The following is a 112430-nucleotide window of genomic DNA, read 5'->3' on the forward strand; positions in this document are numbered from 1 at the left end:
TTGGCACACTATTGAGTTCTCAAACAACAACCACACCCAACCAACACATCCGAACCATCAAACAATCCGTGACGATCAGCGCCGGGGCAACTTTCCAATCCTAGACCAACCCGGGCCGCAATGCAAATCCACTTTCCAGCGAACCACACCACACAACCCAAGAAAACAACCAAAACACAATCATTTTCCCGCTAGTCACGCCGCCCTTCATCAGGACAACTCGATAAACAATACACAGATACCCGCCCCCAACGCAAATCGGGGACGGGTACGCGAATCTGATGCGGGCGTTCCAGTGTATTAGGCGGCTAATTCAACCATGGCTAGGGTGCGCTTGCCACGGCGTACCAACAGGTACTTGCCGTGCAGTGCCTGCTCCACACCCAGTACGGCGTCCAGATCGGTGACCTTCGCATTGTTCACGTAGGCACCACCCTCCCCTACTGTGCGGCGGGCTTCGGAATTTGTCTTGGACAACCCGGAAGCCACCAACAGCTCCACAATGCCCAAGCCGGCTGCCGGCGCAGCGGAACGCGGCAGCTCACGGGTAGCCGATTCCAGTGTCCCCAAGTCCAGCTCAGCCAGATCACCCTGGCCGAACAGCGCTGCCGAGGCCGCGATGACCTTCAACGCGGCATCCACGCCGTGCACCAGAGATGTCACCTGGAAGGCAAGGGTTCGTTGGCCTTCACGGGCTTGCGGCTTTTCCGCAACCGAAACCGCAATGGCCTCAATTTGTTCGCGGGAGAGGAAAGTGAATACTTTCAAGCGGTCAACAACGTCAGCATCGGCGGTATTGAGCCAGAACTGGTACATGTCGAAGGGGCTGCACATGGCTGGGTCAAGCCAGATGGCATTGCCCTCGCTCTTGCCGAACTTGGTGCCGTCGGAGTTGGTGATCAGCGGCGTGCCCAGTGCATGCACGGAGACGCCCTCCACCTTGCGGATCAGATCGGTACCGCTGGTCAGGTTGCCCCACTGATCGGAGCCGCCTTGCTGGAGCACGCAACCATATTGGCGGTAAAGCTCCAAGTAGTCCATGCCCTGCAAGATCTGGTAGCTGAACTCCGCGTAGCTGATGCCCTCATCCGAGTTCAGACGGGAGGCCACAATGTCCTTCTTGATCATGGTGCCCACGCGGAAGTACTTGCCAACGTCGCGCAGGAAGTCCAGCACGGACATCGGCGCAGTCCAGTCGAGGTTGTTGACCATGCGAGCAGCGCTCTGGCCTTCGAAGGACAGAAAGCGCTGCACCTGGCCCTGCAGGTAGCCCACCCACTCCGTCACGGTTTCCTTGGAGTTCATGGTGCGCTCGGCTGTGGGGCGCGGATCCCCCACCAGTCCGGTGGAGCCTCCCACCAGACCCAGCGGTTTGTGGCCGGCCAACTGCATTCGCCGCATGGTCAGCAACTGCACCAAGTTGCCCAAGTGCAGGCTGGGGGCGGTGGGATCGAAGCCGCAATAGTACGTGATGGGATCCCCGGCGAGCAGCTCTTCAAGGGCTGCCTCGTCGGTGGAGACCTGGATCAGGCCTCGCCACTTGAGCTCCTGCCAAACATTGGCGAAGCTGGAGTCATTCTCGGGGACGCGGAGTTCAGTTTGCAAAGACACACCACAAAATTACCAGCACGACGGCGTTTCTTCGCCATTGCTGCCCACGCCGAGTCCCCGAGCCACTCCACAGAGCTTTGGGGCTACTCCACAATGCCTTGGGGCAAGGGGGCCGAGCCAATCAACCGCAGGCGCCGAGTGGGCCTGGTCATGGCAACATAGAGGTCCCCCACACGTCCCTGTGCACCGGCAAGAAGTGCTGCTGGCTCCACAATGATCACGCCGTCAAATTCCAGCCCCTTGGCCTCATGCGGGTCAATCACCACAATGTCCTGCTCCAACGAGCCTGCACCGTGGCCTATGCGGGAACCGTACACGGCCCGCAGCGCCGCAGCGATTTCGGCCACCATGGATGGCGGGGCAATCACTGCCACAAGTCCGCCGCCCACGGCCGCGGTTTCCTCAGGCATAACAGCCACAACTTGGGCCACAACCCCGGAAGCCTGGACCTGGTCAACAACAGGTTCCCATTCGCCGTCGCGCACTGCCTTGGGGGCAGACACCAACTGTCCGGCAGCATTGGCCATCCGCACGGCAGCTTCAGCAATCTGCCGAGGCGTGCGGTAGTTGACGCTCAACTCCTCCACGTTCCACCGCTCCCCCAGGAACGGTGTCAGCGCCTGCCGCCAGGATGTGGCACCGGATGCGGAACTGGTCTGGGCAATATCGCCCACAATGGTGAAGGATTTAACGGGGCATCGGCGCACAAGAACACGCCACTGCATGGGAGAAAGCTCCTGGGCCTCATCCACCACCACATGGCCGTAGGCCCAGGTCCTGTCGGTGAGGGCACGCTCGGCACTGGTCTGGGACTGCGCTTGCACAATGTTGTAGTCCGCGAGCTGCTCAGCGGTTAACATGCCGTCAACACCGGAGTCCTCCAGCTGCTGATTCACGTTGGAGATGGCCTTTTCAGCATTGACCAGGTCCCGCTTGCGTTGGGATTCGGCATGGGCCTGGGCACGGCCGCCTGTAGCGTCCATGTCCCCCAGAAGTTCGGCTGCTTCATCCAGCAACGGCACATCAGACTCACTCCACGGCGAACCCGGAGCCCGCACAAGCAGGTTGCGCTGCTCTTGGCTGAGGTTGGGTGTCACGGCTGTGAGGATGTCCGGCTTGCTGAACATCTCATCAATGAGTTGTTGCGCCGTCATGGGCATCCAGCACAAGTTGAGCATGACCCGCACGTCACGTGATGAGCGCACATCCTCGGCCAGGTAGGATCTGTCGGCGTTATTGCCGGCGCCTGCTGATTCAATGTGTTCGCGTAGTTGCTCGGTGAGTTCGCGCAGCAGAGTCTTGACGAAGGTGACCCGCGCTTCATTGTGCGGTAAGCCCGTGGCCTGGGCCTTCTCCCTGGCGCGGCGCACCTGGCGGACGGAAAGGATCAGACGGGTACCTTCGACGTCGAGCCGAACATCGCCTTGAGGCAGGCGTTGGCGGTTGGCCACGGCGTTGGCCACAATTTTGGCCATTCCTATGCGGCCCTTGAGCTCCGCGGTTTGTGCAGATTCCGGAGCCTTGGCTTGCACCCCAGGGAACAAGTTGCCAACGCTGGCCATGACCACGCCGGTCTCGCCCAGAGAGGGCAGCACGCGTTCAATGTATTTCATGAACGCGTTGGAGGGCCCCACCAGCAGCACGCCGGAGGATTGCAGCCGTTCGCGGTGCGTGTACAGCAGGTAGGCGGCCCGGTGCAGCGCCACGGCGGTTTTTCCGGTTCCTGGCCCGCCCTGAACCACCAAGGCACCGCTCAGAGGTGAGCGGATAATCCGGTCCTGCTCGGCCTGGATGGTGCCCACAATGTCATTCATGCGTCCGGTGCGCTTGGAATTCAGCGCCGCCAACAAGGCACCCTCGCCTTGGACGTGCTCGCCATCCACCAACATGGTGTGGTCCAGCACGTCGTCCTCAATGGCCTTGACGTTGCGGCCCTTGAGCAACAAATGACGACGGCGGCGCACACCCATGCGGTCAAAGGCCGTGGCTTGATAGAACGTGCCAGCCTCCGGTGCCCGCCAATCGATCAAAAGTTGACGCAGGTCCTCGGACAGCAGCCCGATGCGGCCAATGTAGCGGGCCTGACCATCGTCTAAGTCAAGGCGGCCAAACACCAGCCTGTCATCCACGGCATTGAGCTGGGCCAGGCGGTTCTCGTACAGCGTGGCGAACGCGTCGCGTTCGGAACGGTTCTGGTGCGTGCCCATGGACTTGGCGCGCCGCACCTCACCCAACTGCTCAACCTTTTCGGCGCGGAGTTCATCAAGTCGCCCGTAAAGGACGTCAACATAGTTGCGTTCGTGGGCCAACTCGTCGTCATACATGCAAGGCTCCTGATACGTAAGGCTTCCCGCCAAAAGACGGACCGTCTATTCTATCCCGCTTCTTGGCCGGGCCACTCCGGGCCCAAAAAATCCGCGCAACAAATGGCAATGCAGCCTAAACGGGGAGCAGCTTAGACGTGCAGCAGCCTAGACGTGCAGCAGAGAGAGAACTTCGTGGCCGGCTAGATTAGCCCGGCCGGGAAGGCCGTCTATTTCCAAGACAACCCCGACGCCGGCCACCACAGCTCCCGTGCGTTCCAAGAGTGCCGCTGCGGCACCCAGCGTCCCGCCCGTGGCAAGCACATCATCAAGAATTAACACGCGCGTGCCAGCTGGAACGTCTCCTTGATGCAGTTCCAAGGTGGCCTCACCGTATTCCAGGGAGTAGCTTTCGGAAAGTACCTCACGGGGCAGTTTTCCTGCCTTGCGGATGGTGATCACACCCGTACCCGTAGCGTAGGCAGCAGCCGCCGCCAAGAGGAAGCCGCGCGCTTCAACTCCTGCAACGGCGTCGAACTTTCCGGCGAAGGCACAAACTATGGCATCCACCACCTGCTTCAGGGCCGGTCCGTTGGCAAATACGGGGGTTAAATCTTGGAAAACAATCCCAGGCTTCGGGTAGTCGGTAACCGTGGCGCACAAACCTTCAATAACCGCGGAAACATGCGGACTAACCGGGGCATTGCAGGTGCTGGAGGCGGGCGTTTCTGGGGTACTAAAAGTCTCATTCACCCCTCCACGGTACAGCCTCTTGGAGAAGGGCTTTTCGGATGCCCAAAAAGGTGCTTATATATTCTCCGTGCAACACAACATTTCACTTCCCGGACACGGTGTCCGGCTTGTGCCGCTACGGCGTTCTCACGCGGCAGATCTGTTCCCCTACATCGATGTGGAAATGTGGGCGGGCATGGCCTCTGAACGGCCAACATCAAGGCGTGCCCTGGAACGACTTTTCGCTGCCCGGATCGCTGATCCGTCCGTTATTGCTTTTGCCGTCATCGATGAAGAGACGGACACAGTGGCGGGGACCACCAGCCTGTACGACTACGTGCCGGAGCAATCACGGATTGAACTGGGCATGACTTTTTTTGGCCGCAATTACTGGGGCCGCAACGTCAATGCCTCCTCCAAGTTGGCCTTGCTGAGCTTTGCTTTCGAGGATCTGTCCGTCCAGCGGGTCACGTTGCGCTGCGACGTCCGCAACACGCGCAGTGCTGCCGCGATCGTGAAGTTGGGCGCAACACTGGAGGGAGTGTTGCGCAGTTACCGGCACGGACACGACGGCGCACGTGTTGACTCCTGCGTGTACTCGCTGCTGGCACACGAATGGCCGGCGTCAAGGTCCGGTCTGGTTCAGCGGCTCACCCCAGCCGATCTACATCCGGAAGTTACCGAGCTTATTGAGCTGTCGGAGCAGTTGACGCGGGACGACGCGAAGAACGCACCACTCCCGGTCTGAACTTTGACACGGTGGGCTCACCGTCCAGCCAGAACCGCCAAAGATATTCGCTGGTGCCCCCCGGTCCGCTAATGCCCACCCGTGGTCCGGTCATCAGTGACGCCGCCGGTGTCTTTGGCAAGGTGACACTGACCTGCCCACCGAGGGCGAACATGCCGTTGTGTTCACGGGAGAACCCCATGGCTTTGGCCAACCGCGCAGGACCCTGCGCCAGCTCGACGTCGTTCTTGGCGGTGGGGCGCCGGCGTCTGGCCAGCTCCAGCCCCTCTACAATCTCACCGGCGCGCAGGAGACAACCTGAGGAGAACCCCTCCGGGCGGCACACAAGATTGGCGCTAAAGTGCATGCCGTAGCTGAAATACACGTAGAGGTACCCTGGCGGGCCGAACATGGTGGAGTTGCGCTCGGTCATGCCGCCGTAGCTGTGCGAACCCGGATCGGGATCGGCGGAATCACGGGGGCCCAAGTAGGCCTCCACCTCGGTCAGGCGCACGGCAACGGCACCCTCCGGACTCTCATGGCGCACCACTGCGCCCAACAAGTATGGCGCCACATCAGGGGCCCGGTTTTGAAGTAGCTCATGGAGGTTAAGTGGCGTAGCCATCTTCCCAATTTAGCAGGGCCGGTCAGGTCGGTGCTGTGGCGTTCAGGAAGCCGGGCACCGAGGTGAAGCTGGCCTTTAGGACAGGTTTAGACTCCTGCCATGGACACCACACCGCCCGAGAATGCAGCCGCATCCTCTGGCAGAACCCAGCCCACATCCATGAAGGTCGCCTTTTTCACCTCGCGCGGAGGTCCCGAAACCATCAGCTACGGGCAGCTTGCCGTGCCGCAGCTGGCCACAGGCACCGTATTGGTACGTGTTGAAGCATCCGCTGTAGACCACGTGGACACGTTTGTGCGCAGCGGCGCCTACACCACTGAACTGGTGTTTCCACAGGTGGTGGGCCGGGACTTGGTAGGAACCGTTGAACGGTTTGGTCCGGGTAGTGCGGAGCTGTACGCCAGCCTTGCCCCGGGCGATGGCGTGTGGTCCAACTCCATGGGTTTTGCCGGCCGCCCCGGAACCGCAGCCGAGTTCGCCGCTGTACCAGTGGAGCGCCTCTATGCCCTGCCTGCCGGAGTTGACCCCATTGCAGCAGCCGCCGTGCTGCATTCGGGGGCCACCGCGTATTTGGCCCTGCACACACACGCCGAGCTGCAAGAGGGTGAGGTGGTGTTCATCGGTGGGGCTGGTGGCGGTGTTGGCCAAGGCGCCCTCATCCAAGCCATCCGAGCCGGAGCTGTGGTCATCGCCTCATGCCGCGCATCCGACGTCGACCATTGCCTTGGCCAAGGAGCCAGCGTTGCGCTCGACTACCATTCGCCAACGTTTGGGCAGCAACTGCGGGCCGCCATGGAACGGGTATCCGGCGGACGTGGCATAGATGTACATGTGGAGACCTCGGGGCGGCATCAGCTGGAGCTTGCCGTGGACGTGTTGGCGCCACGGGGGCGCATTGTGGTGCTCTCCGGAGTTGCCGCCACGAACCCGTTGCCTGTGGGCAAGTTGTACATGCGCGACGGCAGCATCCGCGGTTTTGCCATCAGCAATGCCACAGTTGCCGAACTGGCCGAAGCCGCAGCCACCGTGAACGAGCTGCTCTCAGTTGGGGCGCTACACGCCCGCAGGCTCACAACCTTGCCGTTGCGCGAGGCCGCCCAGGCACACGCGTTGATGGAAGCAGGGACAGTGCGGGGGAAGATTGTGCTGCTGCCCTAGATGGCAGCCTGCGCGGCGAGGCTTCGGAGCAGCGTCGGAGAATTGGGTGAAAGAATGATTCCATGGCCTTGGAATTAGCGTTCATTCCCCCTTTTGACCCGGGAATCTTCAGTTTTTTGGCTGCCCGCGCCGTCACTGGCGTGGAAGAGGCTGACGCTACAAGCTATGCACGCACCATAGCGCTTACCGGCGGCCGCGGCCCCATGTTCGGCACCCACGGCTGGTTCCGTGTCAGCTGGGACGGGACCGCGCTATGGCTGGACTTTGAGCTGGAAGATCCCAGCTCCACAACGGACTTGCTGCTGGCGGTGCGGCACTTGTTCAATCTGGACCACGACCCCGTCGCGGCCGATGCTGCGCTCTCTGCCGATCCGTTACTGGCTCCACGGGTGGCTGCTGTGCCAGGTATCAGGCTGCCAGGCTGTGTGGATTCCGCCGAGATTCTCATCCGGGCCATGGTTGGGCAGCAAATCACTGTTGCGGCTGCACGTACCGCGCTGAATCAGCTCATGCCACTGGCCACACCAAGCCGGCTCCCCCACGGCACCATGACGCACGTGTTTGCGGCACCTGGTGAAATTGCTGCTGGCGGAAGGGCAATCCTGCGTGGGCCGCAACGCCGCATTGACTCAATCCTTACCGTCTCAGCCCTTCTGGCCAATGGCACTCTGGCATTTGGAGAGCAGGACACACTAGATTCCTTGCACGAGAAGCTCCTGCCTCTGCCGGGTATCGGCCCCTGGACAGTGGGCTATGTGGCCATGCGTGTATTGGGCAATTCCAATATCTTCTTACCAACGGATGCGGCCGTCCGCAATGGTTACGGGCTGTTGCGAGGCGACTCACCGGCAGAAGCCCGCACCATCAAGGCTGCCGAACTAGCCCGAATGGCGGCCCCTCTGCAGCCTTGGCAGTCCTACCTGACATTGCATTTGTGGCGCGTGGCCGGGGAAAAGTAGCCTCCGCCTTTCGCTGGCACCGCTTACTGGCACCGCTCGCGCGTCACCCCCCTCCTGTTTCACTTCTACTGTGTCACCCATCTGGGGGACAAAGGCTGCTAATACAGGCCTGAGGCGTGCCGAATAGGGCTAAAGACATCTACAGTGAAAATATCCGGCATGCCGTATTGGGGGCATGATGATATTGAATTTCCCATCATGAGGAGGACCATGCGGAGGTTGCCAGAACAGCGTATGCCGCACGAACCTATGGCGGCGGAACCAAGCATTTCGGAATTGGCGGCACGCTGTATTTCCGCCGCCGGTACTGCACATGACGCCGATCCGGCCAGTGTCAGGACGGGGATTTTGAACATGGCAGCCACGCAATTGCCGCACTGGTTCAGGGCGGAACGGCGCACCGCCGAGGCCACCGCCGTTGAACAAATGCTGGCGAGGGATGACTTCCAGGAACAGCAACTGTGGGCATTCCTCGCGGACGATCCTGGAAGGCTCGCTGCACGCAACAAGCTGGCCGAGCTGTTGAGCTCATCCCTAGTGCACGACATTGTGGTTGGTTCAATCCGGCAAGGTAACCACGCTCCGAAATCCGGTACGGCAGCAGACTTCGGCGCACTCTGCTGATAAGAGCAGCCAGAGAAAATCACTAAGAGCGGTTAGGCGGCGGCTTACAGCCACCGGCCCCAAGTGCGGCTGCAACTTTCTGCACAACGGCAGGTTCATCGCCTCATCCATCTTCACGTGAGATCCGCCCTTCCTGCCAAGCAAGGGATTTTGTGGTTTCCAGAGACCGAATATCGCGCTGGTACTGGTCCGTGTCGTGGTGGCCGCCGGCGCATTGCAAACTAATCCGGTATTTCTTCTAGGGGCCATCGGGCCACAGCATTGCCCGGCCATGTTCGTCACTAAGAACGACGTTCACCTCTGGCACGCAGCACATCGCCTTCCGAAGCACTGGAAATTCCTCCCCGTGCTCACACACGGTAGGCCCCCGCAACTGCGAGATCGCGCAGTGACAGGCCTGCGGCCAGATCAAACCACGTCCGTGCGGCATCTGTGAAGTGCACCCGATCCATAATCCTCACATCACCGCGCCCAAATACAAATCGATGGCCGATCACGTTGACTCGACGCGGTCCACTCGTTTGGGGTCGACTCAGAAATCGTAATAGATCGTACGTCAAGACGTTCGGAATGACGTGAGGTAATTGAGCCACGCCTGATAGATACCTCTACATCAGTCGAAATCGGTCTCGAATACTGTGTCACTTATGGCCCGGCACCGGACAGTTCACCGTACACCCTATACGGACACTTCATTGGCCACCATCTGCAAAGCAGCAGGTCAGCGGCGGGTGTGCCCGGTGAAGGACCGGCTTGCGGGGCAGTTCTGAAAACCTATTCGGGCATACCCCTTGCGGGATGAGGTGGCTGTTCCAGCTGTGACGCGCAACGAATGCGGGTTCGCTTAGGGCGGCAACCACGCAACTCATGAAGCTGATGAAGCTGATGATGCAAGCTGACTTTAGTCGTCGTCCCATTCATCGCGCAGCGACTTGCGCAGCACGTCCACCTGCACGATTAGGGCCCCTAGCAATTCCTCGCGACTGAGCCGATTAGTCGTTCGGTATGACCAAGTTACATCCCCGTCCCGGTCCAGAACTTTGAGGAGGACAAAGGCTTCCAGGGCCGTCTCGCCCTGTTCTAGCGGATGTACTTCCAGCCCGTTGAGCACCTGCTCGACTGGTACTCTTTGTTCTCCCTCAGCAGGAGCTCCTGAATGACTGTCCATGAGGAGGAACTGTACATCTGGTGAAGGAAGATCTGCCAATTAGCGTCCAGCGGGCAGCCCGTATTCAAAGAGACCCTTGTTCCCGCCATGCCCAGCCGCGTCCCGTTGCGTCGAACACGGTCCCAGTACACGTTCCCCTGGGGCACATTGTCAATACCACCGACGGCTGCGGACATGAATTCTGTTAATCGCATGATTCATGCGTGAACGATAGAATTTGCGGCCCCTACTTGGTAGCGTGACCGTAGCCATCGCTACTAGGGGGATAATTGGGCAACTTCGAAACATCGGTTTTTGCGTCAGGATCGTGGAAGACCGAAGAAGGAACGGACTGGCGACTGCGAATTTCTGTTCACGATAGTGACTTTGCCACCGTGGACTACCGGCCCGTTCCCGGCTCATCCGGTCGATTCTATTTAGGATTCCAACCCCGCGACTACTTTGAGGACCCGGCAGCGAGTGCCCCTGTCGATCTGCAGGCAGAATCGTCCGGCTTTTCCCAATGGGCGTCAGCCGTCCTCGGTACCGATATCGCTGCAACAGAGTTGCTTGCCCTCATGGCACCAGAGGGCGTTGAAGACCCCATGGACGTTGTTGTAGAGGACACTTTGGTTCGACTGCTCAATCTACTCGGCATGCCTATGCCCACGTGGTTGGCACCCGAGGGTCCGTTCGTAGAGACAGCACTGGCTGGACAAGAACCTGGACGGGACTGGGCGGAAATAGCTCGGGAATTAGCTGGCAGCCTCGAGGAAATGACTAGTCTCGAGTACTTACTGGTTATCTACGACATCGGACTTAGTGAATACTCTGTCTACGGTCAGTTCGCCATCAACGAGGGCAACTTTCAATGCGAGGTCGTCTCCGAGCAGTTCTTGCCAGCCGACGTTTGGCCAATTAATGACGGCTACCTTCGCCACAGCGGTTGGTCTGCGCCAGAAAATGGAAATCCCAACTGGTCTATGCGGCAAGACAAACCCGAGCGAGCTGCCGATTCTGTGCTGACCGCCATGCGATCCGGCCTCGGATGCACCGACCCACAATTGATCAGTCTTACCGTAGGCCGTTTCTAGTCCGTAGAAGGTTCCCGTTATGGGTACGTGTTGGCTGTGTAAGTGGCCACTGAAAATGACGCACCCGGATCTGTCACCAGCTATGCCCAACCACTCACGCCCTAGAATCGAGTGATGCATCACCTTCTGCGCCTAGATGATTGGACCCCTTCAAACCTGCATGAACTGTTCTACGTGGCTAGAGAATTCGAACAAGGGCGCGGGCCAAGCGTAAAAGGCTGCGCGGTGCTTTTCTTTCCGCCATCCAGTCTTCGCACGCGGGTATCGTTCGAGCGCGGTGCCTTGCTGATGGGGCTGCAACCGATAACTCTCCCGCCCGCAACGCTCGACAAGCCGGAGGCACTGGTCGATGTAGCGGGCTATCTTGGGCAGTGGGCGGATATAGTGGTCGCCCGTCATCCCAGCATCGCGCTTCTTGAGGAGATCGCTGCCGCGAACGTCCTTCCGGTGGTGAACGCCATGACCGATGTGAACCACCCGTGCGAGGTCTTGTCCGACTTGTATGCTCTCTCCGTGACCAGCGATCCATTGGAGCTGCGCTACCTTTTTGTGGGGGCCGATGGGAACATCTCCCGGGCGTGGCAGGAAGCTGCACGTGCCTTTGGGCTCGACCTGGTCCAGTGTTGTCCGCCCGAGTTGTCCAGCCCGGGTACTGTGTGGAATGGCGACCTCAAGGACGCTTCAAGCCGCGCTGACGTGATCATTACCGACGGCCCTGGCAAACACGCAGAAGCCCTTGCCCCCTATCAGGTGACAGCCGAGGTGTTGCATTGGGCACCCGATGGGGTCCGGCTGGCTCCTTGCCCGCCGTTCGTGCGTGGGCGAGAAGTCTCCGCCGATGCAATCGCTAGCGCGTCCTTCGTCGGTCACGGATTCAAGTCGGCCTTGCTGCCGGTACAACAGGCCATAATGTCAATGCTTCTAGACTCGGCTCGTGAATAACCGTTCAAGGTTCGGCATACGAGATGGGCACTGCGGACGATCGTTTCGATCCTCCGCATACCCTGACGCTCGCTATATAGGATGGTGCGATGTCCGAAACTTTTACTCTCACAAGCAATCGAGTATCGCTCCAGCCATTCACTGAACATCACCTTGATGCCCGAATTCACTATCAAGCGCTGCCGGAGGTTGCTCGCTATCTCTACCGCTCACCGCTGACTCCTGAGGCAACTCGCGAGTCGGCTTTGGTCAATAGAGAACGACGTTTTGAGAGTCCTGGGGATCGCCTGCTATTCGCCGTGGTCAGGAACGTAGACAACATTCTCTTAGGCGAAGTCGTTGCCACGTTGGAGAATCCTCACGCCTGTCAAATTGAGATCGGGTGGATCTTTGACCCAGGCAGCGCGGGTCGGGGTTACGCGACAGAAGCAGCGAAGACGCTACTTACCTACCTGTTTACAGCTGAGAACGCTCATCGGGTATTTGCTCGTCTGGACGCAGAGAACGACGCCTCTCGACGATTGTGTGAGCGTTTGGGAATGCGAGAGGAAGCCCACCTCATCGAGAATGACCGCGACGGCGATCGATGGGGTTCGGAGTATGTTTATGCGATACTTGCCCGCGAGTTTGAACCGGCACAAGCCCAGAAAGAGTGCATCGCCGATAGCTCATCCGGATCGTCAATGCCCTATCCACCCCTGAAGATGAGCGTCCAAGTACATCCTCTACCGAGAATCCTGTCCCACAGACCGCTCCCCTCTGGAATGCGGCCAACAGCGATCCATCAAAAGTGACGCCGCGGTCCAGCGAACCGCGCACCGACCGGCTTATGGGCATCAGTGAGGGCGGACTGAGGCAACCGCACATGGCGTTGCTACGAACATCGCCGGGGCGACAGAGGGCAGGTCCGGTGAAAGAAGCCCATCGGTAGGATCGACCTATGACCCGTAAGCCCTGGATGACTCTTGGTCCGCCTGCCCATATAGTCGAGCGTTTTTTCGAAAAGCACGGACGGGCTGGCTTGGTGCTACCAGACGGTTGGTACGGGAGGCCTTTAGATTCCCTCTTCGCACTCACCTCCGCCGTGGATCTTCCGGATGGACTCAAAATCGAGATTGAAGGTGGAAGGGAACTGATTTTTGAAGGCAACGTGACCATCGTCAAGACGGAGTTCGAGAAATATCCGGCTTTGAGGATTGAGGGATTCAAGTCGGCTTCATGGAACCCCCACGATGGCGTCGTACATCGGCAGACGTATGGCGAGCCAGGTGCGGTCGTCTTCGTTTCCTAGGTGGGGCAGTCACTTCTGGCGCTTGGCGTTCGGTGGCCCACCGGCTTGCGGGACGCACTGGCAGGTCTACACGGGACGCACCTTGCGGATGTTACGACGGGGAAAACCGGCTATATGTTGCGTTGACCGTTAGTGCGCTGATCGAACTACAGACTGGACTTCCTCGCTTGGGGAGTGGATTTCATCTTGGACAGCCTTAACGGCCCGTCGCTTGCTACTCATGAACTATTCCCACGGACCGACCCAGTCCATAATCGGCCCCTACCCTCTGGTTTGCCCTCAGAGTTAGTATGCTGGACAGGCGCCACAGAGAATGGATTAAAGGTCTCCTCACGATGAATGCCCACATTCGGACAACAGCTCGACCGAAGCCGAAGAGAACCCTACCCAAAGAACAGCGAGGGAAGCGCGCGGCCTTCCTAGTCCAGTCCTTTGCCGCAGCCGTGTGCATAGCTGTAGTGCTGTTACCTGGCATCTGGTTAGCCACGACCGTCGTCGGGAAACGCCAGCTTGCGCAAACAGGAATACAAACAACGGCCACGATCACCAAGCACCACAGCAAGATCAGGTACGGGGCCACGGGTAACAGTGGTGTGGACTTTTTGATTGACTATACCTTCACACCTGACCACCAGAGCGAGGAATGCAGCACCGATGTAGATTTGCCCTTGGACCTGTGGGAAACGGTTCAGGTTGGCTCGAAAATTTCGGTAACGTACAACGCCCCTAACCCCTCCAACAACCAGCCAACGATGACACTTGGACGCTATTTACCGGCATTGACTAACATTGTTGGGATATTTGTGGGCGTGCTCTCCGCGGGGATCTTCGTCTGGGTGTGCCGGGTAGTCACTTCACGACGGCGAAAATCCCAAGACTCCGAGCCAAGAACCGACATAGATGAAGGCGGCACCGCTAAGCACGACAGATCGAAAGAACACAGAGTGCAGCGTGACGCGCCCAAAGCTCATTTGGTTGAAGGACTGATCTGGGTTCTGGCGATCTTCTCAGTGTCCGTTGGCATATTCGTAGTAAGCATAGTGTTCCTCGGACCACTTGTCGTGGAATTGTTGGAGAATGTTCTGCTATGGGGTGTGCTGATTTTGAGGCAAGCACCATTACTCGGCGGGAAGAAACTGGCCCCGCGTCAGCACGGGGAATGCTCCGATTGGTCAGTTGGAAGGATGCAGGAATGAACTCACAGTACGACCCGCAGTGGAGGGTATCTGCTGTTGGCGTCCGGCATTATCTGGATGCCGCCGACTTTGAAGAGGCACATTCAAATAGTCTGGGCGATTGAAGGCAGCGGTACTCTCTCTCGGCTGCTTCTGTTGGGACCAACTGGCCTCTCAGAATGACTATGAACACCAGCGCACGAGGGTAGCTTGGGTATGTAGAATCCGCCATGTTCCGTATGCCGTTCGACATTCGTTCAGTCGCCCTCGGCGCCATCGCCCTGATAGCCGGCGAGTATCCGGATGACCTGCTGGCGAACTGCATTCGGGTCGGCCCCAAGCTTCACCAACACTTGCACAGCTACACCTTCACCGCCGCGGATCAGGCCCAAAAGGATGTGCTCGGTGTCAATGTAGTCGTGCCCGAGCATCATCGACTCGCTCAGCGAGAACTCCAACACCGCTTTGGCATGCGCGGTGAACGGGATGCTCCCATTGGAGGGCAGCCGTCCCTGCCCAACGATCTCCCGCACCTGTTCCCGGACGTCATCGAGGAAGTCATTCGAGGATTCAAGGGCCTTCGCGGCAACACCACCGCCTTCACGGATGAGGCCAACCAGGATGTGCTCCGTCCCGAAATGATCCTGGTTGAGCATGCGGGCCTCTTCCTGGGCCAGCACCAGAACACGCCTGGCCCGATCCGTAAAGCGCTCAAACATTTCCCCACACCCCTAACCATGCCTTCCCCTGATGCTACCCAGTAGCCGGCCTGCGTTGGGTCTTTCGTTCCATTTATGGTTCCGCTTACGGGCCCGGTTTTGAGCAGCCAGCTGTAGGTCGCTGTGGATGGGAGAATGGGCAACATGACAGCAGTGATGCGTAGTATTTCCGTGGTGTTGTTTGACGGGTTCGAGCTTTTGGACGTATTTGGCCCGGTCGAACTGCTGAGCCGTCTACCCGAGGTGTTCTCTGTGACGCTGATCGGCCCAACGGCGGGGCTGGTTCGCAGCAGCCAAGGCACCGAGATCGTCGCGACCGTCGGATACGCCGACGCGGTAACACCGCAGATCGTGATGGTCCCTGGTGGCATGGGAACACGCCGGTTGGCGGAGGATGCCGAGTTCCTGGCCTGGTTGGCCTCGTGGTCAGCGGGCGCGGAATTGGTCACGTCTGTATGCACAGGTTCGGCACTGTTGGCGGCTGCCGGTCTGCTCGACGGTTACCGGGCCACCTCGAACAAACTCGCTTTTGCATGGGCATCCGGTCACGGTCGAGATGTCACCTGGGTTCCGCAAGCCCGCTGGGTGGAGGACCGTACTCGATGGACGTCCTCCGGGGTGGCGGCTGGCATGGACATGACCGCTGCGTTGATCACGGCTCTTGTTGGATCTCAGGCCGCGACAGATGTCGCCAGACAGATTGAACTGGAGGTTCATCCCGACCCGGATTGGGACCCATTCGCTCAGCAATACGGCCTCATCTGAGGTTCCCTTGCGCCACAAGCTGGCAGTGATTGGTCGCCGAGCATATCAAGGCTAGATCCGCGTTCGCAGAGGGTTCCACCTGCGGGTGGATGAAGAGAAGGACTCAGTCGTGTTTGGATGAAGCATGAACTTCCAACAGATCCGGCTCCTGCGTATCGCCGTCGTCATGCTTGCGCTTGGGTCGATCCTGACCCAAGTTTTCATCACGCCGCACGTCGCGAGGTCCTTCGCGGAAGCGTATCCTGAGGTCGCCTACCTGGAGCGCCCGTACACTATCGCCGTCATCGTTGCGATCGCCGGCTTTGAGCTGGCACTGCTGGCGATCTGGCAAATTCTCTCGATTGTGAAGCGGGGAGCAGCGTTCACCAGGTCACCAATGCGTTGGGTCAATTTCATGACAACCAGCTTCCTCTTCACCGCAGCAACATTGATCGGCATCATCATGCACGCCACTTTCATCGCAAAGATTGGCACCCCCGCTATGCTCTTCGGGCTTCTCGTCACTATCGCTTTCGGAGCAAGTGCAATCTTCTTCAGGACAGCAGTGAAGCGAGGACTCCTAACTCGGATATTCCACGACGACCCTGAGCACGACATCCCTGCCCCGTAGACCGAAGAGCTTCACACTTTGGATGCCCGTAAGTTCTCTGGTGCCGTCGGATATGTTTCGTCTGTACCGGTCAGGGTTCCCCAGTGGAACTTCACGGTAGCGCCATGCTCGCGCGCGAGGAGTTCCAGATTCAGAACATTCCAAGGCCCTTGATAGGTTGGCCATAACACCACTGATCGCGAAAGGTCCCCTCATGCTGTACGCTCCCTCGATCGACCTGCGCCCATTTCACGTATCTGATACGGCATTCTTCGCGCGCTTGGCCTCCGACGAACGGGTAACCCGCTTCATTGGGAATGGACAGCCATGGGAGCAACAAACCATCCAGGACCGCGTTACCGCAGCGCTGCGGCAAGACCCGCTCGACATGGTGGGAGCCTCCCGCTGGTATTTGGTCACAGAGGCAAATGAACCTGTCGGTATCGTGGTCTCCTCGCTCAAGGACGAGGGCGTCGAGATCGGCTACTGGGTATCGCCGGATCATTGGGGCCGCGGCATCGCCGGGGCCATGGTCGATGGAGCCCTGGCCACCATTTCCGAGGTCTACGGAACCAGGCAGCTTGTAGCCCGCGTGGACCCGGCCAACGCTGCATCTGCGAAGGTACTCACCCGCCGCGGATTCCAGCTCAGGTCCAGCCACGATGAGCTTGACCTCTGCACTCTGGCTTAGCGACCAGGCCAAGGCGCGAGACCAGAGCGCACCCGCACTATCACCGTCAACGTTCAAAGATTAGCCCCGTACAGCATCCCCACGGAAGGGTTTCCGTAATGCCATGTCACTTGACGACAGGCAGCGGAAGCTACGTGGTCTAGGCAAAATAGACATTCGGACACTAAGGAAGAAAACATGCACAGCACCTCAACATCAAACCCCTCCGGAGGTAAGTTAGATCCTCGCGATCGCTACCTGAAGGTTCCCCTTGTGCAGATCGACGCCTTTGCTGATGCCCTCTTCAAGGGCAACCCGGCTGCCGTCATGCCCCTGCCCCACTGGCTACCGGACGGGGTACTCCAACAAGCAGCAGAGGAAAATAACCTCTCCGAGACGGCATTCCTAGTGAAGACCCTGCCCAACGGAGTCCAGGCACCAAAGCCCGCCCATCCGGCATACCATTTGCGCTGGTTCACCCCTGCCGTCGAAGTCGATTTGTGCGGGCACGCGACCATGGCAGCGGCTTCCTACCTGTTTGACGACGAGCACCCCGAGGCCAAGGAGCTCCAGTTCTACACTCGCAGCGGCTGGCTCTCGGTGACCCGCTCCACCGACGGGCAATACACCATGGACTTCCCCTCCGAAATTCCCGTGCCGGTGGCAATTGAACCCACCTTATCCAAGGCGCTAGGAGTCCCCGTGATTGAGGCGCTACGAGCCACCGACCTGATCTACATGGTCGAGGATGCCCAAACCGTCATCGATCTTTCCCCGGACCTCGCGGTTCTGGCCGCACTGCCGGTTCGCGGGATGATTGTCACCGCTCCGGGCACCGGAACCGAATATGATGTGGTCTCCCGCTGGTTCGGTGGTGAAGCGGGCGTCTCAGAGGACCCTGTCACCGGCTCCGCCCACTGCCAGCTCGCTCCCCTATGGGCCGAACGACTCGGCAAGAATGAAATGCTCGCACGACAGGCATCAGCCCGGGGCGGAACCGTGCGGATCAACTTCGAAGGTGAGCGCACCTTACTGACGGGTCGCTGCGTCCGCTTCATGGAAGGCACCGCCTTCCTTCCTCGCTGAACCCCACGCCTCAGGCCAGCCCTCGACGGCTGGCCTGAGGTAAGCCGCACGATTCGGGTGCCCCACCAGCAACACCCGTTCTCATACCGCTTCCTACCGCATGGTGTTTCTTGGTAGCTAGCTGAGGAGGAGCGCTTTAGCCTCCCGCTGAGAGACTGCGAGTCTCTTCGGCAATCTTGATGACGCGGTCGATCACGGTACGCGTGCTAACCCGGGTTCGCGCTTCAGGCCTCGTCAGGATATCGATGTGCCGACCCAGGACAAGGCCCTTAATCGGGCGCAGCACCACATGCTCCCGAAAATATGGAATCAGGCCCGTATATCGAGGCAGCAAGCCCACCATGCGTGTCTTGGCAATAATCGCCGCCACCAAATTGAACTCATTCACACGATGCGTAATCTGGATCGGGGTGCCCGCAGTGGCGAACATCGCCTGGACAATGAGTGGTTCCAAGGCGAAGCCCTCGTGCGCGGCCACCCAGATTTCCCCCACCAGATCAGTCAGGGACACCGTCTCCTGTTTCGCCAATGGATGCTCCCGATGGATCGCCAAGTCGATCGGTTCTTGCAGCACGGGTGTGACATGTACCCTGCGGGTCGGCCAAGGATCTGAGGCTATCGGACGGTGTGCAATCACCACATCGTGGTCGCTGACTAAATCGACGAACCCGTTGATCGATACATCCTCGTCCCGGCAACGCACCATCGGCCCGTCGGAATCGCTGAGGCTGCTTGCGATGAGCGCCGGAAACCAGGCCAGTCCGGCACTGTGAAAAGCGGTGACTGAAACAGGTTCCTGGGGTGATGCCAAGTACTCGTTGACAGAATTTTCCGCACGAGCTAGGGACTCCAGCACATCCCCACCGGCCTCGGCCAAACGTTCACCGGCAGGCGTCAACACTAATACTCGGCCTCGCTGCTCGGTTAGTGGAATCTGAACGCCCCGTTGCAATGACGCAATTTGCTGGGAGACCGCGGACGGTGAGAGGTGCAGCGCCTGTGCCACTGCAGTGACCGAGCCCCGGTCCCTGAGCTCACGTAAAGTTCGAAGATGATGTACTTCCATGAAGCTCACCTTACGGGATACTAAAGATAGTGCCCGTTGTTCTGTACGAATCCGCTCCCTACAGTAAAAGCATGTCCTTCAATCCCCCTTCAATCCGCCGTCTGCTTCCCGACTTCATTCTCCTGATCGTCGCAATAATGTGGGGCGGTAGCTATCTAGCAACCCAAGACCTGGCGGTGGCCTCGTCTGCCGCCGCGGTGATGTGTGCCCGCTTCGTACCCGCAGCAGTGATCTTGCTGCTTGTTAACCTCGCGCGACCAAAAGTTCGGCTCCGTGACTCGACACTCCCCGGCATCCTGCTTGGAACCCTCCGTGCAGCGACCATCGCTCTGGAAACGATCGGTGTCACGCTCACAAGTGCCACCAATGCAGGACTCATCATCGCTCTGTCCATTCTTCTCACCCCGATCCTCGAATCCACGCTCACCAAAAGACGGCTTTCACCATCCCTCATCGCAAGCATCCTGCTCGCCGTCATCGGCATCACGCTCCTCGTGGGCGGGCAAGGCTTCTCCGGGTTCAACCTCGGCGACGGGCTCATGCTCATCGCGGCAGCGACCCGGGCCCTGCTCGGTGTTGCCGAGGCACGGTTTACCGTCGGCAGGAACACCGACGTACTGGGATTGACCACGGTCGAGATCATGTTCGGCGCGGTCATATTTGCTGTGTGGGGCGGAAACTCCCTGCTGGAGCATCTCCCTAGCTTTAGCGGCGAGAATTGGCTCACCATTGCCTATCTGTGTCTCGGCTGCACCATCTTCGCGTTTCTGGGGCAACTGTGGGCAACGAAGCACACCTCAGCCTCGCGTGCAGGCATGCTTCTGGGCACGGAACCAGGATGGGCGCTCCTGGTCGGAGTGCTCCTCGCCGGAGACAAGATTGGCACACTCGGATACATCGGTGCCGCAGTACTCCTCGTTGCCACTTGGTGGGGTGCACGCGCCGAACAGCGTTGGCGCGGAAGCCATCCGTCTCCCCAAAGTAACCTAAGGTCGATGGTGCGAGAAACAGCCGATGAATAGCCTCCTCCATGGGCGGACGTGACACCCCGGACATTTCCTGCGTGATACCAGACCTCCGTACTGCCTGTCACGTTCGCTTAGCATGCGGAGGCACGAGGCACCCTCGGCATTTCAGGAAGCATGGCCGGAACCTGGCCGCGCACCGACGTTTCAGACGCACCTTTTGTCTTCCTCACAAGCGACGGCCTACATCAAGCGGCTCCTAAATGAAACGGCTTCAGCCACCGGAAGAACCGGGACCTGTCCAGATGAAGTGAAACTGCTTTTCGACCATATGAGGTGTGTCAAGGATCTGGGACGTTGGTTAGTTTTTTTCTGGGTTAGGCAGCGAGGTGTTGTTGCTGGTTTTGGGTGGTGAAGTTGGCCATGGCCGTTGCCGGCGGTAGGCCGTCATTGTGGGTGTGTGGTCTCCACCGGTTGTAGAAAACCTCGATGTAGCGCATGGTGGTCCGCCTGGCTTCTTGGCGGGTGTCAAAGCTGTAGTGGTGGTAGAACTCGTTCTTCAGGGACGAGAAGACTGACTCAGCCACGGCATTATCCCAACATACGCCCTTGGCTCCCATGGACTGGCGGATGCTGTTGCCAGTGCACCAGGATCCAAGTTCACGGGAGGTGTATTGCACGCCATGATCGCTGTGAAAAATTCCACCACGTTGTAGATGGCCGCGGTCTCTGGCCATCGTCAGCGCGCTGACACACAGGGAGGCACGCATGTGATCTGCCATGGCCCAGCCAACGATCATGCGGGTGCATAGGTCGATGACGGTGGCCAGGTACAGCCACCCCTCACCGGTGCGCAAGTAGGTGATGTCGCCGACTAGGCGGGTGCCTGGGGTTGCAGCGGTGAAGTCTCGGCCGATCAAGTCTTTGAAGACTTTCTCCGGGTCTGAGGGGATGGTGGTGCGTTTGAAAGCCCGCATTCGTCTGGCTGCCCAGCCATTCTCTGCCATGATCGAGGCCACCGTTCCCACGGAGATATCAACACCGGCTGTGTTGAGTTTTGCGTGGACCATGCGGTGGCCAAAGATCCCGTCGGAGGATTTAAAGACAGTCTCCACCTGATCGGTCAGCTCCCGGTGGCGAATGGTTGTGGGCGTATCTGTTGCTTCTTTCCAGCGATAATACGACGACCGTGGGACGCGTAGTTCTCGGCACATCCAGGCTACTTTTTCTCCAGCGTTCTCCTGCTGCTGAACAAGACGATAGAGGTCATCTACCGTTGTTCTTTGGCGAAGAACGCTGAAACTTTTTTTAGGAATTCATTCTCCCGTTCAAGCTCACGTAGCCGCACTTCCATGGCCTTGTATTTAGCGGTATCCACGGGTAAATCAGGTTTCCGGCCGCCGCCTTCGTGGCCCTCGTGGGAGAGCTTGATCCAGCGTTTGAGTGCGGTCAGGGAGATGCCGAGTTCAGCAGCTACAAGAGCTAAAGGGCGGCCAGAGGATTCAGCCAAGGCAACAGCATCAGCTTTGAACTCATCGGAATAGGTTGGTCGAGAAGACATGGGAACAATCCTTTCAAAGACTGTCTCACATCAGTAATACACCTCAATATCTCCAGTGTCTGTCCAAGGTTCCTTCGCGGACACGCGAGCCGCTGTCCTGCTCTGATGGGCAATGAAGTCGTATATACGCGATGTTTAGCGATCAGAGACGAGGAGGTTGTCTGAGATCTTGATCCAGCCCGATTCGATTTTTCCAGTGTCGGAGTCATCCCCCAGAAGAATCGTTGAATACGGTCCTTTCGCCGACGACACATTAATAATCTCACCGCTGTTTCTAGTCTCGCCGCAACCTACATGCCAATCGTTCTCGTCAGGCGGAACAACTGCCACACAGGTCGTTCGGGCATCGTCACTTTGCACAGCGAAGTACCGCACACCATCTTTGGTGGCTAGAAGACGTGAGCTGTCCCTGTTCACTTCTTCCGACAGGGTGATAGAGGACGGCAAAGAATCCTCGGGCGTGGCATCCCGCTGCAGCGCCTTTAACCCCGCCTGACCGGAACAACCAGTCAGCAGTAGACCTGCAATACCGACAACGGCAATAAAAGGAAATGATCTGCGCTTCATTGTTTTCCCCCAATATCGATTTTCATTCGAGGCTACAGTATGTGCTCCACAGAGCAACAAGTAGCCAAAACATTCGAAGTGCGTCAGACGTCCCGTATGCCGTTCGACTTTCGGGCACGGGGGTGACGTTCAGAGCTACGAAAAAGCCGCAATTTATCGCTGCGATCCACAAGTGTGGTCATCACGATCCACACTGCTATCTCGTCCCGCGACCGTTGATCGACGTCCGTGATTTCCTCACTACTGTCTGGTTCTTCCGTATTAGGTTGGTTCAGAGAGGGCCCCGTTCCGGCCTAGGGAGACCTCACTCAACTTAAAATAGACGTATCCTCTGACCTTTGGGTTGAAACCTGGGGGTCATACTTTCCGGAGATTTCCTTCAACACCGTCTGAAGACGGGCATCGACATCGTTGGCGACCTTGCGAGTCGCGTCGCCCGGGCTGAGCTGGACCATGGTTTGCGGGTCGATTGCTTCAATGGTGGTTTCCGCTGCATCGGGGGTGCGACGCACCACGACGTTGCACGGGAGCAGCTGCGGTTCGGCGGCGATGCCGCGCTGGGCCAAATGCGGGTTGCCCCCGGATGATGTAGTCCCCCACGGCGTCCCCAGCTTCCAAGCTTCCCGGCCCAGTTTCCGGGTGAAGGTCTCTTTCACATCGATTTACGTCAGGACGCCGAATCCCTGTTCGGCAAGGGCGCTGCGGGTTCGGTCAACGGCGTCTTGCCATGACATCGGGACGATGATGGCGTGGGAGTAGTCCATGAGTTTCTTTTGGGGGTGTAGTGCGACCCCGTGCCGTGGGAATTACTCGGTCGGCGGTGGCAGGGACACTCAGTTCTTTGCTCATGCTAGGTGCTGGCGTGATGGGGTGGAAGCGTTGCGCGTGCATCCCCCTCATGGGCCGGTGCTCTGGGTGGTAGGTGCGTTTCATACATTCTGCCCGCGACGGCAAGGGCTGCGGCGGCGCTGAGTGCGGCGGCCATCCATACGGCCGCTTGCAACCCCAGCCGGTCGGCGATGATCCCGCCCATGATGGCGCCGACGGCGTATCCGAGATCACGCCAAACCCGATAGACGCCCACTGCCCGTCCCCGCCAGCTGGGGTGTGCGACGTCGCCGACGGCGGCCAGCAGCGTGGGGTAGACCATGGCGGTGCCGGCGCCGAGCAAGACGGTTCCAACCGACCACGCGGCAACCCCGTGCCCGAGCGCAATCACGGACAGTGCCGCGGCCTGGGTGAGCATGCCGGCGGTGATCAGGTGTTTGCGTCCGATGCGGTCCGAGAGTGCGCCGGTGAACATTTGGCCGATTCCCCAAACCCCCGGGTACAGTGCGAAGAGCATGCCGATCTGGCCCGCGCTGAGGTCCGCGGTGGCGAACAGGAGCGGGAACAAGCCCCAGGAGAGTCCGAAGTTCAGGTTGTTCACCAGTCCGGCCATACTTGCCGAGGACAGTGCCGGTTCCTTGAAGCTGGTCAGTGCAAAGATCTGCCGGTTGGTCGGTGCACCGGCGGTGCCGCTCGGTGCCGCAGGTGTGCGCCCAGGATTCAACTTGGCATCCAGCAGCGCGTGTGGGCGGGTGTCCTTGACGAATGCACCGGAGAGCAGGATGGCTAGGGCCGTGTAGGCGATCCCCAGGAGGAACGGCGCGGGGCGCAGGCCGAATTCCGCGGCAAGGCCCCCGGCCACCAGCGAGGATATAGCCACGGCACCGTAACCGGCTGCCTCGTTCAGGCCCATGGCCAGGCCGCGCCGGGCAGGGCCCACCAGGTCGATCTTCATGATGACGGTGGTGGACCAGGTCAGTCCCTGGTTGATGCCCAGCAGCACGTTCGCGGCAATGACCCAGCCCCAATCCGGTGCTGCAATGAGCATCAGCGGCACCGGGATGGCAAAGAGCCAGCCTGCCAGCAACACCGGCTTGCGCCCGTAACGGTCGGAGAGGGTTCCGGCGAACCAGTTGGAGGTCGCCTTGGCGATCCCGAAGGCAGCCACGTAGGTAAAGACAAAGGTGTATCCGCTGAGGCCGAACTCGCTCTGGGCGAGCAGTGGCAAAACCGTTTGCTGTTGCCCGACCATGGCGCCAACCAGTGCGTTGACCGCGACGAGCAGGGCAAACTGGGCTGCATTGGCGCGCAGCCCCAGGGTGGGCAGGCGCCTTGCTGTTGACTGCTTCATGCTAAGACTCCTGGGTGGCCGGGTGAAAACGGGGGATGTTGCGTTTTGCGCTAGCGGGCCTCGGTGGCCGTGTGCTCGGCGGTCGCATGCTTGGCGGTGGAGGTGCCGGATGCACGTCGGAGCGGGCACCCCGGGATCAGGAAACGGCACAACACGGCCAGAACCCCGATGCCGGCGGCTGAAAAGCCGAGGATGAGGTTGGCCGGTGCCGGGAGTTCCTGGACGAGCACGAAGACGCCCATGGCGAGCACGAAGTAACCAAAGCCCTTTCGCAGTGCCGCTTCGGGGATGCGTCCGGCCAGGCGGGCGCCGATAAAGGAGCCCAGGATGGCTGCGACGGTGACGCCGCCGACCAGTGCCCAGTCCAGGGAGATCGTGGTGAGGTAGCCGCCGAGGCCAGCGAAAGACTTCATGGCGATGACCAGCAGCGAGGTGCCTACCGCGACCGGCATCGGCAGTCCGCCGAGCAACGCGAGTGCCGGGACCACCAGGAAGCCGCCGCCGGCGCCCACAAGTCCCGTTACCAGGCCCACAACAAGTCCCTCAATGGTGACCTTGAAGACCGGGAGGTCATTCTCCTGGGCCTCGGGAGTGTGGTCCTTGCGTCCGCGGATCATGGCCAACGAGGTTGCCACCATCATCAGCGCGAAGGCGATCATGAGAACCGTGGCGGGGATCCGGCCCCCGAGCAGTCCACCGCCGAAGGCCCCGACCATGCCCGCGGCTCCGAAGATCAGCCCGGTGCGCCATTTGACACGCTTCTTGCGGGCGTGGGTGACCACGCTGACGGCCGAGGTTGCGCCGACCACGAAGAGCGAGGCGGCGATGGCTTCCTTGGGGTTCATGCCGGCGACATAGGTGAGGATTGGGACGGTGAGGATTGACCCGCCGCCGCCGAGCAGGCCGAGGGAAATTCCGATCAGCACCGAAAGCAGAAGGGTTAGTACGAGGGTGAGCGACATGGGGTGGTGGTCCTAGCGGATTCGGTGGATGGAAAAACCGTTGAGGAAGGTGCTAGCCGGTTGGCAGGCCCGCGCGCTGCCAGGCGCTCATGCCGCCGCCCATGGTGTCTGCGTTGTAACCGGCGGCCGTCAGCGCGTCGGCAACACGGGCGCTGCGGTTGCCGCTGCGGCAGACCACGATGACCGGGCGGGACTTATCGAGTTCGGCCAGGCGGCCGTCCAGCTCACCCATTGGGATGTGCAGGGCACCGGGGATAATGCCCTCGGTGACTTCGAAATCCTCGCGGACATCGAGGATATGGTCCTCGGCGCGGCGCTGGTTTGCATCGTTGATGGTGATTTCAGGCATGGTGGCTCCTTGGCTGGGTGACTACAGTGGGGGTGGTTTCTCGGCCCCGGCACGGGGGGATGCCGGGGCCGGGAAACCGGGGGGGGTATTGCTGGTGCGTGTGTGGGGGGGTCAGGACTTCTTGGGCGGAAGCTGGGCCATGACCGATTCGCGGGTCGGCTCGTTGCCGGTCTTATTCCACGGCATCTTCGACAATGCCTTGCCCATGGCGCAGGTGTTGGTGGCCGCGGAGAAGGCTAGGCCCGCACCGATCACCCCGGCAACGGTGCGGATCTGCGGAGAGAGGAACTTGCCTCCGGCCAACCCGGCCACGACCAGCGAACCGGCCGCCATGCGGACTTGGCGTTCCAGGGCCCAGCGTTTGGAGCCCTCCACGGTTTTGCCGCCAGCCTGCTGGTAGCCCGGGACGCCGCCGGTGAGTACCAGCGCATCGGAGAAGCCGACGCTGTTCAGGTTCCTGTGGGCCTCGGTGGCGCGCACGCCAGACTGGCAGACCAGCACGGTCTTGGTGCCCAGTTTCGCGGCTAGTTCCTCGGTGTGTTCGGCCAGCAGTGCCAGGGGCACGTTGTAGGAGCCCAAGATATGCAGGGATTCGAATTCCGCGGCCGAACGCACGTCGAGGATCACGACGCCCTCACCGGAGGAGATCAGTGAATTCAGTTCCGCGGGGGAAATGGAACCGTTTGTTGCAGTCATGGTGCGTGGGCCTTTCAGGGTCCAATTGCATCGCGGGTCCCGGCACCGAACAAGCCGGCGCCGGAACCCGCGATACGGGGTGAAACAGGGAGGGTAAATGGCGGTGAATCAGGAGGTGTTAGGCGTTCTGGGTTTCCCAGGCGCTCCAGCCCGCATAGCTGCCCTCGAGTTCCACCACGCGGTGTCCGGCACGGCGCAGGGTCGAGGCGGCCACCGAGTTGCGCACCCCGGACTGGCAGTAGCTGACGATGATGCCGTCGGTGGGCAGTTCCGCGGTGTTCCAGAGCACACGTCCGGCGTTGAGCTGGACGGAGCCCGGGATGTGCCCGGCAAGGTGCTCGGTCTTGTTGCGCACATCGAGCACCATGGCTGAATCGAATTCGGCCAGGTCGGCAGGAGCCACGGTCTGCGGTGTGAACGCCGGAAGCCCGTCAAACGTCCTCACGTAGCCGGCGACGTTGTCGATGCCCACGCGGATGAGGTGGTCCCACATTTCGGTGGCGGTTTCACTGTTCGGTGCCAGCAGCACCAGCGGGCGCTGGTCGGTAGCCGGGTCCACGGCCCAGCCGCCGAAGCTTGCTGCCTTGTTCCCGGCAGGGATGTTCAGCGCCCCGGCCACGGTCCCGCCGTGGACCTCACTGTGGTGGCGGGTGTCGACGATGCCGATTTCGTCGGCGGCCAGGGCCGCGGCGACCACTTCGGTTGGCAGTTCGGCCAGCGGTGCTCGTTCGCCCATGATCGCCGGGCCGACCCGGTTTTCGCGCTTCATGCGCCCGAAGTAGGCGTGGGCATCGGGCTGCCCGTCAAGTAGCGCCTCCACGAAGCCGGCCTCGTCGTCGGTCTCCAGGTAGGGACCCCACCAGGCAAAGTTGCGTTCGTAGCCGACGGTGGAGAAGGGGATCGCGCCCAGCGCCTTGCCGCAGGCGCTGCCGGCACCGTGGCCCGGGTAGACCTGAACGTAGTCGGGCAGGGTCAGGAACTTTTCCTTCAGCGAGACGAACAGGTCGTGCGCCCCGGCAAAGCGGGTGTCGATTCCGCCGGCCGCTTCATCCAGCAGGTCCGGACGGCCCAGGTCCCCGGAGAAGACGAAGTCCCCGGAGAGCAGGAAACCGGCGTGTTCGGCGAAGGCGCCGTCGGTGATCAGGAAGGAAAGGTGCTCGGGGGTGTGGCCAGGGGTGTGCAGGGCGGTGATCGTGATGTTGCCCAGCTTGACGGTGGACTGGTCGAAGAGGCGTTCGCCTTCGAATCCGTATTGCCAGTCCTCTCCGCCTTCGCCCGATACGTAGATGGCTGCCTCCGTGGCCGCAGAAAGCTCGCGGGTGCCGGAGAGGTAGTCGGCGTGGATGTGGGTCTCAGTGACGGCCACGATTTTCATGCCGTTCTTCGCGGCAAGGTCCTGGTAAATCTGGATGTCGCGGCGGGCGTCCACCACGATGGCCTCGCCCTTGGCTTGGCAGCCGATGAAGTAGCTGGCCTGGGCAAGGTCTTCGTCATAAATGCGTTCGAGAAGCATGGTCTCTCCTTGAGTGAGATAAAGAAGTTTTATACCCCAGCGGGTATTTGGTTCCCCATAACCATAATACCCCCAGGGGTATAGTTGCAACATGTCTTCCGAAGGACTTTGGAAGGGCGATGGAAATGGCGGTCAGCATCCCCCGAGGATTGCTGACCGCCATGAGGCAATCGCTACCCGCTGTTTAGCGACCAAGGAGGCGTGCCAGCCAGCCCTTGGATTCCGCAGGCTTCTTTGGCGCATTTGGGTCGCAGGCGCAGCGTTCATTGCGTGGCACGTGGGCCATGACCTGCTTGACATGTTGGCCACATCCGGCCCAGGTGGTTTTCTGGCATTTACGAAATTTGGCTGCTCGGCACATGGGGGGGCATTCCTTTATTCTGGAGTTGTCCACGGAGACTCACTTACCCCCGCAATAGACTGAAAAGCATACCCGTGGGGGTATGTTAGATCCGCTGTCGATGTTATCTCAAGAAACCCCCGGGGGTATACACTTGAAGAAACAAACACACTGGAGGAACCCGTTATGGAACTTGAAGTGGACACCATGAAGCCCGTCATCAACCGGCTCAAGCGCGCCCAGGGCCAGCTGAACGGGGTGATTCGCATGCTTGAGGAAGGCAGTGACTGCCGCACGGTCGTCACCCAGCTGTCCGCAGCATCCAAGGCCATCGATCGCGCCGGCTTTGCAATTATCGCCACCGGGTTGGAGCAGTGCCTGAAAAGCGAGGACCCCACGGCAGACCGTGCCGACCTGGAAAAGCTGTTCCTCTCCCTGGCTTAGCCTCGACCATCCGGCGGCCACTTTCACTGGATACTGACCAGGGAAAGTGGCCTTTGGGAGGAATCAATGCGCGAACCAAGCGGTGCCGCGATGGCGCAACAGTCAACTCGTTGTTCCCCTGCCGTAAAGCAGGCCGGGGTAGCCAAAACCGCTATTCGCCGCCCAGGTACCGCGCAATGGGCAGGACCATTCACTGAGGTTGGTTCATCTAGTGGCCCAAAGAGTGAAGCAGAGGCCGGGCCGCGCGGCCATTGACCGTTGTGAAAAACAGGTCACTTAACGTTGTGCTTCACACCAATCGGGCGCTACCAAGTGGCAGTGTCACAGTGAAGGTTGAGTGATGACTACGCGATCGCAATGGGTAAACGAGGGTTTGAACGTGCTCAAGTTGCAGGGGAGGTCTGGCGTGCGGATCGATCGCATCGCGGAGCGCCTCGGTCTTACCAAAGGCTCGTTCCATCACCACTTCATCGGCATCGGCGACTACCGCAGTGCGCTACTGACGCGGTACGAAGAGGACTCGATGACATCGATCCGCGTCGCGATTTTCGCCGCATCCGAACTCCCGTCGCATCAGGCACTCGCGCGGGTTGCCACGGACGTGTCGCTCGACCCACGGCTAGATGCTGTGATGCGCGCCTGGGCGTTTGAAGACGAATCTGCGCGCGCCGTACAGGGCCGGGTAGACACGGCGCGCCTCGAAGCGCTTGTCGCTCTCTGGCGTGGCATCTTGCCCGACCCGTCCCACGCGCACATCGCAGTGCTGGTTCCCTACCTCGTGATGGTAAGCAGCTCGGCAGCTTTCCCCACTCCAAGCGCGGCAGAGATGCGTTCGGTCTTCGCACTGCTGGCCACGCTCGTCCCCTCCGTGAAGTAGACCGCCGCCCTGCACGCCGCAAAGGAGTGGTCAGGGGGCAGCGCCCGCATTGGACCCGTCCAGGTTAGTCCCCGTACGGGGTTCGGCTTCTGAACGCTTACCTTTCCCGGGTCTTTCGCATTACGGGCCCGAACCAAGACAAACGGTGGACTCTCGAAAAATGTCAGTCACAACCTGAGATTTCCTTTGAACTCGACCTAGCATTGGTGATCATGCATTTACGCACCGCTACCGCAGCAGACTTTTCATTTCTCACCGACGTCCTCCTCCAGGCATTCAACTGGTCAGAAGATCAGACATTAACCCGAGAACAGATCCTTCAAACACCTGAGATCAGCCACTACGTAGTGGATTGGCAATCCGAAGTAGACTTCGGATTCGTCGCCGAAACCGACCACGGCGAACCAATAGGAGCCGCCTGGGCCCGACTCCTAAGCGAAGACGATCCTGGTTATCGATTTGTATCATCCACCACTCCTGAGCTGACTATGGGGGTGCTTCCGGGGAACCGCGGAAGCGGGGTCGGAACCGCATTGATGACAGCCATCATCGAGCAAGCTAAAAAACTCGACTTCACGGCACTGAGCTTAAGCGTAGAGGACCAAAATCCAGCAGTTCACCTCTACGAGCGAGCCGGATTCAGCAGAGTCGACCGGGCTGGAAATTCCGACACAATGCTCCTACATCTGGCCTAAGCTTCAGGCGGTTTGCACGGCATCCAACACTAATCAATGAGAGAGGACCCCTCATGTGCACAACGACCGCCCCGGTGTTCTGATCAACAAGAGTAGGTCGGTGCGCATCGATAGGCACCGAAATCGCTCGGCAGCTCGCCGCTGATGGATGGAACATTGCCATCACCAGCTATAAGCCAGATCAAGGATTCGTAGCTGCATTCACAGCTGAGCTTGAGTCCCTCGGTCTCACAATCCATTCCATCGAGGCCGACATGGCAGAGGCGGTCGCCCCCGAAGCGATATTGCGGGAAGCTACCCATGCAATCGGGCCAATCAGTGCTCTTGTATCAAGCCACGCACTGTGTATCAACAGCAGCATCCTAAACACCACTCAGGAGAGCTCTGACAACCACCTCGCTGTCAACACCCGGGCAAACTGGTTACTTATCAGGGCCTTCGCCGAGCGCTACACCGAGCCGCACGGAGTCGGCCGAATCGTGGCGCTGACAAGTGATCACACAGCTCATAAGTTAGATGTCAACTAAACCTTGATCAAAGCCATTAGCCGTGCACTCACTTCTGAGACAAAGCTGTGGTGCTTACTTTGCCGCGAACGCGGACGGCCAGGGCAGCAGAGTGGGCAATTCCACTGAATCGGCGGCAGCTTCGGCGCGCAGGGAGCCCATACTGGGTGTACGCCCGGAGAGCCATGCAGCAATATCGGTCAGCATGCCGGAAACAGACACGGTACTCTCTCCAGAACCCACCGTCATGGGCGGCAGCGCCAGCGGCAACAACTTCAGCTGCAGCGGCTCCGGCACCCGGGGGCTCAGGAACCCGATCAGGTAGAGGCAAAACTCCTTGGACCAGGTTTCGGGGCCGCGGCCCAGCTGCAAATCAGCCAGATGGATCACGAGCTCGCGCCAGTATGCCAGGGCCACGCCCCGAATATCGCTATTGCGGTAGCTAACAGGAAGTTCCCACTGGCTCTCCTCGAGCCCGCCCAGAACAGTGAGTGCCCTCGTGAAGGCGGTGGCAATATAGTCCCGGTGTTCGGCCGCGGTGTGGCCGGCGTTCATCTCGATTGCCTGTGTGCGTCCGCCCGGGCCGCCGTCATAAAAATCTACAAGCTCACCACGCAGCGCATACTCAGCCTGCCTCGCTACAGCAGTGGAAACATGGGCAATATGGGCCAGTACGTGCCCGCGGGTCCAGCCGGGCAAATCAGTGGGGTCCAGGACGTCGCTGTCCGTCAGAGCCCCCAATTTCGCGCTCACGTTCTCGGCGGCAGCCGTGAGTCGCTCCAGTAGCTGCGCATTTGAAATATCAGTCATGCACCCAAGCCTAGCGGGCGAGGGGCCCGAACAAAGAAATGCCCGCATCCTTCACAGATGCGGGCATTTCTAGCTGTCAGCCATTTCTACGTTCGTGCCAAGGAAGTGCGAGGCCGCTCAGGCCAGGAAGGTGCGAACCTCGCCCAGCTGACGCTCAAGGGCCGCCAGCTGCGTCAGTACTGCTGACGGTGCCGTACCGCCCTGGGCGTTGCGGCTGTTCAGCGAGCCTTCCGTGCTCAGAACCGTGCGAACCTCCGGTGTCAGGTACGTCGAAATGCCGGCGTATTCCTCATCCGTAAGGTCCCACAGCTCCACGCCGCGGCCCTCGGCAACCTTGACGGCGGCACCGGATAGCTCGTGAGCGTCACGGAACGGAACACCCTGACGGACAAGCCATTCGGCAATGTCGGTGGCCAAGGCGAAGCCCTGCGGAGCCAGAGACTCCATGCGTTCGGTGTTGAACACCAAAGTAGCGATCATGCCGGAGACGGCGGGCAGCAGCAGTTCAAGGGTATCGGCCGCGTCAAAGACGGGCTCCTTGTCCTCCTGCAAGTCCCTGTTGTACGCCAGAGGCAAGCCCTTGAGTGTTGCCAGCAGCCCGGTCAGGTCGCCAATGAGGCGTCCGGCCTTGCCGCGGGCCAGCTCCGCCACGTCGGGGTTTTTCTTCTGCGGCATGATCGAGGATCCCGTGGAGTAGGAATCATGCAGTGTGATGAAGGAGAATTCCTTGGTGGCCCACAGGATGACTTCCTCGGAAATCCGGGAAAGGTCTACACCGATCATGGCGCACACCCAGGCGAACTCGGCAAAGACATCCCGTGAGGCGGTACCATCGATCGAGTTCCACGTGGCGGAATCAAAGCCAAGGTCAGCCGCGACGGCGTTTGGGTCCAGACCCAGCGAGGAACCGGCCAATGCGCCGGAACCGTAAGGTGAAACCGCGGCACGCTTATCCCAGTCAACCAGGCGCTGCACATCACGCAACAAGGCCCAGGCGTGAGCCAGCAGGTGATGGCTGAGCAGTACAGGCTGAGCATGTTGGAGGTGCGTGCGTCCAGGCATGGCCACACCATGGTGTGCCTTGGCCTGTTCCACGAGCGCATCCACCACGGAGAGAACTCCGGCGGCAATGATCCGTGCATGTTCGCGGAGGTACATGCGCCCCAGCGTGGCAACTTGGTCATTGCGAGACCGGCCAGCACGGAGTTTGCCGCCCAGTGCCGTACCGGCGCGCTCAATCAGGCCGCGCTCCAGGGAGCCGTGCACATCCTCATCCGATTCGGAAGGAGTGTAAGCACCGGACTTTACATCCACCTCAAGCTGGTTGAGCGCAGCAAGCATGCCCTCCAGCTCAGCAGCATCTAAAAGCCCAGCCGTGTTCAGAACGCGGGCGTGTGCCTTTGAACCGGCAATGTCATACAGTGCCAGCCGCCAGTCAAAGTGAGTTGACTTGCTCAGTGCCGCAAGAGCATCTGCGGGGCCGCCCTGAAAGCGGCCACCCCACAGGGCACCTTCGTTGGTCCCATGAGCCATGGTTACAGGCCTGAAACGCGCTGATCGCGCTGGCTGGCAACCTTGGAGGACATGCCCCACAGCTCAATGAAGCCCTTGGCCTGTGACTGGTCGAACGTATCGCCGGTGTCGTAGGTGGCCAGGTCAAAGTCGTACAGCGAGGTATCGGAGCGGCGGCCGTTGACAATAGCTTGCCCGCCGTGCATGGTCATGCGGATGTCGCCGTTGACGTGCTGCTGGGTGTCCTCGATGAAGGCATCCAGTGAACGCTTCAGCGGGGAGAACCACTGACCGTCGTAGACCAGCTCGGCCCAGCGCTGACCAACGGTGGCCTTGAAGCGTGCCTGCTCGCGCTCGATCGTGATGTCCTCGAGGTGCTTGTGGGCCGTCATGAGTGCCATGGCGCCGGGTGCTTCGTAGATTTCGCGGCTCTTGATGCCGACCAGACGGTCTTCGACGACGTCGATGCGGCCAACACCCTGAGCACCTGCACGGCGGTTCAGTTCCTGGATGGCCTGCAGCGGGGTGACCTTCACGCCATCAATGGCGACGGGCACACCCTGCGCGAAGGAGATGATGACCTCATCCGGTGCCGGCGAGAATTCCGGGGTGGCCGTGTAATCGTAGATGTCCTTCGTGGGGGCGTTCCAGATGTCTTCCAGGTATCCGGTTTCCACGGCGCGTCCCCACACGTTCTGGTCGATCGAGTACGGGTTCTTCTTCGTGGTCTCAATCGGCAGGTTGTGGGACTCTGCGTACACAATGGCCTTATCGCGGGTCAGCGCCAGATCGCGGACCGGTGCAATGCACTTCAGGTCCGGGCCCAGGGTCTGAATGCCGACCTCGAAGCGAACCTGGTCGTTGCCCTTGCCGGTGCAGCCGTGGGCAACCGTGGTGGCGCCGAATTCGCGGGCGGCCTTGACCAGGTGCTTGACGATCACGGGGCGGGAGATGGCTGAAACCAGCGGGTAGTGGCCCTGGTAGAGGGCGTTGGCTTTCAGCGTTGGCATGGCGTATTCGTTGGCGAATTCATCACGCGCGTCAGCAACATAGGCTTCGACGGCGCCGCAGCCCAATGCGCGCTGGCGGATGTCTTCCAGGGATTCTCCGCCCTGTCCTACATCCACTGCCACCGCGATGACTTCTGCGCCGGTCGCCTCGCCGATCCAGCCGATCGCTACGGAGGTGTCCAGGCCACCGGAGTAAGCCAATACAATGCGTTCAGTCACGTTTTTATCTCCCTATTTCAACACTCTTCACAAGAGTGTGCTTCTCATTAATACACAGCATAGTGCATGATTATGCATTCTTACTAAAAGATATTCATAGTCCCTACAAGTGCGACGTCGGCCCCCTCGCCTCCCGGTGTGGGTTACGCCCCAGCGCCGGATTCTTCGGCGAATTGCAGGAACCTTTCGGCTACTTCTGCCCCTCCCAAGGGCTCGCGCGTGATGATCATGACGGTGTCGTCGCCGGCAATCGTGCCCAGAATGGAGGGCATCACGGAGTGGTCGATGGCTAAGGCCAGGAAGTTTGCGGCACCTGGCGGTGTGCGCAGTACCGCAATATTGCCTGAGGCTTCGGCTGTGACCAGCAGTTCCCCGCAGAGCCGGATGAGCCTGGTATCCAACAGTTCTTGTGACGAGGCGCTGTGCACGCTGCGGTCACCGCCTTCCTTGGGGAGGGCATAGATCAGGGCACCATCCTTGCCCCTGACCCGAACGGCCCGCAATTCCACCAGATCACGTGAGAGCGTGGCCTGGCCCACCACCAAACCATCATCCGCCAGTAGTGCGGCAAGCTCAGCCTGGGAGCGGACGGCACGGCTGGTGAGTAGCGCCTGCACCCGCGCCTGCCGGGCCGTTTTGGTGGCCGGCATCCCGGCCGGAATGGGGGGTTTACTCACGATTATGCGCCGGTCCCGGCGGCTGTAGCCCTCACCGCTGAGTGCTCAACGGCTGAGTTCTCAACGGCAGAGTTCTCCACGAGCCACACCATGAGCGCCTTCTGGGCATGCAGGCGGTTCTCGGCCTCGTCCCAAACAACGGATTGCGGGCCGTCAATGACGGAAGCGGAAATTTCGTAGCCGCGGTAGGCGGGCAGGCAGTGCAACACAATCGCATCCGGGGCCGCCTGGGCGAGAGCGGCGTCATCGAGCGCGTAATCGGTGAAAAGCTCCATGCGGGCAGCCTTCTGCTCCTCTTGGCCCATGGAAACCCAGGTGTCGGTGACCAGCACATCAGCGCCCGCAACAGCCTGCGCCACGTCCGTGGTGATCAGGACGGAGCCGCCGGTTAGTGCGGCACGCTCCCGGGCAGCCAGCACCACGGCGTCGGCCGGCAAATACCCGGCGGGCCCGGTGATGCGCACATGCATGCCAGCCGTGACCCCGGCCAGCAGGTAGGAGTTGGCCATATTGTTGGCCGAATCCCCCATGTATGTCATGGTCAGACCGGCCAGCTCGCCCTTATGTTCCTTGATGGTGAGCAGGTCCGCGAGCAACTGGCACGGGTGGTAATCATCGGAGAGGGCGTTGATAACGGGCACGCGCGAGTTGGCCGCCATTTCCTCCAGCCCGGACTGGGTGTAGGTGCGCCAGATAATGGTGGAGACCATGCGTTCAAGCACCTTGGCGGTGTCGGCCACGGATTCTTTGTGACCAATTTGGGCCTCCCCGGGATTGATGATCAGCGGGTTGCCACCTAGGGCGGCTACGCCTGCGGCAAAGGAGACACGGGTCCGCGTGGAGGTTTTGTCAAAAATGACGGCCACGGTTTGAGAACCCGAACCGTCACCGGCAAAGGTGTTTTTGGAGTACGGTGCCTTCTTCAACTGTGCGGCCAGCTCCAGCACCTCGGCTTGTTCAGCGGGGCTCAGATCGGTGTCTACCAGAAAGTGGCGTGTCATCTAAAAGCTCTTTTCCATAAGTTTTGCGGCGGTGGCCGTGGTGATCAATGCCGGCAAGGCCGTCAGGAATGACTGTGCCTGCTCAACGGTCAGGTTCAAGGGCGGGGCCAGGCGGATGGTGTTGGGGCGGGGTGCGTTGATGATGAAGCCAGCATCCAGCGCGGCGGAGACTACCTCGGGGGCAATGTCATCGCTAAGGTCGAAGCCAATCAGGAGACCGAAGGCGCGCACCTCGGTGACGCCGCTGGTCTTGGCCAGGCCGGTGGCAAAAAGCTCGCTCACGGCGTTGACATTGGCCAGCACGTTCTGGGTTTCCAGGACGTGCAAGGTGGCCAGCGCCGCGGCCGTGGCCACGGGGTTGCCTCCGAAGGTGGTGCCGTGCTGGCCGGCACTGAGCAGCTGTGAGGGGCCTTCGCCGAAGGTGATGATGGCGCCGATCGGGAAGCCGCCGCCCAAGCCCTTGGCTAGGGTCATGGCGTCCGGGGTGGTGCCGGCTGCGATGCTGGCGAACCAGTTGCCGGTGCGGCCAATGCCTGTTTGGACCTCGTCCATGATCAGCAGGGCCCCGTGCTCGCGGGTCAGTTCGCGGGCGGCCTGCAAATATTCGGCGGAGAGGGGGCGTACGCCGGCCTCACCCTGGATGGGTTCTATGACAAGCGCAGCAACGGTGTCATCCAGTGCTGCGCGGAGTGCGTCAATGTCATTGAAGGGCAGGTGGCGCACACCGGCCGGCATGGGCTCGAACGGTTCCCGGTACGCGGTTTTGGCCGTCATGGCCAAGGCGCCCATGGTGCGGCCGTGGAAGCCGCCTTCCAGGGCCAAGATAGTGGGGCGCGCCTTACCACCGTGGGAGCGGGCCAGCTTGAAAGCGGCCTCGTTGGCCTCGGTCCCGGAGTTGGCAAAAAACACCTTCGAACCGGCCGGGGCTGCGCTCAATTCCAGCAGCTTCTCAGCCAAGGCAATCTGGGTGGGGCTGGTGAAGAAATTTGAGACATGGCCCAAAGTGGCGAGTTGGCTGGCAATCACGGAGGTCACAAACGGGTGGGCGTGGCCTAGCGCGTTCACGGCAATGCCGCCGAGCAGGTCCAGGTACTCCTTACCATCGGCATCCCAGACCAGCGCGCCGGCGCCACGCACCAGGACACGCTGCGGGCTGCCAAAGACACCCATCAAAGAATCCTTGTAACGGGCCAGCCACTGCTCACCCGTGCCGGTTCCGGTGACGGCTGCGGCATTGGCGTTGGACAGGTCGGTTGCGTTGCCGGGCTCGGTGCCTGCGTTTTCTTCAGTCATCACTTCTCATCCTCATCGGGAAAAATTTGGGTCCCGTTGCCCTCAAAAGTCATCAATTCCAGCAGCACCGAGTGGGCGCTGCGTCCGTCAACAACAGCTGCACGGGCCACACCGCCATCCACCGCGGCAAGGCAGGCACCCATCTTCGGGATCATGCCTGCTTCCAGACTGGGCAGCATCTGACGCAGGGCACCAGCACTGAGTTCACTGAGCAGCGAGGACTTATCCGGCCAGTTGGCGTAGAGACCTTCCACATCGGTCAGAATCACCAAGCGGGAGGCTTCCAACGCCACAGCCAGGGCTGCAGCAGCGGTATCGGCGTTGACGTTCAGTACTGTGGAGGCATCCCCCACCTCGGGAGCCACGGTGGAGATCACCGGAATCCGCCCGGCCTCCAGCAAGTCAAGAATGGCACCAGGATTCACCCCCACCACCTCGCCCACCAAACCAAGGTCCACGGGTAGCCCGTCAACAATGGTGCCGGTACGTTCGGCCTGGAGCAGTGCGCCATCCTCGCCGGAGAGCCCCACGGCGTACGGCCCATGTTCGTTGATCAGGCCCACCAGTTCACGGCCCACCTGGCCGGTCAAGACCATGCGGACCACGTCCATGGCCTCCGGCGTGGTGACGCGCAACCCGCCTTTGAATTCGCTCTTGATGTCCAGACGCTTGAGCATGGCGTTGATTTGCGGCCCGCCGCCATGGACCACCACGGGCTTGATGCCCACATGGTGCATGAAGACAATGTCCTCGGCGAAGGCCCGGCGCAGCTCATCGTTGATCATGGCGTTTCCGCCGTATTTGACCACCACTACCGTGCCCGCAAATTGCTGAATCCACGGCAACGCCTCAATCAGCGTGCCAGCCTTATCCTGTGCGGTTTCCACCGACGTCATCATGAAAGTCCTTCTTCTGCGTTTGTGTACATCACTGCGGGCCACCTCCTGGTGCCGGCAGCCCCTCGCGGGCAGTAAGATTTTGCTGCTCGTGACCTCGCCTGCAAAATCCATCCCCGCTCAGGGGCCACCGCCACCATCCGGCTCGTCATCTGGCACTTCCAACTCTCGCAACGCCGCCGAAGCCAACCACAGCCAGCCGGCCGCAACAAGGGCTCGGCGGCGAACCAGTTACGAGGAGTACGCGCTGTTTTCTTCGACGTAGGCGTGCGTGAGATCGTTGGTCCAGATCGTGGCGGTGGCATGGCCGGCGTTGAGGTCAATCTCTACGGTGACTTCACGCGGTGCCAGGTCTACCAAGTCACGGGAGTCACCAATTCCTCCGTTGCGGCAGATCTGCACGCCGTTGATGCTCACGTTGAGTTGATCCGGGTCAAAGACGGCATCGGTGGTGCCCACGGAAGCCAGCACGCGCCCCCAGTTGGGGTCGTTGCCGAAGATGGCCGCCTTGAACAGGTTGGAACGGGCCACAGAGCGTGAGACTACTTCGGCGTCGCGTTCGCTCTCCGCGTTCACTGTGGTGATGGCAATGTCGTGACTGGCGCCTTCAGCGTCGGCAATGAGCGCACGGGCCAAGGTGGCGCACACTTCGGTAAGGCCTGCCGTGAATTCTGCCATGTCAGGGAATGCTTCGGACGCGCCGGAGGACATGAGCAGGACGGTGTCGTTGGTGGACATGCATCCGTCGGAGTCGGCCCGGTTGAAGGTGACGCGGACGGCGTCGTGCAGTGCCGCGTCCAGGCCTTCAGCTTCCACCACGGCGTCTGTGGTGATGACCACGAGCATGGTGGCCAGACCGGGAGCCAGCATGCCGGCACCCTTGGCCATGCCACCAATGCTGTAGCTCACACCTTCAGCATTGGCCGCGGAGGTCCAGGACGCCTGCTTGTTTACGGTGTCGGTGGTCATGATCGCGGTTGCTGCATCAGCTCCGCCGTGCTCCGTCAGGGCAGCGGCGGCAGCCTCAACACCGGGGAGTATTTTTTCCATGGGCAGCTGCTCGCCAATCAGGCCCGTGGAGGCCACGGCAATATCCGTGGCAGAGAGTCCCAGCACGGCCGCAACCTTCTCGGCTGTGGCGTGCGTGTTTTGGAAGCCCTCGGGACCGGTGCAGGCATTGGCTCCACCGGAGTTCAGCACAACCGCGTCAACGCGGCCATCGCTGAGGACCTGGCGGGACCAGTGGATGGGCGCAGCAGCCACACGGTTGCTGGTGAACACGGCGGCGGCCGCGTGTTCGGGGCCATCGTTAATAACGAGGGCCAGATCCGGTTTGCCGGATACCTTCAGCCCGGCAGTGACGCCTGAAGCACGGAAGCCTAGCGGGGTTGTCACACTCATGGTGCTACTCCTTGGAAGGTCAAGCCTGTTGTCTCGGGCAGGCCGAGGGCAATATTCATGGATTGGACAGCTCCGCCAGCGGTGCCCTTGGTGAGGTTATCGATGGCGGCGCACACAACCACACGGTTCACGTGGGAATCGTAGGCGATTTGAATGGCTGCGTAGTTGGAGCCCTGCACGGACTTGGTGGCGGGCCACTGGCCTGCCGGCAAAACATGGACAAAAGGCTCGTCCGCGTAGGCCTTTTCCCAGATTTCCCGCAACACCGCTTCGGGGTTTTCCAGCGCAGCAAATTCGGCGGACACCTTCGCCGTGGCCGTGGTGAGGATGCCGCGGCTCATGGGCGCCAGGGTGGGTGTGAAGGAAACCTGCACATCCAGTCCTGAAGCGTTGGAGAGGCCCTGCTCAATTTCCGGGGTGTGGCGGTGCAGTCCACCCACGCCGTAGGGACTCATGGACCCCATGACCTCGGAGCCAATCAGATTGACCTTGGCGGCTTTGCCCGCCCCGGAGGTGCCTGAGGCTGCAACAATCACCACATCATCAGGCATCAGAGCGCCAGCGGCGAAGCCGGGCATGAGGGCCAGCAGCGAACTGGTGGGGTAGCACCCAGGGACGGCGATGCGCTTGGCGCCCTTGAGTCGTTCCCGGTGTCCGGGCAGTTCAGGTAAGCCGTAGGGCCACGTGCCGGCGTGTTCGGAACCGTAGAACTTTTCCCACGCGGTGGAATCCTCCAGACGGTGATCGGCGCCGGCGTCAATCACCAAAGTGTCCGGTGAGAGCTGGGCTGCAATAGCCGCGGATGCGCCGTGCGGCAGTGCCAGGAAAACGACGTCGTGCCCGGAAAGGTTCTCCACGGTGGTATCCACCAGGACTCGGTCCGCCAAGGCATGCAGATTCGGCGCCAGAGCACCGAGGCGCTCTCCAGCGTTGCTGTGGGCCGTGATGGCGCCGATGGTTACGTTCGGGTGGCTGGCCAGAAGGCGCAAGACCTCTCCCCCGGCATATCCGCTGGCACCGGAGACTGCTACTGAGATTGTCATACGTCGACTATACAGCAGAAATATTCAGTGTTACCGATATTTATGCATGGCTTTCATTTTTTGCACCTCGGTCCGTCCTATGATGATCTGAAGGGCATGCCCGAAAATTTTGTACCGGAACCAATGATGTGGAGTTCACCATGACAGATCAGTGCCAGGCAATTCTCGCCAAAGCCCCGGGTGGTCCCGAGGTTTTGCAACTCGCGGCAGTGCCCATGCCCGTTCCCGGCCCGGGTGAGCTTTTGGTCAAGATTGCCGCCGTGGGCGTGAACTTCATTGAGAGTTACCAGCGCGAAGGCATCTATCCCGTCCCGTTCCCTTTCACCCCGGGAGCCGAGGCCGCTGGCACGGTAGTTGCCGTTGGGCCCGGCGTCAGATCCTATGAAGTTGGCGACCGCGTTGCCACGGCTGAAGGGAGCGGCTGTTACGCCGAGTATGCGATCTTCCCGGCCGAGGTGAGCTTGCCAGTACCCTCCAGCGTGCCCCTGGACGTTGCCGCGGCACTCCCCCTGCAAGGCATGACGGCACATTACCTGATGAATTCCACCTACCATGTGGAACCTGGCGAGACCGTCCTGCTGCATGCCGGCGCCGGCGGAGTGGGCTTGTTGCTGACCCAGCTTTTGAAGGACCGTGGCGCTCGCGTCATCACCACGGTGTCCACGGAGGAGAAGGAAGAGCTTTCCCGCGTGGCCGGCGCCGACGAGGTGCTGGGCTACGACGATTTCGCCGCTAAGGTGCGTGAGCTTACCGATGGTGTGGGCGTGGACGTGGTGTACGACGGCGTTGGGAAAGACACCTTCGACGGTTCCCTTGCGTCGCTGCGCACCCGGGGGACGCTGGTGTTGTTTGGCGGCGCGTCCGGGCAGGTGCCGGCCTTTGATTTGCAGCGACTAAATGCCGGCGGCTCCCTGACGGTGGTCCGGCCCAAGCTGGGCGATTACCTGCTCAACGCACAGGAGCGGCTGTGGCGTTCCACAGAGGTTTTCAATGCAGCCGCTTCAGGGAAACTTGTGGCCCGGATCGGCGCCCGCTTCCCGCTGGCCGAGGCTGGCGCCTCGCACACGGCGTTGCAGGGCCGGCTCACCACCGGCAAGGTCATCTTGGAGCCTTAATCACTGCCCCACCGGGCGTATTGGGCCACTCCCTAGGACCTCGCGAGGAACGTCAGACCATGCCGGCCTGACGTTCCTCCCGGCGGGATTCCCACCGTCGCAGCAACAGGGCAATCAGCACGGCAACCACAAAACCGACCACCGTGTACATCACCCGCTCAAGGGTGAGTTCCACGCCCCGCTGCGCATCACCGAGGGAAGCGAAAATGAGCAGCATGGGCGTCAGTGCCAGGGTCTGCATCAAGTAGGCCCCGCCCATGGTGTACCAAACCATGACGAACAGGCAGAGCACAGCCACAATGACCCCGGCCCAGAGCGGCAGGAAGATGACCACCAGCAGCGCAAAAACAGCTCCCAGCAGGGTTCCCAGAATTCGCCCGTTCAGGGTGTCACGGCGCTGGTTTGGTAGCGGACGCAGAGCCATCAGTACGGTGACAGCGATCCAGTAGCCGTGGGGAATGTTATTGGACAATGTCCAGTACATGGCCGCTGCACAGAGCAGGCCAACCACAATCCCGTGCTCCCAAGCGACAGCCCTGGCCACCGGTTGAACGGGAGCCTGGAACTTGAGTAACTTGGTGATGAGTGCACCAACGGCGCCTCCGATCACGATCCAAACGGCCGCCTGCCACCACACAAGATTGATGGGGCCAGGACCAAAGAGGATCACCAGGATGGGCGCCAGCGAGAGCAACCCGGCTGATCGTTGATTGGTGAGCGCCGAGAGAATGGCCGCAACAAAAAGCAGCACAGCAATGGCCCAGGGGGTGTCCACCGCGTAGGAGGCAAGCGCACCAAGGACGGCTCCGATCAGGACCAGAACTACTGTCTGCCGGGGTTTACTAATGGGTGAAACCGCCATGCCGAGTCCCATGGCAATGCCAAATCCCATGCCCGCTGACGGGCCTGCAAGGATGCTGACAAGGGCCGAGGGGACCAAGAGTGCCACGAGAAGTTTCAAGGTGGTTGGCAAAGTACCCGGTTGCGGGCGGCTAAAGAGTGCCATGGCGTGGTTCCTGCCCTTTCAAAGCGTTGGGAGCGAGGCTCGCCCCGAATATTCCGTCACCGGAACTACCCAACGGAGCTACGCAACGGAGCCTAGAAGTAAGACTATCCATCGCGGTCCACAAATCCATGCTCCGGCGGAACGTTTCTTGTCAGTCACGTCACAGTGGCGCCACCTTGAAACGGCTGCTACACGGCTGCAGGGCCACCCCATTGTCCCGTCAGCTTGGCCCAGCTTCAGGCTCGCTGTTCGGTGGCACTCGGGTGGGCTCCGCCGTCGTGCTTCCGATCCCGCAGGGCAAGCAACAAGCTGGCGGCGCTGTCAGGGTCCGGTACAGTGACGGCGAACTGCTTATCCGCCGTGGTGGTGACAATGAGACCAGGGCCGGCGCCCATGACGACCGCCGAGCGGCCGGGCATGACACGGTAGCCCCAGCCACCCCATTCGGCGGGGCGTATCTCGGTGACCTCGACGGAGGCAATGTTCTCGAGGGGGATGCGCTTGAGCGGGATCCGGCCCAGGGTGGAGACGATGCGCAGCCCGCGCCAGTCCACGGTCACCTGCAAGTGGGCGATCATGGCGACGATGACTGTGCTCAACAGCATGGTGGCGCCACCAATCCACACGGCGGAGAACTCATCGTTCAGCAAGGCGGGTATGTAGATCAGGCCGGTGAGACCAAGCAGTGCAACGGGCATCCAGAGCAGCATTTTCGAGGTGATGGTGCGCGACCACGCCCCGGTTTCCTGCTCCGCCAGCGGCATCCGGTGCTCGAATTTTCCGGTGGTGAACTTCGGCTTGGGCGCTATGAAATAGGGGACTGCCCCGAACAAGAAAGAGCCCATGACTGCGGCCAACCACCAGCCCAGGACCGCATCTTCGGCGCTGCCGGCGCGCAGGGTCAAGCCGGCGGAGACGAGCCAAGTGGCCGCACCCATGCCCGAGATCATCCCCGCAAATCCCAATATTCCGCGCAAAACTGCCGGGCGTAGGGTGCTGATGAAGGCCGCGACAAGTCCAATGATGGCGGGAAGGCCCGTCAGCGACCGTCCTACGGTCAAGGCTGTCCCGGTGCTCATGAAATCATCAGGCCTGCCGGTTCCGGACCAGTGTGAGGCAAGGTCACCCGGTAGTTTATCCTGCCATGCGAACCACGTCATGCCGACGACGGCCAGCGGCAGCACCCCCGTAACGGCTGCACCGATCCGCCGCGTGGCGCTGGTCCTTTGCTGTACCTTTGTCATGCTTTTGCAACTCCCCCAATCAATTGCACAATGTCCTGCTGGGACATTCCCAGCTTGCGAGCTTCTCCTACTAGTTGTTGTGCCAATTCCGTGAGGCGGACAAGTCCGGGGCCGGCGTCGTGGCGCACGTAGGCTCCCCTGCCTTGGCGCATTTCAATGACGCCTTCATCCCTGAGCGCTTTATAGGCCCGCAGCACCGTATGCATATTGATCTGCAATGCGGCACCAAGATCCCGCGCAGGCGGCAGCCGCTCCCCTGGCGCTAAAGATCCATCAACCACACCAGAGCGCACCTGAATGGCAATCTGATCTGCGAGGGACAATGCTGAAGAAGCATCGACACGGAATAACATGTTAGTAATTATACTAGAACAATGTGAACAGCAGAAATGCGGAAGTAGCCAGTGCCAAAATGGCCAACATATGAAATTGTTCTCCTATGAGAGAGCTTAAATGTGGTGCCCTGCAATTGCAGGGATCATTCGGCGCGAATGGTTACGTGATTCCGCTGGAAAACAGCTACGCCGTGGTGGATCCGGGTATGTGGTTCGGGGCCAAGGCCGTCATCACGGAGTTGGCAACCGCTGGCATCCTAGGGTCCGTGGAACACATTCTCTTGACCCACTACGATCTTGACCATGCCGGCGCAGCTCAGGCACTAGCAACAGAGACGGGAGCGACGCTGTGGATCGGTCAGGCCGACGCCGACATCCTCACCGGGCGCCGGCCTGCGGGGACGTTCGTGCGGCGCATCACGTCTTCACTTTTCCGGCCCAAAATCCCTGAGGACACCGCGTACATCGATAAGGATCCCGGATTCCCCGCCACAATTGCGGCAGTTCCTACACCAGGGCACACACCGGGGCATTTCGCTTTTGTCTGGGAACGGACGCTTTTGTGCGGGGACAGTGCCAGAGTCAACGCTGACGGCACGCTGCGGGACTTCATACACGCGCTCAATACTGACAGTCAACAGGCGCGGGTATCACGCCAACAGTTGACGACAGTAGATGTTGACTGGGTTTGTCCCGGACACGGCAAGGTCACCCAAAGACGTCGCTAGAAGAGCACCCAAACATCAAGAGGCCCCGGCGGGTTCAACCAAGCCTTGCTGGTTAGACCCGCCAAGGCCCTTCAGGTGTGCGCCCCCGCTAGGCCCACGCTGGGCCCACGATGGGCCCACGCTGAGCCCACGCTGGGCCCACGAGGCCGAGGGGCCCGTAGTCGGCTCGCTTGCGAGCCGACTACGGGAGGCCGTGGGGACTAGCGCTGCGTGGCGCCGAACCGTTCTGCGGCCAGTTCTACGGCCGAGGCGCGGGCAGCCGAGGCCTCATCGGCGGTCAGGGTGCGGTCCGTGGCACGGAAACGCAGACCGAAGGCCAGCGATTTGTGGCCCTCCGGAATGCCCTTGCCTTGGTATTCATCGAACAGGGCCACATCCTCCAGTAGCTCGCCGGCGCCTTCACGCAGAGTTTCGAGCACAGTCTGTGCCGGAATCTGCGCAGGAACCACAAGAGCAACGTCCTGGGTGGCGAGCGGGAACGTGGAGATCGGCTTGGCCACAATGACATCCGCAGCTTCGGCAAATACCTTGTCGGCATTGATTTCCATGGCCACCGAGCGGGCGGGCATGTTCAGTTCAGCCAGCAGCTTCGGGTGCAGTTCGCCAGCGTGGCCAACAACTTCGCCGCTGCGCAGCTTCAGCACGGCAGCACGTCCCGGATGGAATGCCTGGTGCGAGCCCTGCTCGACCACCAAATCAACACCGACAACGTCAGCCACGAGGTGGGCCGCGTCAATCGCATCAGCCCAGTCCCAGGCACGCGGGGTGTGGGCCGGGGCTGCCGGGGTGTCCTTGCCCGTGAATACGGCCGCAATGGTGAGCGGCTGGTACGGGATGCCGTCGTACAGCGCGTCAAGGACCTCGTCGGAGGGCTTGGCACCCAGCGGCGGGATCGAGGCGGTACCCATCTCGGCACCCGGCAGGAACACCAAACCGGACTCGAACAGAGCCAGGTCATGGAAGCCGCGTGAGTGGTTACGCTTGGCAATCTCAATCAGACCCGGCAGCACGGAGGTGCGCAGGAAGCCGAACTCCTCGCTCAGCGGGTTCGCCAGCTTGATGGCCGCAAGGGGCGCCCCGGCCTCGGCAACACCGAAGGTGTCATTGGAAACCCTGGACACGAACGGGTAGGCCAAAATCTCTGTCAGGCCGGAGTCGGCCAGGGCCTGGACCACGCGGCGGCGCTGCTGCTGGGCGCGTGAGTAGCCGCGGCCCGGAGGTGCCGTGGGAAGGGTGGACGGGATGAGGTCATAGCCCACTAGGCGGGCCACCTCTTCCGTCAGGTCCTCCTTGGTGACCAAGTCATAACGCCAGCTCGGGGCTGTCACGGAGTACCCGCCGTCGACCTTCTCAACGCGCGCACCCAGATCCGTCAGTGATCCCATGACTTGGGCCTGGGTGAACTCCATGCCGATGCGGCCCGATGTGAAGCCGGACGGCAGGAACACGGGAGGCGCCGGCACAACGGAACCGGCGTCGGTGGCCGTGGTTTCCTCCGTGCCGCCGGCCAGTTCGACCAGCAGGTTCACGGCGCGCTGGGCTGCGACGTCGGCAATCTGGGTGTCCACGCCGCGCTCGAAGCGCTTGGACGCTTCGGAGGGCAGCTTGTGGCGGCGGCGCGAGCGGGCAATCGTGATTTCTTCGAAGTGTGCAGCCTCAACAAGCACGTTCACGGTGGCGGAGGTGACCTCGGTGGAGGCCCCGCCCATGACCCCGGCAATGCCGATGGGGCCAGAGGAATCAGTGATCAGGAGGTCCTCGGTATCGAGCTTGCGGACCTTCCCGTCGAGGGTTTTCAGGGTTTCTCCAGCGGCGGCACGGCGCACCACAATGTCACCGGCGAGTTTGTCGGCGTCGTAGAAGTGCAACGGCTGGCCCAGCTCGAGCATGACGAAGTTGGAGATGTCCACGGCCAAGGAGATGGAGCGGATCCCGGCCAGGCGCAGGCGTGAGGACATCCAGGTCGGAACCGGCGCTGAAGCATTGATGCCGCTCACGGTGCGGGCCACAAAGCGGTCGCAGCCGTCCTTGCCGTAGATGGGGGCCTGATCGGCAAGGACAACCCCGTGTCCGTCACCGGTGGCGGGGCTCACGGAAACCAGCGATGCCGGGTCCGTGAACACACTGTCCGTGGCGTGCGCGTATTCACGGGCCACGCCGCGGATGCTGAACGCGTAGCCACGGTCCGGGGTGACGTTGATTTCGGCGGCTTCGTCATCCAGACCCAGCAGAGCCAATGCGTCAGTGCCCAGTTCCGGGTCAAGACCCAAGGTGGAGAGCACCAGGATCCCGTCATGGTCATCACCAATGCCGAGCTCACGCACGGAGGCGATCATCCCGGCCGAGACGTGGCCGTAGGTCTTGCGCGGGGAGATGCGGAAGTCTCCGGGCAGCACGGCGCCGGGCAGGGTCACCACAACCTTGTCCCCCACCTCGAAGTTGTGTGCACCGCACACAATGCCTTGCACACCGGAGGGGTCGATGCCCTCAATGTCCAGGGTCTGGGCGGTACCTTCGGGTACCACACGGACGGAGCACCAGTTGATGGTTTTGCCGTTGGACTGCGCCTCGGGCTCCTTGGATAGAACCTGGCCCACCACAATGGGGCCGCTGATTTCATCCAGGGGACGGTGCACGTCCTCTTCTTCAAAGCCAACCTTGACAAGGTCGGTCATGACGTCTTCGGCAGTTGCTGTTGCCGGCACCTGCGCATACTCGCGCAGCCAAGTCAGTGGAATTCGCACTTGTCTTAGATCTCCATCCCAAAGTGTTCGCTGAATCGTACGTCGCCCTCGATCATGTCGTGCATATCGGACACTTCGTTGCGGAACATCAACGCCCGTTCGATGCCCATGCCGAAGGCAAATCCTGAATATTCGTCCGGGTCAATGCCGGCCGCGCGGAGCACGTTCGGGTTGACCATGCCGCAGCCGCCCCATTCGATCCAGCGCGGGCCACCCTTGGCGCCCGGGTGCCAGATGTCCAGCTCCGCGGAGGGCTCGGTGAAGGGGAAGAAGTTGGGACGGATGCGCACCTTTGCCTCGTCGCCGAACATCTGCCGGGTGAAGTGCTCCAGCGTGCCCACCAGATCTGCCATGGACAGGTCCTTATCGATGGCCAAGCCCTCGAACTGGTGGAACACGGGGGTGTGCGTGGCGTCGAGTTCATCGGTGCGGAACACCTTGCCGGGGCACAGCACGTATACGGGCAGTTCACGCTCAAGCATGGAACGGACCTGCACCGGTGAGGTGTGGGTGCGCAGCAGCAGGTGGGCTTCGGGAGGTTCCACGAAGAAGGTGTCCTGCATTTCGCGGGCCGGGTGGTCCGGGGCGAAGTTCAGGGCGTCAAAGTTGAACCATTCCGACTCCAGCTCCGGGCCTTCGGCAATTTCCCAGCCCATGCCCACGAAGATGTCGCAGACGCGGTCCTGGAGGGTGGAGAGCGGGTGGCGGGCACCAGCGCGGCGGCGGCGCGGGGCAGCCGTCACATCAACGGTTTCCTCGAGGAGGATCCGGGCGGCGTCCTCGGCCTCGAGCACCTCGGTGCGGGCTGCGAGCGCCTTGGCAACACGTCCACGCGATCCGCCCATGAGCTTGCCGGCGGCGGCCTTGAATTCCTTGGCGAGCCCGCCAATTTCACGGTTGGCCAGGCTCAGCGGTGATTTCTCACCGGTGTGCGCCAGCCGTGCGGTCTTCAACTCATCTAGCGTCGCGGCGGCAGCAATGGCGCCGAGCGCGTTCTCGACGGCTGTGCCAATGGCGGCTTCGTCCAGCGGGTCCGGGACCGCAATGGTCTCTGTGGTTGGTTCGGGCATCTCAGCCGTCTCGTGGGGCATCTTCGACATCTACAGTTTTTACCTAAGCTTGTGTGCGAGTAACCGGCGGGGTGGCTCATCCCGCCCGTACCAGTCTAGTTGACGGGGCAGCCCTGTTTTGAATCCAACTCGTTAGAACTTTCTCGCCCTTTCTCCCTCCCCGCTTGCTACGCTGGCGCCATGGGCATCCCTCTGTGCAGAAGTACGACGCCGGCCTCCCGCCGTGCGCCGTTGACCTGCCTTGCGCCGGGCTGCCTCGCGCTGGGGTTCTTTGCTCTGGTGTTGGGCGGGTGCTCCGCCGTAGGGGCCTCCCCCCTCGAGTACACCCCGGAACCTGCTGCGATTCAGCCAGCCGTGGACTGCTCCACGGCGGGGTGGTGGGAGCCGGAAGCAGCGTCGCCGTCATCGCTGCACAAGGGCAGCATCCCGGAGGGCTTCACCACGGTTGGCGTGGTCCGCTGTACGTCCGACCCCATTAGCGGCGTGGTGGAGGAGGATCACCTCAGCGGCGACTTTGCGCCTCTGCTTGCGGCACTGGCGCAGCCTAGCGAGCGCGGCGGGCCGGTCAGCTGCCTGGACTACGCAGAGCTTCCGCCTGCGATCTGGTTGGTCAACGCCGAGGGCCAGGCCGTCAACATCCAGTGGCCCCTTGACTCGTGCGAACACACCAAGCCAGACACGGCCAAGGCGTTGCAGGCGCTCACAGTTTCCGAATCACGCAGCGTACCCTCCCCGGAAGCCGCCCCGTGAACACGGTGGGCCCGCTGACTCCTGTCACCACGGTAACCCGCGCTGAACGACTGCGGGCGCTTGCCAATGCCGTGAACCTGTCCACGGCAGCCGGTTTGCTGCTGGCGACGCTGAGCCGGACCCCGGTAGAGCCCGGCCCGCACGGGCTGATCCTTGGCACCAACTACACCCCGAGGCTGCCGCTGGCCGGGGCGTTCACAGTGGGCAACGTCATCTTCTACCGCGCAGACCGTGCCTTCATTGATTCCCGCCCCGATCTGCTCGACCACGAAGCCGGCCATGCCACCCAGTACGCCTGGTGTTTAGGCCTGCCGTTTTTACCGCTCTATTTTTCCTGCGCAGCCTGGTCGTGGTGGCGCACGGGAGACCCCGGCAGCAGGAACTTCTTTGAGCGCAATGCCGGGTTGGCACTGGGCGGCTACCGCGAACTGCCCACGATTGCCCGGATGCCAATAATTTTCAACCGCCTCAAGAGACCCTCCCGCCCCCACCGCCGCAGTACACCACCGAAAGAGAACCGACCATGACAGATTCCTTCCACTGCATTACCGTCACGGGCCATGGTTCGGCCCATGCTGCACCGGACCAGTTCAACATCAACATCGGTATTGAAGCTTCCGCCCCCACCGTGCGTGCAGCATACTCCCATGCTGGCGAGGCCATGACGGCTGTCAACACCAAACTGCAAGCCCTCACAGTGGCCCGCGAGGCCATCAGCTCCTCCTCCCTCAACGTTGCGGCCAATACCCGTTGGGAGGATGGCACCGGAACCATCGTGACCGGCTACACGGTCTCAAGCACGCTCACAGTGGCACTGCGTTATGACCAGAGTCCCGGCGAGGTTATTGCTGCGGTGGTTGATACCGGTAACAACAATGTCCGCCTCAACGGGCTCACCCCAGTCCTGTCGAATCCGGCAGCCGCTCAGGACACCGCTCGAGCAGCCGCATGGGCGGATGCAGTCCGGGCGGCTGAGAACTATGCGGGCCTGGCTGGACGCTCGCTAGGTGCCGTCACGGAAGTCATTGAGGGTTCGGTGCGCGATAGCGCCCCCCGGCCCATGATGGCCCGGGCGCTTATGTCCGCCGATGCCTCGATGCCCATTGAGCCGGGGCAAAGCAGCCTCTCTCTCTCAGTGCAGGTCACCTGGGAACTGAACTAAGTCTGTTCCCCGCTGATTGAGCCTGCCGAAACCAAGATCTCGGCAAGCTCAATCAGCGGCACACAACCGTCAATCAGCGGCTTCGCATGTTAGGAAACACTGATTTCGCGTTTGAGGATCTTGCCCGTGGGCCCTTTAGGCAGGGTATCCATGATGATGACCCTGCGCGGGAACTTGTAGGCGGCCACCCTGGCCTTGACGAACTCCACAATCTCGGCTGCGAGGGCCTCTGGATCCTCGGCGCCAACAGCTCCGGGCTTCAGCGACACCGCGGCACAGACTTCCTCGCCGTGGACGTCGTCGGGCATTCCCACTACGGCAGCCTCGGCCACTGCGGGGTGTTCGTAGAGGACCTCTTCAATTTCACGCGGGTAGATGTTGTAGCCACCACGGAGGATCATGTCCTTCTTGCGATCAACAATGAAGTACACGCCATCCTCATCCATCCGGCCTAAGTCACCCGTGCGGAACCAGCCGTCAGGGATAGCCTGGGCCGTCGCCTCGGGGTTATTCCAATACCCCTTCATGACATAGGGCCCGGCCACAGCAATTTCACCCACGGCACCGGGCTCGACATCGTTGCCAGCATCGTCAAGTACCCGCAATTGCGCACCGGCAACCGGCTGACCAATAGAGCCTGGCTTGCGGATCCCGTCGAGCTGGTTGAAGGTGACCACGGGAGAAGTCTCCGAGAGTCCGTAGCCTTCTAGCATGGTGGCCCCAAAGACCGTCTCGAATTCATGAAGCACCTCCAGCGGCAAGGGTGAGCCCCCTGATGCGGCAAGGCGCAGGGTGGAGAGGTCATAATTTTCCCGGCCAGGGGCACGCAGTAGCGCGATGTACATGGTGGGGACGCCTTCAAAAATGGTCACCTTGTCGCGCTGAATGATCTCCAACGCCTTGAGAGGATCGAACCTGGGCAAGATGGTCACGGTGGCACCTGCCATCACAGCCGAGTTCAGGGCGCACGTCTGCCCGAAGATGTGGAAGAAGGGCAGGCCGCCGAAGATGACATCACCGGGCTGGCTGTTGAAGAGGCTGACGGAGACCTCAGCGTTACTGCGCAGATTCTCGTGTGTCAGCTCCGCACCCTTGGGCCGGCCCGTGGTGCCGGAGGTGTAGAGGATTACAGCGGTGTCGTCCTTCTGTGCAAGGGCCACCTCAGGGATCGGCTCAGCCCCGGCCAGTAACGCCATAAAATCGGCGTCGACGGCAATGACCTCCGTACCGGATTCCTGCGCCCCCGGCACCACTTCCGCCATCACACCATCCCACGCGAAGGCCAAGGTGGCCCCGGAGTCCTTCAGGTGGTAGGCCACCTCGCGGGACTTCAGCAGCGGATTTAGTGGCACCACAATGGCCCCGTACCGCAGGATTCCGAAGTAGATGGGAGGCATCTGGGGAATGTTGGGCGCTATTAAGGCCACCCTGTCACCCGGTTTGACCCCACGTGCAGCCAACAGCCCGGCAACCTTGGAGCTGAGAACTTCCAAAGCAGCGAAGGTGAGCTCAATATCGTCCATCTTGATGGCAACTCCGGCTGGGTTTCGCTGAGCAGATGCCCCAACAATGGTGGCTAGGTTCGTCATGAAGGCTCCTTGGTTCCGGACTACCGAGCAGCGAAAGAACCGGCCATGACCGCTGCTCCGCGCCTAGTGGGCGGGGCTTCCTTGCCCCATGGCTCCACCCTATCCCCACAATAAGTGATTTACGCCACATACCTACCTGCGGGTAACTAAATTCAAGCTTTTCGCCCATTGAATCAAATTAGAATATATGTTCTAATTTCTATATGCGGTGGACGGCTCAACAACTCAATGAACCCTTATTTGCGTCCTTTCAGTCCATTCCGGGAACAGCTGAGCAGGTGAAGCCGCCCGGATTTCAAGCACCTCTGCTGCCGATGGCCGGGCTAATCCAAAGCGTTGCCACCCCGGAATTTGCTGGCATCACCTTCCATGAGGTGCTTTCTAAAACGGCCCTGAACAAGGTTCCTCCCAGTTCCACCATGCCCTTTGAATGGACTGTCAATCCATACCGGGGATGCTCCCACGCCTGTGTTTATTGTTTTGCCCGCAAGAGCCACACGTATCTGGACTTCGATGCCGGCACGGACTTTGACTCCCAAGTGGTGGTGAAGGTCAATGTTGCGGATGTGCTTCGCAAGGAACTGTTCAAGCCTTCCTGGCAGCACCACCATGTGGCCCTTGGCACCAACACCGATCCCTACCAGCGGGCGGAAGGACGGTACAAGCTCATGCCTGGCATCATTGGTGCCCTCGCCGACTCCGGCACCCCGTTTTCCATTCTTACCAAAGGCACGCTGTTAGCGCGCGATCTGCCCTTGTTGCGCGCAGCAGGACGCGACGTCAGCGTGGGTATGGGCATCTCGCTGGCTTTGCTGGATGAGGAACTGGCTCAGACACTTGAACCAGGCACGCCCTCCCCCAAGGCTCGGCTGTCCCTGATTAGCAAGCTGCGAGATGCCGGCCTGCCCTGCGGGGTCATGGCCATGCCGATCTTGCCCTGGCTGACCGACTCCGAGGACGCCTTGGATGCACTTATTGCCAGCCTGGCCCACGCAGGGGCAACGGGAGTCAGCGCCGGAGCCCTCTATTTGCGCCCGGGAACGCGGGAATGGTTCATGGGGTGGCTGGCCCGCGAGCACCCTTCCTTGGTGGGCCGGTACCGGCGGCTCTACGGTTCCGGCGCCTATGCGCCCAAGGAGTACCGGCAGTGGCTGGCATCGAGGGTCAATGAGGCCAAGGCACGCCACGGCTTTGGCACCCAAGGCTTTGTTCACGATCCCCGCCAGGAAGAAGCCAGCTATCCGCACGGTAGCCTGCCTGCTCTAACCGGCAAGGATCACAAGACCACCGTGCCACTCACCAGGGGCGGTTTCCGTGGCAACTCCAACGCCAGGGAGGGCGGCGGCAGCAAAAAAGCGGGAATCCCCGAAGGGACCCCCGCCTCTGCCGATCCTGCACCCACATTGTTCTAGGGTCGCAATTCCCGTGCCACTTTGAACATCCTCAGTTCACGGGCAGTTTGTTACCGCCCTACTTGATGATCTGGACGTTGAACGGGAACTTGTAAACTTCCCCGTTGCGGAACTTCTTGGGCGCCTCCACCGCAGCGATGATGTGGATGATGAACAGTCCCAGACCAATAATCCCAAAGACAAACCCGAGGTAGGGAATGAAGGTCAGGACTCCGGCGATGCCACGCAGGATCGAAAAGTTCAGGTTCGCCTTGTGGTATTCATCGGAAAGGCCGTTCTTGCCCTTTTCCGTCAGGAAGAAGATCAGAGCAGGAATCCAGCTAAAGAACACGGAGAGCCAGTAGTTAAGCACCACGGTTCCGGCAGGATCGACAGCACCCTGCTGGTACGGCTGCTGAGCCGGCTGACTGTAGTTCTGCTGCGGGGCCTGCTGGTACGGCTGCTGCGCAGCTGGCTGGTTGTAGCCGGGCTGGTTGTAGCCGGGCTGGGGTGCTTGCTGGTACGGCTGTTCCTGGGCGGGTTGGCCGTAGCCGGGCTGGGGGTAGGACGTAGGTGTTTCCGGTGCGTTGTAGCCCGGAGGTGTCGGCTCGACGGGCGGTGTGGGGGAATTATTCTCAGTCACGTTTTCACTCCTGAATGGTTGATATTTGCTTAACAACCTAACCCATGGCCCACGTGAAAGCCCGCATATGACGGGCAGATCCCCAGAAACACGAGCGGACGGAGTCGATTGAACGAATGTTCTTACCTCACCTTGTCCGCCCGTGTTTCTGGGCGCGGGTTTATCCGCTCTTGCGGCGGAATTCGCGCTTGTGAGCCGCTGCTCCGTGGGAAGCATTGATCTTCGGTCCACCAGTAGCAGACACGCTGCCGTGTTGCTGGTTCTTCTTATTCTCTAGGGCCTGACGAAACTTCTCTTTTGTTTCATCGCTGGCACCTGCGGCGGCTTGTTCGTCGTGTTGATCACTCGTCATGGCACAACCTCCTTGGGGTCTTCAGCACCCAGTCTGGCACAGCCAAATAATATTTCAACACCCACGAGAACAATTGTTCTCAGGACGTGTACTCGATCAAGGCATGCACAATGGGCAGATCGGCAGGAATCCATGGCAACTCCAAGATCTCCTGCCCTCCCAGATCCACCCACACCAGTGCGTCATGGTCTTCCAGCGGTTCGGGGGTGCCCTCCATTGACTCAGCGAGCCAGACACGCATGGCTGCGCCCGAGTTCAAGGGCCAGCCATCCGGCGTCGAGCCTTCTATTTCAGCGCCTAGTGTCACAGTAACGCCCAGTTCCTCACGTAGCTCCCGATGAAGAGCTTCTTCTGGGCCCTCACCTTTCTCAATTTTTCCTCCGGGGAACTCCCACATACCTGCAAACTCTGGAGGCGCGGTCCTGCGTGCGGCTAGGAGTAGTTGGGGATTTGATAGCGAGTCCACGAGGGCGGCGCCTACGATTTGTTTCATTGAAGTCACCAGCTCAGTCTAGGGCGAACTAGACTGACCAAAGCATCATCTTGGCCCTGCCGCTGCGCACTATGGCGCCGGCACCTGCTTCCCGCTTCCCGCGGCGGAACCGGGATCCCACCTTGTGAAAGTTTGTCTCTATGTCTTTGTCCTTGCTTAAAACCTGGCGTGACACCACACCCACTTCCCCCAACGTTATTGCCTGGGCAATTCTGGCCTTGGCCATAGGCGGATTCGGCATCGGCACCACCGAATTTGCCATGATGGGCCTGCTGCCCAACGTGGCAGAAGGTGTGGGCGTCAGTGTGCCAGCAGCCGGACACGTCATCTCTGCCTACGCCCTTGGAGTAGTTGTGGGCGCACCCATGCTGGTCGCCATCGGCGCGAAGATGCCGCGAAAAACACTGGCTCTGGGCCTGATGGCACTTTTCACCGTGGGCAATCTGCTCTCCGTCATGGCGCAGGATTACACCACTTTGCTCATCACCCGATTCATTGCGGGTCTTCCCCATGGGGCCTTCTTCGGTGTAGCCGCTGTCTTGGCAGCATCACTGGTTGCTCCCGGCAAGCGCGGGCGTGCCATCTCCATGGTCATGATGGGCTTGTCCGTAGCGAACGTTCTCGGTGTGCCCTTGGCTACCTTTGTGGGCCAACAATTTGGTTGGCGCTGGCTGTTCATCCTGGTTGGAATCATTGGCGTCATCACCATGGTGTGCATTGCTTTGTTGGTTCCGGCGCAAAAGGCTCATCCCGATGCAAGCCTGCGCAAGGAACTCAGCGCACTGCGCCGCGGACAGGTATGGCTAACCCTGCTGGTGGGAGTTGTGGGCTTTGGCGGATTCTTCGCCGTTTATACGTACGTGGCCAACACCATGACGGACGTGGCCGGCTTTGACTCCGGTTTCCTTCCCGTCATTGTTGGCCTGTACGGGCTGGGAATGGTTGCTGGCAGCTACATAGGCGGACGCATGGCCGACTGGTCCGTCATGGGCAGCATCTACGTCATGATGGGTTTCATCGCCGTTATTCTGGTGATCTACGCGGCCACGGTCCATATCCAGTGGATGGCACTTTTGATGATCTTCGTCATTGGCGCCTCAGGGTCCATGCTTGTCCCATCTCTGCAGACCCGGCTTCTGGACGTCTCCCCCGGCGCCCCCACCTTGGCTTCCTCGCTGAACCATTCAGCATTGAATATGGCCAATGCATTGGGAGCCTTCGCTGGTGGGCTCGTCATCACCTGGGGCTGGGGATTCACCGCACCTGCCCTCGTTGGTGCCGTGCTGGCGGTGCTGGGCCTGGTCATAGCGCTCTTCAGCGGACTGCTCGATAAGAGATCCCCCAAAAACGTGGCTCACTAGCCACACCCGCAATTGGCCCCAGCTATAAAAAGCCAGGGCTCACCCCAGGCGCCGTTGGGCCCTCGCGCTAGCGTAGAGACATACCGTTGCTGCGGTGCCCAGATTCAGCGATTCTGCGGCGCCGTAGACGGGTACTGCCACCCGATGATCGGCCAGAGCCTTCTCTTCCCCCGCCAGGCCTTGGGCTTCGTTGCCGAAGAGCCACATAGTGGGCTCCGCCAGGTCATACAGGGAATCGGGAATCTCTTGGTCAAAGGACCGGGCGGCACTCTCATCCTGCAAGAGGTCCAAATTGAGCTGCCCGTAGCCATCCGCTGCCAGAATGCCTACACCGGCCGCCTTGGCCGCTGCCACAACCTGGGCCACGTCGGCACCAAGCACCACAGGCAGGTGGAACAGCGAACCGGCAGTGGAGCGCACAGCCTTGGGGTTGTAAATATCCACACTGGACGAGGAGAAAATGACGGCGTCCGCACCAGCGGCATCCGCGGCACGCAGGACAGTGCCAGCATTACCAGGGTCCTGCACGCGGCACAGCATGGCGATGAGTTTGGGCTTGGCGGCGAGGACTTCTTCAAGTGGTACGTCAACGAAATTGCAGACGGCCACAACACCCTGAGGTGTTACGGTGTCCGTCATGGCCGCCAGGACCATGTCGCTGGCAATCCGCACCTGAAGGCGAGACCCTGGCGCGGAGGCGGACTCCATGATCTCTGGGAATTTTTTCAAGCATTCCACAGTTGCGTAGAGGGCCTCCACCACGGGTGTACCGCCAGCGGCCAGGCACTCGCGGTGTGCCCGTAGGGCTTCACGTACGGCTTGTGGACCCTCAGCGAAGAACTGGCGCCGCTTTAAACGGCCCGAGCGCCCAACCAGTTTGGCAACGTCCCTCACTCGATCTGCTCGAGGGTTGGTCATTGCATCTGCTGGTGGGCGCCCGGGTTCATTCATGGTTAGGACTTTAGCAGTCACTTGCCATGAACAAGGAACTCAAGGGTTCCTGTTGAAAGCTAGAACTACTTTGCTACCGGTGCTGAGGTGTCGGCAGGCAGTGCAGCCTTGGCCAAGCCAACCAGCGCGGCGAAAGCACCGGCGTCGTTGACGGCCAGGTCGGCCAGCATGCGGCGGTCAACCTCGATCTGCGCAGCCTTCAGGCCCTGGATCAAACGGTTGTAGGTCAGGCCGTTGGCGCGTGATGCAGCGTTGATACGCTGGATCCAGAGGCGACGGAAGTCACCCTTGCGCTTGCGGCGGTCACCGTAGCTGTACACAAACGAGTGCAGCAGCTGCTCTTTGGCCTTACGGTAAAGGCGTGAACGCTGTCCGCGGTAACCCTTTGCGCGCTCAAGAATAACCCGACGCTTTTTGTGGGCGTTTACAGCCCTCTTCACACGTGCCACGTGCGTACTCCTTCAAATTTTAAAGATCCCAAGCCAATCATGCCAGGGAAGGCTTTGATGAATAGTGAGTCATCCCGGAAGGGAATCACACCGATTGACTTGCGAAATTAGATGCCGAGCATCTTCTTGATGTTGCGAACATCTGCCTTGGCAACCGTGAGGTCACCCTTCAGACGACGCTTCAAGCTGGAAGGCTTGTGCTCCAGGTAGTGGCGGCGGTTAGCCTGCTGGCGCTGAAGCTTACCGGAACCGGTGAGCTTGAAACGCTTCTTAGCACCACTATGTGTCTTCATTTTAGGCATGAGGACCTGTCTCCTTACGTATCCACCGGCGCTGCCTGTGGTTCTCTTGCAGCGACCGGTTGGGTCACTGTGTGGGTGTATTCACCGCTGAAAAGGTGCGAACCTTATTCAGCTGAGCTGGGGGTTTCGGCTGCCGGGGTGCTCTTTGCAGAGGCAGGCTTGGCAGCCGATTTTGCACCAGCCTTGGCGGCAGGCTTGGCTGCGGGCTTCGCAACAACAGGCTTGGCCATGGGCTTGGGCATGGGGATGGGCTTTGCGGCCACGGGCTTGGGAGCTGCAACCGGCTTGGCGGCTGCGGCAGGCTTTGTTGCTACGGGAGCCTTGGGTGCAACAGACTTAGTCGCGGCAGCCTTGGGAGCTGCAGCCTTAGGAGCAGCAGCCTTGGGAGCTGCCTTCGCTTCCGGGGACTTGGCAGGTACGACGGCGGCGGGGGCCGACTTTTCTGCCGGAACCTCCTTAGCCGGGGCTGCTTCGGGAGCCGGAGCCTGCGCCGCTACGGGAGCCTCAACGACTACCTCTTCAACGGTCTCGACGGCGACTGGAGCCGGTGCGTCTTCGCCCAGGTGCAGGCCGTCGGGAAGCAAGTCAGCCAATGATTGGGTCATGGGCGCCTTGTTATCGCGGTCCACATCAACGCGGGCCGTGCCATTGGCAACTGCCTCGTTGTGGGCCTTGGCATCTGCACGCTGCTGATTGCGACGAGCCTCAGCCTTAGCTTCAGCCTTATTCTTCAGCGGGCCAATAACCATGACCATGTTGCGTCCGTCAATGCGGGGGCTTGATTCAACCACGCCAACCTCGGCAACGTCTTCGGCAAACTTCTGCAGGAGGCGGATGCCCATGTCGGGACGCTGCTGCTCACGGCCACGGAACTGAATCATGGCCTTGACCTTGTCGCCAGCACCGAGGAAGCGGAGGGCGTGTCCACGCTTGGTCTCGTAGTCGTGCTTGTCGATTTTGAGACGGAAACGGATTTCCTTCAAAACGGTGTTGGTCTGGTTCTTGCGGGCTTCACGAGCCTTGACTGCGGCTTCGTACTTGTACTTGCCGAAGTCCATCAGTTTGCACACCGGCGGCTTGGCCGTCGGTGCTACCTCAACCAGATCCAAGTCAGACTCAGCTGCTAAACGAAGGGCATCCTCAATGCGGACAACTCCAACTTGTTCGCCTGCTGGCCCAACCAACCGCACCTCAGGGACGCGGATTCGATCATTGATTCGTGGCTCGCTAATGTGACGCTCCTGTTGCATAAAAAGGTGAGTACCATCAGCAACGAAGAAGGCCTCCAATTTGCTGATGCAATGGAGGCCTCGAAAAATTGGCACACACTTTCCGCGAACGGACTGTGCTGGCTCCCCAGTAAGGGAAAGCGCCAACCTGAACCAGACAACGCCTTGGAAGGGTCGAAAGGTGGGAGAGGACTCCACTTGCAAACTCTGTGCCATTACCTTGGCGTATCCTGTGACTTTCGTCTTTTGGACACACTCTAAATAACAGCATCGAGTCGGTCTATGACAAGCTTAGCAGTATGAGTACCCAAGATAATAATTCAGAGTCACGCAACACTTTTCAGGCGGCCGCGGAGGAGTCCCTGACGGACAGCCAGGCAGCTTCGGTGGTGCGTGACATCGCCGAAGTTCCGGCCATTGAGGTCATAACAACCGCGGCCGTTCACCTCATGAGCGCGGCAGCAGTCAAGTGCGGCCTGGCAGCGGGACCGGACGCGGAAGAGCTGAAGGATCTGGATGAAGCCCGCAAGCTCATTACGGCCCTCGCCGGCTTCGTCACGGCCGCGGCCCCCGAGATTGGCAGCCAGCATGCTGGCCCGTTGCGCGATGGCCTGCGCTCCTTGCAGCTCGCCTTCCGTGAAGCTTCCGAGTTCCCTGATGCACCAGGCAAGGGGCCCGGCGAGAAATTCACCGGAGCAGTCAACTAGTTCCTAGCTCAGGGTTCTAGATAAACCCGGCCGGGCACTTGAAAAAGAGAGTGCAGTTGGTGGACCGAAACCATTCTGGTCCACCAACTGCACTCTCTTTTGTCTCTAAACTCCCTTTAGACCGGATCTGGTTGGCCCAGGAACTCATCCGGGTCCAACTCGGCCCCGAGCTTTGATGTTGCACTCTTTGCAAGTGCAGCATTGCGGCGGCGGTTCCACACCGACATGGCGATCAGGCCAATGATTGCCAACGTGCCACAGATGGCTCCAATGATGGCGAAGCCAGCCCAAGGGCCAATGCGATCAATCATGGCTCCTGCAAAGGGTGAGCCCATGGCGCTGCCAATAGTCATCGAGGATCCATACCAGCCCATGGCTTCACCGCGCCGGCGTTCCGATACCAGGTCAGCAATATGTTCAGCGCTTGAGGTCAGGACTGGCGCGCAGAGCAGGCCCGGAAGAATAGAGAGCAGGCCCAGTGTCCACGCATCGGTGGCAAATCCCATCGGGATGATCAGCAGTGCCATGGCCATCAGCAGCCACAAGGGGTTAATGGAGCGTTTGAGGGCTCCGTAGAGAATGCCACCAACGATCGAGGCACCGCACCAGAAGAGGAAAACAATACCCAAATCTCCTACAACATCGTTTTCCCGCATGATGGCCACCATGCCCACATTGGTGCCGGCCAGGACCAGCCCGGCTCCCAATGATGTCCCCAAAATGGCAAGCACAGCAATGTTGACCCAGCGCAGGTTGTGCCGTGTACCGCCCCACATCCTGAGTAGGATGTTCTTATCTGCAAGGTCGGGGGCTGGGCGGTCCTCAACGGCATCGATGGGCGCCACCTCGGCGCTGCCAACGGCTACGAAGGATCCCTTTTGCCCGGTTCTGGTGGGTGGGTTGAAGATCATCAAGAACACCCCGGCCATGGACGCCGTGAGCCCAATGATGACCAGACCAACCACAGTGTGAATGGTGGTGGCCAACAAAACGCCCGCAGCCGGACCAATCATGAACGTGATTTCGGCCCCCATGGAGTCCAAGGCATACGCGGTACGCCGTTGCGCCTGAGGCACCATCACGCTCAGCGCTTGACGGACCACGGAGAAGATGGGTACGGCGAAGATTCCACCGATGAATGCTGCCACCACAAGGAATTGAAAACTCAAGAGCGGCGCCACGCTCCAGACGGCAACCTCGGCTATCACTGAGGGAACTAGAGCTCTGCGCAGTCCATGAATGTCAACGAGCCGCCCACGCCACGGGGCGCCGAAGGCCATGCCGATCGTGATGGCGGCGGCAACCAGCCCAGCAGAGGCATAGCTGAGCTTCATGGTTTCAACAACGTGCAGTGTCAGGAGAACGCCGGCAGCCGCATGCGGGATGCGCGCAAACATGGCTATGATCAGCAGTCTGCGCACGGGTCCAACCGCCAGGATTTCACGGTACGCGGCAAAGTTCACGGGGCACTCTCTTTCATGATGATCACAAAAGAGCGTCTGTGCTACATTGCGATGGGGTCCTGCGGGGTGGGGGGATGCTGAAGCCGAATCTGTATCGAATCAACAGCGTAGGCAAAGTACTCGTTCGCCGCCCAAGACTCTTGAAGAGCTGCGAGCACCCCATTGACAGCGGACTGATCCAGCCCGGGCAAGAGGGTCAGTGTGACACACAATTCCGGGCCCGTTCCGCCACCGGCCGCCAACCGTCCAGACGGTTCGATTTTTGTGTCCCAATGGGATTGTATGCCCTGCCCTGGCGTTGCGGAAATGCTTACCACGGATGGATGCCCTAGGGCGTGCGCCGAGTCCGCCAGAATACGGCTGACGGCATCATCACAATAGCTTGGCACCCATTCCTGCTGCTGCGCCAAGGCCCACATGGCCGGCCTGCGCACCACAAAGGGTCGCTGCGAACCGGGATCCAAAACCAACAGTTGTGCTTCTTCAGCCACGGCCGAAAGAGCCGCCCTGGCCGCATACACAGCAACAGGGCGGGCCTGTGGATACCACTGGGACAGTGCAAGTGCATGAGTAAAGGCGGGCAGCGCCCGGCGCCCATCCGGCCCTTGCAAGGTCACCAAAGCCATATCGGATTCCTTATCGGAGACCAGCCCGTTCTCTCCCACGGTTTGCTCCGCAAGTTGAGCCACGATCGGGATGAAGACGCGGGCGGTGGCAAGTGCAGCCACAACATCCGCCTCCGTGCACTCACCCGTGAGAAGTTTCTCCAAGGCCGCGGTGTAGCCGGAGTCTGCAGCGCCGTCGTCCGTCTCAAAGTTATGGTACTGCTCGTGGGACGGAAGGTTCCGCCCCGCCCAAGGCTGCCCGGCCGAATCGGTAGACCCACCGGCACCGGCCAAGGCCGCGGCAATGTGGCCGGGCAGTTCCTTCTTGGGCATCTGTGTCATCGTTTAGCGGCGGCCTGCAACGTCAAGGGCCTGCGGCAGCGTGAACTGGCCAGAGTACAGGGCCTTGCCAATGATGGCGCCCTCCACTCCTACCCCCACCAGCTCGCGCAGTACGCGCAGATCTTCCAAGCTGGAGATGCCACCGGAGGCGACAACGGGCTTGGACGTGCGGGAACACATTTCACGCAGCAATTCCACGTTAGGGCCGCGCAGCGTACCATCCTTGGTGACGTCGGTGACCACGTAACGGGCACAGCCAGCGTCCTCCAAACGTGCAAGAACCTCCCAGATATCCCCGCCTTCCTTGGTCCAGCCACGGCCAGCCAAGGTGGTGCCCCGGACATCAAGTCCGACGGCGATCTTCTCACCAAAGCGCTCAATCACCTTGGCGGTCCATTCGGGGTTTTCCAGCGCAGCAGTGCCCAAATTGACCCGGCCAACACCCAATTCGAGGGCACCTTCCAAGGACGCATCGTCGCGGATTCCGCCCGAGAGCTCAACCTTGACAGACAGGCTTGCCACCATCTCACGCAGCAATTCCACGTTGGAGCCACGGCCGAAGGCGGCGTCCAAGTCAACCAAGTGGACCCACTCCGCGCCGTCGTTTTGCCACTTCAGGGCAGCTTCCAGGGGCGAACCGTATCCGGTTTCCGAACCAGCTTCGCCTTGTACCAGGCGGACGGCCTGTCCGTCAGCAACATCCACGGCGGGCAACAATTCCAAAATGGGGGTGGTCATGGGTTCCTCAACGTTGTTAGTTCAAGAGATTTTCAGGGAATCAATGGAGCAGGTGCCAGCAGTGGCGCTGGTGCCAAATGGGTAGAACTAGGCCCTAGTGGGTAGAGCTGTGTCCTATTGGGTAAAGAGGTATGCCGCTATCAGGGACATGACGGCAAGTGCGGCAAAACAGATGGGAATCCAGCGGGCGGTTTTCTGCTGGTAGAACGTATAGGCTCCACCAATCAGCACGCCTGCCAGGGCCATCAGTAACAGCGAATACATCAGCGTGCCGCCTTGGTCAATGACTGGACCCAGTTGCGCAGCAAGCGCGCTCCGGCGTCACCGGATTTTTCCGGGTGGAATTGTGTGGCGCACAGCGGGCCATTTTCAATGGCGGCAATGAATGGTGCGCCGTGCTCTGACCAGGTCACCATGGGCGGACGCATTTTGGGCTGGAGAACCTCAAAATCCCACTTTTGCACACCGTAGGAGTGGACAAAGTAGAAGCGTTCCGAATCCACACCTTCAAAGAGCATGGAGCCCGGAGCTGCGGTGACGGTGTTCCAGCCCATGTGTGGAACCACAGGGGCAGGGAGCAGTTCCACAGTTCCAGGCCACTCCCCCATTCCTTCCCGGTGCACACCATGTTCTACACCGGCATCAAAAAGCACTTGCATGCCCACGCAGATACCCAGCACCGCCCGGCCCCCAGCAACCCGGCGCCCGATCATGCGCAGCGCGTCCACGGCTTTGAGCTCATCCATCACGGAGGCGAAGGCACCAACGCCGGGGACCACCAGGCCATCGGCATGCAGCACGTCGTCGGCCTTTGCACTGAGTGTGACAACGGCGCCGGCGCGTTCCAACGCCCGGACTGCGGAGCGGACGTTGCCGGAACCGTAGTCCAGAACTGTGACCGTGGGCTTACTATTTACTGCTGTCTCGTTAGCTCCAGAGCTCACAAAAGACCCTTCGTGGATGGGATTCCAGTGACGCGGGGATCGGCTTCGACGGCTGAGCGCAGAGCCCGGGCGAAGGCCTTGAACTGGGCCTCAACAATGTGGTGCGGATCGCGGCCGGCGATGACCGTCATATGCAGGCAGATTTGCGCGTGTAAGGTGATGGCTTCAAACACGTGACGTGTCAGCGACCCGGTGAAGTGACCACCAATCAGGTGGTATTCCTGACCGGCAGGTTCGCCACTGTGCACCAGGTACGGGCGGCCTGAAACATCTACCACGGCGTTGGCCAATGCCTCATCCAACGGAATGGTTGCCTCACCGAAACGGCGGATGCCGGCCTTGTTGCCCAGGGCTACCTTGAGAACCTCGCCCAAGGAGATGGCAACATCTTCCACGGTGTGGTGGGCATCGATGTGGGTGTCACCCGTGGCCTTGATGTTCATGTCAATCAAGGAGTGCTTAGACAGCGCCGTGAGCATGTGGTCATAGAAGGGCACAGAGGTGTCAATGTTTGACACGCCTGTCCCGTCGAGGTTAATTTCCACCATGACGCTGGACTCGCTCGTGGCACGCTCCAGTCGGGCGGTACGTCCCTGGCCGGGTTTCGGGCTGTTCTCAGTCATTGCGGCAGTCCTTTGTGTACTATGCGCCCCGACCAGCAGATACCGGGCAGGGTGGGGCGCTCAAACGAAACGGGGTGTATTGATACCAGCTTAGAAGGGAAGGCACTGTTATGCCCAACCAGTTCCCCACTGGCGAACTTATTGGCTAGGTCAGTTTGACCCAATTACCCGGGTCCGGTGGAACTCATGAACCGCGGCGCAAATGATGAACTTAGTCCAAGGCCGGACCCTACAGGGGGCACTAGCGAGCTAGGAAGGTACGCAACCCGGTGAGGAATGCAGTAGTTTCCGCTTCCGTGCCGGCGGTGACGCGCAGGTGCCCGGGGATTCCAACATCGCGGATGAGCACACCGTCATTCAACAACGCCTGCCACGCTTCATGGGGATTCTCTAGACCACCGAAGAAAACAAAGTTCGAATCTGAGGGGGCCGGGGTGAGTCCCAATTCCTTTAATTCCTGCACAATCCGGTCACGTTGGACCTTGATCTGCTCCACGTTAGCCAGCAAAGAGGTGGAGTTCCGCAGAGCAGCCACAGCAGTTGCCTGGGTGATGGCCGAGAGGTGGTAGGGCAAGCGGACCAGGCGAAGCGCGTCGCTTACTTCAGGGGCGCCGGCCAAGTACCCAAGTCTGGCACCGGCCAAGGCGAAGGCCTTGCTCATAGTGCGTGAGACGACTAGTCGAGGACGGCCCTTGAGAAGATTCAGTGCGCTAGGGGTTCCCGTCTGGGCGAATTCGGCGTACGCCTCGTCAACAATGATGATGGCCTGAGCTTCCTCCCCTGCCTGGTAGACCGCCTCGACCACATCTTGCCCAAGAGCCGTTCCCGTAGGGTTGTTGGGCGAACACAGGAAGACGATGTTGGGGCCGTTGCGGCGCACCTGCTCCGCCGCAGATTCCGCGGTGAGGGTGAAGTCATCCTCACGGACACCTGCCACGTAGCCAGTCCCTGTGCCACTGGCGAGCAGCGGGTACATGGAATAGGTGGGAGGGAAACCCATGGCCGTTCGGCCGGGGCCACCGAAGGCTTGCAACAGTTGTTGAAGAACTTCATTGGAACCGTTGGCCGCCCAGAGATTCTCCTCCGTCAGACCATGACCCAGATATGCCGCCAATTCCTGACGAAGCACCGTGAATTCCCTATCCGGGTAGCGGTTGAGGCCGTCAAGCTCCTGCGCAACGGCTGCCAAGATGGCCTCTTTTGCATCCGTGGGAACGCCATGGGTGTTTTCATTGACGTTCAGCAGAACGGGAACATTTAGCTGAGGAGCCCCGTAAGGGCGCAGGCCTCGCAGATCGTCACGAAGCGGCAATTGACGGAGGCGTTCAAACTGGTCCATTCCCCCAGCATATTTGGTGGCCGTGAGAAAGTTCGAAACGGCGACACAATGCGGACACCTGCCAAGACCTTACCCGGCTGTGGAGGAGCGCTCTTGGCCTGCGGACCTATTGGTACGGAGGGCTATTTGGGAATGGGGACGTAGAGTCGCTGCCCGGCGTGAAGTATCCCGCTTCCTAAGTCGTTGAGAGCAACGATCTCCCTGACCACATGGCGTGCATCACGGCCCGGATCTGCGGCGGCCGCAATACTCCAGAGGCTGTCACCTTGTAAGACGGTTACCGCAACGGCATAATCTGCAAGGTTCACCGGCTGCGACTCCGTTGCAGCATTCGCCGGTCCCGCCAGGAAGCCCGCCATGATGGCCAGCGCCAAAAACAGTAGTAGGGCGGCGGTGACAATGGCTGGAATCCCTAAGAACACCAGACGCCCGCGCCTGGTCAGCGCTAGCCTTCCTGCAGCATCGGAGGCACCCCTGGAATGGGAAGCGGTGATGGCACCGGTGCGCCCCGCTCCAACTGTCTGGTCAATGCGGGCCGCACGGGCGCTAACCCCTGCTGTGGAAACGCCAAAGGATGCGTGGGAGATAAGCGCTGCATTCATGACTTGTGGTCCTTTCACCGTGAATCCGGATCCCGTGGCCAAGCACACCCATCGGATCGAAATTCCACACTCAACATCTTCGATAGAACGTATGTTCTAATTTGCTTCTAGTACAGTTTTAGCATCTATAGACGACACTTGCCAAGAGTAAATAGAACAAATGTTTGAAATTCGCCTCTTGGTGGCTTAAACTCGGAAGAACAAGGATTGGCCGCATGATGCAGTCCACCAGCAGGCACTGACATTGTTCAGGGCAGCCACGAAAGGACCGACGGAACCATGACGCTTCCAGACCCGCCGCACCGCATTCCTCAAGCCCCCAGCCGGGCCGGCATGAAGGGCCTCACCGTGCGGCAGAAGAAGATCCTTGAGTGCATACAGCGGTGTATTGCAGACAAAGGGTACCCGCCGTCGATGCGTGAGATTGGTGATTCCGTTGGCCTGGCTAGCTTGTCCAGCGTTACGCACCAACTGACTCAGCTCGAACGCCACGGCTATTTGCGCCGCGATCCCAAGCGTCCCCGCGCCATGGAAGTTCTGATTCCGCTGGTGCTGGACAGCGGCACGGTTGAGATTGAAGGGGTAAGCTCCCCGTCGGCGTTGCGCAGTTCGAATGGATTGAACTTTGCTGAGCTGAGCTCCTCCTCCGACACCGCGTTCGTACCCCTTGTGGGACGTATTGCGGCAGGCGGGCCCATCCTGGCCGATCAGGCGGTGGATGACATCATGCCTCTGCCGCGGCAGATTGTGGGCAGCGGCGAACTCTTCATGCTCAAGGTCCAGGGTGATTCCATGATCGACGCCGCAATTTGCGACGGCGATTGGGTCGTGGTTCGGCAGCAGCCCACGGCCAACAATGGAGACATCGTGGCAGCCTTGCTGGAGGACGAAGCCACTGTGAAAACGTTTAGGCAACGCGACGGCCATACTTGGCTTCTTCCGCAAAACACCCGCTATGAACCCATTCTTGGCGATCATGCCACCATCATGGGCAAGGTTGTCTCGGTACTTCGCAGCCTGTAACAGCAGCTGCCTACACAAAAGCGCCCCGTCTAGCGGGGCGCTTTTGTGTTGGCAGCACTACTTTCCGGAAAGCCGTTTCAGCGCACCAAGCGCCACGGTACGGTCTTTCGTAGACCAGAATGGCGGCAGGGCGGCTCGCAGGAAGCCTCCGTAACCGGCATTGGCCAGCCGCGAGTCAAGAACAGCAACCACACCCCGGTCATCGCTAGAGCGGATCAGGCGCCCCACCCCCTGCGCCAACCTCACTGCGGCATGGGTGGCTGAAATGGCAATGAATCCATCCCCACCACTTTGCGCCACGGCACGCGCCCGGGCGGTCACCAACGGATCATCAGGGCGGGGGAAGGGAATCCTGTCAATCACAACGAGCCGGCACGAGGTGCCCTGAACATCAACCCCTTGCCAAAGGGACATGGTGCCAAAGAGGCAGGTGTCGGGTTCATCCGCGAATTCCTTGATGAGCCCCGACATGGAGGAATCCCCCTGACACAGGATCTTCACCTTCAACTTCTTGCGGAGCTTCTCAGCTGCATCTTCCGCCGCACGCCGTGAGGAGAATAATGCCAAGGTTCCCCCACCGGCGGCAGAAATCAGTGCTTCCAATTCATCCAGCTGCGCCTCCGACATGCCAAAGCCCGGCTTTTTCAGATGAGCGGCAACATAGAGCATGCCCTGCTTGGGGTAGTCAAAGGGAGATCCAACATCGGCCCCCGTCCACGCGGGTGCGCTAGGACCCAACAATCCCAGTCCGCCAGCGGTGGCTTGAAAAGACTCTCCAATGGCAAGGGTAGCTGAGGTGAGCACTACCGTCCGGTCAGCGAAGAGTCCTTCCCGCAATTTCATGGCCACGCTCAACGGCGCAATATTGAGCACCGCAGGCTCACTTTCATCGGCCTTTTGGTAGCCCTTCCCGGGGGTGAAAGAACCTGGGCGGGATGCCCACACCACTTCCCTTGCATTGGTGGCATCCAGCAAACGCTCACACAGATCAAAGATCAGATTGAGCCGTGAACGAGCAATGGAACGGCCACTGTCAACCGCCGCATTGCCCTCAGGTTTGGAGTCGGAGAGGGCTGCCCGGACGCTGTCGCGTAACTGTTCCACCGCCTGGGACTGCTGTTCATTGAGGCCGTTGGGAAAGAGCCCTTCAGGGGTCCCCGCCAAAGCTAGGTCCAGAGCGGCCGCGCTGGCATGCAAGGCATCCACGGAAACCGCCGTGTGCTTTCGCGTGCTTGATGCCGCTGCGGAAACCATCTGGACAGATAGTTGCCCTGTAACAGCCCCCGTCACCCGATCTTGGAGCTCATGGGCCTCGTCCACCACCACAACGTCATAGTCAGGAAGCACTGCTATACCTTCGAAGGCGCTAATGGCCAGCATGGCGTGGTTGGTGACAACAATGTCTGCCTGGGCGCCGCGGGCACGGGCCAGCTCAGAGAAACATTCGGTGGCAAGGGGGCACTTTTGCGCGCCGAGGCATTCCATGGAGGTAACAGAGACTTGCCGCCATGCTTTGTCCGTCACGCCAGGGACAAGCTCATCCCGATCCCCTGTGTCAGTCTCCTGCGCCCAGTCACGCAGCCTGACCACTTCCTTACCCAGCTGTGAGGTGGGCCCGGAAGTAGCACCGGGCAGGTGCGCCACACTGGTGTCCTCCCCCAGGCTGAACAGGGCGCCTTCCCCCGTATCTTCTGTGGGGAAGCCTCCAGCCAGCTTTTGCTTGCATACATAATTGCTGCGGCCTTTTACGAGAGCCACGTCAATGGGGCGCGGCAATACTGGCGCCAAAGCAGCGAGCAGCCGGGGCACGTCACGGCCCACAATCTGTGCTTGAAGGGCCAGAGTGGCTGTTGCAATGACGGCTGGCTTCTCGCTGGTGAGCGCATTGACTATCAGCGGAATCAGGTAGGCCAGGGACTTTCCGGTGCCTGTGCCCGCCTGAACCAAAAGGTGGTCCCCGCTCTCTAAGGCAGCAACTACCCGGCGGACCATTTCATGCTGCCCATCACGGCGTTGTCCACCCATGGCAGCAACGGCACGATCCAGTAATTCCAGAGCCTGCTGCGAAAGTTCACTTTCAGGCATGCTGGACAAACGGCTCAACCTCAGCTGCCAAGTCTTCCCTGACACGGGCGTGGGCCAAAGTGCCATGCTCTCCGTGTTCCAAGCTGATGATCTCTGCATCGCTGCGATGGAGCTTATTGAGTACATCACCACGGTCATAGGGGATCAACAAGGTTACTAAGACGCTGGGGTGCGGAATACCTTCTTCGATGGCTTGGAGCAGTTCATCCATGCCCTGGCCAGTACGGGCTGAGACCACCACGGTGCGGGATTCACGCTGGATGAGCCGCTCGACCACAAAGGGATCGGCGATGTCCACCTTGTTCAAGACGATGATTTCAGGTATTTGCAGCGCGCCTACCTCGGCAAAGACCGAACGTACGGCAGAAATTTGTCCTTCCGGGTCAGGGTGCGAGGCATCCACAATATGCAGGATCAGATCGGCGTCAGCCACTTCTTCCAACGTAGAGCGGAAAGCTTCCACCAGCTGGGTGGGCAAGGCGCGCACAAAACCTACCGTGTCCACCAAGGTGTACCCCAAACCTTCTGAGGTCTCGGTTTTCCTGACCGTGGGATCAAGGGTTGCAAACAAGGCGTTCTCTACCAGCACACCGGCGTCCGTCAAACGGTTCAGCAGGGAGGATTTGCCCGCATTGGTGTACCCAGCAATGGCCACGGAGGGCACACTGTTGCGCTTGCGGTTGGCACGTTTGGTTTCCCGAGCCGGCGCCATCGCAGCAATTTCACGGCGCAACTTGGCCATGCGGTTGCGGATCTTGCGTCGATCCAGTTCCATCTTTGTTTCACCGGGACCACGTGAACCAATACCGCCTCCGGCAGTTCCCACCCGGCCGCCCGCCTGGCGAGACATGGAATCGCCCCAACCGCGCAGGCGCGGCAACAGGTACTCCATCTGTGCCAGCTCAACTTGGGCCCGACCTTCCCGCGATTGCGCGTGCTGGGCAAAAATATCCAGGATCAGTGCTGTCCGGTCAATGACTTTGACGTGGACAACTTCTTCCAAGGTACGGCGCTGTGAGGGAGCAAGGTCACCATCGATGATGACCGTGTCTGCTCCCGTTGCGTGCACGATCTCCTTGAGTTCCTGAGCCTTACCCTGGCCCAGATATGTTGCTGGATCCGGTTTGGCCCTGCGTTGGACCAAGCCGTCCAGGACTTCCGAGCCGGCAGTTTCGGCCAACGCGGCCAGTTCCTTCAGGGAATTCTCGGCGTCCGCCATTGTCCCTGAAGACCAGAGCCCAGCGAGCACAACCCGCTCAAGCCGCAGCTGCCGGTATTCAACCTCGCTAACATCTTCGAGTTCGGTGGAGAGGCTGGCCTTCCGGCGCAGGGCATTACGGTCTGCCAGCGCACTTTGATCACCGTCAGAGCTACTGTGCTGAAAATTCAGGGTGGAGACGGCTTGGGCACGGCCGCTCAGGGGCCGGGTTGACGGCGCAGCAGAGAAAGGATCCTGCCCCTCAAGTTCATCCTCGGCACGCACAGCACGGCTTGCGGCCGCGTCTTTGGCCAAAATGCGGTCAATCACCACTTCGATCTCAGCGGCTGACAGGGCGTTCTCTCCTGTGCCGTGGCTCTCCGACGTTGCCGCGTTGTGCCCTTCGTTGGGCAGCTCGTTGCCGTCGGAACCGTTGTTTGCAGATGCGTTGGACATATTCTCCTTATAGGCGCTTTTCTACAATCGTAGTCCGCCACACCGACACTGACACCTTCTGCTGCCCTCCTATGTGGATAAACCCACACTGTATCCGCGGATGCCTTAGGCGTGCCTAGATACACAATGGACGGATTCGGCACTAATCTGGCATGACTATGGGTACTCAGGGTGCAGATCACTATTTCAGTTCAGAACCGTCAACGCCAATGAAACGCCGTCCGCTCAGCGTCACTTTGGCCGGCGAGGTGCGCCAACTGCACACCGCTGGGGGCATCTTTAGCCCCGACGGTGTAGATAAAGGCACCACGATCCTTCTCAACGAGGCCCCGCCGCCTGCAGCCGAGGGCAATTTGTTGGACATCGGCTGCGGTTGGGGGCCCATTGCGCTGACTTTGGCCCTTCGCTCACCGGCAACCACTGTGTACGCAGTAGATGTCAATGTTCGTTCCATTGAGCTCACCCAAGACAACGCCAAGGCCTTGGGTTTGGAGAACGTCAAAGCTTCAACCCCAGACGCCGTGGATCCAGAGGTGCGCTTCAACACCATCTGGTCAAACCCGCCTATCAGGGTCGGCAAATCAGAACTTCATTCGATCCTGCTCATGTGGCTGCCACGCTTGGCCCACAACGGAAAAGCGTATTTGGTGGTACAAAAAAACTTGGGCTCAGACTCGCTCCAGCGCTGGCTTGCTGGCGAACTTAAGGAGCAATTCCCGGAGGCGGGATTTGTTGTTTCCCGCGATTCCACCAACAAGGCGTTTAGGATTCTGCGCGTTACACGCACCAACCCCTAGGCCAGAACACCTTCGGCCACCATCACGGCGGGTCCACTGAGGTGGACATGTTCGCGCCCGTCCGGCCCGGGCTGGAAACGCACACCCAGTACACCACCGGGTAAGGCAACGGCCCACAAGTCCGGGGCCCCAGAGCCAGCCCAGAAACGGGTGGCTGCAGCTGCGGCACAGGCTCCGGTCCCACAGGAGAGCGTCTCCCCCACGCCACGTTCGTGGACACGCATACTAATGTGGCCGACGTCGTCCTTCACGAGCGGCTCGGCAGGCACAGCAAATTCCACATTTGTCCCGTGCAGGGGCAGCGGAGTCACAGCGGGTGTCAAGGTGAGGTTCACGGTTGCCAACTCGGCAAGATCCGCTAGAGCCACCACGGTGTGCGGGTTTCCAAGCGTGATGGATAGCGCGGGCCGTGCCACTTCAAGCCCCGATGCCTCCACCAGCGAATCACTGCCTTGTCCCGACTCCTCCGGGAAGATAAAACCCCACGGCCCCATGTCCACCTGGTAACCCTCACCTAATCGGGCAACGTATTTGATGCCACCGCGCGTTCCGATGGCCAGTTTCTCCCCTGCCTCCAATGCCACGAGACCTTGAGTCACGAGGAAGTGGACAAAGACTCGCACACCATTGCCACACATTTCAGAGAGCGAACCGTCAGCGTTGTAGTAATCCATGAACCATTCCGCTGCAGGATTTTCCTCCAGGACAGCTGTTCCGTCGGCGATGTTCCGGGAGCGGACGGCTCGAATCAGTCCGTCACCGCCGATCCCCCGGCGCCGATCGCACAACGCGGCAATTTGCTCGGACGCCAATTCGCGCATGCCACCAGGATCAGCAATAAGCACAAAGTCATTACCGGTGCCGTGGCCTTTTGCAAAGCGCATGCCTGTCAGGGAGGTGATGGTAGCCGTCATGAGTCAAGACTAAAGCACCTTGGGCACGGCGCCGCAACATCGGTCAACAGCCGACTCCGTGTGGGTTCACGAAGCAGTCGTCAGCGTAGAGATGGGTTTCGGCACGCCAAACCGTCAGGGGCAGTGCCGGTGAGGGAATACTTCCTTGGCCGGGGATGGGCAAGTCTGGGCCGCCGTTGACACTATAGCTGCCGTTGAAGTGAGTGGTCAGGTTGATGGCCAGGCGGCCCGTTTCGGTGTAGACATGGCTGGTTTGCGTTTGCTCGCCAATGCGATCCGTGTGCAGCGGCGCACCGTGGATTGGAGTAGGACCCCAGATGGTACCGTCCCCGTAGCTCCAGGTATAGGCGGCCGGAGTGGCAGTGATGACCACCTTTTGGCCAAGCAGGGTCAGGTTGAACGTTTGAGTTTTAGCTTCGGCCCAGACATTGGTCTCCTTTCCCCGAAGTGTGTGAGGCCCCGGCTGGCTGCCAAATTCTGCAGCGGCGACGGGAGTACGCTGAAACTCGTGCGCTATCAGCCCAGCAATTTCCGCCAATAAGTCACGCGGTTTTTCTCCAAAGACACACACCGGCCCCGAGTGGAATACCCAAACGGCTGGCCCAGCACCTTTTAGCGCCGCATACCAATAGATAGCTGTTCCGGCTTTGCCATCACTTCCGCCAGCCACACACTCCGGCATGACCGCGGCACATTCAGTAAAAATCGTAATGTCACCCTCAGCGCATGCAACCCGCGCCTCATACTCGTAGGCATCTTTCTGACCACCCACGGGCACAGAGACGTAGTGATCATCAGATCCCGGCACCCGGACTGAAGCATCCGTATCAATCCCAGAATCCTCCCAGTCTGGTGTAGGTAGAACGGTATTATCCGCTTGTGCCAGGGAAGCACCGCAAAGCGCAACGAGAAAGCATAGCGCTGAAGCACTGATTGATCTCAATAACTTTGTGTGAGACCAGATCATTTCTTACTGCCTTCAAGATGCGTGACATTGAGGGCAACCCATTGGCCAGAACTGTAGTCAGCTACGACCAGGTCACCCAGAGTCGATTTAGCCCCTTTGTCCTCTGCCAGTGTCTTGTCACCATGAAAGTACTTCACACGCTGCTGCCTTACCAAGGCAGTAACCTGATAGGTGCCGGCTTCGAGGGGTACAAAGGATGTTGTGGCGGACAAGACCATCATCTGCCCACCCATGATCCACCGACCCTCAGAGTGCCACGGCACTACTGCCACTTTCATCGCTTCACAAGATGGGCAATCCTCCCCGCTAATGGCCATCATGGGGTCAGGATCTCCGGTTTCAAAGGCATAACCCAGGGTTTGATACCAGTATTCAGTGAAGGCAATCAGTCCTTCTTTACTGAATTCCTTGGCCTTCTCAGGCAAGACAGGCACCGGAACATTCTCGGCTGGCCCTGTCTCCGTAGCCGGCTTATAGGCAGCAGCAGTGGTGGCAAGAGCTTGCGTCGTCATCTCCGCTGTATTACTGGCAACCGGAACCGCACTTGTTGGAGCCTCTACAACTTCCTGCGGCAAGGAGGAACAACCAGAGATACCCAAGACCGCCGCTACTAACAGCAGTAGAGCAACCTTTGGCCTGTGGAACTGTTCAGCTCTGGTGTGGCGCATTGCCTGCCCCCAAGTCTGCTGCGAAGCAGCGGCTTCCCCGTTGAAGTCGTTGCGGCTGGCTTACTTCCAAAATACCGTGCATGGGCCTTACACGCCACCACGTTATCCACAGCCCACATTCCCAGCCCCGTCACCGTCAACCCGCAACCCGCAACCCGCAACGAAGTGCCACGAGCCACCCGGACCCTGGCGCAAGTCTTAGACTTCCGGAAAATCCGCCTTCAGCAGTGCCGCTGCGGCCTCGCCAAGATCCGGCTGGGACCAGTCAAGCCAGTTCACTCGGGGGTCTGCACGGAACCATGTGAGTTGGCGCCGGGCAAACTGCCGGGTGGCCACAATGGTTTCTTCGCTGGCTTGGGCCACTGTGGAGCTGCCGTCCAAGACTCGCAGGAACTGTTGGTAGCCAAGCGCCTTGTGCGCGGTCCGGCCCTCCCGCAGGCCTTCGGGGATGAGTGCTCTCACCTCATCGATTAGGCCGGCGTCCACCATGCCGTGGACTCGTCGGGCAAGCCGAGCATGGAGCTCGGCACGGTCACCGTTCAAACCAATCTGCAGGGTGGGGCTGACATACTCACGTTCCGGCATGAAGGAACTGAAGGCACGTCCTGTCAACGCATGTACCTCAAGGGCCCGGACTACGCGCTTGGCATCATTGATGCGAGCTGCGGAGACGGGGTCCACCTCTTGTAGCCGAGCCACGAGCACCGCTAAGCCGTCTCTCTCCAACTCGTGTTCAAGCATTGCCCTGATGTCAGGGTCCGTCCCGGGAAACTCCAAGACGTCAAGGGCTGCCCTGTTGTATAACCCTGATCCGCCTACGAGGATGGGTAGCTTGCCGCGGGAACGGATCTCCGCAATGGCTTCCCTGGCCATGCTCTGAAACGCGGCCACGGTGGTGTCTTCACGAACGGAAAGGAAATCCATCAGGTGGTGCGCAATGCCGCGCCGTTGCGCCAGCGGCAGTTTGGCCGTGCCAATATCCATGCCCCGGTAGAACTGCATGGAGTCGGCATTGATAGCCTCCCCGTCAAAGCGCTCAGCCAGCGTCAGTGCCAGCTCAGACTTACCCGAACCGGTAGGGCCAACAATGGCCACCAGCGGGAGCTCAGCTCTCTGGGCAGCCATCCGGGCTTGAGGCGAAAGGCTCACGCTGTCCGGACCGGCAGCGACGGCATGCCCAAGCTCACCTTGGGCCGCACGCCCTTCACCGATGAGGAAGCCGAGCCGCCAGCCGTGGGCACGCCACAGGACTCGGCCTGAGCCAGATCCCAAGCGTCACCGGCGCGCGAACGGCGTAGATGATAATCCGTTGCAGTGGCGGGATCAGCTACCAAGTGGAAGGCTGCGGCCCCGGTAATGGTGACCGTCACGAGGTCACCGGGCCGTGGAGCGGTGGCACCTTCCGGCACACTGAAGTGAACCAGCCGTTGGTCTTGGGCGCGTCCTGAGAGGCGATTAGTCTCGGCGGCTTTACGTCCCGATGCTGCGGTCACCATGACCTCAACCTTGCGCCCCACCTGCTTGGCATTTTCCTCGGCAGCAATCCGGTCCTGGAGGGCGGTCAGACGCAAGAATCGCTCCTGAACCACTTCCTTGGACAGCTGATCAGGTAGGTCCGCGGCCGGGGTGCCGGGACGCTTGGAGTATTGGTAGGTGAAGGCGGTGGCAAAGCGTGACTTCTCAACGACGTCGAGGGTTGCTTGGAAGTCCTCCTCGGTCTCACCGGGGAAGCCGACGATGATATCCGTGGAGAATGATGCGTTCGGGATTTGCTGGCGCACCTTATCCAGGATGCCCAAGAACCTGGCCGAACGGTAGGAGCGGCGCATGTCCTTGAGGACTTTGTCCGATCCGGACTGCAACGGCATATGCAACTGCGGCATGACGTTGGGGGTGGCGGCCATGGCGTCGATGACGTCGTCGGTGAACGCGGCCGGGTGCGGACTGGTGAAGCGCAGGCGTTCCAAGCCCTTGATCTCGCCGCAAGCACGCAGCAGTTTGCCGAAGGCCAGGCGGTCACCGAATTCCACGCCGTAGGAGTTTACGTTTTGGCCCAGCAGCGTAATTTCGATGACACCGTCGTCCACCAGCGCCTGAATTTCAGCCAAAATTTCACCGGGGCGACGGTCACGTTCCTTACCGCGCAGGGAGGGCACAATACAGAAAGTGCAGGTGTTATTGCAGCCTACCGAGATGGAGACCCAGCCGGAGTAGACCGAATCGCGCTTGGTGGGCAGGCTGGAAGGGAAGACTTCCAAGGATTCCAGGATTTCCATCTCGGCGTCCGCATTGTGCCTGGCCCGCTCAAGCAAGACCGGCAAGGCACCAACATTGTGAGTGCCGAAAACCACGTCAACCCAAGGTGCCCGCTTTTGAATGGTTTCGCGGTCCTTTTGCGCCAAGCAGCCGCCCACAGCAATCTGCATGCCAGGGTTGGATTCTTTGATGTGGGCTAACATGCCCAAGTTGCCGTAGAGCTTGTTGTCGGCGTTCTCACGCACGGCGCAGGTGTTAAAAACCACCACATCGGGCACAGGCTCCCCGTTGCTGTCCACCACACGTGCGGGGCCGGCTTCCTCAAGCGCCACCATCCCAGCAGTCTCTAAAAGTCCGGCCATGCGCTCGGAGTCATGGACGTTCATTTGGCAGCCATAGGTTCGCACCTGGTAGGTGCGGGGGTGCTTAGCTGGGCTGGCGGACGAATCAACGCTCTCTAGGATCAGGCTCACCCACCAAGCTTAAGTCCAACGGCCATAGAAGAGCTAAACCGGCGGAACCCGGCACGTGCTCGGTTAGTACCAGCCGACGCTTTGGGAATGGTTCCAGGCCCCGCACGGTGAGCCGTAGCGATTTTTAATGTAGCCCAAGCCCCATTCAATCTGGGTACGGTAATTGCTGAGCCAGTCCGATCCTGCCGCAGCATATTTTCCTGGCGGCAACGCTTGAGCAATTCCATACGCCCCGCTGTAGGGGTTGGTGGCGTTGGTGCGCCAATTGGATTCGCGTTCCCATAACAGGTTCAGGCAGTTGAATTCGCTCTGCGCCCACCCAAAACCGCCCATACGGGAGGAAGCATAGGCTTTGGCACCGGCAGGGTCATTGACAGCACCGCCCGGAATATTGGGCAGCAGCACCTCAACGGGAATATAGCCACCTCCTGGCACAGGCTTGGCAGGGACGGGGTTAGGTACAGGGTTGGCGGGCACGGGCTTGGGGGCAGGCTTGGCGGGTCCAGGTGCGGGATTGGCGGGTGGCACCACGGGATTGGGCACAACTTGAGGACGTGAGGGCTTGTGCGGGTGCCGTGCCGCCTCACGTTCGGCTTCTGCCCGCCGCAGGGCTTCAGCGGTCTCGGCAGCTTGGCGCTTGGCTTCTTGGGCCTGATAGTACGCAGCTTGGGCTTCCTGCCCTTGCCGGTATTGGGCTTCTTTGGCGACCGTGGTGTTATTCAAGGAAGCCAACTGGGCCGTGAGTGTGGCGCTTTGCTCTTCTTTGGCATTGAGTTGTGTAACCACGGCGGAGTGTGCGGCCACGGCGGCGTCACTGGCAGCCCGGGCCTCAGTGGTTAAAAGAGCTTGTACTTCCTGCGCGGCCTTACGAGTCTTCTCCAGCGCCGTTGCTGCAGCTTGTGACTCTAAGGCCTTGGTTTGCTTCCGAGCTGCCTTCTCCCCCACCTGCTGCATTAATTCAACGCCGTTTAGGCTCTCCGGCGATTCCAGCGCTGCCACGCTGGCAAAGAGTCCCAAGCCGGTGCCACCGTTTTTGTAGCTTTGCACGGCAACAGCCACCGCGTCCTTCTTGTATTTAGCGGCGTCCACGGAAGCACGGTTAGCCTGAGCGTTGAGAACATCAACCTCGGCAACAGCGGCATTTAGTTTGCGTTGGGTCAGGGCCAACGTGGCACCAGCACCAACGGCGGATTCACTGAGGCTTGTTGCCTCATTTTCCAACGAGTCCAGCAACCCTCCGATCTTGGACACCTCGGCCGCGGTGGCGGCCTCGTTGCCCTTGGCAGCTTGCACATCCTCCCAGCTGGGGAAGCCCGACGGCGGCCCCTCTTGTCCCAGCGCAGGTCCGGCTGTGACGCCGGTGACGAGCAATAGCCCTCCCGTCAAAGCAACGGCAAGGATTTGGCGCAGGGTTGGATTGTGATTACGCATATGCCGCCAGCATAGCGGGTACCGGCTCAACTATGAATGCAAGCGCAGCTTTGAGTCAGCCCTCCGTGAGGCTTTCGTCAATGACTTCAGCCACAATTTGATAGGCCAGGGAAGGGTTAAATCCTTTTCTGGCAAGCATGGCCACCCATCGCCTTGTGTATTTATCACGCTCAGCCCGATCCTCCAGATTGTTGGACGGGCGGAGCTTCTTGCGCACCAGTTCGCGCGCCTGGTCACGTTCTGTGGCATCGTCAATTTGTTCAAGAGCGGTCTCGGCAAGATGCTCATCGATGCCCTTCTCGGCCAGTTCTCGGCGCAACGCACCCCGTGCCAGCGATTTATACAGGGACCGGGTGCGCACCCATTCCTGGGCAAACTCTCCATCATCAATGAGCTTGACGGCTTCGAAGCGGTCAAGCACAGCATCCGCTACATCTTGGGGAATGTCGCGTTCGGCCAGCTTTTGACTGAGCTGGAAACGGCTTTTGGGCGAGTGCGTGAGTTGGCGCAGCACAATGGATCTGGCAGCCGACGCCGGGTTGGCGTCAGCTACCAGTTCTGGCCCGCGACGTGCGGTGTTCATGGGTGAGCCTAGAAGCCGTCCACTGCCTTGAGCTTGGGCGCAGCCTCAACCTCGGTTTCCGCAGTAACACCCACTCCCAGCTTGGCCTTGATCAACCGCTCCAGCTCATCGGCAAGCTCGGGGTTGTCTTTGAGGAACCGACGGGAGTTCTCCATGCCCTGTCCCAGCTGATCGCCGTCATAGGTGTACCAGGAACCCGACTTGCGGATGATGCCGTGCTCAACACCCATGTCAATGATGCCGCCTTCACGTGAAATACCGACACCATAGATGATGTCAAATTCGGCGATCTTGAAGGGCGGTGCCATCTTGTTCTTCACCACTTTTGCCTTGGTGCGGTTACCGACGGCGTCCGCGCCTTCCTTCAAAGTTTGGATGCGGCGAACATCGATGCGGATGGAGGCGTAGAATTTCAGCGCCTTACCACCGGTAGTGGTCTCAGGGCTGCCGAAGAAGACACCGATCTTTTCACGCAACTGGTTGATGAAAATGGCTGTGGTCTTGGTCTGGCTCAGGCGACCTGTGATCTTACGCAGGGCCTGGCTCATCAAACGGGCCTGCAGGCCCACGTGACTATCTCCCATATCGCCTTCAATTTCGGCGCGGGGTACCAACGCGGCAACGGAGTCAATGACAATGACGTCCAAGGAACCAGAACCAATCAACATGTCCATGATCTCCAGCGCCTGCTCACCGGTATCCGGCTGAGAGACAAGCAAAGCATCAGTGTCCACACCTAGCTTGGCGGCATAATCAGGATCAAGGGCGTGCTCGGCGTCAATGAACGCTGCAAGGCCGCCAAGTTTCTGTGCGCTGGCAACAGCATGCAGTGCCAGGGTGGTCTTACCGGAAGATTCCGGACCATAAATCTCGACGACTCGTCCGCGGGGCAGCCCGCCTATACCCAGGGCCACATCCAAGGCAATGGACCCGGTGGGGATCACTTCAATGGGTGCACGGACATCATCACCCAAGCGCATGACAGAACCCTTGCCAAATTGCTTATCAATTTGGGCCAATGCTGCTGCCAGCGCTTTGTCACGGTCTGCGGGAGCGGCCATGATTCACCTCGGTCTTTCCTTTGCGCCGTTTCCGGCCCCCTGGACCGCGCTGTGAGCGAGGTCCACGGTCAGTGGTTGATGCGGTCAGTGCCTGGCGAACTGCTGGACACTTGTACTTCTCTGCCGGTTTCCCGGCCTCCTGTGAAGGTTGCGGAGCTAGCGAATCTGCTCCACACCTAAAACGCTAGTTCAAGGCACTGACATTGTCTGCCGTCATGGTGCACCAGAGTCAAAATTGTGGAGAACTTAATTTGCTTCCTCCACGGGCCATTACTCATTTAGTATACGGCTGTTCGAATAGATATTCGATGTTTTTGGCGTGTCGTTGAACTTGGGTAACTCAATGCGGCATCTTTTCCGGGCCGCAACAGCTAATCTTTGGGTGCAATGTCCCGACCGAGCCACCGTGAGCGCGGAACATCCTGGACCTTGCAGACCTCCTGCCAGATGTCCTTGGGATCATACCCGGCACGCAACGCGGCGCTTGCGGTGTTTCCACCCACACCAGCCAAGACCAGATCCTGGGCAAGCACCCTGGAATAGGAGGGGCTGAATTCATCATCCATCAATCGCCAAAATTCACTAACTCTCACGCCCCCTATTCTCGCATGTCCTTATCAGCTGAAGGACCGCTATTTGCCACAGGCTCACTTAGACTTGAGCTATGACAAGTCCTGCCGAGCACGGCATTGAGGTAAGCGACGAAAAGCTCGCTGCCGTTGAGCTCCTTGACGCCCAGCTGAGCCTGCTCTGGCGCAGGGCCAGGGCCATCAACCACCAGCTCACCCGTAGCGTGCATCCAGATCTGGAGCCCGCGGCCTACGGCCTGCTCTCCGTACTGCATCATCAAGGCGGCATGCGACTAACGGAGCTCGCCAAACGCATTGGAGTGGGCAAACCCTCCGTCAGCCGCCAGATTGCTTTTCTTGTCTCGATTGGGCTTGTGGCCAAGGAATCCGATCCCCTGGATGGCCGCGCGCAACTCATCGAGTTGACTCCGGCCGGGCTGGAGAAGATGCGTTCGGTGCATGCCGGCCGGCAACGCGCATTTCATGAGCAGCTTGCCGGGTGGGACGAACGCGAACTTGCCGATCTAGCCCGGCTAGTGGCTAAACTCAATGCCGAATACGGCCGTTGAGCTGCTACTAAACACCCGCTGAGCACAGACACATCCGCAAGGGCGAGCCCAGCCACAGCGCCCAGACTTCTAAAAACTGTTCTCAAAGAGCCGCTTAGGGGAACTGCAGCTGAGGAACAAGAAACCGGCCTTACCTTTTGGTAAGACCGGTTTCTTGCACGCCTGCCCACTGTGGACAACAAGCGCTAAAAGGCGCCGGACATCAAGCCCTTATTGAGCTCGTCTGAGAGTTCCTCGTTCAAGTCGCGTCCATAGCGTGCAGCAAATTCCTGGGGAACAGTGTCAGGGACGGCCACGCCTTCGGCAATGGCCAAACGGTCACTCACTTCACGCAGCATGAGCGACAAAGGGACCTCAAGGGCTGAGCAAATGGAGGAAAGCAGTTCAGAAGATGCTTCCTTCTGTCCGCGCTCCACTTCGCTGAGGTAGCCCAGAGAAACACGTGCGTTGTGTGAGACTTCGCGGAGCGTGCGGCCTTGACGTTGACGTACATCACGAAGAACATCGCCAATTTCGTGGCGTAATACCACCATTTTGCGCTCCTTCTGCTGATGTGGTTTTGCGTCCGCCAAACCCACATCCCGCCAGCGCACGACGCCGTTTACGGATACGGGTTGTTTCACCATCGGTATCGCCTAACTCCTAGATCAATCACTACAATTTAAGGGCGCGGTCCCCAGTGAAAGCTTTCACCGTGAGCCGCTTTGTCGCCTTGGTGTTCCCATCCTAGAGGGAAGGAGAGCATTTGGGCTTCATCATGACTAACTATCTGGTCACAAGTTTTGTTCCCGAGACTCTTCAATGCTCTCAAGGAGCATCATGAGGGCGGCCTCGGTGGCCTGGTTCCTGATGGACTCACGGTCTCCAACAAAGTGAAATTCACGTGCCCGGGCCACTCCGTCAAGCGCCACCCCAACGAAGACCTGCCCCACTGGCTTGCCCTGGTGAGGTTCCGGTCCGGCCACACCCGTAGTGGAAATGCCCACCCGCGCCCCCACAGCGGCGCAAGCACCTAAGGCCATCTCTGACGCTACGTGGGGGTCAACGGCCCCATTGCGGGTAAGAAGCACAGGGGAAACCCCCAGCAGCTTCTCCTTGACCTTGTTTTGATAGGCGATGACCCCGCCCTGCAGCACGGCGGATGCGCCCGGAACTTGAGCCAGAACCGCCGCCACCATGCCTGCGGTCAAGGACTCGGCCGTGCCCACCGTCAATTTCTTTGCCACAGCCCTGGTCACCAGCAGGGCAAGATCTACGCGGCCAAAGTGAAGAGCCTGCTCCGTCACAGAGCGCCTTAGCCTTGTGCCGTGTTGCTTGTTTTTCCGTTGCCGCCGCGGCCAGAGCGGACCAGCTGCCCGGCCTTAATCAGGTAGTCCGCGCCAGTGACCAAGGTGACAGCCAATGCTGCCAGCATCACCACCAGTGCCAGAATTCCCAACCAGTCATTGGCCGGGGTGAGCGGCAATAGGAAGACGAAGATGGCCACTGTCTGCATGACTGTCTTGAGTTTGCCACCCTTGGAGGCCGCCATGACGCCGTAACGAATCACCACGAAACGTAACAAGGTGATGCCTACTTCACGCACCAGCATCAAAATGGTCACCCACCACCACAGCTCGCCCGTGGCGGAAAGCATGATCAGCGCTGAGCCAATCAGCAATTTATCCGCAATGGGATCCGCGATCTTACCGAAGCTGGTGATGAGCCCGCGCGCCCGGGCAATGTCGCCGTCGAGCTTGTCAGTGTAAATGGCCACCACAAACAGCACCACCGCCAACCAGCGCAGGGGCCCGTATGCACCACCATCGGCCACGAAGGCCCAGATAAAGAAGGGCACCATCACAATGCGCAAAAGCGTCAAGGCATTGGGAAGATTCCAGTTCGAAGGGCGCGGCGCCACCGTTTCACTCACGCTATAAGGCTATCGGCAAACTGGGAACTGGCTGCATCCGTCCCCGCGAAACTTGCATCCGTCTTTGCAGCGCCTGCTAACGACCTGTCAAAGACCATGCGTCCTCGCCACCGTCTTCATCGTCGCCATCGTTGTATTCCACGGTTTGGGGGCGGTTTGCCAAATCATCAGCCACCAGGTCCCCTCCCCAGGAAGGATTCGCGTGAGCATGGTTGGCATTGGCATTTTCGGCCAGCGCAGCCATCATTGGATCCACCTCGGAACTCACCGCTGCAAGAACTCCTGGCGCGCTCTCATCCCCACGGATGGCTGCGAGAGTCTCGGCGAGGTCATCCGGTTTGACCAGTACGTCACGGGCCTTGGAGCCTTCGGAGGGTCCCACCACACCGCGGGATTCAAGCAGGTCCATGAGCCGGCCGGCCTTGGCGAAGCCCACCCGCAGCTTGCGCTGAAGCATGGAGGTGGAGCCGAACTGGGTGGTGACCACAAGTTCGGTGGCCTGCATCAGCAGGTCCATGTCATCCCCAATGTCATCCTCGATGACCTTCTTGGGGGCCTCAACGGCAACATCGTCACGGTAGGTGGCCTTCAGCTGGCCCTTGACGTGGTCAACAACAGCCTTGATTTCAGCTTCGGTGACCCAAGCTCCCTGGACACGGACTGGCTTTGACTTACCCATGGGCAAGAACAGCGCGTCACCTTGTCCCAGCAGCTTCTCGGCGCCTGGCTGGTCCAGGACCACCCGGGAATCCGTCACGGAAGAGGTGGCAAAGGCCATGCGGGAGGGCACATTGGCCTTGATCAGACCTGTGACCACGTCCACGGAGGGCCGCTGCGTGGCCAGGACCAGGTGGATGCCAGCCGCACGGGCCAGCTGGGTGATCCGCACAATGGAATCTTCCACGTCACGCGGGGCAACCATCATCAGGTCCGCTAGCTCATCTACAATCACCAACAGGTACGGGTAGGGCTTGACCACACGTTTGGAACCTTCTGGCGGGTGCACGTTTCCGGCTTTGACAGCCTTGTTGAATTCATCAATGTGTTTAAAGCCGTAATTGGCCAGATCGTCATAGCGCTGGTCCATTTCACGCACAACCCACTGCAGCGCCTCTGCGGCCTTTTTCGGGTTGGTGATGATGGGGGTGATGAGGTGTGGGACGCCTTCGTAGGCTGTTAGTTCCACACGCTTGGGATCCACCATGACCATGCGCACTTCATCCGGGGTGGCCCGCATCAGGATGGAGACAATCATGGAGTTCACAAAGGAGGACTTTCCGGCGCCCGTGGCACCAGCCACGAGAAGGTGGGGCATCTTAGCCAGGTTGGCAACCACAAAGCCACCCTCAACGTCCTTGCCCACACCCATGACCATGGGGTGTTCGGTGCGGCGCGCGTTGGCTGAGCGCAGCACGTCACCGAGGACCACAATTTCCTTATCCGCGTTGGGTATCTCAATACCAATGGCGCTCTTGCCCGGGATGGGGCTCAGGATGCGGACATCCGAGGACGCCACGGCATAGGAGATGTTCTTGCTCAGCGCCGTCACCTTTTCAACCTTGGTGCCGGGCGCCAGCTCAATCTCATAGCGTGTCACGGTGGGACCGCGGCTGAACCCTGTCACGGCCGCGTCAACATTGAACTGTTGCAAGGTGTTGGTCAGTGCCGCCACCACCAGGTCATTGGCTTCCGTAGCGTCCTTGCCCGGAGGGCCCGCAGGCAGGAAGTCGGATTCCGGCAACGTATACGTGACATCTCCGGAAAGTTGGAGTTGCTCGGAACGCGCAGGAATGGGGGTTGGCGGGGCCAGGGGCGGGGCAGGAATACTGCGTGCCACGGCCGCGTCAACGTCATACAAGCCACCAACGGCGGCGGCTCCGGATGTTGCCAGGCGAGGTGCTCGCGGTGAGTTCTCTGCCACGATGCCAATGGCTTCTGTGACAGGCTCACTGCCATCACGCTGGAGGTCAAACACTTCGGTTGATGTGGGCAGACCTTGGCGTGCCTTGATCTTATCCGCGGCGAGTTGATCCCTAGTGGGCCGGCGGACCCCGGGGCGCACGGTCGGCTCGTTCGACGCCGGAGCCTGGCTTTCGTCCTCGTCGGTGCCTATGAGTGGCGTGGCAAACGCACCCTCGCTGGGGTCCTCACCCAGGAGCTCCAGATCTGATTCGCGAGCAGCCTGTTGCCGGGCCCGCAGGTTGCGTGGTTTCTTAGCCTGAGCCTGATCATCATGCTGGTACAAGTAGCTTTGATCGTGCCCGTCTCCCAGCGGCTGCCCGTCAGGAACAGCACCCATGAGCTTTTCATACACACCGCGCAGGCGGGCCGGGATGTGGCGTACGGGGGTATTGGTCAGGACCAGGACGCTGGCGAACGCTACGAGCGAGAAGAAAATGATGGCGGTGATGGAACCCAACTTCGCCACGAGGCTGCCGCTGAGCGCTCCCACCATGCCACCAGCCGCGCTGAGAGGGGCAAAACCTCCGGAAATGTCCGGGTTACCGGCCAGCACATGTGCCAGGGCACAGCCGGCAAGGGTCATGATGGCAAAGCCCAGCGCTACCCGATTGTTGGTGGCCATGTTGGCGGGCTGGCGGAACACCAGGACGGCAAAAATGAGGAACATGGGGGGCAGCAGGGCCGCAAACCAGCCGAAGGTGCCCTGGGTAACGCCGCGAACAGCGTCCGCAACTGGGCCGCTCAGCCCCCACCATTCGAAGGTGGCGATCACAATGGCTAGAAGAATAAACAGCAGCCCGGCGCCGTCGCGGCGCTCCTCTGCTGGCATCTGGCTTTTATCCGAGCCCATGCGCCGGATGGCGCCGCCCACCAAGTGGCCCAATCCTTGCCAGAGAGAGACAACGATGCGCACAGGCCACACCAAGGTCACCTCCGGCTCAGCAGGGGAGGTTTTCTTGCGGGGCACCGACATCTTGGTGGTCTTGGGCGCGCGCGGGGATGCGCCGCCCTGTTGACCGGAAGACTGACGGGCGGGTGTGGAACGAGTCGCCATGTCTCCAACGGTACCTGCCAAAGCTTGCAAGTATCCGGATTTAGCCCTTGAAACGGACGTGGTGGCAGGCACAGCGGTTGCCAGGTAGCCGCCGTCGCGCTTCTATACCTGTGCGAAAAAAAGCGCGCCCGCCCCCCGCAGATGCGCCCGGTAGACGGGGCGCATCTGCGGGGGGCGGGCGCGAAAAACGGTTCCGGGCAGGCTAGGCTTCCAAGACCACCGGGATGATCATGGGGCGCCGGCGCAGTTTGCGGTTGACCCAGGTGCCGATCACGCGGCGCACCACCTGCTGGAGTTGGTGTGTGGTGTGCTCGGAGCTGGCCATGACGGCTTCCTCCAGTGCTGCAGCGATCTTGGGCTTGATCTCGTCAAAGACGGAATCGTCCTCGGCAACACCGCGGGCGTGAATGTCCGGCCCGCTCACAATCTTGCCGGTGGCACGGTTCACCACGGTGATGATGGAGATGAACCCCTCATCTCCTAGAACGCGGCGGTCCTTGAGGTCGGCGTCGGTGATCTCGCCAACGCTGTGACCGTCAACGTAGACGAATCCGCACTCCACCTGGCCAACAATGGTGGCCGTGCCGTCCTTGAGGTCAATGACAGAGCCGTCCTCGGTGAGCAAGACGTTCTGCGCCGGGACCCCGGAAGAGATGGCAATGTTGGCGTTGGCGATCAGGTGCCGCGTTTCACCGTGCACTGGCATCACGTTTTTGGGCGTCAGGATGTTGTAGCAGTACAGCAGCTCGCCGGCGGCGGCATGGCCGGACACGTGCACCTTGGCGGTGCCCTTGTGGATGACGTCGGCGCCGAGTTTGAGCAGGCCGTTGATGATCCGGAACACGGCGTTCTCATTGCCGGGGATCAGGGAGGAAGCCAGGATGACGGTATCGCCCTTGCCAACAACAATTTTGTGATCCCCGTTCGCCATGCGGGACAGGGCCGCCATGGGCTCGCCCTGCGAACCTGTGGACATCAGAACCACCTCATTATCGGGGAGGCTGTCCACGTTTTTCAGGTCCACAATGACCTCCGCCGGGACGTGCAGGTAGCCCAGCTTTTCCGCAATGGCCATGTTGCGGACCATGGAACGGCCCACAAACGCCACCTTGCGCCCATGCAACATGGCGGCGTTGAGAACCTGCTGCACGCGGTGCACATGCGAGGAGAAGCTGGCCACAATGATCCGCTTGTCAGCCTTGCCGAACAGGGCTTCCAAGGTGGGCCCAATCTCGGCCTCGCTCGTGGTGAAGCCGGGCACGTCAGCGTTGGTGGAGTCCACGAGGAACAAGTCCACGCCCTCTTCACCCAAACGGGCAAAGTGGCGCAGGTCCGTGATGCGCCCATCCAGGGGAAGCTGGTCCATCTTGAAATCGCCCGTGTGCAGCACGGAGCCGCCCTGGGTGCGGATGAACACGGCCAGCGCGTCAGGGATGGAGTGGTTCACGGCAATGAATTCGCACTGGAACGGCCCGAGAGTCTCCACCTGCTCTTCCTTGACGGTGAGGGTGTAAGGCTTGATGCGGTGTTCCATGAGCTTTGCCTCAACGAACGCCAGCGTCAGCTGCGAACCGATCAGCGGGATGTCATTGCGCAGGCGTAAAAGGTACGGAACGGCACCAATATGGTCCTCGTGACCGTGCGTGAGCACCACCCCCACGACGTCCTCAAGCCGGTCCTTAATATAGGAAAAGTCAGGCAGGATCACGTCCACGCCCGGCTGGTCTTCCTCCGGGAACAGCACGCCGCAGTCCACAATGAGCAGTTTGGAGTTCATCTCAAACACCGTCATGTTACGGCCAATTTCGCCGATCCCACCGAGCGGAACAATCCGTAACGTGCCATCCGCCAGTGGGGGCGGGGTCCGCAGGCCGGGCTCGGTCATTTGGGTCATTTAGACTTCCATTCCAGCTTCCGCAAGGTCAGCTTTGATCATGGCGATCTCGGCCTCGCCCGGCTCCACCAAGGGCAGCCGGACAACCGAGTTGGACAGGACACCCTGCCACTTGAGAATTTGTTTGACGGCCACGGCGCCCTGCACATGTCCCATGGCGGCCCGGATAACGGGGTCCAGTTCAAAGTGGATGCGGCGGGCCGTGGCGAAATCGCCGGCCGCTGCGGCATCAATGAGCGCCCGGAACTTGGGGGCGGCCACGTGGGCGCTCACACTGACAAGTCCGACGGCGCCCGCGGCCATCAGCGGCAGCGTCAGCCCGTCGTCGCCCGAGTACACATCGAGGTCCGTGTTGGCCATGACCCGGGTGGTTTCACTGAAATCAGCCTTGGCGTCCTTCAGCGCGGTGATGCGCGGGTGATCTGCCAGCTTGATGATGGTTTCCGTGCTGATGGGGACACCTGCGCGGCCGGGAATGTCATAGAGCATGACGGGCAGCTCAGTGGAGTTGGCAATGGCCTCAAAGTGGGCCTGGATGCCGGCCTGGCTGGGCTTGTTGTAATACGGGGTCACGATCAGCAAACCGTCAATGTCCAATTTGGCTGCGCGCTGGGACAGGCTGATGGAGTGGCGGGTGTCGTTGGTTCCGGTGCCGGCGATGACGCGTGCGCGCCCGCCCACGGCGTCAATGACAGCCTGAAACATGCCCAGGTTTTCCTCGTCGGTCAGAGTGGAGGTTTCACCCGTGGTGCCGGTGACGAGGATGCCGTCGCAGCCGTCGTCTACCAGCTTGTTGGCCAGTTCGCCAGCGGCCTTGTAGTCCACTTCCCCATCGGCGGTGAAGGGGGTGACCATGGCGGGCATCAAGGTACCGAAGGTGCGGAGGGATTTTTCAATGACAGACATGGCTAAAACGTTACCTGCTACTGGGTGTTTTCTTGCAACCCAGGCCCGTCCAGTGGACCGATTGTGGCCCAGCACAGGAATATGGTGCCTACACGGACTCCAGAAAAGGCAGCCAGTGGGCCAACACCGGGCCAGGCGGCAGCAGCGTGGAACCGTGGCTGCGTCCGGGGAGTTCCACAAAACGGGCATGGGGCATGAGCTCCGCGGCACGTTGGGAATCCGCCACCCTGCCGCTGTCCCTGGAGCCCGCCATGAGCAGGGCTGGGACGGTGATGGCTGCCATATCGGAGTCGGGAATTGCGGGATCGGCCTCCGTCTGCGCAAAATAAGCCCGCAGCGCGGCGCCGTTGTTCGCCAGGAACGCGGCACGGGTCTGGGGATCCAGGGTCCCGCCCATGCGGGACTCCCACCCCTCAACAAAGGAGGGCATGCCGCCTTCCCTGAGAGCGGCGTCATACTCGGGAAAGAAAAGTTCCCCGATGGTTCCAGGTTGGATCCGGTAGGTGCCACCCAGCGACGCCAGTGAGAGCAACCTGCCGGGCTCGGCCACCGCCAGGGAAAAGCCAAGCCGGGCCCCCACCGAGTAGCCACCAACGTGTGCCTGCTGCACACCAGCAGCATCCAGGACAGCCAGCGCATCGGCTACGAGCGTGGCCATGGCGTAGTCGGAGGGCCGCGTGGGCTTGCCACTACGGCCGTGCCCGCGCAGGTCCATGGTGATGACGCGGTACTGCTCGCGGAACGCCTTGGTGTAGCCGAAACCGCGCCAGATCGCCCTGCTCAGGGCGCTGCCGTGGACCAGCAGCAGCGCCGGTCCCTCCCCCACGGAGTCCCAGGAAATCTCGGTTCCATCCTGCGGGTTGCATGCCAATGGCACGGTTCAGGCCTTTTTGAACAAGGCGATGGCGTCCCGCATTGACTGGCGGGCACGCTTACGGTCACCGGCGGCATCGTACGCGCAGGAGAGCCGGAACCAGGAACGCCAGTCCGCCGGTGCGCCTTCGGCTTCGAGCTTGTACTTTTCAAACTCGGCATCGGCAGCTTCGCGAACGATCCGGCCAGCTGGGGTGCGTGGCAGATTGTCTTCGGGCAGGCCGCCTTCGGCTTCGAGGATGCTGGCCATCTTCTCGGTCCGCGCACCGAAGAGAATCTCGTTGACCAGAGCCCAGGCAGCCACAAAGGGAATGACCAGGTAGGCCACGCCCAGCAGCTTCGCAATCCAATCAGGATCACCCATCAGCAGCACGGCCCGCTGCAACATGATGACCATGTAAAACACAAGCAGCAGCGCAATGAGCGCCACCCAAATTTTAGTCTTCGTGATTTTCACTTTTGCAGCCTTTGCGGTGGAATTTGCGGCCTGTGCCACGGTCCTAGCCTTCTAGGTCAAGGTAGCCGTCAAGGCCCACCGTGAGTCCGGGGCGGGCGCCCACAGTGCGCACACCCAGTAGCACCCCGGGCATGAAGGATTCGTGGTTGTAGGAGTCGTGGCGGATGGTCAGGCCCTCGCCGTGGCTGCCGAACAGCACTTCCTGGTGGGCCACGAGCCCGGCCAGGCGGACGCTGTGCACGGGGACGCCGTCCACGCAGGCTCCGCGTGCGCCGTCGAGCTCGGTTTCAGTGGCGTCCGGAGCGGGCGCCACACCGGCCTCACGGCGGGCCGCGGCAACGAGTTGTGCTGTGCGCAGGGCCGTACCGGAGGGGGCATCAACTTTGCGCGGGTGGTGCAACTCAATGATTTCCACTGAGTCGAAGTACTTGGCGGCCTTCGCGGCGAAGTGGGTGGCCAAGACGGAGCCCAGCGCAAAATTCGGGGCAATCAGAACACCGGTTTCGGGGTGCTGTGCCAGCAGTGACTCCAGTGCAGCCACGCGCTCGGTGTCCCAGCCGGTGGTGCCCACCACGGCGTGGATGCCATGTTCGACGGCGAACCGCACGTTGGCCACGGTGGAATCAGGGACCGTCAAATCCACCACCACCTGGGCGCCATGTTCCAGGAGCACCTCCAGCGAATCGTTGCGGCCCAGCGCGGCAACCAACTCCATGTCCGCGGCGGCGTCAATGGCGCCAACAGCAGCCGTTCCCATTCGTCCTTTGGCGCCGAGTACGGCCACCTTCAGCATTTCACTCATGGGTTTAAGCCTACTGGTTTTCCGCGAAGCCCTGTTCCAGGTCCGGCACCGCCCCTGCACCCACCCATTCGGCAGTGCCGTCGGTGAAGAATTGTTCCTTCCAGATAGGTACCTCGGCCTTGATTCTCTCCACGAGCACCGAGCAGAGTTCAAAGGATTCGCGCCGGTGTGAGGAGGCCACGGCGCACACCAGCGCTGGCTCTCCGATTTCCAGCGGGCCTACGCGGTGCGCCACCCAAATCCGCACGGGGTGTCCGCTGGGGTCCTGTGTCCCCTCGTAAAAGGATTCCACAATTTTCTCCAGTACGCCCTGGGCGAGTGGATGCGCGCTGTAGCTTAGCCGCGCAACCTGACGGCCGCCGTCGTGGTTGCGGACCACGCCGCTAAAGGTCACTACGGCCCCGGCGGTGTCAGATTCAACGGCGGCGATGGCGGCATCTACGGAGATCGGTTCGGCGCTGAGGCCTGCGTAAATGGTTTGGATATTAATGCCCATGGCGTCCGCCTACTTGCTCACAAAGATGGATGATGATGGGATCCAGCACGGCCAGCCCGTCCATGACGCCGGACGGGGAACCTGGCAGGTTCACAATCACGGTGTTCCCGGCGGTTCCGGCGTGGCCGCGGCTCAGCGCTGCCATGGGGGTTTTAGCCAGCCCGGCGGCACGGATGGCCTCCATGAGCCCGGGAATCTGGCGCTCCAGCAGGGGCAACGTCATCTCCGGAGTTTCGTCGGTGGGGCTCAGACCCGTTCCCCCGCTGGTGATAATGAGAGCAGGATGCTGGTTCAGCACGGCCCGCAACGCCGCCCCCACGGGCGCACCGTCCGGGACGATGACGGGAGGCTGGGTGTCAAAGCCATGCTCGCGCAGCCAATCAGTGATGATGGGGCCGGTTTTATCCTCATAGACGCCCAGTGCCGCCCGGGTGGAGGCAATGACGACGGCGGCGCTCCCCAAGGAGGTGCCGGGCTCGCAGGCGCTCATGCCGTGGCTCCTTCTGAGGGCACAGTGGGAGCGGCCGGGAGCTCGACGCTCCAGTCTCCGCTTTTGCCGCCACTCTTGGCCAGGACCTGGATACCGGAGATAACAGCATGCTTGTCCACGGCCTTGATCATGTCATAAACACTCAAGGCAGCCACTGAAACGGCGGTCAGGGCTTCCATCTCAACCCCTGTCACGCCGCGTGTTTTCACGGTGGCAAAGATGGTGACGGCGGTGGCCCCGAGGTCAAAGTCCACCGTGACCTTGGAGATGGGCAGCGGGTGGCACAGCGGCACCAGCTCCGGGGTCTTTTTGGCGCCCATGATCCCGGCCACCCGTGCCACGGCCAGGGCGTCGCCCTTGGGCAGTCCACCGGAGCCGAGCAGTTTCATGACCTCTGCGGTGGTGGTGACGGTTCCGGTGGCGGTGGCCTCGCGGGTGGTCACGGCCTTGGCGGAGACATCCACCATGGCTGCCGTGCCATCCTGGCGCAAATGGGTGAGAGAAGGAGAATCTGAATTAGTCACAAGAGCCATACTTCCACTTTTGCGCCGGCCTGTAATTCAGTGGCTCCGGCTGGGAGCTGGATCAGGGCATTGGCTTGCGCCAGGGCCCCCAGCAGGTGGGAGGACTCTGCCCCTACTTCACGCACTGACGGGGCAGATTCAAACTCAGGACCAGAGTAAATTCCGCGCCGGACCTGGTGCTTACCTAAGGGTGAGGTCATAGCGTGTTCCAGGACGGCCACCACCCGTTGACGTGGCACGGGCGCTCCCAACAGAGCAGTCAAGGCCGGGCGCAGGAACATCTCAAATGAGACGAAAGCGCTGACAGGGTTCCCGGGAAAGCCGAGGAAAGGGGTGCCCCGGAAGGTGCCCGCCGCCTGAGGTCCCCCTGGCTGCATGGACACCGAGACGAATTCCACTGCAGCGTCCGCTGCAGTACCCAGGGCCTGTTTGACCACTTCAAAGGCACCGGCGCTGATGCCGCCCACGGAAATGATGAGATCGCATGCTGGCGGGGACCCGGCGTCGGCGTCCCCAGTTGAGTCGGCGGCCTCAGTTGCGCCGGTGGTGTTGGCACCGTTGGCAGGTGGCCGGGTATGAGCGGCCAGAAGCGCCAGCAATTCGGCGGGGTCATCACGTACCGTGGTGGCTGTTAGCACCTCGATCCGGGCTTCCTCTAGGCAGGCACGCAACAGCGCCTGATTGGCGTCGTAGATCATTCCCGCCGGCAATCCTTGGGCCGCGGCAGGATCCCCCGGTGTCAGTACCTCATCCCCCGTGGTCAGTAACAAAGCGCGGAGCGGGCGCCGGACCGTCAGCTCAGTGAGGCCCAACGCCGAAGCGAGGCCCATGTGCGCCGCGTTCAGCACGGTTCCCGCCGTGATGACAACACTTCCGCGCTGTACGTCAGAGCCCTGCGCCCGGACAAATCGCCCTGCCGCAGCAGCCGGCAAGCGGACCGTGTCCCCCGCACCAAAGCGGTTGGGATCCGCCATCTCAATGGGCACCACAGCATTGGCACCCGCCGGGATGGGCGCCCCCGTCATGATCGGAGCGGCCATACCGGGGGCCAGCGGGGCCGGAACCGCGCCTGCAGCAATGACCGGAGCAATACCGTAAATGGTTGATTCGCCATTATCAACACTTATAGGTTGTTCAATCCCGGTATGGATCGCGTAGCCATCCATTTGGGAGTTGGCGAACGGGGGAAGGTCAAGGGGGGCCACAAGATCGGCCACGAGCACCCGCCCCACCGCACGGTCCAACCGGACGGGCGTTCCTGCGTCGTTCTGCACCGACGCGGGCAGCTCCGAGAAGCACTGCCGTAAAAGCTGCTCAACGCTCTGCTGATGTTCGGCCACAGTTCTGCGCATGGTTTCCTTCCCCTGTGCGCCCGGCGGCGCTCTCTTCACTTATCCTAGGTGGGCGCGGCCTTCGCGAGGTTCAACACGGCGATCCAGGCGCCTTAGGGCCCCGCGCTCGCTGTTATAAGCCGATAGGTGCGCTGGAAAGCCAATAATGGCGTAGCGTTGAACCATGGATACTCAAGCTGTGTCACTGGGCATGCCGGAAGTGCGCCCCGGCTCCGAAGAATCTGGTGCCCCCCGCCTTGGCGGTACGGAGACCGGCTTGCTGGATCAATTTGGCCGGGTGGCAACAGATATGCGGCTGTCACTGACCGACAAATGTAATTTGCGCTGCCAGTACTGCATGCCCGAGGCCGGATTGGATTGGCTAAAAAAGGACAAGCTGCTCACCGCTGAAGAGATCGTTCGGCTCGTGGGTTTGGGCGTGAACCGTCTTGGCGTGCGCGAGCTGCGACTCACCGGCGGCGAGCCGCTGGTACGCGCAGACCTCGTCGAAATCATTGCAGCACTTCGCCGCAACCACCCAGAACTGCCCATTTCGCTGACCACCAATGGTGTGGGACTAACCAAAAAGGCTCAGGCCCTGGCGGACGCAGGGCTGACACGCCTGAATGTTTCCATGGACACGATCCAACACGATGCCTTCCTTGAACTGACCCGGCGCCCATTCCTGGACCAGGTCAAGGCCGGCATTGAGGCAGCTGCGGCGGCCGGTTTGAAGCCCATCAAAATCAACGCCGTCCTGCTGCGCGGCATTAATGACACCACTGCGGGGGAACTGCTGCAATGGAGCCTGGACCGCGGTTACGAACTGCGTTTCATTGAGCAAATGCCCTTGGATGCCGATCACGGCTGGACCCGCGAAGGCATGATCACCGCCGAGGAAATCCGCGCCCTGCTCGCCACCGACTTCGAGCTCTCCCCCGATCCGCGCGCCCGCGACGGTGCGCCCGCTGAGCGCTTCGAGGTCCGCCACGCCGGCACTTCCCAGTTACTAGGTACGGTGGGCATCATTGCCTCCGTCACCGAACCGTTCTGCGCTGACTGCCGCCGCACCCGCATCACCGCTGAGGGCAAGGTCATGAGCTGCCTGTTCTCCCGCACCGAGGTGGACCTACTTGAGCTCTTGCGCGCCGGGGATTCCGAGGACGACGACGCCGCCGTCGCCGCCCGCTGGCAGGACGCCATGTGGGCCAAACCGAAAGCTCACGGCATGGGACATCCCGGACTCGGTGATGCCGACTTTGTCCAACCGGACCGCAGCATGAGTGCCATTGGAGGATGAGCCATGCACATTCGATTCTTTGCCGCAGCCGCGGCAGCCACGGGTGTTGAAGAGCAGCGGTTAGACCTCGCCTTCGGTGCCGGCGCCGCACCTTTCACACTCGCTGACCTCTCCGTTTTCCTCGTGGACAGCTTCCCTGTCTCTGCTTCAGGCCACACTCCCCCACTGGCGGAGGTCCTGACCCGGTGCAGCTTCCTGGTCAACGAGGTTTCCACCCGGGACCTATCCCGCCAGCTCTCCCCGGGCGATGTGGTGGACGTACTCCCGCCGTTTGCTGGAGGATAAACTCGCCGTCTGATAGCTTGGCGCCATGCATTCATTACGCGCTTCAGTGCGGACGGTGGCGGTTATTGGTGTGTTGATGGTGACAGGGACGCTCGCAGCGTGCGCCCCAGCTGGCGAGAGCTCTACCCTTGTTATGCGTCCTGCCACCACTAGCACAGAAGGTGATTCAGCGTTGCTGACAGGCGTACTGCGCCATGAGGACGGTTGCACATTCGTGGAGTCGGCGGCCGGTGAAGCGGTGGTTCCTGTCTTCGCCGAGGATACAGCAGCCTGGTCAGGCGGCACCCTCACCTTCAGCGGGGCGTTGAGCGCTACGGACAAGGCTGTCGCCGGCGACACGGTGAACCTCGCAGGAGGCCAGGCCCAAGGCATTGCCCAGGACTGGAAAATACCCGATGGGTGCCGTGCCTACGGCTCCTTCTGGATCGTTTCCGGCGGCTGAACACCTCGGCCCGCGCCGTTTCAACCTCGCATCAGAAATGGAGCGGGCTGGGCCGAAGTCCTAAAGCGCTAGGCCGAAGGTTTCGTTTTCCTCGAAGGGTCCTACCACGGTGATGGTGCGCGGGGCGGCAGCCAGTTCACGTGCCAGATCCTGCACCTCGGCGGCAGTCACCTGGCGGACGCGAGAGAGGGACTCGTCAATGTCGAAGTACTCTCCCGTGACCAGCTCGGCACGCCCCAGCCTTGACATGCGTGAGCCGCTGTCTTCTAACGCCAGCACAATGCCTCCGGAGAGCTGACCCAGGGCCTTGCGCAGCTCCTCGTCGGAAACGCCGTGTTCGGCCAGCTTCTCCAACTCGGCTTCCAACAAGCCAACAACCTGGCCAACCTTGGCTGGCGCGCAGCCTGCGTACATGCCGAAGTATCCGGCGTCGGCATAGGAGGAGGCAAAGGAATAGGTGGAGTAGACCAGTCCGCGCTTTTCCCGAATCTCCTGGAACAGGCGTGATGACATGCCGCCGCCCAGAATTGAATTCAGCACGCTCATGACGAAGCGGCGCGGGTCCGTTGCCCGCAGTGACGGGCAGCCCAAGATGATGTTGGCTTGTTCTACCTGGCGGTTGACCACCAGCAAACCTGCGGTACCGGTGATGGAGGCGGGATCGCTGGCTCGCCGCGGCACGGGGACAACTCCCTCGTCCAAGGACCAGCCGGCCGTGCGCAAGGCGTCCAGCACGAGTGTGCAAACCACATCATGATCGAGGCCACCTGCGGCGGTGATGACAAGTGTTTCGGGCCGGTAGTGCTTCTGGTAATGCTCCCAGACGGACTCGCGAGGAACTGCCTTGATGGCTTCCGGGGTTCCGCCGATGGGGCGGCCCAGGGCATGCTCGCCCATGACCGCCGCAACAAATTTTTCATGGGCAACATCAGTGGGATCATCGCCATCCATAGCGATTTCTTCCAAAATGACGTCGCGTTCCTGCTCCAGCTCATCCGGATCAATCACGGCTGAGGTGACCATGTCAGCAATGACATCAATAGCCATGGGCAGGTCGGTGTCCAGCACACGTGCGTAGTAGCAGGTGCTTTCCTTGGCCGTCGCGGCGTTGGATTCACCACCCACCTCGTCAAAGGCGGAGGCAATCTCAAGGGCCGTACGGCGTTTGGTGCCCTTGAACAGTAGGTGTTCAAGGAAATGGGTGGAGCCGTGTTGGCCCTCGGATTCATCCCGAGAGCCAACACCAACCCAGAACCCGATTGTCGCACTGCGCTGTCCTGGCATGGACTCCGTCAGGACCCGCACCCCTCCGGGCAGGACCGAGCGGCGCACCACGGCGCCTCCGGCCTGTCCGGAAATTATGGTGGAGTCATTGCCGGCGTGGCCGTCAGCAGCGCTAAGAAGCGGCAAAAGGGTAATAGCCATGAATTATTCAGCAGCACCTTCGGTAGCTGCTTCTTCAACGGCGTCCTCTTCGCCGGCAACAACCGGTGAGAGTGAGAGCTTGCCGCGGTCATCGATCTTGGTGATTTCCACCTGAATCTTCTGGCCTACGGACACTACGTCATCTACGTTGTCCACGCGCTTGCCATCGGCCAGCTTGCGCAGTTCGGAGATGTGCAACAGACCATCCTTGCCCGGTGTGAGCGATATGAACGCACCGAACGTGGTGGTCTTGACAACTGTGCCCAGGTAGCGCTCGCCAATCTCAGGAATCTGAGGGTTGGCAATGGCGTTGATCGCTGAACGAGCGGCGTCCGCTGAGGGACCGTTCGTTGCACCGATGTATACCGTGCCGTCATCTTCAATGGAGATGTCAGCGCCGGTATCTTCCTGGATCTGGTTGATCATCTTGCCCTTGGGCCCAATGACCTCGCCGATCTTATCAACGGGGATCTTGACCGCGATGACGCGGGGCGCGAACTCGGAGAGCTCGTCCGGGACGTCAATGGCGCTGGTCAGAACGGACAGGATGTGCAGGCGTGCTTCGCGGGCCTGCTTCAGTGCGGCAGCCAAAACGGAGGCCGGGATGCCGTCGAGCTTGGTGTCCAGCTGGATAGCCGTGACGAACTCTGCGGTACCGGCAACCTTGAAGTCCATGTCGCCGAAAGCATCTTCGGCGCCCAGGATATCGGTCAGGGCTGCGTAGCGGGTCTGGCCGTCAACCTGGTCAGAGACCAAGCCCATGGCGATACCTGCAACAGGTGCCTTCAACGGCACACCGGCGTTGAGCAGCGAGAGAGTCGATGCACAAACCGAGCCCATGGACGTTGAGCCGTTGGAGCTCAGCGCCTCGGAGACCTGGCGGATGGCGTAAGGGAACTCTTCGCGGGAAGGAAGAACCGGCATGAGAGCGCGCTCAGCCAGGGCACCGTGACCGATTTCGCGGCGCTTGGGCGAGCCCACGCGGCCGGTTTCACCGGTGGAGTACGGCGGGAAGTTGTAGTTGTGCATGTAGCGCTTGCGCGTTACCGGGGACAACGAATCAATCTGCTGTTCCATCTTGAGCATGTTAAGCGTGGTGACACCCAGGATCTGGGTCTCGCCGCGTTCGAAGATGGCGGAACCGTGCACGCGGGGCAGAACTTCAACTTCAGCAGTGAGCTGGCGGATGTCCGTCAGGCCACGGCCGTCAATGCGGATCTGCTCGGTGAGGATGCGCTGGCGGATGACGTGCTTGGTGACCGCACGGAAAGCAGCTGAGAGTTCCTTCTCGCGGCCTTCGAAATCGCCAGCCAGGGCGGCCAGGGTGGCGTCCTTCAAAGCGTCGGAGGCGTTGTCGCGTTCCTGCTTGTCGGCAATGGAGAACACGGCGGCAAGCTTGGTGCCGGCAGCAGCCTCAACGGCGTTGTAGACGTCATCCTGGAAGTCCAGGAATACGGGGAATTCAACGGTGGGCTTGGCTGCGCGTGCGGCCAAATCTGCCTGTGCATCACACAATGCCTTGATGAACGGCTTGGCAGCTTCCAGACCCTGGGAAACAACCTCTTCGGTAGGAGCCTGGTGGCCCTGTTCCTTGATGAGCTTCCAGGAGTTGTCGGTAGCTTCTGCTTCCACCATCATGATGGCAACGTCATCACCGCTGACCTTGCCAGCCACAACCATGTTGAACACGGCGTTTTCCAGCTCGGAGTGCTTCGGGAAGGCAACCCACTGGGGGCCTTCACCGTCGTCGATCAAGGCAACGCGAACGCCACCGATGGGGCCGGAGAACGGCAGGCCGGAAAGCTGCGTTGACATGGAGGAGGCGTTGATAGCCACCACGTCGTAGAGCACGTCCGGGTTGATTGCCAGAACAGTCACAACAATCTGAACTTCGTTGCGCAGGCCCTTGACGAAGGCCGGGCGCAGCGGGCGGTCCATCAGACGGCAGGCCAGGATGGCTTCCGTTGAGGGGCGGCCTTCACGGCGGAAGAAGCTGCCCGGGATGCGCCCGGCAGCGTACATGCGCTCTTCCACATCAACTGTCAGCGGGAAGAAGTCAAAGCCTTCACGCGGGTGCTTGCCGGCCGTGGTGGCTGACAGCAGTACGGTGTCTTCGTCAATGTAGACCATGGCAGCACCTGCTGCCTGCTGGGCAAGGCGTCCGGTTTCAAAGCGGATAACGCGCTTGCCGTAGCGGCCGTTGTCAATAACGGCTTCTGAATACTGAATCTCGGGACCCTCCATGTGAGAGTCACCTCCATTTCCTGGGTAGATGAACCTAATGAACCCCTGCCAAGGAACTGTGCCGCGTTCTTCCCAGGACACCACCGGATACTGCTGTGGCTCTCTGTACAACACCCGGTCTTCGATCGAGGCCCACGGGCATGAAACGCTGAAGGTTTCTTCCCGGAGGCCACTACCGAGGACCGCGAATGCGTGAATGCGTCTCTTAAGTGCCTTGAAAATATAGGGGCTTCTAATGCTGCGGGCCGGTGCGCTAACGGCTGGCCCGTTTTTCACTGTGTGAGCGTTGCCCACGTTGTGAGCTGATCAAACACTGTGAAAGGCGGCCTTCCCGCGCCGTTGACGCAAGCGTCTTGGCATGGGAGGGCCGCCTTGTATCGCAGACTAGCGGCGCAGGCCGAGGCGCTCGATGAGCGTACGGTAGCGGGTGATGTCGGTGTCCTTGAGGTAACCGAGCAAGCGACGACGGCGACCAACCAGGAGCATCAGACCGCGGCGGGTGTGGTGATCGTGCTTGTGCATCTTCAGGTGCTCGGTCAGGTCGGTGATACGACGTGAGAGCATTGCAACCTGAACCTCAGGTGAACCAGTGTCGCCTTCGCTAGTTGCGAAAGCCTGCATGATTTCTTGCTTTACAGCGGCGTCTAATGCCACAAGTAACTCCTATAAATGTGCCGTGAACAAATACCTGCGTCCAACACAAATGCTGGGCCAAACACAGGAAATTCCAGCCACCACGGACTGCAGCCGGATTCCATCTTTCAGTTTAGTGCAGAAGAGGCACCAATGTCGAAGCAAGGTGATCAAACACTCAGGCGAGGATGTCCCGTGCCTGGCTCACGTCTTGATGCATCTGCTCAATGAGAGCCTCCGGACCGGTGTACGCCACCATCCCGCGCAGCCGCTGCACAAACTCAACCACCACATGCTGACCATAGAGATTGAAAGCCTCCACGGGCTCTTCAGGCCTGTCTATAACGTAGGCCTCAACCTGGCGGCTAACACCTATAAAGGTGGGGTTGGAGCCCACGGAGATGGCTGCCGGCCAGCGGTGCCCGGCGCCGTCGGTCATCCAGCCGGCATAAACACCGTCGGAGGGGATGATCCCGCACGCATCGGGTGAAAGGTTTGCGGTGGGGAATCCCAGTTCACGCCCGCGCGCGGCGCCATGAACCACTTCCCCGCTCATGGTGTGGGCGCGGCCAAGAACGCTCAAGGCTGTGCTGACATCGCCTTGCTGAAGTGCCTCCCGGACCCAAGTGGAGGACCAGCGCCGGTCATGGCCTTCCTCATTGACCACCACGACGTCGAACCCCAGGTCTGCGCCTAAACTCACCATGGTACTGAGGTCACCGGCGTTGCCCCGCCCAAAACGGACATCCTGGCCCACCACCACGGCGACAGCCCCGAGGGTTTCCACGAACACGCTGCGCACAAACTCTTCGGGGCTTTGGGCGGCAAATTCGAGGTTGTAGGGCATCACCAGTACCCCGTCCAGGCCCAGAGCTTCCATGGCTCTGAGCTTGTCAGCCAGGCCCATGATCTGCTCTGGAGCCGATTCAGGGCGGTGGACCAGTGCCGGATGCGGGTCAAAGGTCAATGCCACCGCTGCGCCGTGACGGGAGGCAGCCTCGGCACGCACCTGGGCAAGGACTTCCTGGTGACCCTTGTGGAGCCCGTCAAAGTTGCCCAACGTGACCACGGTAGGGCCAAACGCCGGGGGAACTTCTGCCAGAGAATTCCAAATCTGCACTACATTTCCTCATCCACTTAGTTGCTCGCCCTGGTGGCTCATTCTCGGGCAATGTTCTTGGGCGTTTGCACAGCCCTGTCCAAGATTACCTGTTGATTGCGTCCGGGCCGGTCCATGGCTCTTGCGGTGAACGCTCATCAGCTGCGGCCAGTGAGAGCACCCACCTATCCTTGGGGGTTCCGCGATCGCAGTAGTCCCCACGGATTTGCCCGTCAAAGTGGAAGCCGAGCTTCCAGGCAAGCTTCCGGCTGGCCCAGTTAGGGGCCAGCACATGCCAATGCAGATAAGCGAGGTTGAGTTGATCAAAGGCGTAGTCCAACAAGAGCGCAACGGCAGCCTGTGCGGCGCCAGTGCCGCGGGCATGCGGGCCAAAGTTAATGCCGACGGAGGCAACCCCCGGGACCTTGCATTGTAAATCCACCACGCCTAACAGCGCATCGCTCACAGGGTCCACGGCGGCAAAGGTGAGAGTTTCCCCGCTCTGCCACCCCTCCGGGACCAGCGTATTGATGAAATGCTCGGCGTCCGCCATGGAATACTCCAGAGGCACGGTAGTCCAGCGGACAGCCTCGGCATCCCGGCAGTTTTCCACCAGTTGCGGCGCATCAGCCATGGTCAAGGGCCGCAACAATATGGTTCCGGCGCCAAGAATCGGCGCTGCAGCAACCCTGCCCAGCAGTTCAGGCAGCTCGGGCAACTCGGGCTCAAGCGTGGCGGGTTCCTCAGGAGCAGGCGCAGCATCGTTTTGGAATTGTTCGCGGCCTTGGTAGAACAGCTCGCCATCGGCCACCCTCCCGGCGAGACGCCCGTACCCGGGAATGCGGGCGGCGTGAACAAAGCCGGTGCGCCGGGCTAGTTCACTACTGGCCTCGTTCCCAGAGGTGGTGCGCCAGTGCAGAATTTCCAGACCCAAATTTCCAAAGGCAAAGCCACACAGTAGCGTGATGGCCCGGGGTGCACAGCCGGTACCACGTCCACTGGGGAGCATTTTGATGCCCACACTGGCTGATCCGCCTCCGGCGGTTGAGAAAACTTCTTGCAGGCTGAGGGTACCCACGAGAGTGTCAACGCCGTCGAGTTTCTCCGTGATAGCAAAGCGCAGATAGTGCCCTGTTTCCCACCCGGAATCAATGGACTCGGTGATCATCAAGGCAGCTTGGCGCACACTCATATCAGCCTGCGAACCCGTCCATGTGACGTTCAGGGGGTCCCGGTTGAGCGCTGCGAAGGCCACGGCATCATCCACTCTCAGACGACGCAGCGTGGTCCTCCCATCACCCAGGACAGGATTGACTGGCAGGACAGGATGGGTGGGCGCCGGTTCGCTCACTTCTCGTCGCGGTGGCGGTACAGCCAGATCAGTCCAATGATCGGCAGCAGGAGCGGAATGTACCCATAACCCTTACCGAACATGCTCCACACGGTAGCGTGCGGGAACGCGGCCGGACCAAACACGCTCAGCGCACCCACCACCAGTACGCCCACAAGTTCCACGCAGATGGCCGCACTGGCCACCTTGGCCCAACCAGCACCGGGCTTGGCCAAGGCCACCGTGGCCACAATGTACACCACGGCGGCAAAGGCGGAGAGTAGGTAGGCCACGGGCGCATCAGCAAACGCGGTGGCAATCTGGAACCCGGCACGGGCCGTGGCGGAGATGGCGAACACTGCGTAAACAGTGATGAGTAGCCGCCCAGCCCCCGAGGTGCGTCCGTGCGGGGTGCTGTCGGTGGAGGAGTCGCCGGTATTCGCTGTGTTGCTGGTTTTCATAATCCAATTCCTGGTTGCAATGCTGAGACGGGCGTTGCCATGCCGTACCAAATTTGTGCCATGCGGGCCAGCATGACAACCACTGTGATGCCCACGGCGCTCATAACGTAGTTGGACCAATGGGTGCGTTCCATCATGGCCCAATAGAAACCGGCCACCGGAAGCATGGCCGCGGTAAACATATAGCCCCAGAATTCCCACGCCTCACCGGCCAGTGATTCGGCGCCGAGGAGGCGCACACCTGAGGCAATGGCATAGACCACAATGAAAAGTTCCACGGCGGCTAAAGACAGCAGAGTGACATCGTTGGGCTTTTTCTTCATAATCGCCGCAACAAGGCAGACAACAGTTGAAGCTATTCCCACCACCATGCCGGCAATGATCCAGCCATCAAGGGTCATTTGCCCGGCTCCGGGTCCGTCGCTGCCGCTGGGGCAGGTGCTGGCGGGTCTGGTGGGAAGACCAGAACAGGCTTGGCGTATTTACCGGCGTCGGATAACAAGGCCACCAAGGTTCCGTCAGGGGCGAAGGCGGCTGCCGGTGCGGCCACGGTGTGGTTTCCGTGGGAGCTGGCGAGGATGCGCCGGCCAAAGGATAATTCAATGGCTTCTTCAGCAGTGAGTTCACGGACGGCCATGAGGGCCCGGGCGGCGTCGGCAATGTCCAGGATCTGCAGATCCTCTGCCAACTCTTCTAGCGTACGTGCCTGCTCCAAGCTGTACGGCCCCACGGCGCTGCGTCGAAGCGCTGTTAAGTGGCCGCCCACTCCCAGCCCATTGCCCAGATCCCGGGCCAGCGCCCTGATGTAGGTTCCTGAGGAACAGCTAACGGTAACATCCACGTCAACCCAGCTGACGCTGCGCGGCTCGTGCGTAATGTCCAGGCCGGGCGCATCTGTGGTGCCGCGGCGGATGTCCAGGATTCTAAATTCGTGGATGGTGACAGGGCGGGCAGCCAGCTTGACGTCTTCGCCAGCGCGTACCCGGGCGTAGGCACGCTCTCCATTGACCTTGATGGCACTGACGCTACTGGGAACCTGTTCAATGGGCCCTCGCAACGCCGCAATACCCGCCTCGATTGCTTGCTCTGTGACGTCTTGGGCGGAGGTGGTGTGAGTAACCTCACCTTCGGCATCGTCGGTCACGGTGGCAACGCCCAGGCGGATGGTGGCCTCATAGGTTTTGGAGGTCCCAACAATGTACGTCAGCAAGCGGGTGGCCTTATTGACGCCAACCACCAAAACTCCCGTAGCCATAGGGTCTAAGGTGCCCGCATGCCCGACTTTCCGGGTCCCTGCGAGCCTTCGCATCCGGCCAACCACATCGTGGCTGGTCCATCCCTGCGGTTTGTCTACAATTACCAGTCCAGAAAGCACGCTTTGAAGTATATCGGTTCTACTCCCCCATGGTGAGTTGTCCCCATCGCGCGTGCCATGTCACAGTGGCTAGGCTCGTTCTATTACTAAAGATGCGTTACTAAAGATGCGTAAACCCTTCAGACGGAGAATCATGGCCAAGCAAATGTCCAGCATGTACAAACGTTCAATAACAACCTTGGGTTTGGGCGCTGCTTTGATGATGGGCATGACCGGTTGCATGGGAGGGACCAAGGACGTTCCCACGCCGATCCCCATGCAGAAAAGTGCCACCGCACAGTCCACGGAGAGCGCAGCGGATGGTTCAGACTCAGATCGGGGCAGTTCGGAAGTGGAGCCATCAGCCACCAAGGAAGCCTCCGCTCCGGCGGCTGCTAACGGCAAGCTGACTCCTGCCGGGACCAATTTGAAGATTGGTGACGTGGCAAAGACGCACAGCAACAGCGGTGAACAGGGTACTGATAAGTACAAGGAAGCGACCTTCGACACCACTGTCACCAAGATTGTTGCTGGCGACCCGGCGGATCTGGCCAAGCTAGAAGATTCAGCCAAGTTTGCCGGTCAAACTCCGTACTACGTGTTCTACGAGTCAACGTTGACATCACTTTCCAAGCCGACCGCGGGCATGTCCGACGCTTACTTGGACGGTCACCTCAAGGATGGTTCCAAAGCCCAGAAACTAATCGTTTTCGGCACGTTGGGCAATTGCAAGTCCGGTTCCTTCAAGACAGAGGGCGACGGCGATGCTTTCAGCTATGTTGTGGGGTCCACCAAAACCAGCTGCAGTGTCTTTTTGGCTCCCGGTGGCGACGCTGTAACGGCAGCCAGCTACTCTGATTCTTCCTTCAACTATGAGAACTACTCGGACAACCCGTACCGCGACAAGCCCGTCATCTGGGGCAAATAGCAACTAGTTTCAAACAGCGGGTACCTCCCTGGCGGGGGTGCCCGTTGTTGTTTAACGCTTGTGAGGATTTGTACTAGCCTCTTTTAGTTCCTGCCCATGTCAGAGCACGGGGCTTAGGATTGCCTAACTCAGGCGCGGTCCCCAGTGATCCCCTGAGCTACGCCAAATGATGGTTCTGGGGGCAAGATCCTATTCGCCCGAGAAGGCAGGCATGTTGGAACCCGCTGACTTTCACGCTCACTGCTTTTCCAGGGAAACCAACTTTTGCGATTATTCCCCGTCCTTCAGCACAGGAGATTTGTCAGGGAAAAAATATGAGGTGAAGAATTGTGGCCATCACAGCCGCATGCGTCTGTGCCCTGACCATGACCGGTGGGCCTGCTCTGGCTCCTCACGGCCACCATCAACCCTCACCCGTTCGGAAGGTTGCCTCCCAAGGGTGCGGGAACAGTGTCCAGCTTGCCGACTTGAGCTTCTTTGAAGTCAACCACAACCCTGACGGGAAAACCGTTTACGGTGTGCGGGATGCCAGGGCCGCTTGCCTGGCGCAGGCACCCTATCTAGAGCAGTTGGGTGAGGCGTACTCCCGGCCGAAGTCATCACCATTGACGCCAGCGTGATTGCCGTGGACAGCATCAACACTGCGTACGTATCCCAAGTGATGGGAAACGGTGTCAGCGTCATCAGTAACGAAAAAGCTCACTACCATCATCCCCGCCATGATGGCCTGCGCTAATTTCTTCTACACAAATTCCTCACGTCCGCCACTTAACGCAGTACGACGGCGGCCGGTCCCCTCAAAAGGTGACCGGCCGCCGTCGTGCTTGAATCAAAGGATCCAACTAAGGAGAACGGGACTAGGCGTCTTCGTCTTCCTCAGGCTTCTTGTACGGATCCGCTTCACCAGCGAACTGCGCATTAGCGGAGATTTGCGCCAACGCAGCATCACGCTCTTTGGCTACCCGAAGAAGGGCTTCCAAGTTGGAGGCGTTCTCCGGGATCTTATCGGCAATGAATTCGAGGGTGGGTGTCAGGCGCACCGTGATGTTCTTACCAACTTCGGCACGCAGCACGCCCTTGGCACGCTCCAAACCAATTTTGGCCTCGGAACTGGCAGTCTCGTCACCAAAAACCGTGTAGTAAATGGTTGCGTGCTGCAGGTCGTTGGTGACGCGTGCATCGGTGACAGTGATGCCCTCGACGCGCGGATCCTTGACCTTGGAGCGAAGGCCCTCGGCCACCACAACCTTGATACGCTGCGCCAGCTTGGACGCGCGGGCTGAATCAGCCATGATGCTCTCCTTCATGATGGAAAAACTGTCGACGGTCACTGACCATCGTAGGGAATACAAAACCGGCTGGGCGCCCTCAGGGACGCCCAGCCGGTTATGCAACGTTATACGCGGGGCTTCTCGCGCATTTCGAACGTCTGGATGATGTCCTCGGCCTGCAGATCGTTGAACGATCCCAAACCAATACCACACTCGAAGTCGGTACGGACTTCGGTTGCGTCATCCTTGAAGCGCTTGAGCGAGTCAACGGTGAGGTTATCACCAATGATTTTGCCGTCACGGAGTACGCGTGCCTTCGTGTTACGGCGGATGATGCCGCTGCGTACGATCGAGCCTGCGATGTTCCCGTGCTTGGAGGAGCGGAATACTTCACGGATTTCCGCGGTACCCAGTTCAACTTCCTCGTACTCGGGCTTGAGCATGCCCTTGAGAGCGAGCTCAATGTCATCGATGGCCCCGTAGATGACCGAGTAGAAGCGCATGTCCACGCCTTCACGGTCAGCCAGTTCGGCAACACGCTCTGCCGGCTTGACGTTGAAGCCGATGATGATCGCGTTATCCACTGTTGCCAGGTTGACGTCATTTTGCGTAATGGCACCCACACCGCGGTGGATGACGCGCAGCGCAACGCTGTCACCGACATCGATCTTGAGCAACGAATCTTCCAGGGCTTCAACAGCACCGGAAACGTCACCCTTGAGGATGAGGTTAAGGTTGGCAACCTTGCCATCAGCAACGGCCTGATCGAAGTCTTCCAGGCTGACGCGCTTGCGACGCTTGGCCAGTGCCGCGTTACGGTCTGCTGCTTCACGCTTTTCAGCGATCTGACGGGCCGTACGCTCGTCCCCTGTAACGAAGAAGGTATCGCCGGCGCGGGGAACGTTGGACAGACCCAGTACCTGAACCGGACGTGACGGGCCGGCCTCGGAGATGGTATCGCCATTCTCGTCAAACATGGCACGAACACGGCCGTGTGCGGTGCCGGCAACAATGATGTCACCGACGTGCAAGGTACCGGACTGGACCAGGACAGTAGCCACGGAACCGCGGCCCTTGTCCAGGTTCGCTTCGATGGCGATGCCTCGGGCATCCTTGTTCGGGTTGGCGCGCATGTCCAGGGCAGCATCTGCGGTCAACAGGACGGCTTCAAGAAGCTCGTCAATGTTGATCCCGTTGCGTGCTGAGACGTCAACGAACATGGTGTCGCCACCGTATTCTTCCGGAACCAGGCCGTACTCGGTCAGCTGGCCACGGATCTTCTCCGGGTTGGCTGAGTCCTTGTCGATCTTGTTCACGGCTACCACGATCGGCACGTTAGCGGCCTGTGCGTGGTTGAGCGCTTCAATTGTCTGAGGCATGACGCCGTCGTCAGCTGCAACCACCAAGATGGCGATGTCAGTGACCTTGGCACCACGGGCACGCATGGCGGTGAACGCCTCATGTCCGGGGGTGTCAATGAAGGTGATCTTGCGTTCATTACCTTCGTGCTCGTGGACAACCTGGTAAGCACCGATGTGCTGGGTGATGCCACCGTGCTCGTCGGCAACAACGTCAGATTTGCGAATGGCATCCAGCAGACGGGTCTTACCGTGATCAACGTGACCCATGACGGTGACAACGGGAGGACGAACCTCGAGATCGTCGTCGCCTTCAGCTTCAAGCTCAGCTTCGAAGTCAATGTCGAAGCTGCTCAGCAGTTCGCGCTCTTCATCCTCGGGGGACACAACCTGAACCTTGTAGCCCAGCTCGGTACCCAACAGTGCGAAGGTGTCTTCATCCAGTGACTGCGTAGCGGTAGCCATTTCACCAAGGTGGAACAGAACCGTTACAAGTGCGGCCGGGTTGGCCTCAATCTTGTCAGCGAAGTCGGTGATGGAGGAACCGCGGCGCAAACGCACCACTGTTTCCCCATTACCGCGGGGTACGCTGACGCCGCCGAGTGAAGGAGCACTCATCTGCTCCAGCTCTTGGCGCTTGGCACGCTTGGACTTGCGCTGCTTGCCTCGGCCTGCGCCGCCCTTACCGAAGGCGCCCTGGGTGCCGCCGCGACCGCGACCGCCCTTACCAAAGCCACCACCGGCGGGAGCTCCGCCCGGAGCTGCACCCGGCGTTGCGCCGGGAGCACCTGGACGGCCACGTCCCGGAGCACCGGGACGGTCGTTGCCGCGGCCGGGCGCAGCAGGGCGCTCGGTGCGGTTAGGCATCATGCCAGGTGTGGGACGGGGACCACCCGGACGCGGAGCGCCCGGACGGGGACCACCGGCGCCCGGAGCACCTGCCGGACGCGGAGCGCCCGGACGGGGTGCGCCAGCCGGCGGACGGGGCCCACCTGGGCGGGGACCTGCGGCACCAGCTTCGGCGCTGCGAGGTGCACCCGGACGGGGCATGCCCTGTGAGGGTGCGAACGGGTTGTTGCCGGGACGGGAAGCACCCGCACCAGCAGGGCGCGGTGCACCCGAACCAGCGGGGCGGGGTGCGCGGCTATCGCCACCACGGTTATCCGGGCGTTCGTTGCGTGCACCGGAGCGGGGCATGCCCTGGGAGGTGGCAAACGGGTTGTTGCCGGGGCGCGGGGCTCCCGGGGTTGCTGCCTTGGCGGCCGGTGCCGCAGGGGCAGCCGGAGCTGCGGGGGCAGCAGGAGCCGGGGCGGATGCAGCGGGAGCGGCCGGAGCTGCTTCAGCAGGCGCAGCCGGAGCGGTTTCCTTGGCGCCGGGCTTGGGACCCGGAGCCGCCTTGGGACCCGGAACAGCCTTCGGGCCAGGAACAGCGGGCGCAGCCGAGGGAGCCGCAGCGGCTGCCTTCGGTGCTACTGCTTCCTTGGCAGCTGCAGGCGCAACGCCAGCAGGGGCTGCTGCAGCGGGCGCAGCGTCGGCAGGCTTGGCTGCAGACGGGAATGCGTCGCGAAGTTTCCTCACGACGGGGGCCTCAATGGTGGAGGAAGCTGAGCGAACAAATTCGCCCATTTCCTGAAGCTTACTTACTGCTTCCTTCGAGGTGATGCCGAGCTCTTTTGCAAGCTCGTGTACGCGGGCCTTGGCCACATTTCTCCTGTCTCGGCCCGCACCGGACAGGTACGAACCGCTTAATTCTTACTGCGCCGTTCCATGTCGGAACGGGCGGCGTGAGAGCATATGAAATTGCTCATTTTTGGGCACTCATCGCTGGGTACTCATCGGGTTTCCATCGGTTTTCTGACCCGCTTTCACAAAAGGGACAATTGGTTCGTATGTACTTACTCTGCCGAAAGTGGCAAATTCTTTTGTGCGAACACTTCGACGTCGGACAGTTTTGTAACCCCCGGAAGGGCCCTGCCAACGGCGCGGCGTTTGATCGCTAGTTTCCAACAGTCAAGGTTGGGGTGCAGCCATGCTCCCCGCCCCGGCATGCGACGTGCAACATCAACCAACGCTTCCGTTTCACCAGAAGCACTGGTAGATCTGACCAAACGCACCAGCTGGATCCGGTCTGACGTTCCCCGGCACCCAATACACGTCCGCACAGCATTCTTGGCCTCAGTTGCCTCGCTTTGCGCTGCTACTGCTTTCTTAACCAATTCTGCTGTGCCTTCATGCTCTTTGAGTACCAGGGCCAAATCAGGCCCGGCTCTAGATATTCTACCGCGCAGCGTGACTGCTTACCTAAACCGCTGCGGCATCAGAGACAATGTCAATGCGCCATCCGGTCAGCTTGGCAGCAAGGCGCGCGTTCTGCCCTTCCTTACCAATAGCCAAAGACAGCTGATAATCAGGGACAACAACCCGCGCCGAGCGCGCAGCCTCATCAACGATCGTGACAGAAATCACCTTCGAAGGGGAGAGTGAATTGGCGATGAAAGTGGCCGGATCCTCGTTGAAATCAACAATGTCGATCTTTTCGTCGTGGAGCTCGGTCATGACTGCACGCACGCGCGAACCCATTTCACCAATGCACGAACCCTTGGCGTTGACGCCAGCCTTGTTGGCCTGCACGGCAATCTTGGTTCGGTGGCCAGCTTCACGGGCCAAGGCGACGATTTCTACCGTACCGTCGGCAATCTCAGGAACTTCCATTTCGAAGAGCTTGCGCACCAGGCCCGGGTGTGAACGGGACAAGGTGATGGCCGGACCCTTGGTTCCGCGGTGCACCTCAACGACGAAGGTGCGGATGCGGTTTCCGTGGCGGTAGTCTTCGCCGGGAACCTGCTCGTTCGGAGGAAGCACACCTTCAACAGCACCCAGATCGATCTGGATCATGTTGGGGTTGTTACCCTGCTGGATCTGGCCGGCAACAAGCTCACCCTCCTTGCCACGGTATTCACCCACAACGTTGTCATCTTCTGCATCGCGCAAGCGCTGCAGAATGACCTGGCGTGCGGTGCTGGCAGCGATACGGCCAAAGCCCTTGGGGGTATCTTCGAATTCACCAACAGCCGCACCATCGTCGTCGAGCTCTGCAGCCCAAATGGTGACATGCCCGCTCTTGCGGTCAATCTCGGCGCGGGCCATCTCGTGGCAGCCCGGTGACTTGTGGTAGGCCATCAAGAGCGCCTGTTCAATGGTGGGGATCAGTAGATCCAGGGGAATTTCCCTTTGGCGCTCCAGTTCCCGCAGCGCACTCATATCTATGTCCATAGTCAGCTTCCCTCTCCATCGACAGCGTTGCCGCCGGTCGGTTCAAATTCCAAGTCCAGCTCAGCCTCATCCAGGCGAGCAAATTCTAGTTCCACAACACCACGGCGAATAACGGAAAACAACAGCTTTTCCGGCTCGCCCTGTTTGGGTTTCATACCCTTTTTCACCGGAAGTTCGGGCTTGAAGAGCACACCTTCCTC

116 protein-coding genes and 2 pseudogenes (1 of these 118 running past the window's edge) are annotated in these 112430 nt (G+C 60.5%); 33 read left to right on the forward strand and 85 right to left on the reverse strand.

The window, feature by feature from the left end; all coding sequences use genetic code 11:
- Positions 1 to 300: 300 nt before the first annotated feature.
- The 3 genes from tyrS to ABIB48_RS05620 all read right to left on the reverse strand — a co-directional run bounded on the left by tyrS (position 301) and on the right by ABIB48_RS05620 (position 4586).
- On the reverse strand, positions 301 to 1611 hold the full coding sequence (gene tyrS, locus ABIB48_RS05610; protein ID WP_354212396.1) for a tyrosine--tRNA ligase: 1311 nt from the start codon (positions 1609 to 1611) through the stop codon (positions 301 to 303).
- Positions 1612 to 1694: 83 nt separating this feature from the next.
- Positions 1695 to 3935 carry a HelD family protein gene (locus ABIB48_RS05615; protein WP_354212397.1) on the reverse strand — a complete coding sequence of 747 codons (2241 nt, stop codon included), beginning with the start codon at positions 3933 to 3935 and terminating at the stop codon, positions 1695 to 1697.
- Between the two features lie 147 nt (positions 3936 to 4082).
- Positions 4083 to 4586 carry an adenine phosphoribosyltransferase gene (locus ABIB48_RS05620; protein ID WP_354212558.1) on the reverse strand — a complete coding sequence of 168 codons (504 nt, stop codon included), beginning with the start codon at positions 4584 to 4586 and terminating at the stop codon, positions 4083 to 4085.
- Positions 4587 to 4734: 148 nt separating this feature from the next.
- On the opposite strand from ABIB48_RS05620, the gene ABIB48_RS05625 reads away from it, so the two are divergent.
- Positions 4735 to 5394 (forward strand): GNAT family N-acetyltransferase, encoded by a 660-nt coding sequence (locus tag ABIB48_RS05625; RefSeq protein ID WP_354212398.1) that lies wholly within the window; start codon positions 4735 to 4737, stop codon positions 5392 to 5394.
- On the opposite strand, the gene ABIB48_RS05630 is transcribed toward ABIB48_RS05625, so the two are convergent.
- Positions 5333 to 5998: a DNA-3-methyladenine glycosylase gene (locus ABIB48_RS05630; protein WP_354212399.1), complete on the reverse strand. Its 666-nt coding sequence runs from the start codon at positions 5996 to 5998 to the stop codon at positions 5333 to 5335. The two genes, ABIB48_RS05625 and ABIB48_RS05630, sit on opposite strands and share 62 nt — an antisense overlap.
- A 99-nt stretch (positions 5999 to 6097) precedes the next feature.
- Between ABIB48_RS05630 and ABIB48_RS05635 the strand changes: the two genes are divergently transcribed.
- The 3 genes from ABIB48_RS05635 (at position 6098) to ABIB48_RS05645 (ending at position 8739) form a co-directional block, all read left to right on the forward strand.
- The gene (locus tag ABIB48_RS05635) at positions 6098 to 7156 is read left to right on the forward strand and encodes an NADPH:quinone reductase (protein WP_354212400.1); all 1059 of its coding nucleotides are present in this window, start codon (positions 6098 to 6100) and stop codon (positions 7154 to 7156) included.
- Between the two features lie 62 nt (positions 7157 to 7218).
- Positions 7219 to 8115 (forward strand): DNA-3-methyladenine glycosylase family protein, encoded by an 897-nt coding sequence (locus ABIB48_RS05640; protein ID WP_110107644.1) that lies wholly within the window; start codon positions 7219 to 7221, stop codon positions 8113 to 8115.
- Positions 8116 to 8325: 210 nt separating this feature from the next.
- The gene (locus ABIB48_RS05645) at positions 8326 to 8739 is read left to right on the forward strand and encodes a hypothetical protein (RefSeq protein WP_146213096.1); all 414 of its coding nucleotides are present in this window, start codon (positions 8326 to 8328) and stop codon (positions 8737 to 8739) included.
- Positions 8740 to 9640: 901 nt separating this feature from the next.
- Here the strand turns inward: ABIB48_RS05645 and ABIB48_RS05650 are convergent.
- Positions 9641 to 9907, reverse strand: coding sequence for a hypothetical protein (locus ABIB48_RS05650; RefSeq protein ID WP_354212401.1), 267 nt, complete (start codon positions 9905 to 9907; stop codon positions 9641 to 9643).
- 269 nt (positions 9908 to 10176) lie between these two features.
- Between ABIB48_RS05650 and ABIB48_RS05655 the strand changes: the two genes are divergently transcribed.
- The 5 genes from ABIB48_RS05655 (at position 10177) to ABIB48_RS05675 (ending at position 14409) form a co-directional block, all read left to right on the forward strand.
- Complete coding sequence (locus ABIB48_RS05655; protein ID WP_110106857.1) at positions 10177 to 10980, forward strand: TY-Chap domain-containing protein; 804 nt, start codon at positions 10177 to 10179, stop codon at positions 10978 to 10980.
- Positions 10981 to 11094: 114 nt separating this feature from the next.
- The gene (locus tag ABIB48_RS05660; protein WP_354212402.1) at positions 11095 to 11922 is read left to right on the forward strand and encodes an ornithine carbamoyltransferase; all 828 of its coding nucleotides are present in this window, start codon (positions 11095 to 11097) and stop codon (positions 11920 to 11922) included.
- A gap of 89 nt (positions 11923 to 12011) precedes the next feature.
- Entirely contained in the window at positions 12012 to 12716 is a 705-nt protein-coding gene (locus ABIB48_RS05665) for a GNAT family N-acetyltransferase (protein ID WP_354212403.1), read from the forward strand.
- A gap of 146 nt (positions 12717 to 12862) precedes the next feature.
- Positions 12863 to 13213, forward strand: a complete 351-nt coding sequence (locus ABIB48_RS05670) for a hypothetical protein (protein ID WP_110106860.1) — start codon at positions 12863 to 12865, stop codon at positions 13211 to 13213.
- A 335-nt stretch (positions 13214 to 13548) separates the two neighbouring features.
- A complete protein-coding gene (locus ABIB48_RS05675) occupies positions 13549 to 14409 on the forward strand; it encodes a DUF3592 domain-containing protein (RefSeq protein WP_354212404.1) in 861 nt (286 codons plus the stop codon).
- A 242-nt stretch (positions 14410 to 14651) separates the two neighbouring features.
- Here the strand turns inward: ABIB48_RS05675 and ABIB48_RS05680 are convergent.
- Positions 14652 to 15107 (reverse strand): annotated as a pseudogene (locus ABIB48_RS05680) (Clp protease N-terminal domain-containing protein); the annotation flags it as partial.
- Positions 15108 to 15251: 144 nt separating this feature from the next.
- Here ABIB48_RS05680 and ABIB48_RS05685 point away from each other — a divergent pair.
- The 4 genes from ABIB48_RS05685 (at position 15252) to ABIB48_RS05700 (ending at position 18217) form a co-directional block, all read left to right on the forward strand.
- Positions 15252 to 15872, forward strand: coding sequence for a DJ-1/PfpI family protein (locus ABIB48_RS05685; protein ID WP_170120984.1), 621 nt, complete (start codon positions 15252 to 15254; stop codon positions 15870 to 15872).
- 124 nt (positions 15873 to 15996) lie between these two features.
- Positions 15997 to 16482 carry a DUF2975 domain-containing protein gene (locus ABIB48_RS05690; protein ID WP_354212405.1) on the forward strand — a complete coding sequence of 162 codons (486 nt, stop codon included), beginning with the start codon at positions 15997 to 15999 and terminating at the stop codon, positions 16480 to 16482.
- A 193-nt stretch (positions 16483 to 16675) separates the two neighbouring features.
- A complete protein-coding gene (locus tag ABIB48_RS05695; RefSeq protein WP_354212406.1) occupies positions 16676 to 17152 on the forward strand; it encodes a GNAT family N-acetyltransferase in 477 nt (158 codons plus the stop codon).
- Between the two features lie 177 nt (positions 17153 to 17329).
- Positions 17330 to 18217 carry a PhzF family phenazine biosynthesis protein gene (locus ABIB48_RS05700; protein WP_211315137.1) on the forward strand — a complete coding sequence of 296 codons (888 nt, stop codon included), beginning with the start codon at positions 17330 to 17332 and terminating at the stop codon, positions 18215 to 18217.
- Between the two features lie 136 nt (positions 18218 to 18353).
- Here ABIB48_RS05700 and ABIB48_RS05705 read toward each other — a convergent pair whose 3' ends face one another.
- Positions 18354 to 19283 carry a LysR family transcriptional regulator gene (locus ABIB48_RS05705; RefSeq protein WP_110106865.1) on the reverse strand — a complete coding sequence of 310 codons (930 nt, stop codon included), beginning with the start codon at positions 19281 to 19283 and terminating at the stop codon, positions 18354 to 18356.
- 71 nt (positions 19284 to 19354) lie between these two features.
- Between ABIB48_RS05705 and ABIB48_RS05710 the strand changes: the two genes are divergently transcribed.
- Positions 19355 to 20305, forward strand: a complete 951-nt coding sequence (locus ABIB48_RS05710) for a DMT family transporter (protein ID WP_146213060.1) — start codon at positions 19355 to 19357, stop codon at positions 20303 to 20305.
- Positions 20306 to 20625: 320 nt separating this feature from the next.
- Here ABIB48_RS05710 and ABIB48_RS05715 read toward each other — a convergent pair whose 3' ends face one another.
- The 10 genes from ABIB48_RS05715 to ABIB48_RS18035 all read right to left on the reverse strand — a co-directional run bounded on the left by ABIB48_RS05715 (position 20626) and on the right by ABIB48_RS18035 (position 28436).
- Entirely contained in the window at positions 20626 to 21564 is a 939-nt protein-coding gene (locus tag ABIB48_RS05715; protein WP_354212559.1) for an IS3 family transposase, read from the reverse strand.
- A complete protein-coding gene (locus tag ABIB48_RS05720; RefSeq protein WP_110502045.1) occupies positions 21519 to 21809 on the reverse strand; it encodes a transposase in 291 nt (96 codons plus the stop codon). Before ABIB48_RS05720 ends, ABIB48_RS05715 begins: the two co-directional genes overlap by 46 nt.
- Before the next feature lie 135 nt (positions 21810 to 21944).
- Positions 21945 to 22376, reverse strand: a complete 432-nt coding sequence (locus tag ABIB48_RS05725) for a hypothetical protein (RefSeq protein WP_110106867.1) — start codon at positions 22374 to 22376, stop codon at positions 21945 to 21947.
- Between the two features lie 308 nt (positions 22377 to 22684).
- Positions 22685 to 23032: a DUF302 domain-containing protein gene (locus tag ABIB48_RS05730; RefSeq protein WP_354212407.1), complete on the reverse strand. Its 348-nt coding sequence runs from the start codon at positions 23030 to 23032 to the stop codon at positions 22685 to 22687.
- Between the two features lie 194 nt (positions 23033 to 23226).
- Positions 23227 to 24555: an MFS transporter gene (locus ABIB48_RS05735; protein WP_354212408.1), complete on the reverse strand. Its 1329-nt coding sequence runs from the start codon at positions 24553 to 24555 to the stop codon at positions 23227 to 23229.
- A 50-nt stretch (positions 24556 to 24605) separates the two neighbouring features.
- Positions 24606 to 25517 (reverse strand): sulfite exporter TauE/SafE family protein, encoded by a 912-nt coding sequence (locus tag ABIB48_RS05740; protein ID WP_354212409.1) that lies wholly within the window; start codon positions 25515 to 25517, stop codon positions 24606 to 24608.
- 52 nt (positions 25518 to 25569) lie between these two features.
- Positions 25570 to 25866: a rhodanese-like domain-containing protein gene (locus ABIB48_RS05745; protein ID WP_110106871.1), complete on the reverse strand. Its 297-nt coding sequence runs from the start codon at positions 25864 to 25866 to the stop codon at positions 25570 to 25572.
- Positions 25867 to 25977: 111 nt separating this feature from the next.
- The gene (locus ABIB48_RS05750) at positions 25978 to 26562 is read right to left on the reverse strand and encodes a rhodanese-like domain-containing protein (protein ID WP_354212411.1); all 585 of its coding nucleotides are present in this window, start codon (positions 26560 to 26562) and stop codon (positions 25978 to 25980) included.
- 118 nt (positions 26563 to 26680) lie between these two features.
- Complete coding sequence (locus ABIB48_RS05755) at positions 26681 to 28075, reverse strand: MBL fold metallo-hydrolase (protein WP_354212560.1); 1395 nt, start codon at positions 28073 to 28075, stop codon at positions 26681 to 26683.
- Between the two features lie 184 nt (positions 28076 to 28259).
- Positions 28260 to 28436, reverse strand: a complete 177-nt coding sequence (locus ABIB48_RS18035; RefSeq protein WP_502914104.1) for a DUF8730 family Cys-rich protein — start codon at positions 28434 to 28436, stop codon at positions 28260 to 28262.
- A 165-nt stretch (positions 28437 to 28601) separates the two neighbouring features.
- Between ABIB48_RS18035 and ABIB48_RS05760 the strand changes: the two genes are divergently transcribed.
- The 4 genes and pseudogenes from ABIB48_RS05760 to ABIB48_RS05775 form a co-directional block, all read left to right on the forward strand.
- Entirely contained in the window at positions 28602 to 28859 is a 258-nt protein-coding gene (locus tag ABIB48_RS05760) for a metal-sensitive transcriptional regulator (RefSeq protein WP_110104302.1), read from the forward strand.
- A gap of 340 nt (positions 28860 to 29199) precedes the next feature.
- On the forward strand, positions 29200 to 29736 hold the full coding sequence (locus tag ABIB48_RS05765; protein WP_354212412.1) for a TetR/AcrR family transcriptional regulator: 537 nt from the start codon (positions 29200 to 29202) through the stop codon (positions 29734 to 29736).
- Between the two features lie 212 nt (positions 29737 to 29948).
- Positions 29949 to 30431 carry a GNAT family N-acetyltransferase gene (locus ABIB48_RS05770; protein WP_354212413.1) on the forward strand — a complete coding sequence of 161 codons (483 nt, stop codon included), beginning with the start codon at positions 29949 to 29951 and terminating at the stop codon, positions 30429 to 30431.
- Positions 30432 to 30535: 104 nt separating this feature from the next.
- Positions 30536 to 30958, forward strand: a pseudogene (locus ABIB48_RS05775) (SDR family oxidoreductase); the annotation flags it as partial.
- A 54-nt stretch (positions 30959 to 31012) separates the two neighbouring features.
- On the opposite strand, the gene ABIB48_RS05780 reads toward ABIB48_RS05775, so the two are convergent.
- From ABIB48_RS05780 to argC, 9 genes are all read right to left on the reverse strand, one after another.
- Complete coding sequence (locus tag ABIB48_RS05780) at positions 31013 to 31747, reverse strand: maleylpyruvate isomerase family mycothiol-dependent enzyme (RefSeq protein WP_354212414.1); 735 nt, start codon at positions 31745 to 31747, stop codon at positions 31013 to 31015.
- A gap of 117 nt (positions 31748 to 31864) precedes the next feature.
- Complete coding sequence (gene argH / locus ABIB48_RS05785) at positions 31865 to 33280, reverse strand: argininosuccinate lyase (protein ID WP_354212415.1); 1416 nt, start codon at positions 33278 to 33280, stop codon at positions 31865 to 31867.
- A gap of 2 nt (positions 33281 to 33282) precedes the next feature.
- Positions 33283 to 34488 (reverse strand): argininosuccinate synthase, encoded by a 1206-nt coding sequence (locus ABIB48_RS05790; RefSeq protein ID WP_354212416.1) that lies wholly within the window; start codon positions 34486 to 34488, stop codon positions 33283 to 33285.
- A 143-nt stretch (positions 34489 to 34631) separates the two neighbouring features.
- Positions 34632 to 35138: an arginine repressor gene (locus ABIB48_RS05795; protein ID WP_315914826.1), complete on the reverse strand. Its 507-nt coding sequence runs from the start codon at positions 35136 to 35138 to the stop codon at positions 34632 to 34634.
- Positions 35139 to 35167: 29 nt separating this feature from the next.
- Entirely contained in the window at positions 35168 to 36166 is a 999-nt protein-coding gene (gene argF, locus ABIB48_RS05800) for an ornithine carbamoyltransferase (RefSeq protein ID WP_354212418.1), read from the reverse strand.
- Positions 36167 to 37459 (reverse strand): acetylornithine transaminase, encoded by a 1293-nt coding sequence (locus ABIB48_RS05805; RefSeq protein WP_354212419.1) that lies wholly within the window; start codon positions 37457 to 37459, stop codon positions 36167 to 36169. It lies immediately after the preceding gene.
- Positions 37459 to 38355, reverse strand: a complete 897-nt coding sequence (gene argB, locus ABIB48_RS05810; RefSeq protein WP_110104311.1) for an acetylglutamate kinase — start codon at positions 38353 to 38355, stop codon at positions 37459 to 37461. The genes ABIB48_RS05805 and argB overlap by 1 nt, the downstream gene beginning before the upstream one ends.
- 231 nt (positions 38356 to 38586) lie before the next feature.
- Positions 38587 to 39756 (reverse strand): bifunctional glutamate N-acetyltransferase/amino-acid acetyltransferase ArgJ, encoded by a 1170-nt coding sequence (gene argJ, locus ABIB48_RS05815; protein WP_354212420.1) that lies wholly within the window; start codon positions 39754 to 39756, stop codon positions 38587 to 38589.
- The gene (gene argC / locus ABIB48_RS05820) at positions 39753 to 40799 is read right to left on the reverse strand and encodes an N-acetyl-gamma-glutamyl-phosphate reductase (protein WP_354212421.1); all 1047 of its coding nucleotides are present in this window, start codon (positions 40797 to 40799) and stop codon (positions 39753 to 39755) included. The genes argJ and argC overlap by 4 nt, the downstream gene beginning before the upstream one ends.
- Before the next feature lie 140 nt (positions 40800 to 40939).
- On the opposite strand from argC, the gene ABIB48_RS05825 reads away from it, so the two are divergent.
- On the forward strand, positions 40940 to 41914 hold the full coding sequence (locus tag ABIB48_RS05825; RefSeq protein WP_110104883.1) for a quinone oxidoreductase family protein: 975 nt from the start codon (positions 40940 to 40942) through the stop codon (positions 41912 to 41914).
- A gap of 52 nt (positions 41915 to 41966) precedes the next feature.
- Here ABIB48_RS05825 and ABIB48_RS05830 read toward each other — a convergent pair whose 3' ends face one another.
- The 3 genes from ABIB48_RS05830 to ABIB48_RS05840 form a co-directional block, all read right to left on the reverse strand.
- Positions 41967 to 42920, reverse strand: coding sequence for an FUSC family protein (locus ABIB48_RS05830; RefSeq protein ID WP_354212422.1), 954 nt, complete (start codon positions 42918 to 42920; stop codon positions 41967 to 41969).
- A 236-nt stretch (positions 42921 to 43156) separates the two neighbouring features.
- Positions 43157 to 44164, reverse strand: a complete 1008-nt coding sequence (locus ABIB48_RS05835) for a hypothetical protein (RefSeq protein WP_354212423.1) — start codon at positions 44162 to 44164, stop codon at positions 43157 to 43159.
- Positions 44161 to 44517: a GntR family transcriptional regulator gene (locus ABIB48_RS05840; RefSeq protein WP_354212424.1), complete on the reverse strand. Its 357-nt coding sequence runs from the start codon at positions 44515 to 44517 to the stop codon at positions 44161 to 44163. The genes ABIB48_RS05835 and ABIB48_RS05840 overlap by 4 nt, the downstream gene beginning before the upstream one ends.
- Positions 44518 to 44603: 86 nt before the next feature.
- Between ABIB48_RS05840 and ABIB48_RS05845 the strand changes: the two genes are divergently transcribed.
- The gene (locus ABIB48_RS05845) at positions 44604 to 45227 is read left to right on the forward strand and encodes an MBL fold metallo-hydrolase (protein WP_354212425.1); all 624 of its coding nucleotides are present in this window, start codon (positions 44604 to 44606) and stop codon (positions 45225 to 45227) included.
- A gap of 200 nt (positions 45228 to 45427) precedes the next feature.
- On the opposite strand, the gene pheT is transcribed toward ABIB48_RS05845, so the two are convergent.
- Together pheT and pheS are read right to left on the reverse strand one after the other, a co-directional pair.
- On the reverse strand, positions 45428 to 47971 hold the full coding sequence (gene pheT / locus ABIB48_RS05850) for a phenylalanine--tRNA ligase subunit beta (RefSeq protein WP_354212426.1): 2544 nt from the start codon (positions 47969 to 47971) through the stop codon (positions 45428 to 45430).
- Between the two features lie 5 nt (positions 47972 to 47976).
- Positions 47977 to 49071: a phenylalanine--tRNA ligase subunit alpha gene (gene pheS / locus ABIB48_RS05855; RefSeq protein WP_179442389.1), complete on the reverse strand. Its 1095-nt coding sequence runs from the start codon at positions 49069 to 49071 to the stop codon at positions 47977 to 47979.
- A gap of 150 nt (positions 49072 to 49221) precedes the next feature.
- Here pheS and ABIB48_RS05860 point away from each other — a divergent pair, with 150 nt between their 5' ends.
- Genes ABIB48_RS05860 through ABIB48_RS05870 form a run of 3 tightly spaced genes read left to right on the forward strand, consistent with a single transcriptional unit; the run spans position 49222 to position 50953 of the window.
- Positions 49222 to 49791 carry a hypothetical protein gene (locus tag ABIB48_RS05860; protein WP_354212427.1) on the forward strand — a complete coding sequence of 190 codons (570 nt, stop codon included), beginning with the start codon at positions 49222 to 49224 and terminating at the stop codon, positions 49789 to 49791.
- Complete coding sequence (locus tag ABIB48_RS05865) at positions 49788 to 50318, forward strand: hypothetical protein (protein ID WP_354212428.1); 531 nt, start codon at positions 49788 to 49790, stop codon at positions 50316 to 50318. Before ABIB48_RS05860 ends, ABIB48_RS05865 begins: the two co-directional genes overlap by 4 nt.
- Positions 50315 to 50953 carry an SIMPL domain-containing protein gene (locus ABIB48_RS05870; protein WP_354212429.1) on the forward strand — a complete coding sequence of 213 codons (639 nt, stop codon included), beginning with the start codon at positions 50315 to 50317 and terminating at the stop codon, positions 50951 to 50953. Before ABIB48_RS05865 ends, ABIB48_RS05870 begins: the two co-directional genes overlap by 4 nt.
- Positions 50954 to 51042: 89 nt before the next feature.
- Here the strand turns inward: ABIB48_RS05870 and ABIB48_RS05875 are convergent, their stop codons facing one another.
- Complete coding sequence (locus tag ABIB48_RS05875; protein ID WP_315914678.1) at positions 51043 to 52542, reverse strand: long-chain-fatty-acid--CoA ligase; 1500 nt, start codon at positions 52540 to 52542, stop codon at positions 51043 to 51045.
- Positions 52543 to 52745: 203 nt separating this feature from the next.
- Here ABIB48_RS05875 and ABIB48_RS05880 point away from each other — a divergent pair, with 203 nt between their 5' ends.
- Positions 52746 to 53954: an Rv2578c family radical SAM protein gene (locus ABIB48_RS05880; protein ID WP_354212430.1), complete on the forward strand. Its 1209-nt coding sequence runs from the start codon at positions 52746 to 52748 to the stop codon at positions 53952 to 53954.
- A 58-nt stretch (positions 53955 to 54012) separates the two neighbouring features.
- Here ABIB48_RS05880 and ABIB48_RS05885 read toward each other — a convergent pair whose 3' ends face one another.
- The 3 genes from ABIB48_RS05885 to ABIB48_RS05895 form a co-directional block, all read right to left on the reverse strand.
- Positions 54013 to 54576, reverse strand: a complete 564-nt coding sequence (locus ABIB48_RS05885; protein WP_315914680.1) for a magnetosome magnetite crystal formation protein family — start codon at positions 54574 to 54576, stop codon at positions 54013 to 54015.
- Between the two features lie 160 nt (positions 54577 to 54736).
- Positions 54737 to 54928, reverse strand: coding sequence for a DUF5302 domain-containing protein (locus ABIB48_RS05890; protein ID WP_354212431.1), 192 nt, complete (start codon positions 54926 to 54928; stop codon positions 54737 to 54739).
- A 79-nt stretch (positions 54929 to 55007) separates the two neighbouring features.
- Positions 55008 to 55421 carry a (deoxy)nucleoside triphosphate pyrophosphohydrolase gene (locus ABIB48_RS05895; RefSeq protein ID WP_396334242.1) on the reverse strand — a complete coding sequence of 138 codons (414 nt, stop codon included), beginning with the start codon at positions 55419 to 55421 and terminating at the stop codon, positions 55008 to 55010.
- 140 nt (positions 55422 to 55561) lie between these two features.
- Between ABIB48_RS05895 and ABIB48_RS05900 the strand changes: the two genes are divergently transcribed.
- Complete coding sequence (locus tag ABIB48_RS05900; RefSeq protein WP_354212432.1) at positions 55562 to 56782, forward strand: MFS transporter; 1221 nt, start codon at positions 55562 to 55564, stop codon at positions 56780 to 56782.
- A gap of 39 nt (positions 56783 to 56821) precedes the next feature.
- Here the strand turns inward: ABIB48_RS05900 and ABIB48_RS05905 are convergent, their stop codons facing one another.
- The 4 genes from ABIB48_RS05905 to infC form a co-directional block, all read right to left on the reverse strand.
- Entirely contained in the window at positions 56822 to 57733 is a 912-nt protein-coding gene (locus tag ABIB48_RS05905) for a TrmH family RNA methyltransferase (RefSeq protein WP_110104326.1), read from the reverse strand.
- A 65-nt stretch (positions 57734 to 57798) separates the two neighbouring features.
- On the reverse strand, positions 57799 to 58182 hold the full coding sequence (gene rplT, locus ABIB48_RS05910; protein WP_110104327.1) for a 50S ribosomal protein L20: 384 nt from the start codon (positions 58180 to 58182) through the stop codon (positions 57799 to 57801).
- A 107-nt stretch (positions 58183 to 58289) separates the two neighbouring features.
- Complete coding sequence (rpmI, locus tag ABIB48_RS05915) at positions 58290 to 58484, reverse strand: 50S ribosomal protein L35 (RefSeq protein ID WP_044571805.1); 195 nt, start codon at positions 58482 to 58484, stop codon at positions 58290 to 58292.
- Positions 58485 to 58588: 104 nt separating this feature from the next.
- Entirely contained in the window at positions 58589 to 59734 is a 1146-nt protein-coding gene (infC, locus tag ABIB48_RS05920) for a translation initiation factor IF-3 (protein ID WP_354212433.1), read from the reverse strand.
- A gap of 278 nt (positions 59735 to 60012) precedes the next feature.
- Here infC and ABIB48_RS05925 point away from each other — a divergent pair, with 278 nt between their 5' ends.
- Entirely contained in the window at positions 60013 to 60420 is a 408-nt protein-coding gene (locus ABIB48_RS05925) for a DUF1844 domain-containing protein (RefSeq protein ID WP_110104329.1), read from the forward strand.
- A 116-nt stretch (positions 60421 to 60536) separates the two neighbouring features.
- Here ABIB48_RS05925 and ABIB48_RS05930 read toward each other — a convergent pair whose 3' ends face one another.
- From ABIB48_RS05930 to ABIB48_RS05965, 8 genes are all read right to left on the reverse strand, one after another.
- Complete coding sequence (locus ABIB48_RS05930) at positions 60537 to 61883, reverse strand: MFS transporter (protein ID WP_110104330.1); 1347 nt, start codon at positions 61881 to 61883, stop codon at positions 60537 to 60539.
- A 41-nt stretch (positions 61884 to 61924) separates the two neighbouring features.
- Positions 61925 to 62821 (reverse strand): SseB family protein, encoded by an 897-nt coding sequence (locus tag ABIB48_RS05935; protein WP_354212434.1) that lies wholly within the window; start codon positions 62819 to 62821, stop codon positions 61925 to 61927.
- Between the two features lie 12 nt (positions 62822 to 62833).
- On the reverse strand, positions 62834 to 63568 hold the full coding sequence (gene priA / locus ABIB48_RS05940) for a bifunctional 1-(5-phosphoribosyl)-5-((5-phosphoribosylamino)methylideneamino)imidazole-4-carboxamide isomerase/phosphoribosylanthranilate isomerase PriA (protein ID WP_110104332.1): 735 nt from the start codon (positions 63566 to 63568) through the stop codon (positions 62834 to 62836).
- Positions 63569 to 63682: 114 nt separating this feature from the next.
- Complete coding sequence (locus tag ABIB48_RS05945) at positions 63683 to 63832, reverse strand: CG2302 family histidine operon protein (RefSeq protein WP_170120851.1); 150 nt, start codon at positions 63830 to 63832, stop codon at positions 63683 to 63685.
- Positions 63832 to 64512: an imidazole glycerol phosphate synthase subunit HisH gene (gene hisH, locus ABIB48_RS05950; protein ID WP_315914689.1), complete on the reverse strand. Its 681-nt coding sequence runs from the start codon at positions 64510 to 64512 to the stop codon at positions 63832 to 63834. Before hisH ends, ABIB48_RS05945 begins: the two co-directional genes overlap by 1 nt.
- A complete protein-coding gene (gene hisB / locus ABIB48_RS05955) occupies positions 64509 to 65135 on the reverse strand; it encodes an imidazoleglycerol-phosphate dehydratase HisB (protein ID WP_315914691.1) in 627 nt (208 codons plus the stop codon). Before hisB ends, hisH begins: the two co-directional genes overlap by 4 nt.
- Before the next feature lie 241 nt (positions 65136 to 65376).
- Complete coding sequence (locus tag ABIB48_RS05960; protein WP_354212435.1) at positions 65377 to 66474, reverse strand: histidinol-phosphate transaminase; 1098 nt, start codon at positions 66472 to 66474, stop codon at positions 65377 to 65379.
- A gap of 122 nt (positions 66475 to 66596) precedes the next feature.
- A complete protein-coding gene (locus ABIB48_RS05965; RefSeq protein WP_354212436.1) occupies positions 66597 to 67076 on the reverse strand; it encodes a LysM peptidoglycan-binding domain-containing protein in 480 nt (159 codons plus the stop codon).
- Positions 67077 to 67355: 279 nt separating this feature from the next.
- On the opposite strand from ABIB48_RS05965, the gene lexA reads away from it, so the two are divergent.
- Positions 67356 to 68099: a transcriptional repressor LexA gene (gene lexA / locus ABIB48_RS05970; protein WP_110104337.1), complete on the forward strand. Its 744-nt coding sequence runs from the start codon at positions 67356 to 67358 to the stop codon at positions 68097 to 68099.
- 57 nt (positions 68100 to 68156) lie between these two features.
- On the opposite strand, the gene ABIB48_RS05975 is transcribed toward lexA, so the two are convergent.
- Complete coding sequence (locus ABIB48_RS05975; RefSeq protein WP_354212561.1) at positions 68157 to 70184, reverse strand: ATP-dependent DNA helicase; 2028 nt, start codon at positions 70182 to 70184, stop codon at positions 68157 to 68159.
- Complete coding sequence (gene hflX, locus ABIB48_RS05980) at positions 70177 to 71838, reverse strand: GTPase HflX (protein WP_110104339.1); 1662 nt, start codon at positions 71836 to 71838, stop codon at positions 70177 to 70179. The genes ABIB48_RS05975 and hflX overlap by 8 nt, the downstream gene beginning before the upstream one ends.
- Before the next feature lie 152 nt (positions 71839 to 71990).
- On the opposite strand from hflX, the gene ABIB48_RS05985 reads away from it, so the two are divergent.
- A complete protein-coding gene (locus tag ABIB48_RS05985; protein WP_373366677.1) occupies positions 71991 to 72635 on the forward strand; it encodes a class I SAM-dependent methyltransferase in 645 nt (214 codons plus the stop codon).
- Here ABIB48_RS05985 and dapF read toward each other — a convergent pair.
- The 9 genes from dapF to ABIB48_RS06030 all read right to left on the reverse strand — a co-directional run bounded on the left by dapF (position 72632) and on the right by ABIB48_RS06030 (position 81581).
- Positions 72632 to 73549, reverse strand: coding sequence for a diaminopimelate epimerase (dapF, locus tag ABIB48_RS05990; RefSeq protein ID WP_354212437.1), 918 nt, complete (start codon positions 73547 to 73549; stop codon positions 72632 to 72634). The genes ABIB48_RS05985 and dapF overlap by 4 nt on opposite strands.
- 43 nt (positions 73550 to 73592) lie before the next feature.
- Complete coding sequence (locus tag ABIB48_RS05995; RefSeq protein ID WP_354212438.1) at positions 73593 to 74321, reverse strand: hypothetical protein; 729 nt, start codon at positions 74319 to 74321, stop codon at positions 73593 to 73595.
- Between the two features lie 191 nt (positions 74322 to 74512).
- Positions 74513 to 75028 (reverse strand): DUF6318 family protein, encoded by a 516-nt coding sequence (locus ABIB48_RS06000; RefSeq protein WP_354212439.1) that lies wholly within the window; start codon positions 75026 to 75028, stop codon positions 74513 to 74515.
- Between the two features lie 354 nt (positions 75029 to 75382).
- Positions 75383 to 76309: a tRNA (adenosine(37)-N6)-dimethylallyltransferase MiaA gene (gene miaA / locus ABIB48_RS06005; protein ID WP_110104343.1), complete on the reverse strand. Its 927-nt coding sequence runs from the start codon at positions 76307 to 76309 to the stop codon at positions 75383 to 75385.
- 20 nt (positions 76310 to 76329) lie between these two features.
- Complete coding sequence (miaB, locus tag ABIB48_RS06010) at positions 76330 to 77913, reverse strand: tRNA (N6-isopentenyl adenosine(37)-C2)-methylthiotransferase MiaB (protein WP_110104344.1); 1584 nt, start codon at positions 77911 to 77913, stop codon at positions 76330 to 76332.
- 63 nt (positions 77914 to 77976) lie between these two features.
- Entirely contained in the window at positions 77977 to 79344 is a 1368-nt protein-coding gene (locus tag ABIB48_RS06015) for an aggregation-promoting factor C-terminal-like domain-containing protein (RefSeq protein WP_245931983.1), read from the reverse strand.
- Between the two features lie 55 nt (positions 79345 to 79399).
- Positions 79400 to 79927: a regulatory protein RecX gene (locus ABIB48_RS06020; RefSeq protein ID WP_110104345.1), complete on the reverse strand. Its 528-nt coding sequence runs from the start codon at positions 79925 to 79927 to the stop codon at positions 79400 to 79402.
- 8 nt (positions 79928 to 79935) lie between these two features.
- The gene (gene recA / locus ABIB48_RS06025; protein ID WP_110104346.1) at positions 79936 to 80988 is read right to left on the reverse strand and encodes a recombinase RecA; all 1053 of its coding nucleotides are present in this window, start codon (positions 80986 to 80988) and stop codon (positions 79936 to 79938) included.
- Between the two features lie 371 nt (positions 80989 to 81359).
- Positions 81360 to 81581 (reverse strand): DUF3046 domain-containing protein, encoded by a 222-nt coding sequence (locus tag ABIB48_RS06030; protein WP_110104347.1) that lies wholly within the window; start codon positions 81579 to 81581, stop codon positions 81360 to 81362.
- 71 nt (positions 81582 to 81652) lie between these two features.
- Here ABIB48_RS06030 and ABIB48_RS06035 point away from each other — a divergent pair, with 71 nt between their 5' ends.
- Positions 81653 to 82126: a MarR family winged helix-turn-helix transcriptional regulator gene (locus ABIB48_RS06035; protein ID WP_110104348.1), complete on the forward strand. Its 474-nt coding sequence runs from the start codon at positions 81653 to 81655 to the stop codon at positions 82124 to 82126.
- A 185-nt stretch (positions 82127 to 82311) separates the two neighbouring features.
- On the opposite strand, the gene ABIB48_RS06040 is transcribed toward ABIB48_RS06035, so the two are convergent.
- The 13 genes from ABIB48_RS06040 to ABIB48_RS06100 all read right to left on the reverse strand — a co-directional run bounded on the left by ABIB48_RS06040 (position 82312) and on the right by ABIB48_RS06100 (position 94848).
- On the reverse strand, positions 82312 to 82752 hold the full coding sequence (locus ABIB48_RS06040; RefSeq protein WP_110104349.1) for a helix-turn-helix domain-containing protein: 441 nt from the start codon (positions 82750 to 82752) through the stop codon (positions 82312 to 82314).
- A 147-nt stretch (positions 82753 to 82899) separates the two neighbouring features.
- On the reverse strand, positions 82900 to 83412 hold the full coding sequence (locus ABIB48_RS06045; RefSeq protein WP_245931985.1) for a CinA family protein: 513 nt from the start codon (positions 83410 to 83412) through the stop codon (positions 82900 to 82902).
- Between the two features lie 8 nt (positions 83413 to 83420).
- Positions 83421 to 84038 (reverse strand): CDP-diacylglycerol--glycerol-3-phosphate 3-phosphatidyltransferase, encoded by a 618-nt coding sequence (gene pgsA / locus ABIB48_RS06050; protein ID WP_315914701.1) that lies wholly within the window; start codon positions 84036 to 84038, stop codon positions 83421 to 83423.
- A 76-nt stretch (positions 84039 to 84114) separates the two neighbouring features.
- Complete coding sequence (locus ABIB48_RS06055; protein WP_354212440.1) at positions 84115 to 87054, reverse strand: FtsK/SpoIIIE family DNA translocase; 2940 nt, start codon at positions 87052 to 87054, stop codon at positions 84115 to 84117.
- A gap of 202 nt (positions 87055 to 87256) precedes the next feature.
- The gene (locus ABIB48_RS06060; protein ID WP_354212441.1) at positions 87257 to 88948 is read right to left on the reverse strand and encodes a ribonuclease J; all 1692 of its coding nucleotides are present in this window, start codon (positions 88946 to 88948) and stop codon (positions 87257 to 87259) included.
- A complete protein-coding gene (dapA, locus tag ABIB48_RS06065; protein WP_110104353.1) occupies positions 88949 to 89854 on the reverse strand; it encodes a 4-hydroxy-tetrahydrodipicolinate synthase in 906 nt (301 codons plus the stop codon).
- Positions 89855 to 89942: 88 nt separating this feature from the next.
- A complete protein-coding gene (locus ABIB48_RS06070; RefSeq protein ID WP_354212442.1) occupies positions 89943 to 90731 on the reverse strand; it encodes an alpha/beta fold hydrolase in 789 nt (262 codons plus the stop codon).
- 3 nt (positions 90732 to 90734) lie between these two features.
- Positions 90735 to 91124 (reverse strand): hypothetical protein, encoded by a 390-nt coding sequence (locus ABIB48_RS06075; RefSeq protein WP_218868133.1) that lies wholly within the window; start codon positions 91122 to 91124, stop codon positions 90735 to 90737.
- A 103-nt stretch (positions 91125 to 91227) separates the two neighbouring features.
- Positions 91228 to 91986, reverse strand: a complete 759-nt coding sequence (gene dapB, locus ABIB48_RS06080; protein ID WP_354212443.1) for a 4-hydroxy-tetrahydrodipicolinate reductase — start codon at positions 91984 to 91986, stop codon at positions 91228 to 91230.
- Between the two features lie 10 nt (positions 91987 to 91996).
- A complete protein-coding gene (locus tag ABIB48_RS06085) occupies positions 91997 to 92482 on the reverse strand; it encodes a molybdenum cofactor biosynthesis protein MoaE (RefSeq protein WP_354212444.1) in 486 nt (161 codons plus the stop codon).
- On the reverse strand, positions 92472 to 92972 hold the full coding sequence (locus ABIB48_RS06090; protein ID WP_110104358.1) for a MogA/MoaB family molybdenum cofactor biosynthesis protein: 501 nt from the start codon (positions 92970 to 92972) through the stop codon (positions 92472 to 92474). The genes ABIB48_RS06085 and ABIB48_RS06090 overlap by 11 nt, the downstream gene beginning before the upstream one ends.
- Positions 92969 to 93505: a cyclic pyranopterin monophosphate synthase MoaC gene (gene moaC, locus ABIB48_RS06095; protein ID WP_354212445.1), complete on the reverse strand. Its 537-nt coding sequence runs from the start codon at positions 93503 to 93505 to the stop codon at positions 92969 to 92971. The genes ABIB48_RS06090 and moaC overlap by 4 nt, the downstream gene beginning before the upstream one ends.
- Positions 93493 to 94848 (reverse strand): molybdopterin molybdotransferase MoeA, encoded by a 1356-nt coding sequence (locus ABIB48_RS06100; RefSeq protein ID WP_354212446.1) that lies wholly within the window; start codon positions 94846 to 94848, stop codon positions 93493 to 93495. The genes moaC and ABIB48_RS06100 overlap by 13 nt, the downstream gene beginning before the upstream one ends.
- Positions 94849 to 95038: 190 nt before the next feature.
- On the opposite strand from ABIB48_RS06100, the gene moaA reads away from it, so the two are divergent.
- Genes moaA through ABIB48_RS06115 form a run of 3 tightly spaced genes read left to right on the forward strand, consistent with a single transcriptional unit; the run spans position 95039 to position 96854 of the window.
- The gene (moaA, locus tag ABIB48_RS06105) at positions 95039 to 96127 is read left to right on the forward strand and encodes a GTP 3',8-cyclase MoaA (protein ID WP_354212562.1); all 1089 of its coding nucleotides are present in this window, start codon (positions 95039 to 95041) and stop codon (positions 96125 to 96127) included.
- 3 nt (positions 96128 to 96130) lie between these two features.
- Entirely contained in the window at positions 96131 to 96412 is a 282-nt protein-coding gene (locus ABIB48_RS06110) for a MoaD/ThiS family protein (protein WP_110104361.1), read from the forward strand.
- 25 nt (positions 96413 to 96437) lie between these two features.
- Positions 96438 to 96854 (forward strand): hypothetical protein, encoded by a 417-nt coding sequence (locus ABIB48_RS06115; protein ID WP_354212447.1) that lies wholly within the window; start codon positions 96438 to 96440, stop codon positions 96852 to 96854.
- 60 nt (positions 96855 to 96914) lie between these two features.
- Here ABIB48_RS06115 and ABIB48_RS06120 read toward each other — a convergent pair whose 3' ends face one another.
- The 8 genes from ABIB48_RS06120 to truB form a co-directional block, all read right to left on the reverse strand.
- Entirely contained in the window at positions 96915 to 98279 is a 1365-nt protein-coding gene (locus tag ABIB48_RS06120; protein ID WP_110104363.1) for a M16 family metallopeptidase, read from the reverse strand.
- Positions 98280 to 98282: 3 nt separating this feature from the next.
- Positions 98283 to 100523, reverse strand: coding sequence for a polyribonucleotide nucleotidyltransferase (locus ABIB48_RS06125; RefSeq protein ID WP_110104364.1), 2241 nt, complete (start codon positions 100521 to 100523; stop codon positions 98283 to 98285).
- A gap of 384 nt (positions 100524 to 100907) precedes the next feature.
- Positions 100908 to 101177: a 30S ribosomal protein S15 gene (gene rpsO / locus ABIB48_RS06130; RefSeq protein ID WP_110104365.1), complete on the reverse strand. Its 270-nt coding sequence runs from the start codon at positions 101175 to 101177 to the stop codon at positions 100908 to 100910.
- 157 nt (positions 101178 to 101334) lie between these two features.
- Positions 101335 to 102276 carry a bifunctional riboflavin kinase/FAD synthetase gene (locus ABIB48_RS06135; protein WP_110104366.1) on the reverse strand — a complete coding sequence of 314 codons (942 nt, stop codon included), beginning with the start codon at positions 102274 to 102276 and terminating at the stop codon, positions 101335 to 101337.
- 85 nt (positions 102277 to 102361) lie between these two features.
- Entirely contained in the window at positions 102362 to 103606 is a 1245-nt protein-coding gene (locus ABIB48_RS06140; RefSeq protein WP_354212448.1) for a GNAT family N-acetyltransferase, read from the reverse strand.
- A complete protein-coding gene (locus ABIB48_RS06145; protein ID WP_354212449.1) occupies positions 103603 to 104046 on the reverse strand; it encodes a hypothetical protein in 444 nt (147 codons plus the stop codon). The genes ABIB48_RS06140 and ABIB48_RS06145 overlap by 4 nt, the downstream gene beginning before the upstream one ends.
- Positions 104043 to 104447, reverse strand: coding sequence for a hypothetical protein (locus tag ABIB48_RS06150; protein WP_110104369.1), 405 nt, complete (start codon positions 104445 to 104447; stop codon positions 104043 to 104045). Before ABIB48_RS06150 ends, ABIB48_RS06145 begins: the two co-directional genes overlap by 4 nt.
- On the reverse strand, positions 104444 to 105421 hold the full coding sequence (gene truB / locus ABIB48_RS06155; protein ID WP_110104370.1) for a tRNA pseudouridine(55) synthase TruB: 978 nt from the start codon (positions 105419 to 105421) through the stop codon (positions 104444 to 104446). The genes ABIB48_RS06150 and truB overlap by 4 nt, the downstream gene beginning before the upstream one ends.
- A gap of 133 nt (positions 105422 to 105554) precedes the next feature.
- On the opposite strand from truB, the gene ABIB48_RS06160 reads away from it, so the two are divergent.
- Positions 105555 to 106328: a hypothetical protein gene (locus ABIB48_RS06160; protein WP_110104371.1), complete on the forward strand. Its 774-nt coding sequence runs from the start codon at positions 105555 to 105557 to the stop codon at positions 106326 to 106328.
- 556 nt (positions 106329 to 106884) lie between these two features.
- On the opposite strand, the gene ABIB48_RS06165 is transcribed toward ABIB48_RS06160, so the two are convergent.
- The 6 genes from ABIB48_RS06165 to rimP all read right to left on the reverse strand — a co-directional run.
- On the reverse strand, positions 106885 to 107031 hold the full coding sequence (locus ABIB48_RS06165; RefSeq protein WP_354212450.1) for a hypothetical protein: 147 nt from the start codon (positions 107029 to 107031) through the stop codon (positions 106885 to 106887).
- Between the two features lie 154 nt (positions 107032 to 107185).
- Positions 107186 to 107620: a 30S ribosome-binding factor RbfA gene (rbfA, locus tag ABIB48_RS06170; protein WP_110104373.1), complete on the reverse strand. Its 435-nt coding sequence runs from the start codon at positions 107618 to 107620 to the stop codon at positions 107186 to 107188.
- 104 nt (positions 107621 to 107724) lie between these two features.
- Positions 107725 to 110661, reverse strand: coding sequence for a translation initiation factor IF-2 (gene infB / locus ABIB48_RS06175; RefSeq protein WP_110104374.1), 2937 nt, complete (start codon positions 110659 to 110661; stop codon positions 107725 to 107727).
- 191 nt (positions 110662 to 110852) lie between these two features.
- Entirely contained in the window at positions 110853 to 111119 is a 267-nt protein-coding gene (locus ABIB48_RS06180) for a YlxR family protein (protein ID WP_354212563.1), read from the reverse strand.
- Between the two features lie 139 nt (positions 111120 to 111258).
- Positions 111259 to 112230, reverse strand: coding sequence for a transcription termination factor NusA (gene nusA / locus ABIB48_RS06185; RefSeq protein WP_110104376.1), 972 nt, complete (start codon positions 112228 to 112230; stop codon positions 111259 to 111261).
- Positions 112231 to 112232: 2 nt separating this feature from the next.
- Positions 112233 to 112430, reverse strand: partial view of a ribosome maturation factor RimP gene (rimP, locus tag ABIB48_RS06190; RefSeq protein ID WP_245931986.1) — the end only. Its footprint extends 432 nt past the window's final position; only the last 198 of its 630 coding nucleotides appear in the window; the start codon falls outside the window, past its right edge — the gene reads right to left on this strand; the stop codon is at positions 112233 to 112235.

It is taken from the genome of Arthrobacter sp. UYCu511 (genome assembly GCF_040547105.1).
Lineage (GTDB): Bacteria > Actinomycetota > Actinomycetes > Actinomycetales > Micrococcaceae > Specibacter > Specibacter psychrochitiniphilus.

Bases quoted from the DNA above. Each gene is read 5' to 3' on its own strand.
- argB (WP_110104311.1), bottom strand. From the start codon at position 38,355: ATGACGTCGGTGGAAACCGCACAGGATAAGGCTGGCACGCTGATTGAG.
- ABIB48_RS05975 (WP_354212561.1), bottom strand. From the start codon at position 70,184: ATGCCTGAAAGTGAACTTTCGCAGCAGGCTCTGGAATTACTGGATCGT.
- moaC (WP_354212445.1), bottom strand. From the start codon at position 93,505: ATGGCTCTTGTGACTAATTCAGATTCTCCTTCTCTCACCCATTTGCGC.
- ABIB48_RS06120 (WP_110104363.1), bottom strand. From the start codon at position 98,279: ATGGCTATTACCCTTTTGCCGCTTCTTAGCGCTGCTGACGGCCACGCC.
- ABIB48_RS05755 (WP_354212560.1), bottom strand. From the start codon at position 28,075: ATGCTTCTCGAACGCATTTATGACGAAGACCTTGCCCAGGCCAGCTAC.
- rpmI (WP_044571805.1), bottom strand. From the start codon at position 58,484: ATGCCTAAAATGAAGACACATAGTGGTGCTAAGAAGCGTTTCAAGCTC.
- ABIB48_RS05860 (WP_354212427.1), top strand. From the start codon at position 49,222: ATGGGCATCCCTCTGTGCAGAAGTACGACGCCGGCCTCCCGCCGTGCG.
- ABIB48_RS05880 (WP_354212430.1), top strand. From the start codon at position 52,746: ATGCGGTGGACGGCTCAACAACTCAATGAACCCTTATTTGCGTCCTTT.
- ABIB48_RS05665 (WP_354212403.1), top strand. From the start codon at position 12,012: ATGTCCGAAACTTTTACTCTCACAAGCAATCGAGTATCGCTCCAGCCA.
- ABIB48_RS05780 (WP_354212414.1), bottom strand. From the start codon at position 31,747: ATGACTGATATTTCAAATGCGCAGCTACTGGAGCGACTCACGGCTGCC.
- ABIB48_RS05830 (WP_354212422.1), bottom strand. From the start codon at position 42,920: ATGGCACTCTTTAGCCGCCCGCAACCGGGTACTTTGCCAACCACCTTG.
- ABIB48_RS06090 (WP_110104358.1), bottom strand. From the start codon at position 92,972: ATGAGCGCCTGCGAGCCCGGCACCTCCTTGGGGAGCGCCGCCGTCGTC.
- ABIB48_RS06000 (WP_354212439.1), bottom strand. From the start codon at position 75,028: ATGACGACGCAAGCTCTTGCCACCACTGCTGCTGCCTATAAGCCGGCT.
- ABIB48_RS05905 (WP_110104326.1), bottom strand. From the start codon at position 57,733: ATGAATGAACCCGGGCGCCCACCAGCAGATGCAATGACCAACCCTCGA.
- argC (WP_354212421.1), bottom strand. From the start codon at position 40,799: ATGACAATCTCAGTAGCAGTCTCCGGTGCCAGCGGATATGCCGGGGGA.
- ABIB48_RS05765 (WP_354212412.1), top strand. From the start codon at position 29,200: ATGACTACGCGATCGCAATGGGTAAACGAGGGTTTGAACGTGCTCAAG.
- ABIB48_RS06110 (WP_110104361.1), top strand. From the start codon at position 96,131: ATGCACATTCGATTCTTTGCCGCAGCCGCGGCAGCCACGGGTGTTGAA.
- ABIB48_RS06115 (WP_354212447.1), top strand. From the start codon at position 96,438: ATGCATTCATTACGCGCTTCAGTGCGGACGGTGGCGGTTATTGGTGTG.
- ABIB48_RS05960 (WP_354212435.1), bottom strand. From the start codon at position 66,474: ATGGACCAGTTTGAACGCCTCCGTCAATTGCCGCTTCGTGACGATCTG.
- ABIB48_RS06035 (WP_110104348.1), top strand. From the start codon at position 81,653: ATGACAAGTCCTGCCGAGCACGGCATTGAGGTAAGCGACGAAAAGCTC.
- ABIB48_RS05945 (WP_170120851.1), bottom strand. From the start codon at position 63,832: ATGTATTCGCTGTTACTGATGGCCCTGGCAGGCGTGCTGATTGGTGGA.
- ABIB48_RS05965 (WP_354212436.1), bottom strand. From the start codon at position 67,076: ATGAATGCAGCGCTTATCTCCCACGCATCCTTTGGCGTTTCCACAGCA.
- ABIB48_RS05895 (WP_396334242.1), bottom strand. From the start codon at position 55,421: ATGAAACAAATCGTAGGCGCCGCCCTCGTGGACTCGCTATCAAATCCC.
- ABIB48_RS05700 (WP_211315137.1), top strand. From the start codon at position 17,330: ATGCACAGCACCTCAACATCAAACCCCTCCGGAGGTAAGTTAGATCCT.
- ABIB48_RS05720 (WP_110502045.1), bottom strand. From the start codon at position 21,809: ATGTCTTCTCGACCAACCTATTCCGATGAGTTCAAAGCTGATGCTGTT.
- dapA (WP_110104353.1), bottom strand. From the start codon at position 89,854: ATGTCTGTCATTGAAAAATCCCTCCGCACCTTCGGTACCTTGATGCCC.
- argF (WP_354212418.1), bottom strand. From the start codon at position 36,166: ATGACACGCCACTTTCTGGTAGACACCGATCTGAGCCCCGCTGAACAA.
- ABIB48_RS06160 (WP_110104371.1), top strand. From the start codon at position 105,555: ATGGCCAAGCAAATGTCCAGCATGTACAAACGTTCAATAACAACCTTG.
- ABIB48_RS05840 (WP_354212424.1), bottom strand. From the start codon at position 44,517: ATGTTATTCCGTGTCGATGCTTCTTCAGCATTGTCCCTCGCAGATCAG.
- infC (WP_354212433.1), bottom strand. From the start codon at position 59,734: ATGCAACAGGAGCGTCACATTAGCGAGCCACGAATCAATGATCGAATC.
- dapF (WP_354212437.1), bottom strand. From the start codon at position 73,549: ATGACGGCTACCATCACCTCCCTGACAGGCATGCGCTTTGCAAAAGGC.
- ABIB48_RS05825 (WP_110104883.1), top strand. From the start codon at position 40,940: ATGACAGATCAGTGCCAGGCAATTCTCGCCAAAGCCCCGGGTGGTCCC.
- ABIB48_RS06075 (WP_218868133.1), bottom strand. From the start codon at position 91,124: ATGGTCATCATGTTGCAGCGGGCCGTGCTGCTGATGGGTGATCCTGAT.
- ABIB48_RS05685 (WP_170120984.1), top strand. From the start codon at position 15,252: ATGACAGCAGTGATGCGTAGTATTTCCGTGGTGTTGTTTGACGGGTTC.
- ABIB48_RS05760 (WP_110104302.1), top strand. From the start codon at position 28,602: ATGGAACTTGAAGTGGACACCATGAAGCCCGTCATCAACCGGCTCAAG.
- ABIB48_RS05890 (WP_354212431.1), bottom strand. From the start codon at position 54,928: ATGACGAGTGATCAACACGACGAACAAGCCGCCGCAGGTGCCAGCGAT.
- ABIB48_RS06125 (WP_110104364.1), bottom strand. From the start codon at position 100,523: ATGGAGGGTCCCGAGATTCAGTATTCAGAAGCCGTTATTGACAACGGC.
- ABIB48_RS05935 (WP_354212434.1), bottom strand. From the start codon at position 62,821: ATGCCCAAGAAGGAACTGCCCGGCCACATTGCCGCGGCCTTGGCCGGT.
- ABIB48_RS06040 (WP_110104349.1), bottom strand. From the start codon at position 82,752: ATGGTGAAACAACCCGTATCCGTAAACGGCGTCGTGCGCTGGCGGGAT.
- hflX (WP_110104339.1), bottom strand. From the start codon at position 71,838: ATGTCCAACGCATCTGCAAACAACGGTTCCGACGGCAACGAGCTGCCC.
- ABIB48_RS05650 (WP_354212401.1), bottom strand. From the start codon at position 9,907: ATGGACAGTCATTCAGGAGCTCCTGCTGAGGGAGAACAAAGAGTACCA.
- ABIB48_RS05695 (WP_354212406.1), top strand. From the start codon at position 16,676: ATGCTGTACGCTCCCTCGATCGACCTGCGCCCATTTCACGTATCTGAT.
- ABIB48_RS05660 (WP_354212402.1), top strand. From the start codon at position 11,095: ATGCATCACCTTCTGCGCCTAGATGATTGGACCCCTTCAAACCTGCAT.
- ABIB48_RS05645 (WP_146213096.1), top strand. From the start codon at position 8,326: ATGCGGAGGTTGCCAGAACAGCGTATGCCGCACGAACCTATGGCGGCG.
- ABIB48_RS05725 (WP_110106867.1), bottom strand. From the start codon at position 22,376: ATGAAGCGCAGATCATTTCCTTTTATTGCCGTTGTCGGTATTGCAGGT.
- ABIB48_RS05640 (WP_110107644.1), top strand. From the start codon at position 7,219: ATGGCCTTGGAATTAGCGTTCATTCCCCCTTTTGACCCGGGAATCTTC.
- ABIB48_RS05770 (WP_354212413.1), top strand. From the start codon at position 29,949: ATGCATTTACGCACCGCTACCGCAGCAGACTTTTCATTTCTCACCGAC.
- ABIB48_RS05735 (WP_354212408.1), bottom strand. From the start codon at position 24,555: ATGAAGCAGTCAACAGCAAGGCGCCTGCCCACCCTGGGGCTGCGCGCC.
- ABIB48_RS05710 (WP_146213060.1), top strand. From the start codon at position 19,355: ATGTCCTTCAATCCCCCTTCAATCCGCCGTCTGCTTCCCGACTTCATT.
- ABIB48_RS06085 (WP_354212444.1), bottom strand. From the start codon at position 92,482: ATGGGCATTAATATCCAAACCATTTACGCAGGCCTCAGCGCCGAACCG.
- moaA (WP_354212562.1), top strand. From the start codon at position 95,039: ATGCCGGAAGTGCGCCCCGGCTCCGAAGAATCTGGTGCCCCCCGCCTT.
- ABIB48_RS05925 (WP_110104329.1), top strand. From the start codon at position 60,013: ATGAGTACCCAAGATAATAATTCAGAGTCACGCAACACTTTTCAGGCG.
- argJ (WP_354212420.1), bottom strand. From the start codon at position 39,756: ATGAGTGTGACAACCCCGCTAGGCTTCCGTGCTTCAGGCGTCACTGCC.
- lexA (WP_110104337.1), top strand. From the start codon at position 67,356: ATGACGCTTCCAGACCCGCCGCACCGCATTCCTCAAGCCCCCAGCCGG.
- ABIB48_RS06100 (WP_354212446.1), bottom strand. From the start codon at position 94,848: ATGCGCAGAACTGTGGCCGAACATCAGCAGAGCGTTGAGCAGCTTTTA.
- argH (WP_354212415.1), bottom strand. From the start codon at position 33,280: ATGGCTCATGGGACCAACGAAGGTGCCCTGTGGGGTGGCCGCTTTCAG.
- ABIB48_RS05705 (WP_110106865.1), bottom strand. From the start codon at position 19,283: ATGGAAGTACATCATCTTCGAACTTTACGTGAGCTCAGGGACCGGGGC.
- ABIB48_RS05740 (WP_354212409.1), bottom strand. From the start codon at position 25,517: ATGTCGCTCACCCTCGTACTAACCCTTCTGCTTTCGGTGCTGATCGGA.
- rbfA (WP_110104373.1), bottom strand. From the start codon at position 107,620: ATGGCTGATTCAGCCCGCGCGTCCAAGCTGGCGCAGCGTATCAAGGTT.
- miaA (WP_110104343.1), bottom strand. From the start codon at position 76,309: ATGGCTGCCCAGAGAGCTGAGCTCCCGCTGGTGGCCATTGTTGGCCCT.
- ABIB48_RS06020 (WP_110104345.1), bottom strand. From the start codon at position 79,927: ATGAACACCGCACGTCGCGGGCCAGAACTGGTAGCTGACGCCAACCCG.
- ABIB48_RS05615 (WP_354212397.1), bottom strand. From the start codon at position 3,935: ATGTATGACGACGAGTTGGCCCACGAACGCAACTATGTTGACGTCCTT.
- ABIB48_RS05845 (WP_354212425.1), top strand. From the start codon at position 44,604: ATGAGAGAGCTTAAATGTGGTGCCCTGCAATTGCAGGGATCATTCGGC.
- ABIB48_RS06145 (WP_354212449.1), bottom strand. From the start codon at position 104,046: ATGAAAACCAGCAACACAGCGAATACCGGCGACTCCTCCACCGACAGC.
- ABIB48_RS05795 (WP_315914826.1), bottom strand. From the start codon at position 35,138: ATGCCGGCCACCAAAACGGCCCGGCAGGCGCGGGTGCAGGCGCTACTC.
- ABIB48_RS05675 (WP_354212404.1), top strand. From the start codon at position 13,549: ATGAATGCCCACATTCGGACAACAGCTCGACCGAAGCCGAAGAGAACC.
- ABIB48_RS05745 (WP_110106871.1), bottom strand. From the start codon at position 25,866: ATGCCTGAAATCACCATCAACGATGCAAACCAGCGCCGCGCCGAGGAC.
- ABIB48_RS05985 (WP_373366677.1), top strand. From the start codon at position 71,991: ATGACTATGGGTACTCAGGGTGCAGATCACTATTTCAGTTCAGAACCG.
- ABIB48_RS05875 (WP_315914678.1), bottom strand. From the start codon at position 52,542: ATGACGAACCTAGCCACCATTGTTGGGGCATCTGCTCAGCGAAACCCA.
- dapB (WP_354212443.1), bottom strand. From the start codon at position 91,986: ATGAGTGAAATGCTGAAGGTGGCCGTACTCGGCGCCAAAGGACGAATG.
- ABIB48_RS06060 (WP_354212441.1), bottom strand. From the start codon at position 88,948: ATGACCCAAATGACCGAGCCCGGCCTGCGGACCCCGCCCCCACTGGCG.
- ABIB48_RS06150 (WP_110104369.1), bottom strand. From the start codon at position 104,447: ATGACCCTTGATGGCTGGATCATTGCCGGCATGGTGGTGGGAATAGCT.
- ABIB48_RS05835 (WP_354212423.1), bottom strand. From the start codon at position 44,164: ATGACAAAGGTACAGCAAAGGACCAGCGCCACGCGGCGGATCGGTGCA.
- ABIB48_RS05750 (WP_354212411.1), bottom strand. From the start codon at position 26,562: ATGACTGCAACAAACGGTTCCATTTCCCCCGCGGAACTGAATTCACTG.
- ABIB48_RS05900 (WP_354212432.1), top strand. From the start codon at position 55,562: ATGTCTTTGTCCTTGCTTAAAACCTGGCGTGACACCACACCCACTTCC.
- ABIB48_RS05870 (WP_354212429.1), top strand. From the start codon at position 50,315: ATGACAGATTCCTTCCACTGCATTACCGTCACGGGCCATGGTTCGGCC.
- ABIB48_RS05635 (WP_354212400.1), top strand. From the start codon at position 6,098: ATGGACACCACACCGCCCGAGAATGCAGCCGCATCCTCTGGCAGAACC.
- nusA (WP_110104376.1), bottom strand. From the start codon at position 112,230: ATGGACATAGATATGAGTGCGCTGCGGGAACTGGAGCGCCAAAGGGAA.
- recA (WP_110104346.1), bottom strand. From the start codon at position 80,988: ATGGCCGCTCCCGCAGACCGTGACAAAGCGCTGGCAGCAGCATTGGCC.
- ABIB48_RS06015 (WP_245931983.1), bottom strand. From the start codon at position 79,344: ATGCGTAATCACAATCCAACCCTGCGCCAAATCCTTGCCGTTGCTTTG.
- hisB (WP_315914691.1), bottom strand. From the start codon at position 65,135: ATGACTGAGAACAGCCCGAAACCCGGCCAGGGACGTACCGCCCGACTG.
- ABIB48_RS18035 (WP_502914104.1), bottom strand. From the start codon at position 28,436: ATGTGCCGAGCAGCCAAATTTCGTAAATGCCAGAAAACCACCTGGGCC.
- priA (WP_110104332.1), bottom strand. From the start codon at position 63,568: ATGACCACCCCCATTTTGGAATTGTTGCCCGCCGTGGATGTTGCTGAC.
- pheS (WP_179442389.1), bottom strand. From the start codon at position 49,071: ATGTCGAAGATGCCCCACGAGACGGCTGAGATGCCCGAACCAACCACA.
- ABIB48_RS05690 (WP_354212405.1), top strand. From the start codon at position 15,997: ATGAACTTCCAACAGATCCGGCTCCTGCGTATCGCCGTCGTCATGCTT.
- ABIB48_RS05630 (WP_354212399.1), bottom strand. From the start codon at position 5,998: ATGGCTACGCCACTTAACCTCCATGAGCTACTTCAAAACCGGGCCCCT.
- ABIB48_RS05805 (WP_354212419.1), bottom strand. From the start codon at position 37,459: ATGACTGAAGAAAACGCAGGCACCGAGCCCGGCAACGCAACCGACCTG.
- ABIB48_RS05670 (WP_110106860.1), top strand. From the start codon at position 12,863: ATGACCCGTAAGCCCTGGATGACTCTTGGTCCGCCTGCCCATATAGTC.
- ABIB48_RS06055 (WP_354212440.1), bottom strand. From the start codon at position 87,054: ATGGCGACTCGTTCCACACCCGCCCGTCAGTCTTCCGGTCAACAGGGC.